107 protein-coding genes (2 of these 107 running past the window's edge) are annotated in these 115343 nt (G+C 70.3%); 37 read left to right on the top strand and 70 right to left on the bottom strand.

What is annotated here, in order from left to right:
* The 4 genes in view from G6N64_RS19110 to G6N64_RS19095 are tightly spaced (at most 34 nt apart) and all read left to right on the top strand, a layout consistent with a single transcriptional unit that may run on beyond the window.
* Positions 1–148, top strand: the final stretch of a protein-coding gene (locus G6N64_RS19110) for a fatty-acid--AMP ligase (RefSeq protein WP_163798783.1). Its footprint begins 1577 nt before the window's first position; only the last 148 of its 1725 coding nucleotides appear in the window; the start codon falls outside the window, past its left edge; its stop codon occupies positions 146–148.
* A gap of 34 nt (positions 149–182) precedes the next feature.
* Complete coding sequence (locus G6N64_RS19105; RefSeq protein ID WP_163798780.1) at positions 183–1112, top strand: efflux ABC transporter ATPase subunit, DrrA-related; 930 nt, start codon at positions 183–185, stop codon at positions 1110–1112.
* Positions 1109–1852 carry an ABC transporter permease gene (locus G6N64_RS19100; protein ID WP_163798778.1) on the top strand — a complete coding sequence of 248 codons (744 nt, stop codon included), beginning with the start codon at positions 1109–1111 and terminating at the stop codon, positions 1850–1852. Before G6N64_RS19105 ends, G6N64_RS19100 begins: the two co-directional genes overlap by 4 nt.
* Positions 1849–2640 (top strand): ABC transporter permease, encoded by a 792-nt coding sequence (locus G6N64_RS19095; protein WP_163798775.1) that lies wholly within the window; start codon positions 1849–1851, stop codon positions 2638–2640. Before G6N64_RS19100 ends, G6N64_RS19095 begins: the two co-directional genes overlap by 4 nt.
* 7 nt (positions 2641–2647) lie before the next feature.
* Here G6N64_RS19095 and G6N64_RS19090 read toward each other — a convergent pair whose 3' ends face one another.
* Positions 2648–5839 (bottom strand): MMPL/RND family transporter, encoded by a 3192-nt coding sequence (locus G6N64_RS19090; RefSeq protein ID WP_246230711.1) that lies wholly within the window; start codon positions 5837–5839, stop codon positions 2648–2650.
* A 170-nt stretch (positions 5840–6009) separates the two neighbouring features.
* Between G6N64_RS19090 and G6N64_RS19085 the strand changes: the two genes are divergently transcribed.
* Entirely contained in the window at positions 6010–7269 is a 1260-nt protein-coding gene (locus G6N64_RS19085; protein ID WP_163798770.1) for a glycosyltransferase, read from the top strand.
* On the opposite strand, the gene G6N64_RS19080 is transcribed toward G6N64_RS19085, so the two are convergent.
* The 8 genes from G6N64_RS19080 to mutA form a co-directional block, all read right to left on the bottom strand.
* Positions 7262–8593, bottom strand: a complete 1332-nt coding sequence (locus G6N64_RS19080) for a hypothetical protein (protein WP_163798768.1) — start codon at positions 8591–8593, stop codon at positions 7262–7264. The genes G6N64_RS19085 and G6N64_RS19080 overlap by 8 nt on opposite strands.
* A 13-nt stretch (positions 8594–8606) precedes the next feature.
* Positions 8607–9968, bottom strand: coding sequence for a hypothetical protein (locus G6N64_RS19075; protein ID WP_163798766.1), 1362 nt, complete (start codon positions 9966–9968; stop codon positions 8607–8609).
* Between the two features lie 2 nt (positions 9969–9970).
* Entirely contained in the window at positions 9971–11452 is a 1482-nt protein-coding gene (locus G6N64_RS19070) for a condensation domain-containing protein (RefSeq protein ID WP_163798764.1), read from the bottom strand.
* Positions 11453–11511: 59 nt separating this feature from the next.
* A complete protein-coding gene (pks2, locus tag G6N64_RS19065) occupies positions 11512–17805 on the bottom strand; it encodes a sulfolipid-1 biosynthesis phthioceranic/hydroxyphthioceranic acid synthase (protein ID WP_163798762.1) in 6294 nt (2097 codons plus the stop codon).
* Positions 17806–18541: 736 nt separating this feature from the next.
* Positions 18542–19834, bottom strand: coding sequence for an esterase/beta-lactamase LipL (gene lipL, locus G6N64_RS19060; RefSeq protein WP_163798760.1), 1293 nt, complete (start codon positions 19832–19834; stop codon positions 18542–18544).
* A 113-nt stretch (positions 19835–19947) separates the two neighbouring features.
* A complete protein-coding gene (meaB, locus tag G6N64_RS19055; protein WP_163798758.1) occupies positions 19948–20943 on the bottom strand; it encodes a methylmalonyl Co-A mutase-associated GTPase MeaB in 996 nt (331 codons plus the stop codon).
* Positions 20944–23202, bottom strand: coding sequence for a methylmalonyl-CoA mutase (scpA, locus tag G6N64_RS19050; protein ID WP_163798756.1), 2259 nt, complete (start codon positions 23200–23202; stop codon positions 20944–20946).
* A gap of 1 nt (position 23203) precedes the next feature.
* On the bottom strand, positions 23204–25054 hold the full coding sequence (gene mutA / locus G6N64_RS19045) for a methylmalonyl-CoA mutase small subunit (RefSeq protein ID WP_409370747.1): 1851 nt from the start codon (positions 25052–25054) through the stop codon (positions 23204–23206).
* 177 nt (positions 25055–25231) lie between these two features.
* Here mutA and G6N64_RS19040 point away from each other — a divergent pair, with 177 nt between their 5' ends.
* Complete coding sequence (locus G6N64_RS19040) at positions 25232–25975, top strand: TVP38/TMEM64 family protein (RefSeq protein ID WP_163798752.1); 744 nt, start codon at positions 25232–25234, stop codon at positions 25973–25975.
* Here G6N64_RS19040 and G6N64_RS19035 read toward each other — a convergent pair.
* The 3 genes from G6N64_RS19035 to G6N64_RS19025 are packed head-to-tail and all read right to left on the bottom strand — an operon-like array spanning position 25965 to position 27990.
* On the bottom strand, positions 25965–26324 hold the full coding sequence (locus G6N64_RS19035) for a DoxX family protein (protein WP_163798750.1): 360 nt from the start codon (positions 26322–26324) through the stop codon (positions 25965–25967). The genes G6N64_RS19040 and G6N64_RS19035 overlap by 11 nt on opposite strands.
* Entirely contained in the window at positions 26321–27541 is a 1221-nt protein-coding gene (locus G6N64_RS19030) for an SPFH domain-containing protein (RefSeq protein ID WP_163798748.1), read from the bottom strand. Before G6N64_RS19030 ends, G6N64_RS19035 begins: the two co-directional genes overlap by 4 nt.
* Before the next feature lie 17 nt (positions 27542–27558).
* Complete coding sequence (locus G6N64_RS19025; protein ID WP_163798746.1) at positions 27559–27990, bottom strand: NfeD family protein; 432 nt, start codon at positions 27988–27990, stop codon at positions 27559–27561.
* 58 nt (positions 27991–28048) lie between these two features.
* Here G6N64_RS19025 and G6N64_RS19020 point away from each other — a divergent pair, with 58 nt between their 5' ends.
* On the top strand, positions 28049–28903 hold the full coding sequence (locus G6N64_RS19020) for an Rv1486c family protein (RefSeq protein ID WP_163798744.1): 855 nt from the start codon (positions 28049–28051) through the stop codon (positions 28901–28903).
* On the opposite strand, the gene G6N64_RS19015 is transcribed toward G6N64_RS19020, so the two are convergent.
* From G6N64_RS19015 to G6N64_RS18975, 9 genes are all read right to left on the bottom strand, one after another.
* The gene (locus tag G6N64_RS19015; protein WP_163798742.1) at positions 28869–29978 is read right to left on the bottom strand and encodes a ferrochelatase; all 1110 of its coding nucleotides are present in this window, start codon (positions 29976–29978) and stop codon (positions 28869–28871) included. The two genes, G6N64_RS19020 and G6N64_RS19015, sit on opposite strands and share 35 nt — an antisense overlap.
* A 2-nt stretch (positions 29979–29980) precedes the next feature.
* Complete coding sequence (gene inhA / locus G6N64_RS19010; protein ID WP_163798740.1) at positions 29981–30790, bottom strand: NADH-dependent enoyl-ACP reductase InhA; 810 nt, start codon at positions 30788–30790, stop codon at positions 29981–29983.
* A 53-nt stretch (positions 30791–30843) separates the two neighbouring features.
* Entirely contained in the window at positions 30844–31560 is a 717-nt protein-coding gene (fabG1, locus tag G6N64_RS19005; protein WP_163798738.1) for a 3-oxoacyl-ACP reductase FabG1, read from the bottom strand.
* Positions 31561–31598: 38 nt separating this feature from the next.
* The gene (locus G6N64_RS19000; protein WP_163798736.1) at positions 31599–32606 is read right to left on the bottom strand and encodes a VWA domain-containing protein; all 1008 of its coding nucleotides are present in this window, start codon (positions 32604–32606) and stop codon (positions 31599–31601) included.
* Positions 32607–32646: 40 nt separating this feature from the next.
* A complete protein-coding gene (locus tag G6N64_RS18995) occupies positions 32647–33585 on the bottom strand; it encodes a DUF58 domain-containing protein (RefSeq protein ID WP_163798734.1) in 939 nt (312 codons plus the stop codon).
* Positions 33582–34721 carry a chaperone MoxR1 gene (moxR1, locus tag G6N64_RS18990; RefSeq protein ID WP_163798733.1) on the bottom strand — a complete coding sequence of 380 codons (1140 nt, stop codon included), beginning with the start codon at positions 34719–34721 and terminating at the stop codon, positions 33582–33584. The genes G6N64_RS18995 and moxR1 overlap by 4 nt, the downstream gene beginning before the upstream one ends.
* A gap of 141 nt (positions 34722–34862) precedes the next feature.
* Positions 34863–35489, bottom strand: coding sequence for an NlpC/P60 family peptidoglycan endopeptidase RipB (gene ripB, locus G6N64_RS18985; RefSeq protein WP_163801938.1), 627 nt, complete (start codon positions 35487–35489; stop codon positions 34863–34865).
* 87 nt (positions 35490–35576) lie between these two features.
* Positions 35577–37025, bottom strand: coding sequence for an NlpC/P60 family peptidoglycan endopeptidase RipA (gene ripA / locus G6N64_RS18980; protein WP_163798731.1), 1449 nt, complete (start codon positions 37023–37025; stop codon positions 35577–35579).
* A gap of 218 nt (positions 37026–37243) precedes the next feature.
* Positions 37244–37795 (bottom strand): Rv1476 family membrane protein, encoded by a 552-nt coding sequence (locus G6N64_RS18975; RefSeq protein WP_163798729.1) that lies wholly within the window; start codon positions 37793–37795, stop codon positions 37244–37246.
* A gap of 198 nt (positions 37796–37993) precedes the next feature.
* Here G6N64_RS18975 and G6N64_RS18970 point away from each other — a divergent pair, with 198 nt between their 5' ends.
* Both G6N64_RS18970 and G6N64_RS18965 read left to right on the top strand, forming a co-directional pair.
* On the top strand, positions 37994–40801 hold the full coding sequence (locus G6N64_RS18970; RefSeq protein ID WP_220100571.1) for an aconitate hydratase: 2808 nt from the start codon (positions 37994–37996) through the stop codon (positions 40799–40801).
* Between the two features lie 33 nt (positions 40802–40834).
* Entirely contained in the window at positions 40835–41398 is a 564-nt protein-coding gene (locus tag G6N64_RS18965) for a TetR/AcrR family transcriptional regulator (protein WP_163798725.1), read from the top strand.
* Positions 41399–41414: 16 nt separating this feature from the next.
* Here the strand turns inward: G6N64_RS18965 and G6N64_RS18960 are convergent, their stop codons facing one another.
* The 6 genes from G6N64_RS18960 to G6N64_RS18935 form a co-directional block, all read right to left on the bottom strand.
* Positions 41415–41603 carry a helix-turn-helix domain-containing protein gene (locus tag G6N64_RS18960; protein ID WP_163798723.1) on the bottom strand — a complete coding sequence of 63 codons (189 nt, stop codon included), beginning with the start codon at positions 41601–41603 and terminating at the stop codon, positions 41415–41417.
* A gap of 98 nt (positions 41604–41701) precedes the next feature.
* The gene (locus G6N64_RS18955) at positions 41702–43330 is read right to left on the bottom strand and encodes an ABC-F family ATP-binding cassette domain-containing protein (protein WP_163798721.1); all 1629 of its coding nucleotides are present in this window, start codon (positions 43328–43330) and stop codon (positions 41702–41704) included.
* Positions 43331–43358: 28 nt separating this feature from the next.
* Positions 43359–44183 (bottom strand): enoyl-CoA hydratase, encoded by an 825-nt coding sequence (locus G6N64_RS18950; protein WP_163798719.1) that lies wholly within the window; start codon positions 44181–44183, stop codon positions 43359–43361.
* A 36-nt stretch (positions 44184–44219) separates the two neighbouring features.
* Positions 44220–44585: a thioredoxin gene (gene trxA, locus G6N64_RS18945; RefSeq protein ID WP_163798717.1), complete on the bottom strand. Its 366-nt coding sequence runs from the start codon at positions 44583–44585 to the stop codon at positions 44220–44222.
* A gap of 71 nt (positions 44586–44656) precedes the next feature.
* Entirely contained in the window at positions 44657–45313 is a 657-nt protein-coding gene (locus G6N64_RS18940; RefSeq protein ID WP_163798715.1) for a hypothetical protein, read from the bottom strand.
* A 10-nt stretch (positions 45314–45323) separates the two neighbouring features.
* Complete coding sequence (locus G6N64_RS18935) at positions 45324–45668, bottom strand: intersectin-EH binding protein Ibp1 (RefSeq protein ID WP_163798713.1); 345 nt, start codon at positions 45666–45668, stop codon at positions 45324–45326.
* A 169-nt stretch (positions 45669–45837) separates the two neighbouring features.
* Here G6N64_RS18935 and G6N64_RS18930 point away from each other — a divergent pair, with 169 nt between their 5' ends.
* Positions 45838–47106, top strand: a complete 1269-nt coding sequence (locus G6N64_RS18930) for an HNH endonuclease (RefSeq protein WP_163798711.1) — start codon at positions 45838–45840, stop codon at positions 47104–47106.
* Between the two features lie 12 nt (positions 47107–47118).
* Here G6N64_RS18930 and G6N64_RS18925 read toward each other — a convergent pair whose 3' ends face one another.
* From G6N64_RS18925 to G6N64_RS18895, 7 genes are read right to left on the bottom strand one after another with little or no spacing between them, the layout of a single operon-like run.
* Complete coding sequence (locus G6N64_RS18925) at positions 47119–47493, bottom strand: metal-sulfur cluster assembly factor (protein ID WP_163798710.1); 375 nt, start codon at positions 47491–47493, stop codon at positions 47119–47121.
* A complete protein-coding gene (sufU, locus tag G6N64_RS18920) occupies positions 47490–47948 on the bottom strand; it encodes a Fe-S cluster assembly sulfur transfer protein SufU (RefSeq protein ID WP_163798708.1) in 459 nt (152 codons plus the stop codon). The genes G6N64_RS18925 and sufU overlap by 4 nt, the downstream gene beginning before the upstream one ends.
* Positions 47945–49213, bottom strand: a complete 1269-nt coding sequence (locus tag G6N64_RS18915) for a cysteine desulfurase (protein ID WP_163798706.1) — start codon at positions 49211–49213, stop codon at positions 47945–47947. The genes sufU and G6N64_RS18915 overlap by 4 nt, the downstream gene beginning before the upstream one ends.
* 1 nt (position 49214) lies before the next feature.
* On the bottom strand, positions 49215–49988 hold the full coding sequence (sufC, locus tag G6N64_RS18910) for a Fe-S cluster assembly ATPase SufC (protein ID WP_163798704.1): 774 nt from the start codon (positions 49986–49988) through the stop codon (positions 49215–49217).
* Positions 49988–51190 (bottom strand): Fe-S cluster assembly protein SufD, encoded by a 1203-nt coding sequence (sufD, locus tag G6N64_RS18905; protein ID WP_163798702.1) that lies wholly within the window; start codon positions 51188–51190, stop codon positions 49988–49990. The genes sufC and sufD overlap by 1 nt, the downstream gene beginning before the upstream one ends.
* Positions 51190–52623: a Fe-S cluster assembly protein SufB gene (sufB, locus tag G6N64_RS18900; protein WP_163798700.1), complete on the bottom strand. Its 1434-nt coding sequence runs from the start codon at positions 52621–52623 to the stop codon at positions 51190–51192. The genes sufD and sufB overlap by 1 nt, the downstream gene beginning before the upstream one ends.
* Positions 52620–53417 carry a helix-turn-helix transcriptional regulator gene (locus G6N64_RS18895; protein ID WP_163801937.1) on the bottom strand — a complete coding sequence of 266 codons (798 nt, stop codon included), beginning with the start codon at positions 53415–53417 and terminating at the stop codon, positions 52620–52622. Before G6N64_RS18895 ends, sufB begins: the two co-directional genes overlap by 4 nt.
* A 116-nt stretch (positions 53418–53533) precedes the next feature.
* On the opposite strand from G6N64_RS18895, the gene mptB reads away from it, so the two are divergent.
* From mptB to G6N64_RS18875, 4 genes are all read left to right on the top strand, one after another.
* A complete protein-coding gene (gene mptB, locus G6N64_RS18890; RefSeq protein WP_163798697.1) occupies positions 53534–55219 on the top strand; it encodes a polyprenol phosphomannose-dependent alpha 1,6 mannosyltransferase MptB in 1686 nt (561 codons plus the stop codon).
* The gene (locus G6N64_RS18885; protein ID WP_163798695.1) at positions 55216–56148 is read left to right on the top strand and encodes an ABC transporter ATP-binding protein; all 933 of its coding nucleotides are present in this window, start codon (positions 55216–55218) and stop codon (positions 56146–56148) included. Before mptB ends, G6N64_RS18885 begins: the two co-directional genes overlap by 4 nt.
* Positions 56145–56918, top strand: a complete 774-nt coding sequence (locus G6N64_RS18880) for an ABC transporter permease (protein ID WP_163798693.1) — start codon at positions 56145–56147, stop codon at positions 56916–56918. Before G6N64_RS18885 ends, G6N64_RS18880 begins: the two co-directional genes overlap by 4 nt.
* Before the next feature lie 66 nt (positions 56919–56984).
* The gene (locus G6N64_RS18875) at positions 56985–57974 is read left to right on the top strand and encodes a COX15/CtaA family protein (protein WP_163798691.1); all 990 of its coding nucleotides are present in this window, start codon (positions 56985–56987) and stop codon (positions 57972–57974) included.
* Here G6N64_RS18875 and G6N64_RS18870 read toward each other — a convergent pair.
* Positions 57891–58829 carry an ATP-grasp domain-containing protein gene (locus G6N64_RS18870; RefSeq protein WP_163798689.1) on the bottom strand — a complete coding sequence of 313 codons (939 nt, stop codon included), beginning with the start codon at positions 58827–58829 and terminating at the stop codon, positions 57891–57893. The two genes, G6N64_RS18875 and G6N64_RS18870, sit on opposite strands and share 84 nt — an antisense overlap.
* Before the next feature lie 18 nt (positions 58830–58847).
* On the opposite strand from G6N64_RS18870, the gene G6N64_RS18865 reads away from it, so the two are divergent.
* On the top strand, positions 58848–59822 hold the full coding sequence (locus G6N64_RS18865) for a quinone oxidoreductase family protein (RefSeq protein WP_163798687.1): 975 nt from the start codon (positions 58848–58850) through the stop codon (positions 59820–59822).
* A gap of 4 nt (positions 59823–59826) precedes the next feature.
* On the top strand, positions 59827–60258 hold the full coding sequence (gene arfB, locus G6N64_RS18860; protein ID WP_163798685.1) for an alternative ribosome rescue aminoacyl-tRNA hydrolase ArfB: 432 nt from the start codon (positions 59827–59829) through the stop codon (positions 60256–60258).
* Positions 60259–60261: 3 nt separating this feature from the next.
* Here arfB and G6N64_RS18855 read toward each other — a convergent pair whose 3' ends face one another.
* A complete protein-coding gene (locus tag G6N64_RS18855; RefSeq protein WP_163798683.1) occupies positions 60262–61182 on the bottom strand; it encodes a heme o synthase in 921 nt (306 codons plus the stop codon).
* Between the two features lie 207 nt (positions 61183–61389).
* Here G6N64_RS18855 and tkt point away from each other — a divergent pair, with 207 nt between their 5' ends.
* Genes tkt through pip form a run of 12 tightly spaced genes read left to right on the top strand, consistent with a single transcriptional unit; the run spans position 61390 to position 72738 of the window.
* Entirely contained in the window at positions 61390–63483 is a 2094-nt protein-coding gene (gene tkt / locus G6N64_RS18850) for a transketolase (RefSeq protein WP_163798681.1), read from the top strand.
* 22 nt (positions 63484–63505) lie between these two features.
* Positions 63506–64624 carry a transaldolase gene (gene tal, locus G6N64_RS18845; protein WP_163798679.1) on the top strand — a complete coding sequence of 373 codons (1119 nt, stop codon included), beginning with the start codon at positions 63506–63508 and terminating at the stop codon, positions 64622–64624.
* A 32-nt stretch (positions 64625–64656) separates the two neighbouring features.
* Positions 64657–66204, top strand: a complete 1548-nt coding sequence (gene zwf, locus G6N64_RS18840) for a glucose-6-phosphate dehydrogenase (protein ID WP_163798677.1) — start codon at positions 64657–64659, stop codon at positions 66202–66204.
* Entirely contained in the window at positions 66201–67112 is a 912-nt protein-coding gene (gene opcA, locus G6N64_RS18835) for a glucose-6-phosphate dehydrogenase assembly protein OpcA (RefSeq protein ID WP_163798675.1), read from the top strand. Before zwf ends, opcA begins: the two co-directional genes overlap by 4 nt.
* Complete coding sequence (gene pgl, locus G6N64_RS18830; protein ID WP_163798673.1) at positions 67105–67845, top strand: 6-phosphogluconolactonase; 741 nt, start codon at positions 67105–67107, stop codon at positions 67843–67845. The genes opcA and pgl overlap by 8 nt, the downstream gene beginning before the upstream one ends.
* Before the next feature lie 20 nt (positions 67846–67865).
* Positions 67866–68243, top strand: coding sequence for an ATPase (locus tag G6N64_RS18825; RefSeq protein WP_163798671.1), 378 nt, complete (start codon positions 67866–67868; stop codon positions 68241–68243).
* Positions 68240–69514: a cytochrome P450 family protein gene (locus tag G6N64_RS18820; RefSeq protein ID WP_163798669.1), complete on the top strand. Its 1275-nt coding sequence runs from the start codon at positions 68240–68242 to the stop codon at positions 69512–69514. The genes G6N64_RS18825 and G6N64_RS18820 overlap by 4 nt, the downstream gene beginning before the upstream one ends.
* Before the next feature lie 48 nt (positions 69515–69562).
* Complete coding sequence (nthA, locus tag G6N64_RS18815; protein ID WP_163798667.1) at positions 69563–70162, top strand: nitrile hydratase subunit alpha; 600 nt, start codon at positions 69563–69565, stop codon at positions 70160–70162.
* Positions 70162–70776 carry a nitrile hydratase subunit beta gene (nthB, locus tag G6N64_RS18810; RefSeq protein WP_163798665.1) on the top strand — a complete coding sequence of 205 codons (615 nt, stop codon included), beginning with the start codon at positions 70162–70164 and terminating at the stop codon, positions 70774–70776. The genes nthA and nthB overlap by 1 nt, the downstream gene beginning before the upstream one ends.
* 1 nt (position 70777) lies before the next feature.
* Positions 70778–71113: an SH3-like domain-containing protein gene (locus tag G6N64_RS18805; RefSeq protein WP_163798663.1), complete on the top strand. Its 336-nt coding sequence runs from the start codon at positions 70778–70780 to the stop codon at positions 71111–71113.
* Complete coding sequence (locus G6N64_RS18800) at positions 71101–71790, top strand: cysteine hydrolase family protein (RefSeq protein ID WP_163798661.1); 690 nt, start codon at positions 71101–71103, stop codon at positions 71788–71790. Before G6N64_RS18805 ends, G6N64_RS18800 begins: the two co-directional genes overlap by 13 nt.
* 15 nt (positions 71791–71805) lie before the next feature.
* Positions 71806–72738: a prolyl aminopeptidase gene (gene pip / locus G6N64_RS18795; protein ID WP_163798659.1), complete on the top strand. Its 933-nt coding sequence runs from the start codon at positions 71806–71808 to the stop codon at positions 72736–72738.
* Here pip and ppc read toward each other — a convergent pair.
* On the bottom strand, positions 72735–75554 hold the full coding sequence (gene ppc / locus G6N64_RS18790; protein ID WP_163798657.1) for a phosphoenolpyruvate carboxylase: 2820 nt from the start codon (positions 75552–75554) through the stop codon (positions 72735–72737). The genes pip and ppc overlap by 4 nt on opposite strands.
* A 134-nt stretch (positions 75555–75688) precedes the next feature.
* Between ppc and G6N64_RS18785 the strand changes: the two genes are divergently transcribed.
* Both G6N64_RS18785 and G6N64_RS18780 read left to right on the top strand, forming a co-directional pair.
* Positions 75689–75970: a hypothetical protein gene (locus tag G6N64_RS18785; RefSeq protein WP_197748283.1), complete on the top strand. Its 282-nt coding sequence runs from the start codon at positions 75689–75691 to the stop codon at positions 75968–75970.
* The gene (locus G6N64_RS18780; RefSeq protein ID WP_246230709.1) at positions 75967–76413 is read left to right on the top strand and encodes a MarR family winged helix-turn-helix transcriptional regulator; all 447 of its coding nucleotides are present in this window, start codon (positions 75967–75969) and stop codon (positions 76411–76413) included. The genes G6N64_RS18785 and G6N64_RS18780 overlap by 4 nt, the downstream gene beginning before the upstream one ends.
* A 12-nt stretch (positions 76414–76425) precedes the next feature.
* On the opposite strand, the gene secG is transcribed toward G6N64_RS18780, so the two are convergent.
* The 11 genes from secG to G6N64_RS18725 form a co-directional block, all read right to left on the bottom strand.
* Positions 76426–76668 carry a preprotein translocase subunit SecG gene (secG, locus tag G6N64_RS18775; protein ID WP_163798654.1) on the bottom strand — a complete coding sequence of 81 codons (243 nt, stop codon included), beginning with the start codon at positions 76666–76668 and terminating at the stop codon, positions 76426–76428.
* Positions 76669–76747: 79 nt separating this feature from the next.
* Positions 76748–77533, bottom strand: coding sequence for a triose-phosphate isomerase (gene tpiA / locus G6N64_RS18770; protein ID WP_163798653.1), 786 nt, complete (start codon positions 77531–77533; stop codon positions 76748–76750).
* Between the two features lie 11 nt (positions 77534–77544).
* Complete coding sequence (locus tag G6N64_RS18765; protein ID WP_163798651.1) at positions 77545–78774, bottom strand: phosphoglycerate kinase; 1230 nt, start codon at positions 78772–78774, stop codon at positions 77545–77547.
* Positions 78775–78779: 5 nt separating this feature from the next.
* Positions 78780–79802 carry a type I glyceraldehyde-3-phosphate dehydrogenase gene (gene gap / locus G6N64_RS18760; protein ID WP_163798649.1) on the bottom strand — a complete coding sequence of 341 codons (1023 nt, stop codon included), beginning with the start codon at positions 79800–79802 and terminating at the stop codon, positions 78780–78782.
* A 115-nt stretch (positions 79803–79917) separates the two neighbouring features.
* Positions 79918–80895, bottom strand: a complete 978-nt coding sequence (gene whiA, locus G6N64_RS18755; RefSeq protein ID WP_163801934.1) for a DNA-binding protein WhiA — start codon at positions 80893–80895, stop codon at positions 79918–79920.
* Between the two features lie 13 nt (positions 80896–80908).
* On the bottom strand, positions 80909–81922 hold the full coding sequence (gene yvcK / locus G6N64_RS18750) for a uridine diphosphate-N-acetylglucosamine-binding protein YvcK (RefSeq protein WP_163798647.1): 1014 nt from the start codon (positions 81920–81922) through the stop codon (positions 80909–80911).
* Positions 81919–82830: an RNase adapter RapZ gene (gene rapZ, locus G6N64_RS18745; protein WP_163798644.1), complete on the bottom strand. Its 912-nt coding sequence runs from the start codon at positions 82828–82830 to the stop codon at positions 81919–81921. The genes yvcK and rapZ overlap by 4 nt, the downstream gene beginning before the upstream one ends.
* Positions 82827–84836: an excinuclease ABC subunit UvrC gene (uvrC, locus tag G6N64_RS18740; protein WP_163798642.1), complete on the bottom strand. Its 2010-nt coding sequence runs from the start codon at positions 84834–84836 to the stop codon at positions 82827–82829. The genes rapZ and uvrC overlap by 4 nt, the downstream gene beginning before the upstream one ends.
* Before the next feature lie 10 nt (positions 84837–84846).
* Positions 84847–86208, bottom strand: coding sequence for a UDP-N-acetylmuramoyl-L-alanine--D-glutamate ligase (gene murD, locus G6N64_RS18735; RefSeq protein WP_163798640.1), 1362 nt, complete (start codon positions 86206–86208; stop codon positions 84847–84849).
* Positions 86209–86228: 20 nt separating this feature from the next.
* Positions 86229–87560, bottom strand: coding sequence for a MurL-like N-terminal domain-containing (locus G6N64_RS18730; protein WP_163798637.1), 1332 nt, complete (start codon positions 87558–87560; stop codon positions 86229–86231).
* Entirely contained in the window at positions 87557–88378 is an 822-nt protein-coding gene (locus G6N64_RS18725; RefSeq protein WP_163798635.1) for an aminotransferase class IV, read from the bottom strand. The genes G6N64_RS18730 and G6N64_RS18725 overlap by 4 nt, the downstream gene beginning before the upstream one ends.
* An 81-nt stretch (positions 88379–88459) precedes the next feature.
* Here G6N64_RS18725 and G6N64_RS18720 point away from each other — a divergent pair, with 81 nt between their 5' ends.
* Positions 88460–88930, top strand: coding sequence for a GNAT family N-acetyltransferase (locus tag G6N64_RS18720; protein ID WP_163798633.1), 471 nt, complete (start codon positions 88460–88462; stop codon positions 88928–88930).
* Here the strand turns inward: G6N64_RS18720 and G6N64_RS18715 are convergent.
* From G6N64_RS18715 to G6N64_RS18695, 5 genes are all read right to left on the bottom strand, one after another.
* Positions 88923–89378, bottom strand: a complete 456-nt coding sequence (locus G6N64_RS18715; protein WP_163798631.1) for a PH domain-containing protein — start codon at positions 89376–89378, stop codon at positions 88923–88925. The two genes, G6N64_RS18720 and G6N64_RS18715, sit on opposite strands and share 8 nt — an antisense overlap.
* Positions 89375–89851 carry a 6,7-dimethyl-8-ribityllumazine synthase gene (gene ribH, locus G6N64_RS18710; RefSeq protein ID WP_163798629.1) on the bottom strand — a complete coding sequence of 159 codons (477 nt, stop codon included), beginning with the start codon at positions 89849–89851 and terminating at the stop codon, positions 89375–89377. Before ribH ends, G6N64_RS18715 begins: the two co-directional genes overlap by 4 nt.
* Positions 89848–91176, bottom strand: coding sequence for a bifunctional 3,4-dihydroxy-2-butanone-4-phosphate synthase/GTP cyclohydrolase II (locus G6N64_RS18705; RefSeq protein ID WP_163798627.1), 1329 nt, complete (start codon positions 91174–91176; stop codon positions 89848–89850). The genes ribH and G6N64_RS18705 overlap by 4 nt, the downstream gene beginning before the upstream one ends.
* A gap of 107 nt (positions 91177–91283) precedes the next feature.
* Positions 91284–91886 carry a riboflavin synthase gene (locus tag G6N64_RS18700; protein ID WP_163798625.1) on the bottom strand — a complete coding sequence of 201 codons (603 nt, stop codon included), beginning with the start codon at positions 91884–91886 and terminating at the stop codon, positions 91284–91286.
* A 14-nt stretch (positions 91887–91900) separates the two neighbouring features.
* On the bottom strand, positions 91901–92398 hold the full coding sequence (locus G6N64_RS18695; RefSeq protein ID WP_163798623.1) for a GNAT family N-acetyltransferase: 498 nt from the start codon (positions 92396–92398) through the stop codon (positions 91901–91903).
* Positions 92399–92462: 64 nt separating this feature from the next.
* On the opposite strand from G6N64_RS18695, the gene G6N64_RS18690 reads away from it, so the two are divergent.
* Positions 92463–93173: an LppX_LprAFG lipoprotein gene (locus tag G6N64_RS18690; RefSeq protein WP_163798621.1), complete on the top strand. Its 711-nt coding sequence runs from the start codon at positions 92463–92465 to the stop codon at positions 93171–93173.
* Positions 93173–94729 (top strand): MFS transporter, encoded by a 1557-nt coding sequence (locus G6N64_RS18685; RefSeq protein WP_246230707.1) that lies wholly within the window; start codon positions 93173–93175, stop codon positions 94727–94729. Before G6N64_RS18690 ends, G6N64_RS18685 begins: the two co-directional genes overlap by 1 nt.
* Before the next feature lie 4 nt (positions 94730–94733).
* On the opposite strand, the gene G6N64_RS18680 is transcribed toward G6N64_RS18685, so the two are convergent.
* The 9 genes from G6N64_RS18680 to G6N64_RS18640 all read right to left on the bottom strand — a co-directional run bounded on the left by G6N64_RS18680 (position 94734) and on the right by G6N64_RS18640 (position 104299).
* On the bottom strand, positions 94734–94913 hold the full coding sequence (locus tag G6N64_RS18680; RefSeq protein ID WP_163798617.1) for a hypothetical protein: 180 nt from the start codon (positions 94911–94913) through the stop codon (positions 94734–94736).
* A gap of 216 nt (positions 94914–95129) precedes the next feature.
* Positions 95130–96131, bottom strand: coding sequence for a bifunctional diaminohydroxyphosphoribosylaminopyrimidine deaminase/5-amino-6-(5-phosphoribosylamino)uracil reductase RibD (gene ribD / locus G6N64_RS18675; protein WP_163798615.1), 1002 nt, complete (start codon positions 96129–96131; stop codon positions 95130–95132).
* Entirely contained in the window at positions 96131–96805 is a 675-nt protein-coding gene (rpe, locus tag G6N64_RS18670; RefSeq protein WP_163798614.1) for a ribulose-phosphate 3-epimerase, read from the bottom strand. The genes ribD and rpe overlap by 1 nt, the downstream gene beginning before the upstream one ends.
* 5 nt (positions 96806–96810) lie before the next feature.
* Positions 96811–98214, bottom strand: a complete 1404-nt coding sequence (locus G6N64_RS18665; protein ID WP_246230706.1) for an RsmB/NOP family class I SAM-dependent RNA methyltransferase — start codon at positions 98212–98214, stop codon at positions 96811–96813.
* Positions 98211–99137, bottom strand: a complete 927-nt coding sequence (fmt, locus tag G6N64_RS18660; protein WP_163798611.1) for a methionyl-tRNA formyltransferase — start codon at positions 99135–99137, stop codon at positions 98211–98213. The genes G6N64_RS18665 and fmt overlap by 4 nt, the downstream gene beginning before the upstream one ends.
* A 36-nt stretch (positions 99138–99173) precedes the next feature.
* Entirely contained in the window at positions 99174–99710 is a 537-nt protein-coding gene (locus tag G6N64_RS18655) for a LemA family protein (protein WP_163798610.1), read from the bottom strand.
* Positions 99704–101512: a DUF2207 domain-containing protein gene (locus tag G6N64_RS18650; protein ID WP_163798608.1), complete on the bottom strand. Its 1809-nt coding sequence runs from the start codon at positions 101510–101512 to the stop codon at positions 99704–99706. Before G6N64_RS18650 ends, G6N64_RS18655 begins: the two co-directional genes overlap by 7 nt.
* A gap of 46 nt (positions 101513–101558) precedes the next feature.
* Complete coding sequence (locus G6N64_RS18645; protein WP_163801931.1) at positions 101559–103505, bottom strand: primosomal protein N'; 1947 nt, start codon at positions 103503–103505, stop codon at positions 101559–101561.
* Between the two features lie 53 nt (positions 103506–103558).
* Positions 103559–104299 (bottom strand): lysoplasmalogenase, encoded by a 741-nt coding sequence (locus tag G6N64_RS18640; RefSeq protein WP_246230705.1) that lies wholly within the window; start codon positions 104297–104299, stop codon positions 103559–103561.
* Positions 104300–104367: 68 nt separating this feature from the next.
* On the opposite strand from G6N64_RS18640, the gene G6N64_RS18635 reads away from it, so the two are divergent.
* Genes G6N64_RS18635 through G6N64_RS18625 form a run of 3 tightly spaced genes read left to right on the top strand, consistent with a single transcriptional unit; the run spans position 104368 to position 107770 of the window.
* Positions 104368–105312, top strand: coding sequence for an alpha/beta hydrolase (locus tag G6N64_RS18635; protein WP_163798606.1), 945 nt, complete (start codon positions 104368–104370; stop codon positions 105310–105312).
* A gap of 5 nt (positions 105313–105317) precedes the next feature.
* On the top strand, positions 105318–106295 hold the full coding sequence (locus G6N64_RS18630) for an alpha/beta hydrolase (protein WP_163798605.1): 978 nt from the start codon (positions 105318–105320) through the stop codon (positions 106293–106295).
* A complete protein-coding gene (locus G6N64_RS18625; RefSeq protein WP_163798602.1) occupies positions 106292–107770 on the top strand; it encodes a flavin-containing monooxygenase in 1479 nt (492 codons plus the stop codon). The genes G6N64_RS18630 and G6N64_RS18625 overlap by 4 nt, the downstream gene beginning before the upstream one ends.
* Here G6N64_RS18625 and G6N64_RS18620 read toward each other — a convergent pair whose 3' ends face one another.
* From G6N64_RS18620 to mihF, 7 genes are all read right to left on the bottom strand, one after another.
* Positions 107771–108532 (bottom strand): SDR family NAD(P)-dependent oxidoreductase, encoded by a 762-nt coding sequence (locus G6N64_RS18620; RefSeq protein ID WP_163798600.1) that lies wholly within the window; start codon positions 108530–108532, stop codon positions 107771–107773. It lies immediately after the preceding gene.
* Positions 108533–108544: 12 nt separating this feature from the next.
* On the bottom strand, positions 108545–109561 hold the full coding sequence (locus tag G6N64_RS18615) for an acetamidase/formamidase family protein (protein WP_163798598.1): 1017 nt from the start codon (positions 109559–109561) through the stop codon (positions 108545–108547).
* A 99-nt stretch (positions 109562–109660) separates the two neighbouring features.
* Positions 109661–110869 (bottom strand): methionine adenosyltransferase, encoded by a 1209-nt coding sequence (metK, locus tag G6N64_RS18610; protein ID WP_163798596.1) that lies wholly within the window; start codon positions 110867–110869, stop codon positions 109661–109663.
* Positions 110870–110983: 114 nt separating this feature from the next.
* Positions 110984–112243, bottom strand: coding sequence for a bifunctional phosphopantothenoylcysteine decarboxylase/phosphopantothenate--cysteine ligase CoaBC (gene coaBC / locus G6N64_RS18605; protein WP_163801930.1), 1260 nt, complete (start codon positions 112241–112243; stop codon positions 110984–110986).
* A gap of 50 nt (positions 112244–112293) precedes the next feature.
* Positions 112294–112590 carry a DNA-directed RNA polymerase subunit omega gene (gene rpoZ / locus G6N64_RS18600; protein WP_163798594.1) on the bottom strand — a complete coding sequence of 99 codons (297 nt, stop codon included), beginning with the start codon at positions 112588–112590 and terminating at the stop codon, positions 112294–112296.
* A gap of 76 nt (positions 112591–112666) precedes the next feature.
* Positions 112667–113221 carry a guanylate kinase gene (gene gmk, locus G6N64_RS18595; protein WP_163798591.1) on the bottom strand — a complete coding sequence of 185 codons (555 nt, stop codon included), beginning with the start codon at positions 113219–113221 and terminating at the stop codon, positions 112667–112669.
* Positions 113222–113257: 36 nt separating this feature from the next.
* Positions 113258–113581: an integration host factor, actinobacterial type gene (gene mihF / locus G6N64_RS18590; RefSeq protein WP_029116997.1), complete on the bottom strand. Its 324-nt coding sequence runs from the start codon at positions 113579–113581 to the stop codon at positions 113258–113260.
* Positions 113582–114254: 673 nt separating this feature from the next.
* On the opposite strand from mihF, the gene G6N64_RS18585 reads away from it, so the two are divergent.
* Entirely contained in the window at positions 114255–114554 is a 300-nt protein-coding gene (locus G6N64_RS18585) for a hypothetical protein (RefSeq protein WP_163798590.1), read from the top strand.
* 13 nt (positions 114555–114567) lie between these two features.
* Here G6N64_RS18585 and pyrF read toward each other — a convergent pair whose 3' ends face one another.
* Positions 114568–115343, bottom strand: the 3' portion of a protein-coding gene (pyrF, locus tag G6N64_RS18580; RefSeq protein WP_163798588.1) for an orotidine-5'-phosphate decarboxylase. Its footprint extends 40 nt past the window's final position; only the last 776 of its 816 coding nucleotides appear in the window; its start codon lies beyond the right edge, outside the window; it ends in the stop codon at positions 114568–114570.

Below are 115343 nucleotides of genomic sequence, written 5' to 3'. Positions count from 1 at the left end.
CGCGATCTCGACGGCGCACGGCATCAGTGCCGCCGACCTCGTATTCGTTGCGCGCGGGTCCATTCCGATCACCACCAGCGGCAAGATCCGCCGCCAGGCCTGCGTCGAGCAGTACCGGCAGGATCGCTTCGTCCGCCTCGACGCGTGACGTCCCGTGGCCGCCGCGACGGTATCGTGAACGCGTGATCGAGGTCGAGGGCGTCGGCAAGGCGTTCGGCCCGTTGCCCGCGCTGCGGGACGTGAGCTTCTCCGTTCCCACGGGCTCGATCTGCGGCCTGCTGGGGCACAACGGCGCAGGCAAGACCACGATGGTCAAGATCCTGTCGACGTTGCTGGAGCCCAGCAGCGGCCGGGCTCTCGTCGCGGGCTTCGACGTCGTGGCAGAACCCGGCAAGGTGCGGTCCAGCATCGGGGTGACGGGTCAGGACGCCGCGCTCGACCCCTCGCTGACCGGTCGGGAGAACCTCGTCCTGTTCGGCAGGCTGCGCGGCATGCGGCGCAAACAGGCGCGGGTGCGTGCCGACGAACTGATCGAACGGTTCGAACTCGGATACGCGGCCGACCGTGGCGTCGCCACGTACTCGGGCGGCATGCGCCGCCGCATCGACATCGCCGTCTCGCTGATCGTTCCGCCGGCCGTGCTGTTCCTCGACGAGCCGACGACCGGACTCGACCCGCGCAGCCGCCGGGACGTGTGGGCGCTGGTGTCCGACCTCGCGGCCCAGGACGTCACCGTGCTCCTCACGACGCAGTACCTCGAGGAGGCCGACGTCCTCAGCGACTCGATCGTCATCCTCGACGCCGGGCGCGTGATCGCCTCCGGGACCGCCGCCGAACTCAAGCGCCGGATGGGCTTCAGCTACTGCGAGGTCACCCCGCTGCACCCCGAGGACCTGGCGCGCGTCGCCGCCGTGCTCGGCAAGTACGAGGGCGTCGAGGTCGACGCCGACACGAACACGGTGTCGGTGCCCGCACCGCACGGTGTCACCACCCTCGGGGAGGTCTTCCGCCGGCTCGAGGAACTCGACGTCGAGCTGATGGACATCTCCCTGCGGAAACCGTCGCTCGACGAGGTGTTCCTGCACCTCACCGGTCCGACCCTGACGGTATGACCGGAGTCCTCGCCCTCACCGAACGATTGGTCCGCAGCGGAGTGCGGACCCTCGACGTCGCCTTCGCCGTGCTGGCGCCCGTCCTGACGTTCATCGGGTTCGTCATCGCACTGCGGGGGGTCATCGACACCGGCGGCATCTCCTACCCCCAGTACGTCCTTCCCGCGGTGGTCGTCCAGGCCATGCTGTTCGGCGCCCTCAACACCACCGACATCGCGGCCGGCGAGCGGGCCTCCGAGTTCGGCACGCGCCTGCGGACCCTGCCCATCTCGGTCTACGCGCCGCTGGTGGCACGCATGACCTACTGCGTGATCCGCGGCGTGCTGGCGCTCGTCACCACTGTCGCCGTCGCCTACGCGTTCGGCTTCCGGATGGAGGGCGGGTTCCTGCTGGGCGCGGCGTTCGTGTTCCTGGCCCTGACGTTGACGCTCGCGCTGTCCCTCGGTGCCGACGCCATCGGCGCGCGTGCGAAGCGGTCGGACACCTCCAGTCAGCTCCTGCTGATCCCGCAGCTGCTGCTGGTCCTGCTCTCGACGGGAATGGCGCCGGTCGGGTCGTTCCCGGGCTGGGTTCAGCCCTTCGTCGAGCACCAGCCGATTTCCCAGATCACCGGCACGCTGCGGAACTTCGCCAGCGGCGACGTCGACGCGCCGAACCTCGCCGTCACCCTGGCGTGGTGCGTCGGTCTCCTCGTCGGGCTGGGCGTGCTCGCGCTGCGCTCGCAGCGGGGGACGCGATGACCACCGACGTCTCTCCCCCGCGCTTCGCACTGGTTCAGCAGAGTGCGATCTTCGCGGGACGACTGCTCACCAAGTGGCGGCGCGACCCGCTGATCCCCCTGCAGTCGCTGCTGTTCCCGACGATCCTGCTGTTCATTTACTACATGCTGGTGAGCACGTCGATGAAGCGCCTCACCGGCAGTGACAACCTCGACGTCGTCGTGGCGATGTGCGCGCTCGCCGGCGGCATGGCCGGTTCGTTGGCCGCCGCCCTCGCGATCCCGGACGAACGCGACAACGGCCTGCTCAGCCGGTTCTGGATGATGCCCGTGCACCGTGCGAGCGCGCTGCTGGGGACGTTGACGGCGGAGGCGGCGCGGACGCTCGTCGCCACGGTGGTGATCACCCTGGTGGGCATGCTGTTCGGGCTGCGGTTCGGCGGCGGGCCCGCCGCGGCCGTGCTCTTCGTGCTCATCCCGGTCTGCTGGGTGACGGTGTACGCCCTGCTCGTCATCGTGCTGGCGCTGTCCTTCCGCAGCCGCACCGTGCTGACGTGGTTCAGCACCGTGTCCCTGGGTGCGGTGTTCGCCAACTCCGCGGTCGCTCCGCGCGACGTCATCCCCGACTGGCTCTACCCCGCCATCCGCTTCCAGCCGATGTCGTCGACCATCGAATCGATGAAGGCGCTCGCGCGCGACGGGTTCGCGATCCGGGAGCTGTCGTGGACGCTCGCCTGGATGGTGGTGCTCGCCGTCGTGGTCGGCGTGTCGGCGATGCGCAGCTACCGCAAGGCCGCGCAGTCGGGCTGACCCGTCCTCAGCGGTCCCGCTCGTCGTCCGCCTCGTCGCGCCAGGCCGCGGTGACCGCGCTGGCCTTCCGCACCGCGAGTGCGTAGCCGTCGGCGTCGTCGGTCTCGTCCGCGTCGTCGTCGGGGTGGCCCGCGGGTCCGCGACCGGCGTCCGCGCCGGGCGCCTCGGCCGCCTGCCGGGCGGCGGCCAGCAGTTGCCGCGGGGTCTTCGACGGCCACCAGTTCTTGTCGCCCATCAGCACCGCGACGGCGGGCACCGTGATGGTCCGGACGATGAACGTGTCCAGCAGCAGGCCGACCCCGATGACGAAGCCCAGCTGCACGACGGTGGCCAGGCTGCTGACCGTCAGCGCGAGCATCGACGCCGCGAAGATCAGGCCGGCCGAGGTGATGACGCCGCCGGTGGCCCCGACGGTCTTGATCACCGCCGACGGGACGCCCAGCTTGGCCTCGTCGCGGATGCGCGAGATCAGCAGCAGGTTGTAGTCGGCGCCGACCGCCACCAGGACGAGGAAGGCCATCCCCGCGACGCTCCAGTAGATGTCCTGCCCCAGGATGAACTGGAAGAACACCACCCCGATACCCATGGCGGAGACGAACGACAGCACGACCGAGAGCACCAGGTAGATCGGTGCCACGATCGCGCGCAGGATCAGCGCCAGGATCAGGAACACCACGATCAGCGTCATCACGATGATGTAGCGCAGGTCGGCGTCGTAGAAGGTCCGGATGTCGTTGTTCACCGACGAGAAGCCGACCATGTCGATCTCGGCGTTGGCCAGGCTGGTGTTGGGGCGTGCGCTGTTGGCTGCGGCCAGGATGTCGCCGACCTGGTCCATCGCCTCCACGCCGAACGGGTTGAGTGCCGTCTGCACCAGGTACCGGACGGTGTGGCCGTCCTCGGACACGAAGAGCTGCGCCGCCTTCTTGAACTCCTTCTGGTCGAGGATCTGCGGCGGGATGTAGAACCCGGACATGGACGGGTCGGAGGCGTCCCGCTTCATCGCGAGCAGGAAGCTGGACGCCTGGTCGAGACCGCCGCCGATGTTGCGCGTCTGGTCGACGAGCAGCTGGACGCCGTCGGCGAGCTGCCTGCTCGAGTCGGCCAGCTTGTTGACGTTGTCGCGCAGGTCCCCGAGCTTGCGGTCGAGATCGGCCTGATCCTCGATGCCCAGTGACTGCAGGCCGCCCAGGGCGCGCTCGAGGTTCGACCCGACCTGCCGGATGACGCTGTCGATGCGGTCGGTGCCCTTGGTCTCCTTCAGCCCGCGGCTGAGCGCCTCGAGGTAGGCGATGTCGGCCTCGTCGTACCCGTCCACCCTGCGCTGCAGCTCGGCGCGCGACGACACGCACGCCGGGTCGATGTTGCACGCCATGCTTCCGTTGAGCACCGTCAGCATCGACTTCGACGAGCGGTAGGCGTCGGTGACCTGCTGGAGACTGCCGCCGAGGGAGTCGCCGACGGAGCGCATGTTGGCGAGCACGCCGGCCTGCTTCTCGAGGTCGTCGAAGGTGACGTCGTCACCCATGGCGTCCTTGATGGCGATCAGGCCGCTCACCACCTCGCGGATGGAGCCCAGCGAACCGAGGACCTGGACCCGGATCTGCTGGTGCACGTCCGCGAGCTGGTGTGCGCCGCTGGCGAGCAGGTTGAGGTTGCCGTCGTTGGTCGCGATCAGGCCGGACGCGTCGGCCAGCTTCGACCCCACCTCCCCCGCCTGGTAGGTGGACTTGGCCTCGTTGAGCATCTCGCCCGTCGGGCGGGTGATGCCGCGGACGACGTCGATGCCGGGCACCTGGCTGATCCGCAGCGCCATCTGCTCGAGGTCCGCCAGCGCCTTCGGCGACCGGAGGTCCTGATCAGGCGCGTGCACCAGGATGAACTGCTGCATCGTGGTGCTGACCGGGAAGTGCGCGGTCAGGGCGTCGTAGCCCTTGTTGCTCTCGGCGCTGTCGGGGAGGTTGCGGCGGTCGTCGTAGTTGTACTTGATGAGCGACGCGCAGCCCGCGAGGCCGAGCAGGATGACCAGGCTGGCGACCAGGTGGGCCTTGGGCCTGCGGACGATGTGGATGGCGGAACGCCGCCAGAACCGCCCCGTGATGTCCTTGCGCGGCTTGATCCAGCCGCGCCGTCCGGCGAGCACCATCAGCGCGGGCAGCAACGTCAGCGCGCCGAAGACCGCGATCATGATGGTCGCGGCGAGCGACGGGCCGACCGTCAGGAACACGCCGAGCTTGGTGAACGACAGGCCCATGAACGTCAGCGCCACCGTCGCCGCGGAGCCGGTGATCACCTCGCCGATGGTGGCGATGGAGGTGACCACCGCGTCGTCGGTGTACATCCCCTTGCGGATGCACTCCTGATATCGGCTGAACAGGAACACCGCGTAGTCGACGCCGGCGCCCATCATCATCCCGGTCATCAGCACGATCGTCTGCGGGCCCAGTGGCAGCCCGAGTTCGCCGAGCCCGGCGACGACCTGCTGGGCCACGCCCATCGACACGCCGATCGTGATGAGCGGCATGAGCATCGCGACCAGGTTGCGGTAGACGAGCACCAGGATCGTGAAGATGGTGACGACGGTGGAGATCTCGATGATCAGCTGGTCTTCGGCGCCGATCTTGTTGAGGTCGGCGAACGTCGCCGACGCGCCGACCACGTTGACCTCCAGCGAGGAACCCGCGGTGGCCTCGTTGACCACCTTCAGCGCGTCGTCGTAGGCGTCCTGCCCCGGCTTGGTGCCCATGTTCCCGACCAGCCCGACCGGCAGCGTCCAGGCCTTGCCGTCCTTGCTCGTCATCGCCTCCCGGAGTTCCGGGATCGACACGAAGTCCTGCGTGGAGTTCACGTTCGCCGTGTCGGCGCGCAAGCTGTCCACCAGCTTGCGATAGACGTCCTCGTCCGCGGGCGTCAGACCGTCCTCGTTGGTGAGCACGACGATCACCAGGTTGCTGCCGTCGGCCTCGTTGAACGCCGTCTTCATCAGCTCGCCCGCCGCGAGCACCGGCGAACCCTTGGGCACGAGGTCCGGCGGATTCTTCTGCGCGACGGTGAACAGCGGGTCGATCAGGACGAAGAGTGCGCCGAGGACGATGATCCAGGACGCGATGATGGTGAGCGGACGCCGAACCACGAATCGCCCCAGCGATTCGAACACTCCGTGTACGGATGCGCCACGGATGTCGGCGCGGCTCAACACCATGTGAGGTTACACCGGTGCCCAGTCGCCTCACCCTCGTCCGACGGTGCTCGTCCAGCACCGTCGGCAACCCCCGAGTGCCCGCGTGTTGTAATCGTGTGTGCCCCCGATCGGTTGCGGAAAGTCGTTCGAGAACAACGACTTCTCGTACCTTCCGACGGATCCGGCCCATGTCTGACATCCCGGCCCCGGCGAAGACCGTCGTCGTCGCCGTGCACGGCACCCGGGGCGACGTGGAGCCGTGCGCGGCCGCCGCGCGAGAGCTGCTGCGACGCGGGCACCGGGTGCGTCTCGCGGTGCCCCCCAACCTCGTCGGCTTCGTCGACGGCATCGGCCTGGGCCCCGCGGCGTCGTACGGCGTGGATTCCCAGCAGCAGCTCGACTCGGACGTCTTCACGGACTGGTGGAAGCTGCAGAACCCGGTGACCCTGCTGCGGCGCAGCCGCGACTACGCGACCGAGGGGTGGGCCGAGATGAGCGCGACGCTGGCCGCCCTCGCCGACGGCGCCGATCTGATCCTGACCGGCACGACGTATCAGGAGGTCGCCGCCAACGTCGCCGAGGCCGCCCGGATACCGCTGGCAGCGCTGCACTACTTCCCGTGCCGGGAGAACACCAGGGTGCTGCCCGTGCGGCTGCCGCGACCGCTGCTCCACGCCGGATGGTCGACCGCCGAGTGGGCGCACTGGAAGGTGCTGAGCCAGGCCGAGAACGCCCAGCGCGACGCGTTGGGCCTGCCGCGGGCACGGGTGCGCGCCATCCGCCGCATCGTCGAGGGCGGCGCCCTGGAGATCCAGGCGTACGACGACGTGTTCTTCCCCGGCCTCGCCGAGGAATGGCACGGCACCCGCCCCCTGGTGGGGTCCCTGTCGCTGGAACTGCCCACGCCCGGCGACGACGACCTGCTGGCGTGGATGGCCGCCGGCACTCCCCCGATCTACTTCGGCTTCGGCAGCATGCCGGTCGACGACCCCGCCGCCGCGATCGCCATGATCGCCCGCGTCTGCGCCGATCTCGGCGAGCGGGCGGTGGTCAGCACCGGCGTGTGGGACCTGCCGGACACCGCCGTCGACGACCACGTGCGCCTGGTGGGTGCGGTGAACCACTCGCGGGTCTTCCCCGGCTGCCGTGCGGTCGTGCACCACGGTGGCGCGGGCACGGTCGCCGCCGGGGTGCGCTCGGGGGTCCCGACCGTCGTGCTGTGGGTCTCGGCCGACCAGCCGGTCTGGGCGGGCAGGGTCAGTCGCCTCGGCGTCGGTGTGGCGCAACGCTTCTCGAGCACCAACGAGCGCTCGCTGACCACGGCGCTGCGTGCGGCGCTGACGCCTGCGTGTCGGGAACGTGCCCGCGCCGCTGCCGCGCGCATGACCTCTCCGGCGCAGGCGGCCACGAGGGTCGCCGACCTCCTCGAGGCCGCCGCGGCTAGATGATAGTCGCCTCGAGGGACAACTCCCCGAGGGTTCGACACACCCGATCGGCCAGCCACTCCCGCGTGTTGGCGGCACCGACCTGGTAACCGACGACGCCGATCGACACCGTGCCGAGCACCCGCCCCGCCGCCAGGACCAATTGGCCCCCCGCTCGTTCGACCGCGTCGCGCGAGACGTTCTGGTCGACGGGGCGAAACAGCACGTGGTCCGCCTCGGTCCCGTCCGGCCGCGCCATCTCCGGCGGCACCTCGCCGAGATTGGAGCACGACACCGGCAGGTCGCCGAACAGGACGTCGGCGGTGCGGCGCACCGCCCGCCTCGGTACGAACGGGGTGATCGGCAGCAGTGCGTGGGTCTCGTCGGGGACGTCACGCACCTCGGCGAAGGCCTTGCGCACCGCCGCCCGGGTGGGTCCGAGATCCGTGGTGACCGAGGCCGGTTCGATGATCGCGGTGGCGATCTTCATGGCGTTGCCCCGCTGGTCGTCGTCCCCGGCGCGGTCGCTGACCGCGATCAGCGCAGTGACCGCGCCGTCGTCCCGCACCCGGCCCAGCCGCCGCCCCAGCAGTGCGCCGAACCCGGGCAGCAGCGCGTACGTGGTGCCACCGAGATCGGCGGCGCGGGCCTCCCAGTCCGCGGCGTCCACGATGGCCGACACGGCCGGCAGCACGACCGTGCCACCGCGGGTCTGCGTCGACGCGGGCCGCGTCGCTCCCGACGAGGAGATCTCACCGCGCCTGCGGTAGGCGAATCGGGCGGCACGCGCCACGGTCCGCGCGAACTCGGGAAGGTCGGCGACCGTCTGGCGCGCGTCGGAACGGCCACGCTGCCAACGCGTTCTCGACCCCGGTGCGTCGTATCCGAAGTCGCACCGCTCACCCCGCACCGCACGCGCCATGGTGCGCAGTGACGCGCCACCGTCGAGCAGGCAGTGCGACATCACCAGGCTCACCGCCGTGGCGCCGTCGGTCATCGGCAGTACCCCGAGATGCCAGCCCGGTCCGGCCACGGGGTCGACCGGCAGCTGGGACCGCTCGTCGATCCAGTCCCCGAGATCGGCCCGGGGGCGGGGATCGGCGACGTCCAGTGCGCGCGGCGGACCGGCGGCGGACACCCAGCGGTGGCGGCCGAACGGCAACACCGATGGCTCGATCAGCCTGCCCGCCAACCCGTGTCCGAAGCCACGGTGAAAGCGCTCGACACCGGCCAGGTTCACGGCGCGCTCGTACACCCAGACGTACTGCGCGAGTTGCGCACGACCCGTCGCCTGCCAGGACAGGAAGGTGGCCTGGTCGATGTAGGCCAGGCGGTCGGTGGACGTCACCGCCCGTCCCGGGTCACACCACGTCCCCGGCGAGTCCGAACTCCGCAAGGGTGGCCGTGACGCGTTCGCGCAGCACGGCCTTCGTGTTCTCGGCGCCGGGCTGGTAGCCGACGATCGTCAGGGTCACCGTGCCGTCGAGGCGCGCACCGACCACCGTCAGCAAGCCCTGGCGCTCCTCGAGGACGCGTCGGGACACCCGCTGGTCGACGCCGCGCAGCATCACCTGGTCCGCGGTCGTCCCACCCGGGCGGGCGACGTCGATCGGGAGGTCGCCGAGGTTGGAGCACGACACCGGTTGCGCGGTGAACCCGAATGCGAGGTCGGCGGACCGGCGCACTGCGACCTTCGGGACGAACGGCGTCAGGGCGAGCAGTTCGAACGTCTCGTCGGGCTGCTCGCGCATGACGCGCAACGCCTCCCGGATCGCACCGCGCGTCTCCGTCAGATCCTTCGTCACGTAGGTCGGGTCGACCCGCACGTAGGCGAGCGTGACCGCGTTGGCCCGGGTGTCGGTGAGCGTGCGGTCGTTGATCGGGACGATGAGACCGACGGTGCCGTCGTCACCGAGCTGGCGGCCCTGCTGGACGGCCAGGCGCGCGGACACGCCGGCCAGCATCGAGTGGCTGTTGCCGCCGAGTTCGGCTGCGCGGGAGTCCCAGTCGGCCAGCGAGACGAACGCCGACACGACGGGGACGACGACGGTGGTGTCGTCGCGAACGGTGGACGCCAGGGCCGCGGCGCCGGCCGGTCGGGACCGGTCCTTGCGTCTGCGGTTCAGGAACGTCGCGGCGGTGACGAGCGTGCGACCGAGCTCGGGGAGGTCGGCGACGGTCTGACGGAGGTCGGCGAGGACCGCCTTGCGAATCGTCCGCGACAGCGGCGGCGGGTACCCCAGGTCGCGCCTGGTGCCGTGAACGGCCTCGAAGACGCTGAGCAACGCCGCGCCCCCATCGCCGATGCAGTGCGAGCCGACCAGGCTCACGGCGGTGCCGCCGTCGCTCAGCGGCAGCACGCCCATGTGCCAGGCGGGCCCGTGCTCGGGGTCGATCGGACGCTGCGAGTGCTCGTCGATCCAGTCGCTCAACTCCGCCCGGGGTCGCGGCTCCCAGGTCCGCAGCGGCGCCGCGGGACCGAGTGCCGAGACCCAGCGGTGCCGGCCGAACGGCAGCGGCGACGGCTCGATGAGTCTGCCAGCCAGGCCGTAGCCGAACTCTCGGTGGAAGCGCCGCAGCTGCTCGGCGTCGACCGGCCCGTCGTACACCCAGACCATCTGCATGGCGGCGGCCTGACCCGTGGCGCGCAGCCCGAGGAACAGTGCCTGGTCGACGAACTCGAGCAGGTGGTCGGAACCCGGCCGCGCCGGTGCTGCGCCCACCGTCAGCCCTCGGCCACCGGCGCCAGCGCCCCACGGTCGCGAACGGCGTTGCGTCGCATGCCGTCCGAGAGCTCGACGTAACCGCGCTCCGGCGTGCCGCCGTCGGCGACGGCGAGGTACACCGCGGTCATCGCCGCGAGGTAGCGGTCGATCGACTCCCGCGCGACGGGATTGTTGGGGAACGCCACCGTCACGGAGGTCTCGCGCTCGCCACGGTTGACCCACAGACCGATCTGGTAGGCCGAGCGGGCGTCGCTGAACACCATGCCGTTCATGCGCTCCCACTCGGCGATGATGCTCGCGGACAGCGGAGGCAGGCCGGCGTCGAGGAACGACACCATCGGCACCCCGGGTTCGGGCGTGCGCAGCCCCATACCCTCGGTCGCCAGTTCGACGACGCGGTCGAAGGGCACGTGCGCCAACGGCATCCGGCCGTCGAAGGACTCCTGTGCGGCACGCGCGGTCGCCCCGAACGCGTCGGGGTCCACCGCCACCGAGATCGGCACCACCCCGGTGAACCAGCCCGTGGTCTGGAACTCGGCCTGCGACCGGCGCGTCGTCGTCGGGGTGATCACGTGGTAGTCGACCGAGCCCGTCAGAGCGTGCTGCGCCATGGCCGCGCAGGCGAACACGCCGCCGATGAAGCGGGCTCCCGCCGCGGTGCACGCGGCCTCGAAGCGCTCCGACTGGTCCCGGTCCATCAACCGCACCGTGATCAGGTCACCCGTGGTCGACCACGGCGGATCACCCAGGGGGAAGGGGAAGTGCGGCATCGTGCCGTCGTTGCACTCCGCGAACCGGACCCACTCCCGGACCTCGGGCGAGTCGAGGGAGAGCGCGGACAGGAAGTCGTGCTGGCGCACGCAGTAGTCGTCGTAGCTGCCGGCGGGCGGCAGCGGGATCGGTGCCGCGCCGTTGGCCAGCGCGGCGTACATCATGTGGATCTCGATCAGCACGATGCCCATGAACATGGCGTCGGTGTGCACGTGGTCGATGCTGATGTAGAAGGTGAAGTGGTCGGCGCGCTGGATGACGCCGAACGAGAAGCAGTCCCACTGAAGCGGATTCGCGGTACTCAACACGTGCTCGCGCCACTGCGGCGCCGTCATCTCGGCGTGCTTGGTGGGGACGAACGCGATGTCGCGCGGATTGGCGACGGTGTGCCGGACGACCTCGTCGTCGGCCATCTCGAACCAGCTGTGATAGGTGTCGTGGCGGCGCAGGTAGGCGTTGACGACGTGGGTCATCGCGCGGACGTCACAGTGCCCGGGCATGTCCCACGCCGGGATGTTCAGCCGGGCCATGTCGGTGCCACCCTGGAGGTGGCTCAGATACCCCCGAATGTGCTGTGCCTGCTGATAACTCACGGGCACCGGGCTGACGGGGGCCTTGGCCACCTTCGCACGGCTCGCCGGCGAGGGGTGCCACGACACCACGTCGCCCGACGTTCCGGTCCAGTCGTGGATCGCCTTGATCGCCACCATTCAGAGGTCCCCTGCCCGCCGTGTCTGGATGAGCGACGTCGTCGGCGCCGAATGGATGGTCATGACGGCACCGCTGCCGTCTCGCCGTCGAGGTTCATCTCCGCGGCGATGGTCTCGCTCAACCGCTCGGCGAGAGCACGCACGGTCGTGACGTCCGTGGATCCGATCCGCACCCCGGTCTCCGACTCCAACCGGGTGCGCAGTTCGAGCGTGCCCAGCGAGTCGAGGCCGTACTCCGACAGCGGCCGGTCCGCGTCGACCGAGCGCCGCAGGATCAGGCTCATCTCCTCGGAGATCAGCCGGCGTATCCGCGCCGGCCAGTCCTCGCGCGGCAGCAGGCGCAGTTCCTCGAGGAACTCGCTCGAGCCCGACCGATCGGCCCCGATCGAGGCGAACGCCTCCGCGAACGGGGTGGTCTGAGCGAAGGCGGTCAGCCACGCCGCACCGGCGACGGGGGCGTACCCGCTGTAGACGCGCGTGTGCCGCATCAGCGTGTCGAACGCGTAGGCGCCGTCGGCCGGGTCGATGGCCATGCCGTCGTTGCCGGCCATGGCCTGACCCGCACCGATCTCGGCCCACGCACCCCAGGCGACGACCTGTGCGGGCTTGCCGTTCGCGCGGCGCCACCGGGCGAACGAGTCGAGCCAGCTGTTGGCCGCGGCGTACGCGCCCTGCCCCGGCGACCCGACCATCGCGGCCGCGGAGGAGAACAGGCAGAACCAGTCCAGCGACGCCGTGGCGGTCGCCTCGTGCAGACGCCACGCCCCCAACGCCTTCGGCGCCCAGTCCCGGTCGATCAGGTCGTCGGTGATGTTGCCCAGCGTCGCGTCCTCGATGACGGCGGCGGCGTGCAGCACACCGCGCAGCGGTAGGCCCGTCGCCGTCGCCACCCCGACCAACCGGCCCGCGGTGGCCGCGGTGGACACGTCGCCCAACTCGACCTCGACCTCGGTGCCCGTGGCCCGGATCCCCTCGATGGCGCGCAACGCATCCGGCGACGGAGCCGACCGTCCGTTGAGGACGATGCGGCCGCATCCGGCCGCGGCCATCCCCTCGGCCAGGAACAGTCCCAGTCCGCCGAGGCCGCCGGTGACGACGTAGGCGCCATCCCAGCGGAACGCGGGTGCCTGGTCGGCGGGCACGACGGCGGCGTACTGACCCGCCCGGGGCACGTCGAGCACCAGCTTGCCGGTGTGTTCGGCCGCGCCCATGGCACGAATCGCATTGGCGGCGTTGGCCAGCGGGTAGTGCGTTGTCTGCGGCGGCGGCAGGACGCCGTCGGCGATCTGCCGGTAGACCACCTCGAGCAGGTTCCGCAGCGTGTCGGGCGTGATCAGCATCAGCAGTGCGAGGTCGACCGCGTAGAAGGACAGGTTGCGGCGGAACGGGAACAGGCCCATCTTCGTGTCACCGTAGATGTCCCGCTTGCCGATCTCGACGAAGCGGCCGCCGAAGGTCAGCAGTTCCAGACCCGCCTGCTGGGCGGCGCCGGGCAGCGAGTTCAGCACGACGTCCACGCCGTAGCCGTCGGTGTCGCGGCGGATCTGGTCGGCGAACTCGACCGTGCGGGAGTCGTAGACGTGCTCGATGCCCATGTCCGCCAGCATCGCCCGACGTTCGGGACTGCCTGCGGTGGCGAAGATCTCGGCTCCGGCCGCCTGGGCGATGGCCACGGCGGCCTGTCCGACGCCACCCGTGGCGGAGTGGATCAGGACCTTGTCGCCCTTGCCGATCCTCGCGAGGTCGTGCAGCGAGTACCAGGCGGTGGCGTGTGCGCTGGGCACCGCGGCGGCGGTGGCGTCGGGGAGGTCGTCCGGGATGCGGACGGCCAGGTTGGCGTCGCACGTGACGAAGGTGCACCACGCGCCCGTCGCCGAGATGCCCGCGACCCGGTCGCCGATCGCGTGACCGGTGACACCGGCGCCGACCGCGGTCACCACGCCGGCGAAGTCGGCGCCGAGCTGCGGCAGCCGACCCTCGAAGGAGGGGTATCGGCCGTAGGCGACGAGCACGTCGGCGAAGTTCAGGTTGGACGCCGACACGGCGACCTCGATCTGTCCCGGTCCGGGCGGCGTGCGCCGATACGCCACCAGTTCGGCGGACTGCAGGTCACCCGGGGTGCGGATCTGCAGTCGCATCCCGTCCCGCTCGGGATGGACCACGGTGGTGTGCCGCTCCTCGGCCTGCAGCGGCGTGACGTTGAGGCGCGCGGTGTAGTACTGGCCGTCGCGCCAGGCCGTCTCGTCCTCGTCGGTGCCGGACAGCAGTTCCGCGCCGACGAGGTCGGCACCGGTGGTGTCGTCGACGTCGATCTGGGTGGGCCTGATCGAGGGGTGTTCCATGCCGATCACGCGGACCAGCCCGCGCAGGCCACCCTGCGCGAGGTCGGGCACCTCGCCGGAGAGCACCGTCTGCGCGTTCCGGGTGACGACGTACAGCCGCGGCGATTCGCCGGGGACGTCGGGCAGCACCTTGGCGATGCGGACCAGGTGGCGCACGTGCTCGGCACCCCGGCCGACCGGATCGCGGGCGTCCCCGGGCGACTCGACGAGGACGATGCCCGTGTGCTGGCGCGCGACCAGGGCACCCCGGACCAGTTCCTCGGTCGCCCGGTGGTCACCGTCGACGGGCCAGGTGAGCGTGGCGACGTCCACCTCGCCGGCCGCGAGGACGTCGGCGAGTTCACCGGCGAACGGGTCGGCGTCGCTCGTCGCGAGCACCAGCCAGGTGGCCGCCCGGACGACCTCCGCCACCGGGGCCTCCTGGCGGCGCCAGTCGATGGTCAGGAGACGCTCGTTGAGGCGCCGGTCGCGCTGGCCCTCCTCCGAGACGCCGGTCCCGAGCCGCAGCCCGGTGACCGTCAGCAGCACCGCGCCCGCGTCGTCGAGGACGTCGAGGTCGGCCTCGACCTGGGTGGGTCGGGTGCTGGTCAGCCGCACGTAGCAGTAGCGCGCGTTGCGGGTCGACGAGTACGCCCGGAGTTCGCGGACGCCGAGCGGCAGTAGCAGGGCACCGCTGGTGTCCGAGAACAGGTCGGGGTGCGCCCCGACCGCCTGGAAGCAGGCGTCGAGCAGCGCGGGATGGGCGGTGAACGCGCCCTGCTGGGACCGGATCGAGCCGGGCAGCGACACCTCGGCGAGCACCGACGCGGTCGGGCCCTCCGCGACGTGGGCGGCCGTCAGACCACCGAAGGCGGCGCCGTAGCCGATGCCGCGGGCGGCGTAGAAGTCGCGCAGAGCCGAACCCTCCACGGTCGACGGGTGCGCCGCGAGCAGGGCGTCGACGTCGTAGGCCGCCGGCGCGTCGGCACCGTCGGCGGGCCGCAGTACCGCGGTCGCACGCTGGACCTCCTCGCCGTCCCGGTGGGTCTTGACCACCAGTTCGACGTCGCCGGTGGGGGTCGTCGACGCCACCGCGGACAGCGGCGTCTGCTCCTCCAGGAGCAGCATCTGGTCGAACGCGACGTCGTGCACCGAGGACGCGTCGCCGAGGACCTGACGTGCCGCGGCCAGGGCGATCTCGCAGTACGCGGCGCCGGGCAGGGCCGCCACGTCGTGGACCCGGTGGTCGCCGAGCCACGGCTGCGCGTCGGTGCCGACCTCGGACTGCCAGACGTGGCGTTCCGGCTCCTCGGGGAGTCGGACGTGCGCGCCGAGCAGCGGGTGCACCGCGACGGTGGCCGCGTTGTGGCCCTGGTCGTCGCGGGTCAGCATGAGGTGGGCGTGCGTCCACGTGGGCAGCGGCGCATCGACCAGGTCGCCGTCGGGCCAGGCCACCGAGTAGTCGAGGGCGGCACCCGCGCGGTGCAGGTCGGCGACGAAGTCGCGCAGCCCGTTGGGGAGCCGCTGCTCGCGGCGCACGCTCGCCAGGGCGGCCAGTGTCACGTCGAGGGCGCGACCGTTCTGGTCCACGGCGTGGGTGAGCACCGGGTGCGGGGACAGTTCGCCGAACACCCGGAAGCCGTCCTCCAGTGCGGCCTGTACGGCGGCGGAGAAGCGCACCGCATGCCGCAGGTTGTCCGACCAGTAGTACGCGTCGAAGTCCGCGGGATCGCGCGGGTCGTAGAGCGTGGCCGAGTAGTACGGGACCTCGGGCTCCCTCGGCTCGAGGTCCTCGAGCGCCTCGGTCAGGTCGTCGAGGATCGGGTCGACCTGCGGGGTGTGCGACGCGACGTCGACGGCGATCTCGCGGGCCATGACGCCGCGCGCATCCCATTCGGCGACGAGCGCCCGGATGGCTTCCTTGGCCCCGCCGACGACGGCGGACTGCGGCGACGCGACGACCGACAGCACGACGTCGGCGACGCCACGTGCGGCGAGTTCGGAGAGCACCTGCTGGGCCGGTAGTTCGACCGATGCCATGGCACCCGAGCCGGCGACCGTCTCCATGAGTCGGGAGCGGCGGCAGATGACCTTCACGCCGTCGACGAGGGACAGCGCCCCGGAGACGACGGCTGCCGCTGCCTCGCCCATCGAGTGCCCGATCACGGCCCCCGGGGTCACGCCGTACGACGTCATCGCCGCGGCGAGCGCCACCTGGACCGCGAAGATCGTCGGCTGAACCCGTCCGATGCCGGTCACCACGTCGGGGTCGGACATCGCCGCGGTGACGGAGAAGCCGGACTCCGCGGCGATCAACGGTTCGATCTCGGCGACGGCGGCGGCGAACGCGGGTTCGGTCGAGAGCAGTTCCGCACCCATCGACGCCCACTGCGAGCCCTGGCCGGAGAACACCCACACGGGTCCCCGGTCGCCCGTGGCCACCGCGGGTTCGACGGGGTCGTCCCCATCGGCGACGGCGCGCAGCGCGGCGATCAGTTCGGCCCGGTCACCGGCCATGACCACCGTGCGCACCGGGCGGTGCGCGCGACGGCGCGCGAGCGTGTACGCCAGATCGGCGAGTTCGGTGTCGGGTCCGGTCTCGCGTGCCGAGACCCAGTCCGCGAGCCGCCCGGCGGTGCGGCGCAGTTCGACGGCCGACGTGGCGGACAGCGGGAACAGCCGGATGCCCGACGCGGCATCCGGGCGCGCGGTCGGCTCGACGGTGCGCGTCGACCGACCCTCCGGCGCAGCCTCGAGGACCGCGTGCACGTTGGTGCCGGACAACCCGTAGGACGACACCGCGGCGCGACGAGGATGGCCACCGGTGACGGGCCACGGCGCGTTCTCCCGGGGCACGAACAGGTTGGTCTCGATCGCGGCCATCTCGGCGGGCATCTCGGTGTGGTGCAGGTTCTTCGGCACGGTCCCGTGTTGCAGGGCGAGCACGGCCTTGATCAGGCCGATCGCACCCGACGCGGACTGTCCGTGGCCGAAGTTGGTCTTGGCGGAGCCGAGCGCGCACGGGCCCGCCGTGCCGTACACCTCGGCGAGGCTCGCGTACTCGATCGGGTCGCCCACCGGCGTTCCGGTGCCGTGCGCCTCGACCATGCCGATCGTGGCGGGGTCGACGTCGCCTGCGGCGAGCGCCGCGCGGTAGACGACGGCCTGCGCGGTGCGGGACGGCACGGCGATGTTGACGGTGCGCCCGTCCTGGTTGGCCGCGGTGCCCCGGATGACGGCGAGGACCGGATCGCCCGCTGCCAGCGCGTCGTCGAGGCGCTTGAGCAGGACGACCGCCGCGCCCTCACCGCTGACGAAGCCGTCGGCGTTCACGTCGAACGCATGGCACCGGCCCGTCGGCGAGAGCATCCCCTGCGCCGAGCCGGACGACATCTTGCGTGGCTCCAGCATGATCGACACGCCGCCGGCCAGGGCGAGGTCGCTCTCGCCGTCGTTGAGGCTGCGGCACGCCATGTGCACGGCGAGCAGGCTCGACGAGCACGCCGAGTCCACGGTGAACGCGGGTCCGTGCACGCCGAGGTGGTAGGCGATGCGTCCCGACGCGAGGCTGAAGTTGTTGCCGGTGAAGCCGTAGGGCCCTTCGACCGCATGCGCGTCCGCGGCCAGCAGCTGGTAGTCGGCGTGGGTCATGCCCATGAAGACGCCGGTCAGTGAATCCGCCAGCGCCGCCGGGTCGATGCCGGCGTGCTCGACGGCCTCCCACGAGGTCTCCAGGAGCAGTCGGTGCTGCGGGTCGATCGCGGTGGCCTCGCGCTCGCTGATGTTGAAGAAGTCGGCGTCGAAGCCGGCGACGTCGGAGAGGAACGCCCCCCACTTGGAGACGGACCGTCCGGGAACGCCAGGCTCGGGGTCGAAGTACTCCTCGGCGTCCCACCGGTCCAGCGGCACCTCGGTGACCGTGTCGTCTCCACGGAGCAGGGCCGCCCACATGCCTGCCGGCGAATCGATCGCCCCAGGAAGCCGGCATGCCATGCCTACGACGGCGACGGGAGCGACCGGTGTCTCAACCACGAATCTCAACCTCTTTCACGGACGGTGTCACGACCCCGAATCGATGCTGTGTGCCCCACCGGCGTCGACGACGCAATTAGCCGCACGATTGCACCGCTACCCCATTCCTCGTCGTCACCGCCCCGATTACGCCCGAAACGTCACGCACCCAACCTGCCACTCAACCATCCGTGCGGCAAATCTACTTGGGCGCAATTATTGGCGCCTTTGCTCGGCGGAAAGGTTACACGTCGGGCGCCAGAATTTCTGGCGCATACCACATGGCGTGTCTGACCTGCGTCAACACGGAAGAATTGACGTCCGCGTCCATCTGGGGATCGTACACAATTATTTGTGATCGCAATTCATAGCAAATTACTTAGCTGATACATGAATCAGTCGTCTCGTCGACTTTTGCCGCACGCGGTGGACCGATGTCACCGACTGTCTTTGGTTTGCCACAGTATTACGACGCTCCGGAAGTACGACCCGGGACCTGGATACGAGGGTTCTTGGTTTTCGCCAGTGGATCTGGTCGGTACATAGCCCGGCACGAGGCACCGGCCGCTTGGAACGCCTTTTTGGCAACGCCGACGGGGCGCCTCGACCGCGGGCCGGTGGCCGACGCCGGGGGCTTCAAACGAATCGTTGGATCACGGGTGGCAAACCGTACCGAGACGACGGTTCAAGCCCAGAACAAGTGCGTTGCAACGAAATAGCGCGGACACCGTACGTGTCCGCGCAGTTTCGGGAAACGCTAGCCCGCGGCCCTCTCGAGGTCGTCGAAGGCGGCACCGAAGGGGGTGATCGGCGTGTGTCCGTGCCGACGGGCACTGGCCACGCCGTGCCGGATCAGTGCCGCGGTCGCCACGAAACCGGCCTGATCGCTCGCCACCATCGGGGTCAGCAGACGGTTGTGAACGAAGCCGAAGGCCAGGCCCGTCGCCGGGTCGGCCCAGCCGAGCGAGCCGCCCAGCCCCACGTGGCCGAAGCCCGGCAGGAGGCCGCCCAGCGGCAGTCCGTGGTAACCCAGGTGAAAGGACATCGGGATGAACAGGCTGCCGTCGGGATGCAGACTGCGCCGGCCCGTCAGCTGAGCGACGAGGTCCGACGACAGGAACCGCGTCCCGCCCACCTCACCGGAATTGGCGATGGCGCCGTACATCCGGGCGAGCGCCCGCGCCGTCGCGACGCCGTTGGCGGCGGGCAGTTCGGTGTCGAGCAGTGGGATGTCGCCCTGCACCGTCGCCTTCATACCCGGGAAGTACAGCGACCCGAATCCACCGGACACCGGGAGACCCGCGAGGCGCGGTGCCACCAGGTTGAACACCGGATTCTGCAGCGCGCTCTGCGGACCGACGATGCGGGCCGGCTGCGTGGGCGCACCGACGGGCGGCCTACCGAGATGGATCCCGTCGGTGCCGAGAGGCTCGGCCAGTTCGGTGCGGAACAGCTCGCGCATGCCGCGACCGGTGACGGCGCGGGCCAGACCCGACATCAACCAGCCATAGGTGATCGCGTGGTACGCCGGTCGGCCACGCAGCAGCCCCATTGGCGCGGCGGCCATCTTCTCCTCCATCAGGAGGTGGTCCATCAGGTCGGCCTTGGTCACGCGGTTCAGGTGCGACAACCCGGCGCGGTGGCGCATCAGGTCGCGGACGGTCACGCGCCCCTTGCCGTTTGCGGCGAACGCGGGCCAGTGGTCGGCGACCGGGGCGTCGTAGTCGATGAGGCCGCGGTCGGCGAGCCGGTGGATCACCGTGGAGGCCGCGCCCTTGGTCGCGGAGAACACCATGGCTCCGGTGTCTGCGTTCCAGTGCCGCTTGCCGCGCCGGTCCTGCCACCCCGTCCAGACGTCCACCACGGGTTCGCCGTCGAGGTAGACGGCAAGCGCACCACCGCCGAGCCGGGGATGCGGGAACAGCCGCGAGAAGGCCTTGACGGCCCGACCAAAATTGACGTCCGCGACGCCTTGCACCCCGTGTGGGAGCGCGCTTCGGTCACCGTGCGGGAGCGCGACGTTGCGCTGCCCGAATGTTGCGTGGGTCACACTTCGACTCTACCGACCCGGGCCCGGCAAAGAAGCGAATCGTTACCGATCCGTGAGCCAGGCGGCGGGCACGGACCTGGAATCCGTTGCCGATCCGCACGCGGACGACGAAGTCAGGGTCCCGCCGCGTCCAGGATCCGCCGGGCGGCGAGCGTGGGGGTCAACCCGCCGTCGCGTACCTGTCGTTCGACGTCCGCGCGGATGGCCTTGACGTCGGGGTGGGTCAGCACGCGGTCGAGCACGGTGTCGCGGACCATCGACCACGTCCACTCCACCTGCTGCGCGCGTCGGCGCGCATCGAACTCCCCCGCCTCGGTCAGGACCCGGCGATGGTCGAGGACGGTGTCCCACAGCTCGGCGAGACCATCGCCCGTCAGTGCGCTCATCGTGAGAACCGGTGGCCGCCAGAGACTCTCGCGCGGATGGATGAGCCGGATGGCGCCCGCGAGTTCGCGCGCCGCCGATCTCGCCTCCACGGCGTGCGGGCCGTCGGCCTTGTTGACGACGACGACGTCGGCCAGTTCGAGGATGCCCTTCTTGATGCCCTGGAGCTGGTCGCCGGTGCGGGCCAGGGTCAGGAAGACGAACGTGTCGACCATGTTGGCGACCGCGACCTCGGACTGCCCAACCCCCACCGTCTCGACGAGGATCACGTCGTAGCCGGCGGCCTCCAGGAGCACGATGGTTTCCCGGGTGGCCCTGGCGACCCCACCGAGCGTGCCGGACGTCGGCGACGGCCGGATGTAGGCATCGGGATGCACCGCGAGGCGGGCCATCCGGGTCTTGTCACCGAGGATCGACCCCCCGGTCCTGGTCGACGACGGGTCCACCGCGACGACCGCGACGCGGTGCCCCCGCTCGATCAGATGCATGCCGAGGGCCTCGATGGTCGTCGACTTCCCGACGCCGGGGACCCCGGTGATGCCGACGTGCTGGGCGGCCCCGGCCTCGGGGGTCAGCTCGAGCAGGAGCGCCTGCGCGCGGTCGCGGTGGTCGGGACGCGTGGACTCGACCAGCGTGATGGCGCGCGCGAGCGCGGACCGGTCGCCGCCGCGAACGGCCCCGGCGAGATCGTCCACGCCGTCGGTCGACGTACCTTCGGTGGACATCTACCCGAGGTCGTAACCCAACCGCTCGGCCAGCTTCTGGAGCAGACCGATGGCTGCGTCGGCGATGACGGTGCCGGGCGGGAAGATGGCGGCGGCCCCGGCCTCGTAGAGGGCGTCGAAGTCGCCCGGCGGGATGACGCCGCCCACGACGACCATGATGTCGGGTCGGTCGACCTCGGCGAGGGCGTCGCGCAGCGCGGGCACCAGCGTGAGGTGGCCCGCGGCGAGCGAGGACACCCCGACCACGTGGACGTCGTTGTCGGCGGCTTGGCGGGCCACTTCGTCGGGCGTGGAGAACAGCGAGCCGACGTCGACGTCGAAGCCGATGTCGGCGAAGGCCGTCGCAATCACCTTCTGGCCGCGGTCGTGTCCGTCCTGTCCCATCTTCGCCACCAGGATGCGGGGACGGCGCCCGTCGGCCTCCGCGAACTTCTCGACCAGTTCCGTTGCCTTGCCGACGTTGCTGACCTTGCCCACCTCGTCTCGGTACACCCCCGCGATGGTGCGGATCTCGGCCTGATGGCGTCCGTACACCTTCTCCAGGGCGTCGGAGATCTCTCCGACGGTCGCCTTGGCGCGCGCCGCGTCGATCGCGAGCGCCAGCAGGTTGTCGGCGAGACCCTCCGCCCTGGACGTGCCGGAAACTGCTGCCGCTCTGGTCAATTCGTTCAGCGCCGCCTGGGTGGCGGCCTCGTCGCGGTCGGCGCGCAGCTGAGCCAGCTTGGCGATCTGCTCGGTCCGCACGCGACTGTTCTCGACCTTGAGGACCTCGACGGCCTGGTCCTCGTCGACCTGGTACTTGTTGATGCCGATCACGGTCTGGGCGCCGGAGTCGATGCGCGCCTGCGTCCGCGCCGCCGCCTCCTCGATGCGCAGCTTGGGGATCCCCTCGCCGATCGCCTGCGCCATGCCACCGTGCTCGGCGACCTCGCGGATGTGCGCCCTAGCCTTCTCCGCCAGCTGGTGGGTGAGCGCCTCGACGTAGTAGGACCCGCCCCACGGATCGATGGGACGCGTGGTGCCCGACTCCTGCTGCAGGAGAAGCTGGGTGTTGCGGGCGATGCGTGCGGAGAAGTCCGTCGGCAGGGCCAACGCCTCGTCGAGGGCGTTGGTGTGCAGCGACTGGGTGTGTCCCTGCGTGGCGGCCATCGCCTCGATGCACGTGCGGGCGACGTTGTTGAACGGGTCCTGCGCGGTCAGGGACCAGCCCGAGGTCTGGGAGTGCGTCCGCAGCGACAGCGACTTCTGGCTCTTCGGCTCGAACTGCGCCACCAGTTCACTCCAGAGCAGGCGGCCCGCACGCAGTTTCGCGACCTCCATGAAGAAGTTCATCCCGATGCCCCAGAAGAAGCTCAGCCGGGGTGCGAAGGAATCGATGTCCAGACCGGCGGCGAGGCCGGCCTTGATGTACTCGACGCCGTCGGCGAGCGTGTAGCCCAGTTCGAGGTCGGCCGTCGCCCCGGCTTCCTGGATGTGGTAGCCGGAGATGGAGATCGAGTTGTACTTCGGCATCTTCACGCTGGTGTAGCCGAAGATGTCGGAGATGATCCGCATCGACGCCTCGGGCGGATAGATGTAGGTGTTGCGGACCATGAACTCCTTGAGGATGTCGTTCTGGATGGTCCCCGCAAGCTTCTCCGGCGGCACGCCCTGCTCCTCCGCGGCCGCGACGTAGAGCGCCAGGATCGGCAGCACCGCACCGTTCATCGTCATCGAGACCGACACCGCCGAGAGGTCGATGCCGTCGAAGAGCTGCCGCATGTCGAGGATCGAGTCGATCGCGACACCGGCCATCCCGACGTCGCCCTGCACCCGCGGGTGGTCCGAGTCGTAGCCACGGTGGGTCGCGAGATCGAAGGCCACCGACAGGCCCTTCTGCCCCGCGGCGAGGTTGCGACGATAGAAGGCGTTCGACTCCGCCGCGGTCGAGAAGCCGGCGTACTGCCGGATCGTCCACGGCTGGTTGACGTACATCGTCGGGTAGGGCCCGCGGACGAACGGCGCGGCACCGGGGAACGAGTCGAGCGGATAGCCCTCCTCGACCACGGCGTCGCGATCGGCTGCGATGTACACCGGCTTGACGTCGATGCCCTCGGGCGTCGCCCAGTCGAGCTGCTCGGCGGTGTAGCCGTGCGCTGCCGCGGCAGCGGCGACGTACTCCTCGACCGCTGCGGGAGTCGAAGGCGCACCGGCCTTCTCACCGTCGAACGGGACGTCGGCGAAGCTGCCGATCGTCGTGTCGGGTTCCAGCGCGGTCATGTCACGCCCCCAATCGGGTGAGCAGGGTGGACAACGCCTCGACGGCGTCGATCGTGGCGGTGAGGTAGTCGTCGGGCGTCGATTCGGCTGCTGCGACGGCCTTCTCGGGTCCTGCCAGGTACACGTGCGCGACACCGGCGGCGCGGGCGGCGTCCACCACCCCCGATGCCTCGTCGGCATACCGCGCGTCGGTCCCGCAGACGACCACCGCGGTGGCGCCGCCGGCGTCGGCGATCACCCGGGCGACGTCGTCGGCGGACACCTGGCCGGGGTTCACCGCCTCGATGCCGCCGGATGCGAGCAGGTTCGCGGCGAACGTCGTGCGAACGTTGTGCTCGGCGAGCGGGCCGATCGGCAGCAGGACCGCCGTCGGCCGCGCGCCCCGGGCGGCCAGGTGGGCGTCGGAACGGTCGCGCAGCGCCTCGAAGTCGGCGGCGTAGCGCACGGCCGGGGACTGGAGGTCCGTGCGCGCCAGTGCGGCTTCGCCGAGGTTCGGATACTCGTTGACGCCGGTGACGGCCGTCCTGCGGTGCGCGACGTCGTCGCGTCGTCGTTCGCGCACCTCCCCGATCTGCCGGGTCACGAAGTCGGCGGCGGCGGCGAAGCCTCCCTCGGCCTCGATCTCGCGGAAGTGGGTCCACGCCTGCTCGGCGAGGCGCCGGGTGAGGTCCTCGACGAACCAGGACCCGCCGGCGGGGTCCAGGACGCGTCCCACGTGGGACTCCTCGAGCAGGAGCAACTGGGTGTTGCGGGCCATGCGTCGCGCGAACGTCGTCGCGACCCCGGGCAGACCGCCCGGGATCGCGCTGTCGAAGGTGAGGACGCCGACGGTGTCGGCGCCCCCGACTCCGGCGGCGAACGCCGCCAGCGTGGTGCGCAGCATGTTCACCCAGGAGTCGCGCTGGGTCATCATCGGCATCGACGTCACCGCGTGGATGGTGGCCGCACCGCCGTCTGGCGCACCGATCACCTCGGCGACCCTGGCCCAGAGTTGGCGGGCGGCGCGCAGTTTCGCGATGGTCATGAACTGGTCGTCGTCGGCGGCGAAGCGGAAGCTGATCTGGCGCACCGCATCTCCGACTCCGATGCCGCGCTCGGTCAGCGCCCGCAGATGCGAGACCCCCGCGGCGACCGAGGCGGCGAGTTCCCACGACGCGCTCGCGCCCAGGTCGTGGAACGTGGGTCCGTCGACGGTGACCGCGCGCACGCCGCCGTCGAACCCGACGGCCCGCGACGCGACCGTCGCGACGTCGTCCAAGCCGGGGGCGGGACGGCCCGTCAGCGCCGCGGTCAGGGGATCGGCGCCGAGGTCGATCGAGAGCCGGGAGCGGCCGTCGTCGTCGAGCGCGCTCACGAGGGCCAGCACCGAGTCCGCGGCAGCGACGTAGTCGGACCCCGCGTCGACCACCACGGGCACCAGGTCGAGGAAGACGCCTTCGAGCAGTCGGTCGACGTCCTCGACGGCCACGCCCGCGGACCCGATCCGCAGCACCAGGGCGCTGACCCCCTCGGTCAGCGCGCTCAGCACCGCGCCGTTGCCCTCGTCGGCAGCCGGCCGGCCGGGCAGCGGGAAGGTCTCCGCCACCTTCCATCCGGACTTCACGTCGCGCAGTGCGTCGCCGCCGCGGACGAACGGCCATCGGCCGGGCAGCGGCGGCTCCGGCTGGGAGTCGAGCATCGTGTAGAGCGGGCGGATCGGGAAGCCCTCGTAGGTGGCCGAGTCGAGAAGCCGATCGGGTTCCGCGCCGAAGTCGGCGGGGTCCTTGCGCCTGCTCTTGGCGAGCACGCCGGCGACCGCCGCGCGCCACTGGTCGCGGTCCGCCTCAGCGATGCTGAGCTTCGAACTGGACACCTGTTCGGACACGTGGACTCCCCTGCTATCGACCTTGATGCAGCGTGTGACTTGACAACCGTCCATCAGGCTAAATGATCGTGGTCACGGCGCGAACCGGCAGGCCCGAGGCTACTGGCGGGTAGCTCTGCCGCGTCGTCCGATGAGAGTCCGCCTCGCCCCGTACCCTTGGCAGACGTGAAGGCGATTGTCCGCACGTTGGGTGCGGTACGGGGCTCGATCGTCGCCACCGTGGCACTGGTCCCCCGGCGCAAGCTGGCCGCGATCGTGGCCGCGATTGTGATCCTGGTCGCAGTCGCGTATTTCGTGCCGTTGCCGACCGCCGTACAGATGCGGGACTGGGCGACGGCGGCAGGACCGTGGTTCCCGCTGGCGTTCTTCCTCGCCCACGTGGTGGTGACTATCCTCCCGTTCCCCCGCACCGCGTTCACGCTGTCGGCGGGCCTGCTGTTCGGGCCGCTGCTCGGCGTCTCGCTGGCCGTCGTGGCGTCGACGATCAGCGCGATCGTCGCGCTGTTCCTCGTCCGGGCGGCCGGGCTGCAGCTCGACCGCCTGGTGTCGCACCCGCGGGTCGAGATGGTCGACGCACGCCTGCGTGCGCGAGGCTGGCCGACCGTGCTGTCGATGCGGCTGATCCCGGCGGTGCCGTTCTCCGTACTGAACTACGCGGCGGGAGCGTCGGCGGTCCGGCCGCTGCCCTTCGCCGTCGCGTCCTTCGTGGGCCTCGTCCCGGGTACCGCCGCCATCGTGGTCCTCGGCGACGCTCTCACCGGCACCGTCAGCCCGCTGCTGTTCCTGGTGTCTGCCTGCACGGCGAGCCTGGGGGTGGTGGGCCTGGTCTACGAGATGCGCTCCCATCGCAGGAGCGCACACGACACCCCGGCGCCCGAGACCCCGTCGGAGCCGGTCGTCACACCGTGAGCTGGGGGCCCCGCACCGTCATCGCGCCGTAGAGGCCGAGGAACGTCGACGCCGCCACCATGCCGGGACTCCAGTCCCTGGCCCGGACGTGGAAGGCCACGGCCAGCACGAAGTACACCGTCAGCATGAACGTCGTGAGACGTGCGAGCCGGGGGAAGCGGTACACCGACAGCAGCCCGATCGCCGACGCCGTCTTCACGTACGGGATGAGCGGCCGCAGTTCGGGCGCCAGGTCGACGTCGTCGAACGCCTTCTCGATCGCCGCGACCGGTATGGCGCAGGCGACGGCGTCGCCGGCCTGGACCGCGGCCAACGCGGCGTAGGTCCGGGTCGACGGCCACCCGCTCACTGGTCGGATGACCCGTGTCGCGGTTGCTGCGCCTGCGAGCCGTAGTCACCGGCAGGCGACTGGGCCTGCTGGGACAGCGGCAGGTACTGCGGCGGCGGGTCGACGACGCCCGCGACCGGCCTGCGCGCTTCCTCCTCGGCCTTCGCCACGGCCCGCGCAATCTCCGGGTCGGTCTGGGTGTCGAACCAGGCGGCGACCTCGGCCGTGTCGTCCTCCGGCTTGGGCAGGTCGTTCTCCACCGGCGACGGGGTGTAGCGGAACACGCCGTCCTCGCCGGGAGCGCCCAGCATCTTCGTGAATCCCTGTAGGGCCGAACCGAAGTCGCTCGGTACCAGCCATACCTTGTTGGCCTCGCCCTTGGCCATGAGCGGCAGCGTCTGCAGGTACTGGTAGGCCAGCATCTCCGGCGTGGGCCGGCCGGCCTTGATCGCCGCGAACGTCTTCTCGATGGCCTTGGCCTGGCCCTGCGCCTGCAGGTACGAGGCGGCCCGCTCGCCCTGGGCGCGCAGCATGCGGGACTGCCGGTCGGCCTCGGCGGCGAGGATTGCGGCCTGCTTGGCACCCTCGGCCGACAGGATCTGCGCCTGCTTCTGACCCTCGGCCTGCTTGATCGACGCCTCGCGGTTGCCCTCGGCGGTGAGGATCATGGCGCGCTTCTCGCGGTCGGCGCGCATCTGCTTCTCCATCGAGTCCTGGATGGACGGCGGCGGGTCGATGCTGCGCAGTTCGACGCGGGCGACGCGCAGGCCCCACCGGTTGGTGGCCTCGTCGAGCACGCCGCGCAGCTGGCCGTTGATCTGGTCGCGCGAGGTCAGCGCCTGCTCGAGCGTCATGCCGCCGACCACGTTGCGCAGTGTGGTGGTGGTCAGCTGCTCGACGCCGACGATGTAGTTGCTGATGGCGTAGACGGCCGCCCGCGGCTCCGTCACCTGGAAGTAGACGACGGTGTCGATGTTGACCGTCAGGTTGTCCTCGGTGATCACCGGCTGGGGCGGGAAGCTCACCACCCTCTCGCGGAGGTCGACCCGCGCCCGGATCTTGTCGACGAACGGCAGCAGGAGCGTCAGCTGTCCCGACACCGTCTTGCTGTACCGGCCCAGCCGCTCGATCACCGCCGCCTCGGCCTGCGGTATGACCTTGACCGACTTCGCCACGACGATGACGGCGAACAATACGAGCACGACGACCAAGACCAGTCCGGCCACGGCACCTTCCATTGCGGTTTCCCCTTATCTCAGACGGACTTGAAGACGACCGCGGTCGCGCCGTCGATGCGCACGACGGTGACCTGGTCACCAGGTTGGTAGACGTCGTCGTCGCTGAGCGGCCGTGCCGTCCAGACCTCGCCGTCCAGCTTCACCTGGCCGGCGTGCCGGCCGACCGGTTCGAGAACCAGCGCGCTCTTGCCCTCCAGCGCCTTGGCCAGGTCCGGCAGCCCCGTCCCCGCGGCGAACCTGCGCCGCAGCACGGGCCGGACCATCACCAGCAGCAGGACCGACACGACGAGGAACACGACACCGTCGACGACCAGGTTGTCGACCAGCAGGCTCGATGCGACCGCGGCCAGCGCACCGCCGCTCAGCATCAGCAGGAACAGATCGCCGGTGAGCGCCTCTGCCCCGGCCAGACCGATGGCGGCGATCAACCAGATCAACCAGACGGGCATGTTCACAGCCTACGCATGACCGCCGACACACGAGGGGAACTATTAGACTGCGGTGATCATGTGGTGTCCCAGTGTCTCCCTGTCCGTGTGGGCCAACGCCTGGCTCGCCGGCCTCGCCGCGCCCGACGACGTTCTGGATGCGTTGTCCCTATGGGCGCCAAGGCATTCCGTGACCGCTTACGATTCCGTGGCCGCCGGCCGCACCGGTCTGCCGTGGCCCGACCTCACGGACGCCGGGGCGGTGTCGATGCTGCAGACACTGCGTACCGCAGCGGGTCCGGCCACGGGCGAACCGGCCATGTCGGTGGCGGTGCCCGTGCCCGGCGACGTCCGAGGCCTGCCCGCGGGCACCCAGTTCCAGATCGACGCGATCGAGGCGGGCGAGGCCATCCTGGTGTCCCGGATCGGCGGGGACGCCGTGGGACTGGTCCCCGACTTCGTCTACGCCGACGGCGATCCCGACTACGACGACTCGGAGTACGCCGAGCCGACGTCGCTGTCCTGGACCGTCTACTCGATGCCGTCGGCACCCGTGCCGGAGTACTGGGACCTCGGACATGCCGAGCACGACCTGCGTTCGGCCGTCCGTTCCGCGGCGGACGCCTTGACGACGCTGCGCGCGGGCGCCACTGCGGACGTCGACGATCCGCGCGGCATGGTCGAACAGATCCTCGAGGCCGGCCGCCCGCACCGGGCACCCGACCACGCACCCACCCGGGCACTGCGCGTCCTCGAGCAGGCGGCGCACGTCGACGCGATCATCACGGTCAGCGCCGGGCTGATGCCGATCGGCTTTCAGTCGTCGTCGGAGATGCAGCTGGCGAACGACGCGCTGCGCCCGCTCGGCGGCGTGGTGCGGTCCGCTCGGCTGGCAGCGGTCAGCGCGATCCTGCACTCGGCGTGGCAGGCCTGACCGCAGGCCGTACGTCGGCGACGCAGCGCGGCGAGTCCGCGCACAGCTGACCGTTCAGGCTGAAGGCGCAGCCCAGTACCTGGTCGGGTCCGGTGACCCGCTCCGGCGGCGCGGCGTTCTCGACCTCGTCGATGAGGTCCACAGCCAGCTGGGCGAAGCGCGGGTCGGCATTGGGCGTCGTGGCACGGGCCAGCACCACTCCCTCGGCGTCGGCCTGCTCCTGCAGTTCGTTGTCGAGGTCCCACACCACCTCGATGTGGTCGGCCACGAATCCGATGGGACAGACGATGACCGCCGTGACGCCGTCCTTCGCCAGCACCGAGAGATGGTCTCCCACATCGGGTTCCAGCCACGGCACCTGCGGCGGCCCGGACCTCGACTGCCAGACCTGGTCGTAGGAGTCGAAACCCGCCGCTGCCGCGACCAGGCTGGCGGCGTAGGTGACCTCGCGGCTGTACAGCCGCGGACCGTGGCGCTCGTCGGCGGCCGTGGGCACCGAGTGTGCGGTGAACACCAGACGGGCTCCGGCCCGCAGGTGCTCGGGCAGGCCGGCTGCCGCCGCGCGGACGCCGTCGGCGAACATCTCCACGAACAGCGGGTGGTCGAAGTAGTGCCGCAGCTTCACCATGTCCGGCGCGCCGTCGCCGACCGCCGTCCTGGCCCGTGCGATGTCCTCGTTGTACTGGGTGCAGCTCGAGTAGCCGCCCCACGCGGACGTGGCGAAGACCGCGGCCCTGCGGACGCCGTCGTCGCGCATCCGAGCGACGGTGTCCTCGACGTAGGGCTCCCAGTTGCGGTTGCCGAAGTAGATCGGCAGGTCCCGGCCGCGACGGTCCAGCTCGACCCGCAGTTGGTCGATCAGCTCGCGGTTGATCCGGTTGATCGGCGAGACGCCGCCGAAATGCATGTAGTGCTCGGCGACGCCGTCGAGCCGCTCGGGCGGGATGTTCCGGCCGCGCGTCACGTTCTCCAGGAACGGCCGCACCTGCTCGGGACCCTCCGGCCCGCCGAAGGACAGCAGCAGGACGGCGTCGAACGGACCCACCGGGTCCGCGGCCGAGTTCGGGTCGGTCATCGCTAGAGCAACTGCGTGTGTGCGCCGCCGTCGGCGTACACGACGGTTCCCGTCGTCGCGGGCAGCCAGTCGGACATCAGGGCGCAGACGGTCCTCGCGACGGGCGTCGGGTCCTTCATGTCCCAGCCCACCGGCGCCCGCTGATCCCAGCCCTCCTCGAGCAGCCGCATCTGGTCGCCCGCCTCGGCGCCGAGCGCGCCGCCGACGATGGCGCTCATCGCGAGGGTCCGGATGGGTCCCGCCGCAACGAGATTGGACCGCACACCGTGCGGACCCGCCTCACGCGCGACGAACCGGTTGACCGACTCGAGCGCGCTCTTGGCCACGGTCATCCAGTTGTAGGCGGGCATCGCGCGCGTCGGATCGAAGTCCATGCCGACGATGCTGCCGCCGCGGTTGAGCACCGGCAGCGTCGCCTTCGCCAGCGACGCGTACGAGTACGCCGAGATGTGGATGCCCTTCGCGACGTCCTCGTACGGCGCGTCGAAGAACGGGTTGACGCCCATGCCGGTCTGCGGCATGAAGCCGATCGAGTGCACGACGCCGTCGAGCTTGTTGCCCTCGCCGATGACCTCGGTGATGCGGCCCGCCAGCGAGTCCAGGTGCTCGGGGTTCTGCACGTCCAGTTCCAGCAGCGGCGCCGGGTTGGGGAGCCGGTCGGCGATCCGCTGGATCAGCCGCAGGCGGTCGAATCCCGTGAGGACGAGTTCGGCGCCGGCCTCCTGGGCCACCTTGGCGATGTGGAACGCGATCGAGGCGTCGGTGATGATGCCCGTGACGAGGATGCGCTTGCCCTCGAGTAGCCCTGCCATGTGTGCCTTCTCCTCTTGCCGTGAGTTGCCCGGGAATGCCTGTGAGCAGACGCTCAGTGACCCATGCCCATGCCGCCGTCGACCGGGATGACGGCGCCGGCGATGTAGCCGGCATCCTCGGACGCGAGGAAGCTGACCGCTCCCGCGACGTCCTCGGCGGAGCCGACCCGCTTGGCGGGGATGAACTCGAGTGCGCCGGCCTGGATCCGCTCGTCGAGCGACCGGGTCATCTCGGTGTCGATGTAGCCGGGGGCCACCACGTTGGCGGTGACGCCGGCCTTGGACAGTTCGCGCGAGATCGAGCGCGCCATGCCGATCAGACCGGCCTTGGCCGCCGCGTAGTTGGCCTGGTTGCCGATGCCCCAGGTGCCGGAGACCGAGCCGATGAAGATGATCCGCCCGAACCGCTTGCGCTGCATGCTGCGCGAGGCGCGCTGCGCGACCCGGAACGCTCCGGTCAGGTTGGCGTCGATGACCTTCTCGAACCGCTCCTCGGTCATCCGGATGAGGAACGCGTCCGCGGAGATGCCCGCGTTGGACACGACGACCTCGACGGCGCCCTGATGCTCCTCGACCTCGGTGAAGGCACGGTCGACGGCTGCGGTGTCGGTGACGTCGCACTCGACGCCGAACAGGCCCTCGGGCGCTCCGGAGCCGCGGTGGGTGATGGCCACCTTGTGTCCGTCGGCGGCGAGGCGCTGGGCGATCGCGAGGCCGATACCGCGGTTGCCACCGGTGACGAGGACCGAGCGGGATACGAATTCCGGCATGCGGCTCAACCTATCGCCTCGCCCGGCCGCGACCGAAATCAACCCGGCAGTCTGCGGTTGAGCAGCAGAGCGGCGAGCGCCGCCATCGCGAGGACGAACGAGCCGAGCCGCAACCAGCCGACACTCGCGTCGCCCTTCATAGTCTCGAAGCCGATCTGCTCCTGCAGCGTGGTGAAGACGCCCTTGAGCTGTTCGAGGCTCGACGCGGTGTACGCGCTGCCGCCCGAGAGTTCGGCGATCTTCTTCAGCATCGCGTCGTCGACGGGGACCGGTTGCTTCTGGTCGTTGATGTCGACGGTGCCGTAGGGCGTACCGAACGACACGGTGGAGACCGGCACGCCCTGGTCCTTGGCGGTCCGGGCCGCGGTGTAGGCGCCCTTGGGGTTGTCGGGGTTCGAGGGCACGGTCTCCTTGCCGTCGGACATCAGCACGATCCGCGCGGGCGGGGCCTCGTCGCCGCCGCCGATCACGGCGCCGACGGTCGCGATGGCCTGCAGCGCAGTGAAGATGCCCTCACCCGTCGCGGTGCGGTCGGCCAGCTGCAACTTGTCGATCGCGGCCTTGGTGCCCGCGCGATTGGTCGTCGGCGCCACGAGGACCGTCGCCGTGCCCGCATAGGCGATCAGCCCGAGGTTGATGCCCGGGGTGAGCTGATCGGCGAACTGCTTGGCCGCCTCCTGCGCCGCGATGAGACGGCTGGGAGCGACGTCGGTGGCGCGCATCGACTGCGACACGTCGATCACCAGCATCACGACCGCCCGGTTGCGCGGGATGCGGACGTCGTTGGTGGGACCGGCCATCGCGACGGTGAACAGCACCATCGAGGCCACCAGCAGGATCGCGGGCACGTGCTTCCATCGCGCGGAGCGCTTCGGAGCGATGCTCTCCAGCAGTTCCATGTTCGCGAAGCGCAGCATCCGCTTCTGCCGGGCCATCTGCACCACGACGTAGAGCCCGATCACGGCGAGCACCACGAGCAGGAACAGCAGGTACCACGCGTGTTCGAAGCCCGACAGGCTCATCGGTCCGAGCAACGGCAAAGTCATGTACGGCTTGTCATTTCAGTCTCGTCGCGCGCTGATCGATCTACCTGAACGCCAGCCGGCGGTTCGCCACGAACCTGACGACATCGGCGATCCAGTCGCGGTCGGTCCGCAGCGTCAGCAGTGGGGCGTCGCACCGCCGCAGCGTGCGGGCCACCTCGGTTCGCTGCACCTCGGCCGCCTTGGCGAAGTCCTCACGCAGTTGCGCGTCGATCGTGAACTCGCGTGTGACACCGGATTCGGTGTCCTGCAGGATCACCTCGCCCACGTCGGGCAGTTCGACGTCGCGCGGGTCGATGACCTCGATGCCGAGCACCTCGTGCCGTCCGGCGATGGCGCGCAGCGGCTTCATCCAGTTGATGGGACCGAGGAAGTCACTGATGATCACCGCCATGCCGCGCCGGCGTTCCGGCCTGCGCAGCGCGTCGATGGCCGTGGCGAGGTCGCCGCGGACGCCGGCCGGCGCCTTGGGCATCGTCGCGATGGCGGCGAGCAATTCGTGCTCGTGCATCCGGCCCGACAGGGCGGGGATGCGCTTGGTGGTGTCGCCGTTGGTGATCACCGCACCGAGCCGGTTGCCGCCGCCGCTGTTGAGGAACGCGACGGCCGCGGCCGCGGCCACCGCCAGGTCGCGCTTCTCGCACCCCGCCGTGCCGAAGTCCAGGCTCGCCGAGACGTCGACCACCAGCCACGTCTCCAGCTCGCGGTCCGCGATCATCTGACGGACGTGCGGGGTGGTGGTGCGGGCCGTCACCGACCAGTCCATCCGCCGGACGTCGTCGCCGGGCTGGTAGATCCGCGACTCCCCCGGCTCGGACCCCGGGCCCGGGATGAGCCCCTGGTGGTCGCCGTGCAGCACCCCGTCGAGCTTGCGGCGCACCTGCAACTCGAGCTTGCGCAGCGCCGCCGACAACTCGGGGTCGCGGATCTGACCCCGTTGCAGCGACGGTAGATCGACCGTCCGGGTCTTGGGCCGGGTCACCGACCGCTGGCCGCTGCCGCTGCGGCGGGTGCAGCGGGCGCCACCGAATGCCCTTGCTGCGGAATGGCGTTCACCTGGGGCAGGGCGACAGTCTGCAGGATCCGGTTGACGACCGTCTCCGCGGACACCTCGTCGGCGAGCGCGTCGTAGGTCAGCACGAGGCGGTGGCGCAACACGTCCGGGATGATCTCGACGACGTCGTTGGGGATGACGTAGTCACGGCCGCGGATCAAGGCCAGCGCACGCGACGCGGCGATGATGCCCAGCGACGCGCGGGGCGACGCGCCGTACGCGATCCACGCCTTGGCGTCGGGCATGCCGAACTTCTCCGGCTCGCGCGTCGCGGTGACGATGCGGACCACGTAGTCGACCAGGGCGTGGTGGACGAAGACGCCGGACGCGACGCCCTGCAGGCGCAGCAGGTCGTCGGGGTTGAGGATCTGCTTCGGCGTGGGCGGGGTGACGCCCATCCGGTAGATGATCTCGCGCTCTTCCTCGGGCGACGGGTAGTCGATGTTCAGCTTGAACAGGAAGCGGTCGCGCTGCGCCTCGGGCAGTGCGTAGACGCCCTCCTGCTCGATGGGGTTCTGCGTGGCCATGACCAGGAACGGGTTGGGCAGCGGGAACGTCTTGCCGCCGATCGACACCTTGCGCTCGGCCATGACCTCCAGCAGCGCGGACTGGACCTTGGCGGGTGCGCGGTTGATCTCGTCGGCGAGGAGGAAGTTCACCATGACCGGGCCGATCTCGGTGTCGAACTCCTCCTTGCCCACGCGGTAGATCCGGGTGCCGACGATGTCGGTGGGCACCAGGTCGGGGGTGAACTGGATGCGCGCGAAGCTACCGCCGACGACCTTGGCGAACGTCTCGACGGCGAGGGTCTTGGCGACGCCAGGGACGCCCTCGAGCAGGACGTGTCCCTTGGCGAGCAGGCCGACCAGCATGCGCTCGAGAAGTTGGTCCTGGCCGACGATGATGCGCTTCACCTCGAAGATCGCCCGCTCCAGCGTGTGCACCTCGGCCTGCAGGCCGGAACTCGCGGGCGGCGTCTGCTGCGGACCGCCGGGGTAACCCTGCGCCTGGCCGGGGCCGGGGAAGCCTCCGGCGCCCTGGGTCGGCCCACTCGGTGACGTCATCAAGCATCCTCCAACGTAGTTCGCGTCGGGCCCATGGGGCCGACCTCGCCCGGCCTGGCGGCGGGCGCTCTCGTCAACTATTCCAGGCACTTCGGATTCCGTCGACGTCGCCGGTCGCGGCGCGTCCCGCCCGAGGGTGGGTCAGGACTCGATGATGCGGGCCAGATACGGCTGCAGTCCGGCGGTGCGCAGGGGGCTGACCTTGACCTGCTCGCCGCTGCCGGACGCCTCGAGCATCTTGCCGCCGCCGAGGTAGATGGCCACGTGCTGGCTGCCGCCGGGCCCCCAGAACAACAGGTCGCCGCGCTTCGCCTGCGACTGCGGCACCTTGCGGCCGGTGTTGTACTGGTCGCCCGAGTACTTGGGGATCTGGACGCCGACGCCGGCGAACGCGTACCGGGTGAAGCCCGAGCAGTCGTAGCCGATCTTCCCGGCGTCGTAGTCGACACCGGCACTGGGGCCGTTGAGCGCGCCGCCGCCCCACGAGTAGGGCACGCCGATCTGAGAGCCTCCGCGCCGGATGACGTACTCGATGGCCGCCGGCCCGCGGACCCGTGCCCCGGGCGATACGCCTGCGGCGGGCTTCGGGGCGAGTCCGATGGTCTGCAGGAACTGCGACCCGAGGCTCTGGGTGGTCTGCAGCGCGATCTGGCTGACTTCGAACGCCGCGTTGGCCGCGGCCACGGGGTCACCGGGCGCGCCCGAACTGACCGTCTTGGGCAGCGTCGGATCCCACTGGCCGTCGTCGGGCGCGGCCAACGCGGGCATCGCGGTGCCGAGCACCACCGCGCAGGCGCTCAGGACCAGCACCACGGCCTTCACGGTGCGGGCGATCGGCTCAGGCAGCAAGGTGGGTCACCATTCGACGAGTCGGGTCGCGTAGGGCGTCATCCCACTGGTGCGGACGGGCGAGATCTTGACCGTCGACCCGGTGTACGGCGCCTCGAGCATCTGGCCGTCGCCGAGGTACATCGCGACGTGCTGGCTTGCGTTGGGCCCCCAGAACAGCATGTCCCCACGGCGCATTTGCGAGGACGGGATCTTGCGTCCGGCGTTGTACTGGGAGCCGGAATAGTGGTCGAGCTTGATGCCGACGCCGGCGAACATGTACAGCATCAGCCCCGAGCAGTCGAAGCCGACCGTGCCTGCGCCCGAGTCGATTCCGCGGCTGGCGCCCGCGGCGTTGCCACCGCCCCAGGAGTATGGCGTGCCCATGACGGCCATGCCGCGCCTGATCACGTACTCGGTGGCCTGACGGCCGTAGACGCGTGGGATGGCGCCGTTGGTCAGACCGGTCGGGGTGGGCAGGATGCCGAGCTTCTGCAGGAAGGTGCGACCCATCTGCTGGGTCGCCTGCGTGGAGGTCTGAGCGATCCCGAGGATCGCGTTGATGATCGCGATCGGGTCGCCACTGACGAATGCGCTCGGAATCGCCGGGAGCGTGGGATCCCAACCGGTGGCCCACTTCTCACCGGCCGGGGCCTGTGAGGGCGCGGCGGCGCCGGGTACCCGATCCCAGTCGGTGGCCGGTGCGGCGGCTCCGGTCGAGGCGGCCTGCGGGCGGGCCGGCGCGGCGGGGCCGACCGGTGCGGACCACTCCCGTGCGGCGGCGAGTTTCGCTTGGGCTGCGGACCTCTCGGCGGCGAGCTGGTCGAGTTGCACCTGCTGCTCCTTGAAGGTCTGCTGCGCCTGGGTCAGCGCGGTGACCGCGTTGGCCTGGCTGGCCTCTGCGTCGACGACGGCCTGGTCGGCCTTCTGCTTGGCCATCCGGGCGGCCGACTCGCGGTTGACCTGCTCGGTCCTGGCCCGCTGCAGGTCCGCCATGATCTGCTGCGACGACATCGACAGCGTCTGCCCGGTCGATGCCGTGGTGAGGATGTCCGCGGGATCGGAGGCCGTGACGTAGGCGGCCGACGGTCCGTTCACGTACGTGGACGCGGCGAAGGTGTCGAACCGCTTCTGCGCGGCGCCGATGGCCGCATTCGCTTCCTTGACCCCGGTCTGGCCGACCTCGACGTCGTGCTGCGCGGCCGCGGCGGTGTCACGGGCGTTCTGTACTCCGACCAGCGCCTGGTTGACGCTCTCCTGCTGAGTCTGGATCGCGGCCCCGAGGTCCTGGAGCTTCTGGTCGGCGTTGGCGACGGCGGCGACAAGCGGGGCGATCCCGTCCGAGCCGCCCGGGTCAGCCACGGCCATCCCCGGGCCGTGGCTGAACACCGTGGCGACGAGGAACGCGAAGGATAGAGAACACGCGCCGACGCGGCCGCACAGGCGGTGCGCAGAGGCGCTCGTGATGCGTCTCATGGGACTCCGGTCTCCTCGGGCTCGGCGCGAACGCATGGTGGCGTCCGTCGGGTCCTTGGTCACACGAGCCACATTGAGCACTACTGCAACACCAAGCACCTTCTGCACCGTACGTCACAAAAAGCGCCAATGAAACGTTCGTAGCGAACTACAAACTTGTAATTGAAACCGTTGTTACCGAACGGTTATCAACGAATTCCCGTACTGCCGAATTCGGCTCAGCCGACGGGTGCGGCGGAGCCCTCGGGGTCGCTGGACCCGCCCGGCGCGCTGACCGCGCGCCTCGCGCGGACCTGCAGCGCGCGCGTCGCGGCCACCGCCGCGAGGACGCCGGCCAGGAGCACGATCGTGAATCCCGTCCACGGGAAGTGCGATGCGCCGAGTTCGCCGACGAAGTTCTGCGATGACAGGACCGGATTGCCACCCTTGGCCACGTCCTGACCGGCCTCGAGGGTCACCCTGTCGAACTGCGTGCTGTAGGTGCCGGCGAACGACGGGCTGAGTGCGAGCACCGTCGAGCCGGGATGAGCCTGACCGACCTCGGTGGCGATGTCGCGCAGCGGAGTGTCGATGGGCGGGTTGGTGGCGATGACGACGATCTTCAGGTCGATGCCCTTGGACTCCGCCTCGGCGACGACCTGTTTGAGTGCCGGAACGTCGGCCGCGGGGGCGCTCACGCCGTCGGCGCCGACCGCGGCGTTGACGGCCACCATGTCCACGTCCGGCGGGATGTACGCCGGCAGTTGCGGGATGACGTGAGGCCCGGTCACTGCCCATCCCCCGTCGCTCCACTCGCCCATGACGGGGAGATTACGTGATGGGCGGTCGATCGACTGGCAACACGCGCTGTCGGAGACCAGACTGGACCCCGCCCTTGGAAGCTTAAAAGGACAAGCGTACTGTAGGAAATCGAAGCGCCGCCGACACAGCCCCGTCGCGGCGACGACTACACGGGAGTTACGGTGGCCATTAACAACTCAGTTGATTCATTCTCCGCGCACGACACCTTGACGGTCGGCGACGAGAGCTACGAGATCTACCGACTGGATGCGGTACCCGGTACCGAAAAGCTTCCCTACAGCCTGAAGGTGCTGGCGGAGAACCTGCTTCGCACCGAAGACGGCGCCAACATCACCAAGGAACACATCGAGGCGATCGCGAGCTGGGATCCCTCCGCCGACCCGAGCGTCGAGATCCAGTTCACGCCGGCCCGCGTCATCATGCAGGACTTCACCGGCGTGCCGTGCATCGTCGACCTGGCCACCATGCGCGAGGCCGTCGGCGACCTGGGCGGCGACCGGCAGAAGGTCAACCCGCTCGCGCCGGCCGACCTGGTGATCGACCACTCCGTGATCGCCGACCTCTTCGGCACCGCCGACGCCTTCGAGCGCAACGTCGAGATCGAGTACGAGCGCAACGGCGAGCGCTACCAGTTCCTGCGCTGGGGCCAGGGCGCCTTCGACGACTTCAAGGTCGTCCCCCCGGGCACCGGCATCGTGCACCAGGTCAACATCGAGTACCTCGCCAGCGTCGTGATGACGCGTGACGGCGTGGCGTACCCGGACACCTGCGTGGGCACCGACTCCCACACGACGATGGAGAACGGCCTCGGCGTGCTCGGCTGGGGCGTCGGCGGCATCGAGGCGGAAGCCGCGATGCTGGGCCAGCCCGTGTCGATGCTCATCCCACGCGTCGTCGGCTTCAAGCTCAGTGGCGAGCGCCGCCCGGGCGTCACCGCGACCGACGTCGTCCTCACCGTCACCGAGATGCTGCGCAAGCACGGCGTCGTCGGCAAGTTCGTCGAGTTCTACGGCGAAGGCGTGTCCGAGGTGCCGCTGGCCAACCGCGCCACCCTCGGCAACATGAGCCCGGAATTCGGTTCCACCGCAGCGATCTTCCCGATCGACGAGGTGACCATCGACTACCTCCGCATGACCGGCCGCGACGAGCAGCAGCTGGCACTGGTCGAGGCGTACGCCAAGGCGCAGGGCATGTGGCACGACCCGAGCCGCGAGCCGAAGTTCTCGGAGTACCTCGAACTGGACCTGTCCGACGTGGTGCCGTCGATCGCCGGCCCGAAGCGCCCGCAGGACCGCATCGCGCTCGACGACGCGAAGTCGGCCTTCCGCAAGGACATTCACAACTACGTCACCAACGGCAACCCAGCTCCCGAGACCAAGCTCGACGAGGCCGTCGAGGAGACCTTCCCCGCCAGCGATCCGGCGACCCTGAGCTTCGCCGACGAGGGTTCGGTGCCGCTGCACTCCGCGGCGGTCAACGCCGAGGGCCGTCCGACCAAGCCCGTCACGGTGCGCTCCGACGAGCGCGGCCAGTTCGTGCTGGACCACGGCGCCGTGGCGATCGCCGCGATCACGTCGTGCACCAACACGTCGAACCCCGAGGTCATGATGGGCGCCGCCCTCTTGGCGAAGAAGGCCGTCGAGAAGGGCCTGACCACCAAGCCGTGGGTCAAGACCACCATGGCTCCGGGCTCGCAGGTCGTCACCGACTACTACGACAAGGCCGGCGTGTGGCCGTACCTCGAGAAGCTCGGCTTCTTCCTGGTCGGCTACGGCTGCACCACGTGCATCGGCAACAGCGGGCCGCTCTCCGACGAGATCTCGGCGGCCATCAACGAGAACGACCTGTCGGTCACCGCCGTCCTGTCCGGCAACCGCAATTTCGAGGGCCGCATCAACCCGGACGTCAAGATGAACTACCTGGCGTCCCCGCCGCTCGTCATCGCCTACGCGCTGGCCGGCACGATGGACTTCGACTTCGAACACGACGCGCTCGGCACCGACGAGCAGGGCAACGAGGTGTTCCTCAAGGACATCTGGCCGACGCAGCAGGAGATCACCGACACGATCGCCTCGTCGATCAACCAGGAAATGTTCCGCAAGAACTACGCCGACGTGTTCAAGGGCGACGACCGGTGGCGCAACCTGCCCACCCCGAGCGGCGACACGTTCGAGTGGGACCCCAAGTCGACCTACGTGCGCAAGCCCCCGTACTTCGACGGCATGCCCGCCGAACCCCAGCCGGTCACCGACATCAGCGGCGCTCGCGTCCTCGCGCTGCTCGGAGATTCGGTCACCACCGACCACATCTCGCCGGCGGGCAACATCAAGGCGGGCACGCCCGCGGCGCAGTACCTCGACGAGCACGGCGTCGACAAGGCGAACTACAACTCCTACGGGTCACGCCGTGGCAACCACGAGGTGATGATCCGCGGCACGTTCGCGAACATCCGGCTGAAGAACCAGCTGCTCGACGACGTGTCGGGCGGCTACACGCGCGACTTCACCTCCGACGACGCGCCGCAGGCGTTCATCTACGACGCGGCGCAGAACTACGCCAAGCAGGGCACTCCCCTGGTCGTGCTGGGCGGCAAGGAGTACGGCTCCGGATCGTCACGCGACTGGGCGGCCAAGGGCACGTCGCTGCTGGGCGTGCGCGCGGTCATCACCGAGTCGTTCGAGCGCATCCACCGGTCGAACCTGATCGGCATGGGCGTCATCCCGCTGCAGTTCCCTGCCGGCGAGTCGGCGGCGTCGCTGAAGCTGGACGGCACCGAGACGTTCGACATCACCGGCATCGAGGCGCTCAACGAGGGCAAGACGCCCAAGACGGTGCACGTGACGGCGACCAAGTCGGGTGGTGACACGGTGGAGTTCGACGCGGTCGTCCGCATCGACACCCCCGGCGAGGCCGACTACTACCGCAACGGCGGCATCCTGCAGTACGTGCTGCGGAACATGCTGAAGGCGAACTGAGCCAGGCATCGGAAGAGTAGACAAGGCGATTCATTGCCCCGGGTGACCGACGACCATCTCGCGGCCCGGCGCCGTCAGATCCTCGACGGCGCCAGGACGTGCTTTGCGGAGTACGGGTACGACAAGGCGACCGTGCGGCGGCTCGAGCAGACGATCGGGCTGTCGCGCGGCGCCATCTTCCACCACTTCAAGGACAAGGACACCTTGTTCTTCGAGTTGGCGCACGAAGACGCCGAACGAATGGCCGACGTGGCCGCGCGCGAGGGTCTGGTGCAGGTGATGCGGGACATGCTTGCCGCGCCGGAGCAGTTCGATTGGCTCGCCACCCGGCTGGAGATCGCGCGCAAGCTGCGCAACGATCCGGTCTTCAACCAGGGGTGGGCCGAGCGGTCGGCGGAGTTGTCGACGGCGACCGCGGAACGATTGGCGATGCAGAAGGAGGCTGGGCGCCTACGCGACGACGTGCCCAGCGAGGTGTTGCAGACCTATTTGGACCTGGTGCTGGACGGCCTGGTCGCCCGCTTGGCCTCGGGTGACGACACGGAACGCCTCGGCGCGGTGCTGAACCTCGTCGAGGCGTCCGTTCGTCAGCAGTGATTCGAGGGGCGTGAATCTAGCCGCGGGCGCGGTGGTTGGGACCGCCGCGGCTGCGCATCGTGGTGCCCGACTCGCGGAGCATGGCGTGGATGGAGCCGTACGACCTGCCGGTGCTCGCGACCAGCGAGCGGATGCTCGCACCCTTTTCGTATTCGCTGCGGAGTTCGCCGAGCAGTTGATCGCGCGGCTTGCTTCCATCTCTCATCTCTACCTCCAAGGCGCTCATTGCCCCATAGGTACCCGGGGCAATGGAGCCTCAATCCACCTCCGAGCAGGCGACTTCGCGGTGCCCGGCAGGACGGATCAGGCCAATTCGATGAGTTCCCGGTACTCGTCGGACCAGAAGTCCTCCGTGCCGTCGGGGAGGAGCACCACCCGTTGCGGTTCCAGCGCCTCGGCGGCACCCGGATCGTGGGTCACCAGCACCACCGCACCCTGATAGCTGCGCAGCGCGTCGAGCACCTGCTCACGCGATGCGGGGTCCAGGTTGTTGGTCGGTTCGTCGAGTAGCAGGACGTTCGCCGTCGACGCCACCAGGCCCGCCAGCGCCAACCGCGTCTTCTCACCGCCCGACAGCGTGCCCGCGGGCTGGTCGAGCTGCGGGCCACTGAACATGAAGGCACCCAGCAGGCTGCGCAGTTCCTGCTCGCCGGTGTCGGGCGCGGCGTGCCGGATGTTCTCCCAGACCGACGCGAGCCCGTCGATGGTGTCGTGCTCCTGCGCGAAGTAGCCGAGTTTGAGGCCGTGCCCCGGCTCGATCGCGCCCGCGTCCTGCTTCTCCACCCCCGCCAGAATGCGCAGCAGCGTCGTCTTTCCGGCGCCGTTGAGACCGAGGACGACGACCCGTGAACCCTTGTCGATCGCCAGGTCGACCCCGGTGAAGATCTCCAGGGAGCCGTAGGTCTTGGTGAGCCCCTTGCCGACCAGCGGGGTTCGACCGCACACCGCGGGCGTGGGGAACCTGATCTTGGCGACCTTGTCGGCCACCCGTTCGTCGTCGAGTTCGGCGATCATCCGCTCGGCACGCCGCAACATGTTCTGTGCGGCAACGGCTTTGGTCGCCTTGGCGCCCATCTTGGCGGCCTGCGTCCGCAGTGCCGACGCCTTCTTCTCGGCGTTGGCGCGTTCGCGACGGCGACGCTGCTCGTCGGTCGCACGGGCGTCGAGGTACTTCTGCCAGCCCATGTTGTAGACGTCGGCCTCACCGCGCACCGCGTCGAGGAACCACACCCGGTTCACGACGTCGGCCAGCAGGTCGACGTCGTGGCTGATGACGACCAGTCCGCCGGTGTGACTCTGGAGGAACGAGCGCAGCCACCCGATCGAGTCGGCGTCGAGGTGGTTGGTGGGCTCGTCGAGCAGGAGCGTGGTGTCGGAGCCCGAGCCGGTGTCGGAGGCCGCGAACAGGATGCGCGCCAACTCGACGCGACGGCGCTGGCCACCGGACAGGGTGCGCAGCGCCTGGGTCAGCACGCGCTCCGGCAGTCCGAGGCTGGCGCAGATGCGACCCGCTTCGCTCTCGGCGGCGTACCCGCCGAGGGAGGCGAACCGCTCCTCGAGTTCGCCGTAGCGGCGCACGGCCTTGTCGCGGGCGGCGTCGTCGGCGACCTCGGCCATGATCGTCTGCTGCTTCTCCAGATCCGACAGCAGCGTGTCCAGGCCGCGCGCCGAGAGCACCCGGTCGCGAGCCAGCATGTCGAGGTCGCCCTCGCGGGGATCCTGCGGCAGGTAGCCGATCTCCCCGGTGCGGTCGATCTTGCCCGCGTAGGGCTCCCCCTCGCCGGCGAGGATGCGCATCGTCGTGGTCTTGCCTGCGCCGTTGCGGCCGACGAGACCGATCCGATCGCCGGGCTGGATGCGCAGCGCCGGGCCCTCGATGGACAGCAACGTACGCGCGCCGGCGCGGACCTCCAGGTCCGTTGCGGTGATCACGCTGCTGCCTGCCCCTCTGTCGGTGTCGTTACTTGTCGTCGGTGAAGACGGCGGGTCGTTTCTCGGCGCGCGCCGCGACTGCTTCCTCGAAGTTGGCGGTGAGAAGTCGCACGTAGAGTTGACCCAGGCCCTCGGCCTGCATGTGACCTTCCAGGCTACCGGCGTCCAGTCCACTCCAGAGCGTGCGCTTGGTCAACTCGATCCCCGGCCGGGAGAACGCCGCGATGCGGTCCGCGACGTCGTAGCAGGCCTCCAGCAGCTCCTCGCCCGGCACGGTGCGCGACACCAAGCCGATACGCTCGGCCTCGTCGGCGTCGACGTCCCTGCCGGTCAGCATCACCTCGAAGGCGCGAGACGCCCCGATCGCCCGAGGTAGCAGGTAGGACAGGCCGAGTTCGCTGGCCGTCAGCCCGTTGTTGATGCCCGCGGCGCGGAAGTAGGCGCCCTGCGCGGCGAGCCGGATGTCGCATGCCAGCGCGAGGCACAGACCGCCACCGATGGCAGCGCCGTTGACCGCGGCGATCACCGGTTGGTGCAACTTGCGTATGGCGAGAATCACGTCGTCGAGCAACTCCATGGAGCGCAGCGCGAACGTCGGCCGCGTCAGCCCGTCGACGTGGGGCACCGAACCAGCGGACTTGTGATCGGCTCCCGACGAGAATCCCCGCCCGGCGCCGGTCAGGACGACCGCACGGACGGAGTTGTCGTGCGTCAGCTCGTCGAGCGCCGCCTTCAGCGGGATCATGACGTCGAACGCCATGGAGTTCATCCGCTCGGGACGGTTGAGCGTCACCAGTGCGACGTGCGGCCGCGGGCGGTCGATCAGGACCAGCGAGTCACTCACGGGGTGCACGCTATCGCGTGCCGGTCCCCGATCCGGTGCTGTCGGCTAGGACTGCTCGGAGCCCGCATCGGCGGCGATGGCCGCCTCGACGTCGAACTCCTTGATCTTGGCGATCACGTTGTCGAGTTCCTTGGCCGGCAGCATTCCGGAGTGCCGGAACACCATGTGGCCCTTCTTGAACGCCATCAGGGTCGGGATCGCCTGGATCTCGGCGGCCTGGGCGAGACCCGGCTCGGCCTCGGTGTCGACCTTGGCGTGCACGACGTCGGGATGCTTGTCCGACGACGCGGTGAAGGTGGGTGCGAAGGCCTTGCACGGCCCGCACCACTCCGCCCAGAAGTCGACCAACACGATCTCGTTGTCGGTGATGGTCTCGTTGAACTTGGCTGCGGTGATGTCTTGCGTGCTCACACTCTTCCTAACGTCGTCGTCAACTGGGTTGTTCCACGGCCTCCGCGTGCTCAAACGGTCGGCCGGGATGCTCAGCCCGTGGTGACGCGTGACCTGCCGTCGGTCAGGAAGCCGACGATGTCGGCGGCCAGCGCGTCGACGTCGCGGGTGAGGTCCAAGGTGTACGCCGCGCCGAAGGGCGCATTCCAGAAGTCGCCGGCGCGTGGCGCCGTGGCCCAGTTCCACGGTGCGACGTAGGCGTAGGGCATCGGATGGGTGTCGTCGCCCGCGGAGACGCCGTAGTTCACCTCGTCGGCGGCGCACGCGACGTCGAAGTGTTCGGGCCACAGCACCGGGTGTCCGTCGGGCAGCACCTGGGTGAGGGCGAAGCCGCCGGCGTAGAGGCTGCGGTGGACCAGCTCGGCGGCGATCGGGTCGATCGTCAGGACGGTGTCGATCGGCATCGGGTCGCGGAGGGCGTAGACGCCGGCGGGCGGGCCGTAGTCCAGACCTGCGGCGGCGGCGAGGGCGTCGACCGGACCGGCGAGCGCGGCGCTGCCGTCCTGCCAGGTGAAGTCGGCGCCGTGTACCGCCAGTGGCAGCGCGGCGGCGGCGAATCCATCGGGGCGGACGGCCAGGCGGATCGTGCCCGCCGATCGGTACTGCGGGCCGGCGATCAGGCTCTCGGCGACTCCGCGCAGCTGGCGGCGGGTCGAGGTGTACCTCGCGACGTGTTCGGCGTCCGACATGACGTCGACGCTACGGGGTGTTGCTCTCCGTCATCGTCCGGCCCGGGGTGGGTCCCGCCGTGGGTCCCGCCGCCTCGGCCTCCTCGGCGAGCCCGATGCACTCGTAGGAGTTCTGGCCGGTGCAGGGCACGCCGTCGATCTCGGGCAGCCCGCCGCCGACGGGCGTGGTCTCCTCGATCACGTCCGACGGCGGCACCGGCATGCACACGCCGGTGCGGTAGTCCTTGGTCGCGTTCGGTGGGCACGCATCGGCGGCCACCGGAGGCGCGGGCATCGCGAGGATCGCGCCCGCGGCGAGCAGCAGCACGGAGCCGCCGGCAGCGGCCATGGCGCGCGGGAGGGAGATGCGAGGCACGTGAAATCTGTACCTCGTCGGGAGGCGTGACGCCAGGCGTTTCACGCGAAGTTCACGGCGCGTGTCAGTCGGTCGCCCCCGTCAGCAGCGGCGACCGGGGCGAAAACGTGCTCAACCGCGACCGCCGAAAACGGATTGAGTGTCTGACGTCCGGTGTAGAATCGAACACATGTTCGACATGCTGGACTTCGACCCCACCACAGTGGACGAGGCCGGCCTGATCGAGCGCATCGAAGCCCTCGAAAAGTTGAAGTGCACCGCCGCCGCCGCGCAGGCCCGCATGACCGCCGCCCTCGACGGCATGCGGCGTGCCGCCGAAGCCGACCGCGGGGTACCCGCCCACAAACGCGGCAAGGGGTTGGCCTCGGAGATCGCGTTGGCCCGCCACGACTCCCCCACCATGGGCGGGCGGCACCTCGGGTTCGCCCGCGCCCTCATCCACGAAATGCCCTGCACACTCGCCGCCCTGGAACAGGGCGTCCTCTCCGAGTGGCGGTGCACCCTCATCGTGCGCGAATCCGCGTACCTCGACGTCGAAGACCGCCGCACCCTGGACGCCGAAATGTGCGGCGACCTGGCCGCGCTGGCCGGCAAGGGCGACACGCGGATCGCCGCCGAGGCCAAGAAGATCGCCTACCGACTCGACCCCCACGCCGTCGTCGACCGCGCGAAGAAGGCACCCGGCGAGCGCGGATTCTGGATCCGGCCCGCCGCCGACGGCATGGTCTGGGCCACCGCCCTACTCCCCCTCACCCAAGGCGTCTCGGTCTACGCCGCGCTCAAACGCGAAGCCGACGTCTGCGGTGACGGCCGAGGACGCGGTCAGGTCATGGCCGACACCCTCGTCGAACGCATCACCGGCCGCCCCGCCGACGTTCCCGTCCCGGTCACCGTCGACCTCGTCATCACCGACGAGACCCTGCTCGGCGGCGACACCGAACCCGCCTGGATTCCCGGCCACGGACCCGTCCCCGCCGCCGTCGCGCGGCACTTGATCCGCGACGCGGTCGACGATCGACGCTCCACCGCCACACTGCGCCGCCTCTACCGCCACCCGAGTAGCGGCGCGCTGGTCGCGATGGAATCCCGCGCCCGCCGCTTCCCCACCGCCCTGGGGAAGTTCATCGAGTTCCGCGACGACACCTGCCGCACCCCGTACTGCAACGCCGCCATCCGCCACCACGACCACATCACCCCCGCCGCCCGCGGCGGCCCCACCACCGCTGCCAACGGCCAGGGGTTGTGCGAAGCGTGCAACTACGCCAAGGAAGCACCCGGCTGGCACACCACCACCCAGACCGATGAAAACGGCCAGCACACAACCGAACTCACCACACCCACCGGCGCCACACACCACTCACACGCACCACCACTACCGGGGCGCATCAATGGGGACATCCTGCTGATGGACGTCGTGAGATTCCGCGTCGCCGCCTAGCGGCAGCTCAGGTCAGACGGTGAACCCGAGGGCGCGCAACTGCTCGCGACCGTCCTCGGTGATCTTGTCCGGGCCCCACGGCGGGTTCCACACCCAGTTGATCTTGATGTCCTTGACGAGGCCGGTTCCGACGAGAGCGGTCCGCGACTGGTCCTCGATCACGTCCGTGAGCGGGCACGCCGCTGAGGTCAGCGTCATGTCGATCAGCGCCACCTTGCCGGCGTCCGCCTGCTCGACGTTCAACCCGTAGACCAGGCCGAGGTCGACGACGTTGATGCCGAGTTCGGGGTCGACGACGTCGCGCATGGCCTCCTCGAGGTCCGCCATGAACTCCTCGTCGGGTGCGGCCGCGCCGGTGCCCGGATCTGCCGCTGCAGTGTCACTCATCGTCGTTCCTCCACATCGTCGCTGGCCTGCGCCAGTGCATCCTTGAACGCCATCCAGCCCAGCAGCGCGCACTTCACGCGCGCCGGGTACTTCGCCACCCCGGCGAAGGCGATGCCGTCGCCGATCACGTCCTCGTCGCCCTCGACGTTGCCGCGCGAGGAGATCATCTCGGTGAACGCGGCGACCGTCTTCAGTGCGGCGCCGACGCTCTGCCCGATCACCTGGTCGGTCAGCACCGACGTCGACGCCTGGCTGATCGAGCAGCCCTGCCCGTCGTAGGACACGTCGGTCACCGTCTCGCCGTCGTCCGACAGCGCGACGCGCAGCGTCACCTCGTCGCCGCACGTGGGGTTGACGTGCTGCACCTCGGCGCCGAACGGCTCGCGCAGGCCACGGTGATGCGGGTGCTTGTAGTGGTCCAGGATCACCTCCTGGTACATCTGCTCCATTCTCACGCGAAGAACTCGATCGCCCGTCGCACACCCGCCACCAACCGGTCGACCTCGTCGAGCGTGTTGTACACCGCGAACGAGGCCCTCGCGGTCGCGGCGACGCCGAACCGGCGGTGCAGCGGCCACGCGCAGTGGTGACCCACCCGCACGGCCACCCCGTCGTCGTCGAGCACCTGGCCCACGTCGTGGGCGTGCACCCCGTCGACGACGAAGCTGACCGGTGAGCCGCGCAGTTCTGTGCTCAGCGGACCCACGATGCGGACGCCGTCGACCTCGGCGAGCCCGGCGAGCGTCGCCGCCACCAGCTCGCGTTCGTGCTCGTGCACGGCCCGCATGCCGATGCGGTCGAGATACCGCGCGGCGGCCGCCAAGCCGACGACCTGCGACGTCATCGGCGTGCCCGCCTCGAAGCGCTGCGGCGCAGGAGCGTAGGTGGTGGCCTCCATGGTCACCGTCTCGATCATCGAGCCGCCGGTCAGGAACGGTGGTAGCGCATTCAGCAGCGCACGTCGGCCGTACAGGACGCCGATTCCGGTGGGCCCCAACATCTTGTGGCCGGAGAATGCGGCGAAGTCGACGTCGAGCGCGTGGAAGTCGACGGGCTGGTGCGGCACCGACTGGCAGGCGTCCAGGACCGTCAGCGCACCGACGGCCTTCGCCCGGGAGACGATCTCGGCGACGGGCGCGATCGCACCGGTGACGTTCGAGTGGTGGCTGAAGGCCACGACCTTCACGTGCTCGTCGAGGTCCAACGAGTCCAGGTCGATGCGCCCGGCATCGGGTCCGTCCGTGGTGACCGAGTACCACCGCAGCGTCGCACCCGTGCGCCGCGCGAGTTCCTGCCACGGCACCAGATTCGCGTGGTGCTCGAGTTCGGTCGTGACGATGACGTCGCCGGGTCCGACCGCTCCGTCGAACCGCTTGTCCCCCAGCGCGTACGACACCAGGTTGATCGCCTCGGTGGCGTTCTTGGTGAACACCAGCTCGTCGGAGTCGGCACCGACGAAGCGGGCGATGTCCTCACGGCCCTGTTCGTAGGCGTCGGTCGACTCCTCCATCAGCTGGTGCGCACCGCGGTGCACCGCACCGTTGGAGGTGATGAGGAAGTCGCGTTCGGCGTCAAGGACGGCGAGCGGCTTCTGCGAGGTGGCACCGGAGTCCAGGTAGGCCAGCTGGTGCCCGCCCCGCATCACCCTGCCGAGGATCGGGAAGTCCGCTCGGATGCCGGCCAGGTCCAGGCCCAGATCCGAGGACCGTGTGGCCGTCACGTCAGGCTCCCGTGGCCGCAGCCTGCGTGAAGCGCTCGTAGCCGTTCTCCTCCAGCTCGTCGGCGAGTTCCGGGCCACCGGAGGTGACGATGCGGCCGTCGAAGAACACGTGGACGAACTGCGGGCGGATGTAGCGCAGGATCCGGGTGTAGTGCGTGATCAGCAGGACGCCGGCGTTCTCGGCCTCGGCGTAGCGGTTCACACCCTCGCTGACGATGCGCAGGGCGTCGACGTCGAGGCCGGAGTCGGTCTCGTCGAGGATCGCGATCTTCGGCTTGAGCAGGCCCAGCTGCAGGATCTCGTGGCGCTTCTTCTCGCCGCCGGAGAATCCCTCGTTGACGCTGCGCTCGCTGAACGTCGGGTCGATGTCGAGGTCGCTCATCGCACCCTTGACCTCCTTGACCCAGTGCCGCAGCTTGGGGGCCTCGCCGCGGACCGCCGTGGCGGCCGTGCGCAGGAAGTTCGACATCGACACCCCGGGCACCTCGACGGGGTACTGCATCGCCAGGAACAGACCCGCACGGGCGCGCTCGTCGATGCTCATGGCGAGGACGTCCTCGCCGTCGAGCGTGATCGACCCCGACGTGACGGTGTACTTGGGGTGGCCGGCGATCGCGTACGACAGGGTCGACTTGCCGGATCCGTTGGGACCCATGACCGCATGAGTCTCGCCCGACTTCACGGTGAGGTTCACGCCCTTGAGGATCTCGACGTCGTCACCGCCCTCGGCGGAGACGACGGAGGCGTGCAGGTCCTTGACTTCGAGTGTGGTCATCAGTTGCTTCTCGCTTCGGTGATCGCTAGTTCTCGTTCGATGGCTTCGGTCAGGCGCTCGCGCACCGCGGGCACGGCGATCTTGGCGATGATCTCGCCGAAGAAGCCACGCACCACCAGGCGACGCGCCTGGGCCTCGGGGATGCCCCGGGCCCGCAGGTAGAACAGTTGCTCGTCGTCGAAACGGCCCGTGGCGCTGGCGTGTCCGGCGCCGATGATCTCGCCGGTCTCGATCTCCAGGTTCGGCACCGAGTCGGCGCGCGCGCCGTCGGTGAGCACCAGGTTGCGGTTCGCCTCGTAGGTGTCGGTGCCGGTCGCCTCGGCGCGGATGAGGACGTCGCCCACCCACACGGTGTGCGCGTCGGGGAGGTCCGAGTCCGGATCACCCTGCAGCGCACCCTTGTACAACACGTCGGACTTGCAGTTCGGCTGCGAGTGATCGACCAGCAGGCGCGACTCGAAGTGCTGACCGTCGTCGGCGAAGTAGGTGCCGAGCAGCTTGGCGTCGCCGCCGGGCCCGGTGTACCGCACGGTCGCCGAGGTGCGCACGACGTTGCCGCCGAGGGTCACGTTGACGTGGCCCAGGACCGCGTCGCGGCCGAGCTTTGCGTGGTGCGCACTGACGTGCACCGCGTCGTCGGCCCAGTCGGCGATCCAGATGACGCCGAGGCCCGCTGCGTCGCCGACGATGATCTCGACGTTGTCGGCGTAGGTGCCGCTGCCGCGCAGGTCGACGACGACGATGGCCCGCGCCATCTCCTCGAGCCGGATCTGCAGGTGGCCGTACGCCACCGCGCCCTCACCAGGTCCGGTGACGACGATCTCGATGGGCTCGGCCACCTCGACCTCGCGGCCGACGGTGACGATGGTCGCCGCCTCGAACGACGAGAATGCCTGCGCCGCAACGCGGTCGGCGGGCACGCCGCCCTGCCCGAGACGTTCGTCGCCGCGGCGCACCGACTCGATGGTGACGCCGGGACGCTCGGTGACCTCGACGAGCGCCGATCCCGTGGCGGGAGCGGACCCGTCGTGCAGGCCGCGCAGCCGCTTCAGCGGCGTGAACCGCCACAGTTCGTCGCGGCCGCCGGGCACCTCGAAGGCGTCGACGTCGAACGAGGAGAACATCTCGCCCTTGTTGGCGCCGGCCAACGACGAGCCGGGCTTCGCGGCCCCTTCGACCGCAGCTGTCAGATCCTGGGTCACTATCCGACGGCCCCTTCCATCTGGAGCTCGATGAGCCGGTTCAGCTCGAGCGCGTACTCCATCGGGAGTTCCTTGGCGATGGGCTCGACGAAGCCGCGGACCACCATGGCCATGGCCTCGTCCTCGGTCATGCCGCGGCTCATCAGATAGAACAGCTGGTCCTCGCTGACCTTGGAGACCGTCGCCTCGTGTCCCATCGTCACGTCGTCCTCGCGGATGTCGACGTAGGGGTAGGTGTCACTGCGGCTGATCGAATCGACCAGCAGCGCATCGCACTTCACGCTCGACTTGGATCCGTGCGCGCCCTTGTTGACCTGGACCAGTCCGCGGTAGGACGCCCGGCCGCCGCCGCGCGCGACGGACTTCGACACGATGTTGGACGACGTGTTCGGTGCTAGGTGCAGCATCTTCGCGCCGGTGTCCTGGTGCTGGCCCTCGCCGGCGAACGCGACCGAGAGCACCTCGCCCTTGGCGTGCTCACCGGTCATCCACACGGCCGGGTACTTCATGGTGACCTTGGAGCCGATGTTGCCGTCGACCCACTCCATGGTGGCGCCTGCCTCGGCGCGCGCCCGCTTGGTGACCAGGTTGTAGACGTTGTTCGACCAGTTCTGGATGGTCGTGTAGCGGCAGCGGCCACCGGGCTTGACGATGATCTCGACGACCGCGGAGTGCAGCGAGTCGCTCTTGTAGATCGGCGCGGTGCAGCCCTCGACGTAGTGCACGTAGGCGTCCTCGTCGACGATGATCAGCGTGCGCTCGAACTGGCCCATGTTCTCGGTGTTGATCCGGAAGTAGGCCTGCAGCGGGATGTCGACGTGGACGCCCTTGGGGACGTAGATGAACGAGCCACCCGACCACACCGCCGTGTTGAGCGCGGAGAACTTGTTGTCACCGGCCGGGATCACCGTGCCGAAGTACTCGCGGAACAGCTCCGGGTGCTGCTTCAGCGCGGAGTCGGTGTCGAGGAAGATGACGCCCTGGGCCTCGAGGTCCTCGCGGATCGAGTGGTAGACGACCTCGGACTCGTACTGTGCGGCCACGCCGGACACCAGGCGCTGCTTCTCCGCCTCGGGGATGCCGAGCCGGTCGTAGGTGTTCTTGATGTCGGCGGGCAGGTCGTCCCACGTGGCGGCCTGCTTCTCGCTGGACCGAACGAAGTACTTGATGTTGTCGAAGAAGATGCCCTCGAGGTCGGAGCCCCAGTTGGGCATCGGCTTCTTGCCGAAGGTGCGCAGCGCCTTGAGGCGCATGTCGAGCATCCACTCGGGCTCGCTCTTCTTCGACGAGATGTCGCGCACGACGGCCTCGGACAGGCCGCGCTGCGCGCTGGCGCCGGCGACGTCGGAGTCCGACCAGCCGTAGCCGTAGGTGCCCAGCGACGCGATGGCCTCGTCCTGGGTCAGCTGTGGTGCCTCGGGGGTGGTCGTCATGTCGACGCTCCTTGCTGATTGGTGGCTGCTTGTCGATCGGATGTCGCCTCGGCGGGGGCTGAGTGCCGAGGGTCGTGCGGGTGCTGCTGGGTGGCGGCCACGGGGACGTGGGTGGTGCAGGCGCAGTCGCCGTTGACGATGGTCGCGAGCCGCTGGACGTGGGTGCCCAGAATCTCGGCGAAGGCCTCGCGCTCGGCGTTGCACAGTTCCGGGAACTCCTCGGCGACGTGCGACACCGGGCAGTGGTGCTGACAGATCTGCACCCCGCCGACCGGGCCGGGGACCGGCGCGGTGGTGGTGGCGTACCCGGCGTTGGTCAGCGCCGTGGCGACACGGTCGGCGGCATGGGCGACGCCCTCGCCGGCTGCCTCGTCGATGTCGCCGACGCCCGCCAGGATCGTGTCGATGCGACGCCGGGCGAACGTGCGGACGGCGTCGTCGCCGCCGATCTCGCGCAGCTGCCGCATCGCGGCCGCGGCCAGATCGTCGTACGTGTGGTCGAGCTTGTTGCGGCCCGCGGCGGTCAGGCGGAAGCGCTTCGCGGGACGGCCCCGGCCGCTGTGCTGCCAGCTCGCGGCCGCGGTCGACTCGGCGTCGCCCGCGTCGATCAGCGCGTCCAGATGCCGGCGGACGCCTGCGGCGGAGATGCCCAGCCGCGTACCGATCAGACCGGCCGTGGTGGGACCCTCGAGGAGCAACCGGATGATCGCGGTTCGGGTGTGTCCGTCGCCCGAGGGCAGCGTCGTGGGCACGACGGCAACGCCGCCGTCCACGCTCGCACCCTTGGTTCCGATTTCCACAACACCATTGTGACGGAATTCGAACAAGCGGTCTAGCAAGGTCAGCCTTAGTGCCCCGTCTGAATACTCACACCGGCCGTCGGGAATAACCCGCCCGTTATTGTGCTCTGATGGCCGCCCGCCTGCAGCAGCTGAGTTCGGCCGTCGCCAGGTGGCACGCCGACGAGGTCACCGTCGGGTCGCCGCTGATCGCCTCCGAGGTCGCCTCGATGCGGCGTACCCGGGTATTTGGCGCCACCGGCACGGTCCTGATGGCGATCGGTGCACTGGGCGCAGGCGCACGGCCCGTCGTGCAGGATCCGACGTTCGGCGTCCGTCTGCTGAACCTGCCCTCGCGCATTGCGACGGTGTCCCTGACGATGACCACGACGGGCGCGGTCATCATGGCGCTGGCGTGGCTGATGCTCGGCCGCTTCGCCCTCGGACCGCGCCGGATGTCGCGCGCGCAGCTCGACCGCACGGTGATCCTATGGGCGCTGCCGCTGCTGATCGCGCCGCCGATGTACAGCAAGGACGTCTACTCCTATCTGGCGCAGAGCCAGATCGCCCGCAACGGGCTCGACCCGTACGTCGTGGGGCCCGCCCCCGGTCTCGGCCTCGACCACGTCTTCACGCTGTCGGTACCCAGCCTCTGGCGGGACACGCCCGCGCCCTACGGCCCGCTGTTCCTGTGGATCGGACGCGGCATCTCGGAGATCACCGGCGACAACATCGTGGAAGCCGTACTGCTGCACCGGCTGGTGGTGCTGTTCGGCGTCGGGCTCATCGTGTGGGCGACGCCCCGGCTGGCGTTGCGCTGCGGCGTCGCCGAGGTCAGCGCGCTGTGGCTCGGCCCGTGCAACCCACTGCTGTTCATGCACCTGGTGGCGGGCATCCACAACGAGGCGCTGATGCTCGGCCTGATGCTCGCGGGCACCGAGTTCGCGCTGCGCGGGATCGACGCCGCCGGGCCTCTCATCCCGCGCCCGCTGCACCTGCCACGGTCGCGCGCGGAGTGGGTCCGCTGGACGCCGATGGCGATGCTGCTGATCGGCACCGTGCTGATCGCGCTGTCGTCGCAGGTCAAGCTGCCGTCACTGCTGGCGGTCGGGTTCGTCGCGATGGCGCTGGCGTGCCGCTGGGGTGGCACCGTCAAGGCGTTCCTCGTCGCCGGCTTCTCCCTGGCCGCCGTGTCGGTGGCCGTCATGGCGGTCGTCGGGTGGGTCAGCGGGCTCGGCTTCGGCTGGCTGTTCACCCTCGGCACCGCGAACGTGGTGCGGTCGTGGATGTCGCCGCCGACGCTCGTCGCGCTGGGCACCGGTCAGGTGGGCATCCTGCTCGGACTCGGCGACCACACGACCGCGGTCCTGGGACTGACCCGCGCCATCGGTGTGACGATCATCGCAATCCTGGTCACGTGGCTGCTGCTGGCGGTCCTGCGCGGCCGGCTCAACCCGGTCGGTGGCCTCGGCGTCGCACTCGGCGCCACCGTCCTGCTGTTCCCCGTGGTCCAGCCGTGGTACCTGCTGTGGGCCATCATCCCGCTCGCGACGTGGGCGACGCGCCCCGGATTCCGCGGGACGACGATCGTGTTGTCGCTGGTGGTGGGCATCTTCGGGCCCACGGCCAACGGCGACCGGTTCGCGCTGTTCCAGATCATCGACGCGACGCTGGCCAGCGCACTCATCGTCGCGCTGCTGATCGTGATCACGTACCGCCGGCTGCCGTGGCGTCCCGCGCCAGAGTCGGCGGCGACGGCCGACGAACCTCCCCCACCACCGGTCACCCGACCGGACGCCTACGCTGAATCTCCGTGACCTCCGGTTCCGCGACTCCCGTGCTCCTGCGCGGTGTGTCGAAGCGGTACGGATCGAACGTCGCGGTCGACGGACTCGACCTCGAGGTCCATCAATCCGAGGTCTTTGCCCTGCTCGGACCCAACGGCGCGGGCAAGACCACGACCATCGAGATGTGCGAGGGCTTCCTCAAGCCCGACTCCGGCAGCGTCGAGATCCTCGGCCTCGATCCGGTGGCCGACAACGCGCGACTGCGCGAGCGGATGGGCGTCATGCTGCAGGGCGGCGGCGGCTACCCCGCGGCGCGGGCCGGCGAGATGCTGCGCCTGGTGGCCGCCTACTCCGCGAACCCCCTCGACCCCGACTGGCTGATGAACGTGCTGGGGCTGACCGAGGCGGCGCGTACCACGTACCGGCGGCTGTCCGGCGGGCAGCAGCAGCGCCTGGCGCTCGCGTGCGCCGTCGTCGGCCGACCCGAACTGGTGTTCCTCGACGAGCCGACCGCCGGAATGGATGCGCACGCGCGAATCGTGGTGTGGGACCTCATCGACGGGCTCCGCCGTGACGGCGTCACCATCGTGCTGACGACCCACCAGCTCACCGAGGCCGAGCAGCTCGCCGACCGGTTGACGATCATCGACCATGGCGCCGCGGTCGCGACCGGCACACCCGCAGAACTCATGCAGCGCGGCGCGGAGAACCAGCTGCGGTTCTCGGCGCCGCCGAAACTCGACCTCTCGCTGCTGATCACCGCCCTGCCCGAGGACTATCGGGCGGTGGAGGTGACGCCCGGCGAGTACCTCGTCGAGGGTCACGTCGATCCGCAGGTGCTCGCGACGGTGACCGGGTGGTGCGCACGCCTCGACGTCCTCGCCACCGGTATGCGGGTGGAGCAGCGGAGCCTCGAGGACGTGTTCCTCGACCTCACCGGGCGGGAGCTGCGTTCGTGACGAACCGCTTCGAACCCGGGACGTTCGCCCCCGACCCTCGGCCCGCGACGGTGCCGTCGATGCTCGTCGCCCAGTTCGGGCTCGAACTGAAGCTCCTGCTGCGCAACGGCGAGCAGTTGCTGCTGACCATGTTCATCCCGATCACGCTGCTGATCGGCCTCAGCCTGCTGCCGTTCGGCGACTTCGGGCCGAACCGGGCGGCGACGTTCGTCCCCGCGATCATGGCGCTGGCGATCATCTCCACCGCGTTCACCGGGCAGGCGATCGCGGTGGCCTTCGACCGGCGCTACGGCGCATTGAAGCGGCTCGGCGCCACCGCGCTGCCCGTGTGGGGCATCATCGCGGGCAAGTCGCTGGCGGTGGTGACGGTGGTGTTCCTGCAGTCGATGCTGTTGGGCGCCATAGGCTTTGCGCTCGGGTGGCGGCCGGCGCTGGCGGGGCTGGCCCTGGGCGGGGTCGTCATCGCACTGGGCACCGCCGCGTTCGCCTCGCTGGGACTCCTGCTGGGCGGCACGCTGCGTGCCGAGATCGTCCTCGCCCTCGCTAACCTGCTGTGGTTCGTCTTCGCGGGCCTCGGCGCACTGACGCTGGAGGGCGGCATCGTCTCCAGCGGGCTGAGCTGGGTCGCCCGCCTCACGCCGTCGGGCGCGCTCACCGAGGCGCTGGCGCAGGCACTCGCCCAGTCCGTCTCGTGGGTCGACGTGGCGGTGCTGCTGGCGTGGGGCGTGGTTGCGGCGCTATGCGCGCTGCGCTGGTTCCGCTTCACCTGACGCCGCGGCAGTGCGAGTGACGCCCCCTACTACAGCCTGTAGTTAGATCTCCTCTACCATCGAAGCGTGCTCGTCGGACGCGTGTTCAGAAGGTGCGTCGACGTGCTGCCGCTGCCCAGCCTGCGGGTGCAGCGCCTGATCGCCCTCGCCGTCGTGATCACCCAGGGCGGCATCGCCGTGACCGGTTCGATCGTGCGCGTCACCGCCTCCGGCCTCGGGTGCCCGACCTGGCCGCAGTGCTTTCCGGGCAGCTTCGTCCCCGTCCCCCACGCCGAGGTGCCCGGCATTCACCAGGCCGTCGAGTTCGGCAACCGGCTGCTCACGTTCCTCGTCGTCCTCACCGCGGCCCTGGCGGTCCTCGCGGTGGTACGCGCGCGGCGCCGTCGCGAGGTGCTCGTCTACGCCTGGCTGATGCCCGCGTCGACAGTCCTGCAGGCCGTCATCGGCGGCATCACCGTCCTGACCGGGCTGCTCTGGTGGACCGTCGCCATCCACCTGCTGGTGTCCATGCTCATGGTGTGGCTCGCGGTGCTCCTGTACGCCAAGATCGGCGAGCCCGACGACGGCGTGCCAGAGCGCCTCGTCCCGAAGCCCCTGCGGCAGTTGACGATGCTCAGCGGAGTGGCGCTGTCGATGGTGCTGATCGCCGGCACGATGGTGACCGGTGCCGGCCCGCACGCGGGCGACAAGAGCGTCGACGCACCGGTGCCCCGTCTGGGCCTCGACATCGTCACCCTGGTATACCGGCACTCGGCCCTGGTCACCGCTTACCTGTGTCTGCTGATCGGTCTCGGCTTCGCGCTGCTGGCCGTGAAGGCACCGCGCCAGGTGACGATCCGCCTCGTCGTGCTGGTCGTCCTCGTCTGCCTGCAGGGCATGGTCGGGACGGTGCAGTTCTTCGCCGGCGTGCCCGCCGTCCTGGTCGCCGTCCACGTGGCCGGCGCGGCGATCTGCACCGCCGCGACGGCGGCCCTATGGGCGTCGATGCGACAGCGGACCAAGCCCCAACCGGTCGAGAGCCGACTCGACGGCGAGCGCGAACTCTCGCTGCCGTAGCCCACGGTCCTCGTCGTCGAGCTGTCGCCACCCCAGGGACGGCTCAACCAGTTCGAGTTCCAGCAGGTGTGGGTCGGTCCGATCCCCGATCACGTCGACCCGCGCGTACAGGAAGTCCGACGCCGAGCCCCCGAGACGGTCGGCCGCCGCGCGCAACGCGGCATACCCGACGTCCCACAGTTCGAAGTCGGGATCGGCAGGCGTCAGCGCCTCCTCGGCGAAGGTCCCGGACTCGTCCAATGCCGCGGCGCTGCCGGGAGCCGGTAGCAGCGGGCCCTTCGTGAAGGCGTGGGACTGCTCACCGCCGAGGAACACCAGCGCCGTCTCGCCGGCCTCGATGCGCGGATCGTAGGGCTGCACCAGCACCGTGCGTCCCGCGGCGTGCAGGCCGGCGGCGTGCTCGCGGGCCGATGCCTCGTCGTCGAAGCGCTGAGCGCCGACCGAGCCGGCGCCCACGGCGGGCTTGACCACGACCTCGCCGGCCGGCACCTCGACGGTCTCCCCCGGTGCGAAGAATCGGCTGGGCACCGTGGGCACTCCCGCGGCGGCCAGGTCGACGAGGTACCGCTTGTCGCTGTTCCACGCCACCACGTCGGGTGGGTTGAGCAGGTTGGGCACCCGCCTCGTCCAGGCCAGGAAGTCGCTCAGCCGCTCGGTGTAGTCCCACGTCGCCCGCAGGATCACCAGGTCGGCGGTTTCGGTATCGGGGTCGTCCCACGCCAGCCAGCGGGCGTGCAGACCGCGCGCCCGGAGCGCGCCGACGAGGCCGGCGTCGTCGCCGTCACCCTCGATCAGAGCGCTGCAACCTGCAAGGACGATCGAGGGATGCCGTAGGTCCGGCCGAGCGAGTTTCACGCCTGCATGATAGGTGTCATGTACGCCATCGAAGTCGCCGAAACCGGCGGGCCAGAAGTCCTCTCCTACGTCGAGCAGCCCACGCCCTCCCCCGGGCCGGGTCAGGTCCTGATCAAGGCCGACGCGATCGGCGTCAACTTCATCGACACCTACTTCCGGTCGGGCCAGTATCCGCGCGAACTGCCCTTCGTCGTGGGCACCGAGGTGTGCGGCACCGTCGCCGAGGTCGGCGAGGACGTCGCGGCGCTGTCCGTGGGCGACCGCGTCGTCACCGCGCAGGCCGTCGGCGCCTACGCCGAGTACTGCCTGGCCGCCGCCGATTTCGTCGCCTACGTGCCCGACGCCGTGCCCGCCGAGGTCGCGGCGTCGGCGCTGCTCAAGGGCATGACGGCGCACTACCTGATCAAGTCCGTCTACCCCGTCCAGCAGGGCGACGTGGTGCTGGTGCACGCGGGCGCGGGCGGCGTGGGGCTGATCCTCACCCAGTGGGCCACCAGCATGGCGGTCAAGGTCATCACCACGGTGTCGACGCCGGAGAAGGCGGACCTGTCCCGCCAGGCGGGGGCCATCGAGGTGCTGGACTACCCGGACGATCCGGCCGAGTTCGGCGCCAGGGTCCGCGAACTGACCGGTGGCGTCGGGGTCGCGGCGGTCTACGACGGCGTCGGCGCCTCGACTTTCGAGGCGAGCCTCGCCAGCCTCGCGATCCGGGGCACGCTCGCGCTGTTCGGCGCGGCCAGCGGTCCGGTCCCGCCGTTCGACCCGCAGCGGCTGAACGCCGCGGGATCGATCTTCCTGACCCGGCCCACGCTGGCGCACTACACCTACACCGCCGACGAGTTCTCCTGGCGCGCGGGCGAACTCCTCGATGCGATCGCCACCGGGACGCTCGACGTGACGGTCAGCGAGCAGTACCCGCTGGCGGAGGCCGCACGGGCGCACGCGGACCTGCAGGGCCGCAAGACCGTCGGCTCCGTGGTGCTGGTGCCGTGACGCAATGCCCGCCGACCTGATCGTGAGCCGGACGCTGGCCGTGCCGGCGTCCGAGCTGCACGAACGCTTCTCGAGGTCCTCGGGACCAGGCGGGCAGGGCGTCAACACCACCGACAGCCGGGTGGAACTGTCCTTCGACGTGGCCGGCTCGCCGTCGATCCCGCACCACCTGCGCCACCGCATGCTGTGCGCGCTGCGGAACCGGCTGACCGGTGGGGTACTGACCGTGACGGCGAGCGAGCACCGCGCGCAGCTGCAGAACAGGGCCGCGGCGCGCGAGCGCATGGCGCGGCTGCTGCGTGACGCCGCTGCCGCCCCGCCCCCGACGCGGCGGGCGACGCGGCCCACCCGGGGATCGAAGGAGCGCAGGATCGCGGAGAAGAAGCGCCGCGGTCAGACCAAGCAGGGCCGACGCGCGGGGTGGGACTCGAGCTAGCGGCTACAGGTGCAGCAGCGTCGGCAGGGCGAGCGCCGAATCCACGGCCAGCGCGCAGAACACGACGGCGAGGTAGTTGTTGGACTGCAGGAACAGTCGCAGCGGCTTGACGGGCTCACCGCGCTTGACCCCGCTGTAGAGCTGATGCGCCATCACCAGGAACCAGACGCCCGCCAGCAGCGCCACCGCGGCGTACAGCCAGCCGGTGGCCAGCGCCAGCCCCAGCGTCGCGAACACCGTCAGCCACGTGTAGATCAGGATCTGCTTGGTGACCTGGAGTTCGGTGGCCACGGTCGGCAGCATCGGCACGCCTGCGGCCTTGTAGTCGTCCTTGTAGCGCATCGCCAGCGCCCAGGTGTGCGGCGGCGTCCAGAAGAAGATGATGGCGAACATCACCAGCGCGGGCCACTGCACGGTCCCGGTGACGGCCGACCAGCCGATCATCACGGGCATGCAGCCCGCGGCCCCGCCCCACACGACGTTCTGCGAGGTACGCCGCTTCAGCAGGAGCGTGTAGACGAAGACGTAGAACAGGATCGTCACGATCGCCAACACGCCGGACAGCAGGTTGGTCGTGGTCCAGAGCCAGAAGAACGATCCGACGGACAGGACCAGACCGAAGATCAGGGCGTTGCGGGTCGGGACGGTGGCGCGGGCCAGGGGCCGCAACGCGGTGCGCTTCATGACCTTGTCGATGTCGGCGTCGGCCACGCAGTTCAAGGTGTTCGCACCGGCGGCGGCGAGCATCCCGCCGATCAGGGTGTTCAGGATGAGCAGCGGGTTCACCGTGCCACGCTCGGCAAGCAGCATCGCGGGGATGGCCGTGACGAGCAGCAGTTCGATGACCCGGGGCTTCGTCAGACCGACGTAGGCCAACAGGGTCGTGCGGATCCGTCCGGGCGCTACGCGCTCGCGAATGCTCACGCAGTTGACTCCTCATTCTTCGTGGCAGCGGCGCGCAGCTTCTACTACAGACGATGGTAGACCGCTTCGGTGCCGGGACGGCAATCCAGGGTCCGTTCACCGCCTCGACACCGCCTCCGGTCGCGGATGTCACACGCGGACTGCGACGCGGGGACCGAGCGCACTAGGGTGGTGGGGACTGGCTTGCCTACCTGGAGGAGTGAGTTCGTGACCACCGTGGAAGAAATTTCCGCACTCACCCAACCCCATCATCCCGACGACTGGACGGACATCGACTCCGTCGCCGTGGACACCGTGCGCGTACTGGCCGCGGATGCCGTGCAGAAGGTCGGCAATGGCCATCCGGGCACCGCGATGAGTCTCGCGCCACTGGCGTACACGCTGTTCCAACGACAGCTGCGGCACGACCCCAGCGACGTGCACTGGCTGGGCCGCGACAGGTTCATCCTGTCGTGTGGCCACAGCAGCCTCACGCTGTACATCCAGCTCTACCTCGGCGGCTTCGGGCTCGAACTGTCCGACATCGAGGCGCTGCGCACCTACAAGTCGAAGACCCCGGGCCACCCGGAGTTCCGGCACACCAAGGGCGTCGAGATCACGACGGGCCCGCTCGGCCAGGGTCTCGCCTCGGCGGTCGGCATGGCGATGGCGGCGCGCTTCGAGCGCGGTCTGTTCGACCCCGACGCCGCTCCGGGCACCAGCCCGTTCGATCACTTCATCTACGTCATCGCCTCCGACGGTGACATGGAGGAGGGCGTCACCAGCGAGGCGTCGTCGCTCGCGGGCACGCAGCAGCTCGGCAACCTGATCGTGTTCTACGACAAGAACCAGATCTCGATCGAGCACGACACCAACATCGCGCTGTCCGAGGACGTCGCCGCCCGCTACCGCGCGTACGGCTGGCACGTCCAGGAGGTCGAGGGCGGCGAGAACGTCACCGGCATCGAGGCCGCCATCGCGGAGGCCAAGAAGGTCACCGACAAGCCGTCGTTCATCGCGGTGCGCACCATCATCGGGTATCCCGCACCCACCAAGATGAACACCGGTGGCGTGCACGGCTCCGCGCTCGGCGACGACGAGGTGGCCGCCACCAAGAAGGTGCTCGGCTTCGATCCCGAGAAGACCTTCGAGGTGCGCGACGAGGTCATCGAGCACACCCGCAAGCTGGTCGACCGTGGCCGCGAAGCCCACGAGAAGTGGCAGCCGGAGTTCGACGCCTGGGCCGAGCGCGAACCCGAGCGCAAGAAGCTCCTCGATCGCCTGACGGCCGAGGAACTGCCCGACGGCTGGGACGCCGACGTCACGACGTGGGCGCCGGGCGACAAGCCGGTCGCCACCCGGGCCGCGTTCGGACAGGTGCTCAACGACGTGGCGCCGAAGCTGCCCGAGCTGTGGGGCGGCTCGGCCGATCTCGCGGGCAGCAACAACACCACGATCAAGGACGTGAAGTCGTTCGGTCCGCCGTCGATCTCCACGGAGGACTTCACGGCCGACTGGTACGGCCGCGTGCTGCACTTCGGCATCCGCGAGCACGCCATGGGCTCGATCCTGTCGGGCATCGTGCTGCACGGACCCACCCGGGCCTTCGGCGGCACGTTCCTGCAGTTCTCGGACTACATGCGGCCCGCGGTGCGACTGGCGTCGCTGATGGACATCGACACCATCTACGTCTGGACGCACGACTCGATCGGGCTCGGCGAGGACGGACCCACCCACCAGCCGGTCGAGCACCTCGCCGCGCTGCGCGCCATCCCGAACCTGTCGGTGGTGCGTCCGGGTGACCCCAACGAGACCGCCTACGCGTGGCGCAGCATCGTCGCCCGCGGCAACGGCAGCGGCCCGGTGGGCCTGATCCTGACCCGCCAGCCCGTCCCGGTGCTCGAGGGCACCGACTTCGACGGCGTCTCCAAGGGCGGGTACGTCCTCGGCGGCGGCACGCCGGCCGACGACGCGGACGTCATCATCATCGCCACGGGGTCGGAACTGCAGCTCGCCGTGGAGGCGCGGAAGCAGTTGGCGGAGAAGGACATCGTCGCCTACGTGGTGTCGATGCCGTGCGTGGAGTGGTTCGAGAGCCAGCCCAAGGAGTACCGCGACAGCGTGCTCCCGCCGCAGGTGTCGGCTCGCGTCGCCGTCGAGGCGGCCGTCGCGCAGAGCTGGTACAAGCTCGTCGGCGACACCGGCGAAATCGTCTCGCTCGAGCACTTCGGCGAGTCCGCAGACGACAAGACGCTGTTCCGCGAGTTCGGTTTCACCCCTGAAGCAGTGGTGGCCGCGGCGGAACGATCCATCGACAACTAATCAACGGATTGAGGCAAGACGCATGACTCAGAACCCGAACCTCGCGGCGCTGAGTGCCGCAGGAGTATCCGTATGGCTCGACGACCTGTCGCGTGAGCGACTGGAGTCGGGCAACCTGCAGGAACTCGTCGACACGCGCAGCGTCGTCGGCGTCACCACGAACCCGTCGATCTTCCAGGCCGCCCTGTCCAAGGGTGACGCCTACGACGCGCAGATCGCCGAACTCGCGGAGCGGGGCGCCGACGTCGACGCCACCATCCGCACCGTCACCACCGACGACGTGCGCAACGCGTGCGACGTCTTCGCCAAGACCTACGAGGCGTCCGGCGGCGTAGACGGCCGGGTGTCCATCGAGGTGGATCCCCGTCTGGCCCGCGACGCCGACAAGACGATCGCCCAGGCGATCGAACTGTGGAAGATCGTCGACCGGCCCAACCTGCTCATCAAGATCCCCGCGATGGAGGAGGGCCTGCCGGCGATCACCGCGGTGATCGCCGAGGGCATCTCGGTCAACGTCACGCTGATCTTCTCGGTCGAGCGGCACGAGGCCGTCATGGACGCCTACCTCGCGGGGCTGGAGAAGGCGAAGGAAGCCGGCCACGACCTGTCCAAGATCCATTCCGTCGCATCGTTCTTCGTGTCCCGCGTGGACAGCGAGATCGACAAGCGGCTCGAGGCGATCGGCTCGGACGAGGCGCTCGCGCTACGCGGGAAGGCCGGCGTCGCCAACTCTCGCCTGGCCTACGCCGCCTACCAGAAGGTGTTCGAGAGCGGTCAGCGCTTCGGCGTCCTCAAGGGTGACGGCGCCCGGGTGCAGCGCGTGCTGTGGGCGTCCACCGGGGTGAAGAACGAGGACTACTCCGACACGCTCTACGTCACCGAACTGGTCGCGCCCGACACCGTGAACACGATGCCCGAGAAGACGCTCGAGGCCGTCGCCGACCACGGCGAGATCAAGGGCGACACCGTCAGCGGCACCGCGGACGAGGCGCAGAAGGTGTTCGACGGGCTCGAGTCCGTGGGCATCGACCTCACCGACGTGTTCCTGGTGCTCGAGAACGAGGGCGTCGAGAAGTTCGACAAGTCGTGGAGCGAACTGATGGAAGCCACCAAGCAGCAGCTCGACGAGAAGAAGTCCTAACCGTCGATGAGCGCCTGCGCGAAGAGCCCGCGATGAGCGACTGCGCGAGCCGTCCGGCCGACTGGGTCAACCCGCTTCGGGACAAGCGCGACAAGCGGATGCCGCGCATCGCGGGGCCCTGCGCCGTCGTGATCTTCGGCGTGACGGGTGACCTCGCACGCAAGAAGCTCATGCCGGCGATCTACGACCTGGCGAACCGCGGGCTGCTGCCGCCGTCGTTCGCGCTGATCGGGTTCGCACGCCGGGACTGGGCCGACGAGGACTTCGGCAAGGTCGTCTACGACGCGGTGAAGCAGCACGCGAGAACGCCGTTCCGGCAAGAGGTCTGGGACCGGTTGGCCGAGGGCATCCGCTTCGTGCAGGGGACGTTCGACGACGAGTCGTCGTTCGAGCGGCTCAAGGCCACCCTGGACAAACTCGACCAGGAACGCGGTACGGGCGGCAATCATGCGTTCTACCTGTCGATCCCGCCGAACGCGTTCCCGGTGGTGTGCGAGCAGCTGTCGAAGTCCGGACTGGCCGACAAGCCCGAGGGCTGCTGGTCGCGCGTCGTCATCGAGAAGCCGTTCGGCCACGACCTGAAGAGTGCAGAGGCGCTCAACGGCGTCGTCAACGGCGTCTTCCCCGAGGCGTCGGTGTTCCGCATCGACCACTACCTCGGCAAGGAGACGGTGCAGAACATCCTCGCCCTGCGCTTCGCCAACGAGTTGTTCGAGCCGGTCTGGAACTCGCACTACGTCGACAGCGTCCAGATCACGATGGCCGAGGACATCGGCCTGGGTGGTCGCGGCGGCTACTACGACGGGGTGGGCGCCGCCCGCGACGTCATCCAGAACCACCTGCTGCAGTTGTTGGCGCTGACCGCGATGGAGGAGCCCGTCAGCTTCTCCCCCAGCGAGTTGCAGGCCGAGAAGATCAAGGTGCTCTCGGCCAGCACGCTGGCGGAACCGTTGGACGAGACCACCTCTCGCGGCCAGTACACGGCCGGCTGGCAGGGCGGTGAGCGGGTGGTCGGACTGCTCGAGGAGGAGGGCTTCTCCACGACCTCCACCACCGAGACGTTCGCCGCGATCACCGTCGACGTCGACACCCGCCGGTGGGCGGGCGTCCCGTTCTACCTGCGCACGGGAAAGCGTCTGGGACGCAGGGTCACCGAGATCGCGCTGATCTTCAAGCGTGCGCCGCACCTGCCCTTCGACGCGACGATGACCGAGGAACTCGGCCAGAACGCCCTCGTCATCCGCGTCCAGCCCGACGAGGGCATCACGCTGCGCTTCGGTTCCAAGGTGCCGGGCAACGCCATGGAGGTCCGCGACGTCAGCATGGACTTCTCCTACGGATCGGCGTTCGCCGAGGAGTCGCCCGAGGCCTACGAGCGGCTGATCCTCGACGTGCTGCTCGGTGAGCCCTCGCTGTTCCCGGTCAACGCGGAGGTCGAATTGGCCTGGAAGATCCTCGATCCCGCGCTGGAGTACTGGGCCTCACACGGCAAGCCCGACCCGTACGAGTCCGGCGGCTGGGGCCCGGATTCCGCGTTCGAGATGATGAACCGCACCGGCCGGGCCTGGAGGAGACCGTGATAGTCGACCTGCCGGACACCGATACCGGCGCCATCAACAAGAAGATCCAGGCACTGCGCGAAGAGGGCGGCGCGATCACGCTGGGTCGCGTGCTCACCCTCGTCATCGCCCCGGACACCGAAGCGGTGCTGGAGGAGTCGATCGAGGCCGCCAACGCCGCCAGCCGGGAACACCCGTGCCGCGTGATCGTGGTGAGCCCGGGCGACCGGCTCGCGACCGACGCGAGGCTCGACGCCCAGCTGCGGGTGGGCAGCGACGCCGGCGCGAACGAGGTCGTCGTGCTCCGCCTGTCCGGCCCGCTGGCCAACCACGCCAGCAGCGTCGTCATGCCGTTCCTGCTGCCAGACACCCCGGTGGTGACGTGGTGGCCGGACGTCGCCCCCGCCGTGCCCTCGCAGGATCCGCTGGGGCAGTTGGCCTTGCGCCGCATCACCGACGCCACGAACGCGGAGGATCCGCTGGCCGCCATCAAGGGCCGCCTCGCCGGCTACACGCCGGGCGACACCGATCTCGCGTGGAGCCGGATCACGTACTGGCGGGCGCTGCTGACCTCGACCCTGGATCAGGGGCCCTTCGAGAAGGTCGAGTCGGCGCACGTCTCGGGCCTCAAGGACGAACCCGCGCTGGACATCCTGGCCGGCTGGCTGGCCAGCAACGTCGACGGACCGGTGACCCGGGGCGTCGGTGACCTGAAGGTCGAACTGGTCCGGGCGAGCGAGACCATCACGCTGAGCCGGCCGCAGGAGGGCATCACCGCCTCCCTGACCCGGACCGGCAAGCCCGACTCCCTGGTTCCGTTGGCGCGCAGGGAGACCCGCGAGTGCCTGGCCGAGGACATGCGCCGCCTCGACGCCGACGAGATCTATCAAGCCGCCCTCCTGGGGATGGCCGAGGTGACCTATGTCTGAGACCGTGATCGAGAAGTACGCCGACACCGACGCGCTGGTCGCCGCGGCAGGCGACCGCCTGGTGGGCGCCATCACCGCCGCGATCGACGCGCGCGACGTCGCGCACGTCTCCCTGACCGGCGGCGGCACCGGTGGCAAGCTGCTCAAACGCGTGGCCGAGCGGTCCGGGGAGATCGACTGGGCGAGGGTCCACGTCTACTGGGGCGACGAGCGGTTCGTCCCGGTCGACGACGACGAGCGCAACGAGAAGCAGGCCCGCGAGGCGCTGCTCGACGGCGTCGACATCCCGGCGGCCAACGTGCACGCGATGGCGCCGAGCGGCGGCGAGTACGGCGACGACATCTACGCCGCCGCGCTGGCCTACGAGCAGGTGCTCAAAGCGCATGCCGAGGAGGGCCTCGCCGCGCCCCGGTTCGACGTGCACCTGCTCGGCATGGGCGGCGAGGGGCACGTCAACTCGCTGTTCCCGCACACCGAGGCGACCCGGGAGGCCGAGCGCTTCGTCGTCGGCGTGACCGACTCCCCCAAGCCGCCGCCGCTGCGGATCACGATGACCTTCCCCGCGGTCACGCTGTCGCGCGAGGTGTGGCTGGTGGTGTCCGGTGACGAGAAGGCCGAGGCCGTCGCCTCCGCGATCGGGGGCGCGAGCCCCGAGGACGTGCCCGCAGCGGGCGCGGTCGGCCGCGAGGCCACCGTGTGGCTCCTCGACGAAGCCGCCGCGTCCCGCCTGTAGCTCGTCGCATACTGAGCGGCATGGCAGACAAGGGAGACGGCCGCAGTCGGCCGGTCAGCGGTCGGCAACGCATCAAGACTCTGACGCAGGCCGCGCTCAACGCGGACGCCACGGTCGAGCAGGTCGACGCGTTGCTCACCGACCTCGGTGACACGCTCACCGGCCTCGACAAGACCACCAGTGGTCTCGACGAGACGCTGGCCCGGTTCAACGACACCATCACCCGCATCGACGAACTGGCGCCCCGGCTCATCGCGGTGGTGGAGCGCCTCGAGCACATCGTGGACCGTGTCGAGCGCATCGTCGGGCTCGGCGAATCCGTGGTCGCCCCCTGGGCGGCGACCGAGAACGCCGTGCGTGGCGCACTGAGCGCGGTGCGGAGGTCCACCGGTCTGTGAACGACCGGGTGCCGGTGGCCGAGGGCGTCGGCCTGCCGTGGGACGTCGCGGTCACCGACGGCGTCGCGGCCATCGCCGCGGCCCGGGAGCGGCACGGCGACACCTTCGTCGTCGACAGCGGCGGGCAGCACTACCTGTTCACGTTCTCCCCCACCGGCGTCGAGTCGTTCTACGCGCTGCCCGAGGAGGTCGCGAGCAAGGGCGTCGCCGACTACCTGATGCTCCGCCGCAAGCTGCCTGACGAGATCTTCGCGGGCCGCCGCACGCTGCCGGGTTCGCTCTTTCGTCGCGACGACGTGACGTCCTACCTCGACAACCTCGACGCCGCGCTCGACGCCACGTTCGCCGAACTGGGCGACGCGGGGACGGTGGACGTGTTCGCGCTGACCCGCCGCCTCGGCCACCGGATGGGGCTGGCGTCATGGGCGGGCCCGGCCGCTGCGGACCCCGGTTCCCTCGAGCGGCTCGTGGTGGCGTTCGACGCGCTCGACGGGTCGGACGCCTTCGTACACCCGGACGCCATGGCGGCGATCGCCGACTCGGGGAAGGCCGTCGAGCGCGCCGCCCTCGACGACGTCGTCGACGTGATCGAAGGCGTTCTGCGCGAACGTCGTTCGAGCGTCCAGCCCGAGTCGCTGTTCGGACGCATCGTGGCCGCCTGGGCCGGCGAGCCCGACGACGTCCGGCTCCGCGGCATCGCGCTGGACGTCGCGCTGATCCACGTCGCGTCGATGTCGAACCTGATGGCTGCGCTGGGCTGGGCGCTGGTCGACCTCGTCGAGCACCCCGACGACGCCGCACGCGTCGCGGCGGGCGATGCCGAATGGGCCCGGAGCTGCGCGCTGGAGAGCACCCGGATGGCGCAGCGCTCGATCATGTCGCGGGTGGTGCTCGAACCGGTGACGTTCGATGCAGGCGACGTGGTGGTCGACGTGCCCGCCGGGTGGACGATCTCGACGCTGCTGCCGCTGCTCAACACCTCCGTCGCGCCGGGCCTGGACCGGTGGGATCCCGCCCGGTGGCACCGCCACCGCCTGGCCGAGGCCGACGCGCTCGCGTCGCCGATGCTGGTGACCGCCTTCGGTCACGGCAGGCACTCCTGCCCGGCACGACCGTTCTCGCTGTCGGCGATGACCACGGCGATGACGCGACTGCTGGGCCGCTACGACGTGACCTCGGGCTGGACCGGGCATCCCGCACCGGTGGCCGCCCAGATCGGCGGGGTGGCACGCGCGGCCTATCCCTGCCCCATCCACTACGTCAGAAGCTGAACCCGGGGTTTTCACCCGTGCGTGACCGCAGCGCCCTAGGGTGCCACCATGTCGACCGATCATGATGACGCCTCGTCGTCCGACGTCGACATCCGCGTCCGGGCGCTCGAATCGTCGCTCGTCGCCGCCGGATACGTCGAGGCCGAAGCGCTCGACCGGCTGGTCGAGGCGCACGAGACCACGATCGGGCCGCACATCGGGGCACGCGCCGTGGCACGGGCGTGGAGCGACCCCGGATACCGACGGGCGCTGCTCGCGGACGCCGCTTCGGCGGTGGCACCGTTCACCCACACCGGACGCGTCGGTGACCAGTTGATCGTCGTCGAGAACACCGAAGCCGTGCACAACCTGGTGGTGTGCACGCTCTGCTCCTGCTATCCGTGGGACGTACTCGGCTTGCCGCCCGTCTGGTACAAGTCGCCCGCCTACCGCTCTCGGGCCGTGCGCGAGCCGCGCGCCGTGCTGGCCGAGTTGGGCGTCGAACTCGGGCCGGAGACGACGGTGCGCGTGTGGGACTCCACGGCGGAGGTCCGCTATCTGGTTCTGCCGATGCGGCCGGCCGGCACCGACGGCTGGTCCGAGGAACGCCTCGCGCAGATCGTCGGTCGCGACGCCATGATCGGCACCGCACTGCCCACGGTGTCCTGATGGACGGCGTACACGACCTCGGCGGCATGGACGGGTTCGGCGCGGTACACGTCGAACCCGATGAGCCCGTCTTCCACCAGGATTGGGAAGGACGCGTCTACGCCCTGAACACGGCGATGGGCGCGCGTGGGGTGTGGAACATCGACGTCGGCCGCTTCGCGATCGAGTCGTTGCCACCGCTGACGTACGTGACGAGTACCTACTACGAACTCTGGTTGGCCAAACTGGAACGCCTGCTGACGGAGCGTGCGGCGGTGTTGGGCCAGGGCACGACGTTCACCGTGGACGACGTCGGGCGTGTGCTCACGCGGGGCACCTACGTGCGGCCCGCGACCTCGACCCCACGGTTCGCGACGGGAGACCGCGTCCGCGCGCGCAACCTCCACCCTCGCGGGCACACCAGGCTACCGCGGTACGTGCGCGGTCACGTCGGCGTCGTCCAGGACGTGCACCGTCCGAACGTGTTCCCCGACAGCGTCGTTCGTGGTGACGGTGAGCAACCGCAGTGGCTCTACACCGTGTCGTTCGAGGGCACCGAACTCTGGGGCGAGGATGCGGAGCCCGACACCACGGTGGCCGTGAACGCGTTCGAGCCCTATCTGGACCAGGCCTGACGTGTCCGACTCCGCCGTCTTCGCCGAGCCGTGGGAGGCCCGCACCTTCGCCATGGTGCGCATCCTGCGCGACACCGGAGTCATCTCGGCCGCGCAGTGGACGGCCGCCCTCACCGCGCAGCTCGAGGACGACCGCAGCGGCGGGGTCGACTACCGGCACTGGCTGGGCGCTCTCGAAGGCCTGCTCACCATGAGCGGACTGGTGCCCCACGACGAACTGATGCGCCACCGCGCGGCCTGGCGGACGGCCACCGAGCGCACCGCCCACGGCGAACCGATCGAACCGACCGCCGCCGACTTTCCCGACCGAACCCCTGGAGACCAGTGCACGCCATAGACATTCCGCAGTGGGTCATCGATCGGGTGATCGCCAAGCGCGGCGCCGAGCACGTCTTCACCGACCTCGATCCCGCGAAGACGGCGTTGATCGTGATCGACATGCAGAACGCGTTCATGCTCCCCGGCGTCGGGTTCGTGAACATCGCGACGGCCCCGGAGATCGTCCCGAACGTCAACCGGCTGGCCCGTGCCGTACGTTCGGCCGGCGCCACGGTGATCTGGATCAAGATGACCTACGACGACGACGAGCCGGTGGACTGGTCGGCGTTCTACGAGCTGTGCACGCCCGAACTAGGCGCCACACGGCGAACGGCCCTCACCAGAGGTTCTCGGGGACATCACATCTGGTCGGAACTCGACGTCCTCGACGGCGATCCGATCATCGAGAAGACGAAGTTCTCGGCACTGGTGCAGGGCTCCAGCGGGCTCGACGCGTATCTGCGCGAGCGCGGGATCGACACCCTGATCATCACCGGCTGCCTGACCGACGTGTGCTGTGAGTCGACCTCCCGCGACGGCATGATGCTGAACTACCGCGTCATCCTGGTGACCGACGCCAACGCCGCCGACACCGACGTCGACCACAACGCCGCCCTGTGCGCGGTGTACACCACGTTCGGCGACGTGATGCCCACCGACATGGTGGTCGGACTGCTGCACGGGTCTGCACCGTAGGTGGCACGCACGGGCATGCTCGACGTCGGAGACGGTCAAACGGTGTGGTTCGGCGAGGCGGGCAACCCCGACGGGATACCGGTGGTGTGCCTGCACGGCGGGCCGGGTGGGGGTGGGTCGCGCGGCGGCTGGAAGGCGTTCGACCCGGCGGTGTTCCGTACCGTGCTGTTCGATCAGCGGGGATGCGGTGAGAGTCTGCCCAACGTCGGCGACCCCGCGGTGTCGCTCGAGGCGAACACCACACCGCATCTCGTCGCCGACGTCGAACGTCTCCGCGAGCACCTCGGCATCGAGCGATGGCTGGTGTACGGGGCGTCGTGGGGGTCGACGCTCGCCCTGACCTACGCGCAGCGCCATCCCGACCGGGTGACCGGGCTGCTGCTGGTCGCCGTGACGACGTCGACGCCCGGCGAGATCGACTGGCTCTACCGCGGAGTGCGGCGACTGGTGCCCGACGCGTGGGACGACTTCCGCGCCGGCGCCGGGCCAGGCGCCCATTCGGACTCGAGTGCGGACCTGATCGCCGCGTACGCCCGGCTGATCGCCGACCCCGACGCGGACGTCCGGGAACGCGCCGCCCACGACTGGTGCGCCTGGGAGGACGCCGTCATCGCCCACGAGTCGACGGGGTCACCCGGGAACTACGCCCGCCGAACGGGTCTCGACCGCACCGCGTTCGTCCGGCTGGCCGCGCACTACTTCGGCCACCATGCCTGGCTGCGCGACGGCGAGCTGCTGGCCGGCATGGACGCGATCGGGCACCTACCCGGCCGCATGGTGCACGGCAGGCTCGACCTGAGCTGCCCCGCGCAGACCGCATGGGAGCTGGCGAAGCGGTGGCCGTCGGGACGGCTCGCGCTGATCGACGACGCCGGGCACACCGGCAGCCCCGCGTTCGGTGCCGCGATCCGCGCGGCGGTCGACGACGTCGCCCGACTGCTGCGCTAGCCGCTGTTCCGCAGCGCCGTCGCCAAGCCGCTCATCGTGAGCAGGATGCCGCGCTGCACCAGCTCCTCGGCGTCACCGGCGCGGAACCGGCGCAGCAATTCGACCTGCAGGTGGTTCAGCGGTTCCAGGTAGGGGAAGCGGTTGAACACCGACCGCGCCAGCGACGGGTTGTCGGCGAGGAGGTCGTCCTGGCCGGTGATCAGTTCGTGCACGGCGATGGTCCGGTGGTACTCCGCCACGATCTGGTCGAACACCCTGCGCCGCAACGCCTCGTCCTCGACGAGTTCGGAGTACCGCGCCGCGAGGCCCATGTCGGCCTTGGCCATCACCTGCGCCATGTTGGACAGCACGGTCCGGAAGAACGGCCAGCGCTCGTAGAGGTCCCGGAGCACGCCCACCTTCTCGTCACGGGTCTCGGGTCCGGCGTCGAGCCACTCCTCGACCGCAGTCCCCGTGCCGTACCACCCGGGCAGCATCACCCGGGACTGACTCCACGCCAGCACCCAGGGGATCGCGCGCAGGTCGGAGATCGACTCAGTCGGCTTGCGTGACGCCGGTCGGCTGCCGATGTTCAGCGCGCCGATCTCGCTGACCGGCGTCGAGGCCTTGAAGTACTCGACGAAGCCGTCGGTGTCGTGCACCAGCGCACCGTAGGCACGCTGGGCGCGGGCGGCCAGGTCGTCGAGCACCTCGTAGGCGGGTTCGGCGGTGTCGCCGAGCCCTTCGACGTCGAGCAGCGTCGACTCGAGCGTCGCGGCGAGTAGCGTCTCGAGGTTGCGATGCGCGATCCTCGGCTCGGCGTACTTGGCCGCGATGATCTCGCCCTGCTCGGTGATCCGCAGCGACCCGCGCACCGCGCCGGGCGGCTGCGCCAGGATGGCGTCGTAGCTCGGGCCGCCGCCGCGTCCCACGGTGCCGCCGCGACCGTGGAAGAGCCGCAGCCTGATCCCGGTCGTGCGGGCGGTCTCGACCAGGTCGAGTTCGGCGCGGTAGAGCGCCCAGTTGGCCGCGAGGTAGCCGCCGTCCTTGTTCGAGTCCGAGTACCCGAGCATGACCTCCTGCTGCTCCCCGCGGGCGGTGACGAGCGCGCGGTACAGCGGCAGGTCCAGCACCGCCTCGAGGATCGCCGAGCCGCGCTGCAGGTCGTCGATGGTCTCGAACAGCGGGACGATGCCGACGGGGGCATACGGTTGGTCACCCGACGCTCCCCCGGGAACGCTGATCAGCCCGGCCTCCTTCAGCAGGATCGCCGCCTCCAGCATGTCGGACACCGACTGGCACATCGAGATGATGTAGTTCGGAACGGCGTTGGGCCCGAACACCTTCACCGCGCGGGCGCCGGCGGTGACGATGTCGACCTCCTTGCGCGCCAACTCGGAGAGATCGGCGTCCGGGCCGACGAGCGGGCGGCGGGTGGCGAGTTCGCCGATCAACAGCTCGACGCGTTCGTCCTCGGACAGCGAACCGTAGTCGGGATGCACGCCCGCCCATGCCAGCAGCTCCGCGACGACCTCCTCGTGGACGTCCGAGTTCTGCCGCATGTCGAGGCCGGAGAGGTGGAACCCGAAGACGTGCACCGCTTCCCGCAACCGGGCGAGGCGGTCGTCGGCGACGACCGCGCTGCCGTTGGCGCGCAGCGAGCCGTCCACGACGTCGAGGTCGGCGAGGAGGTCCTCCGGCGTCTCGTACCGCTCGAGACCCAGGTCGAGCGTGCGCTCCGGCTGTCGGTCGAGGATCTGGTGCGCCGTCGCCGTCAAGCGGGCGTGGACGGCGCGCAGCGCTCGCCGGTAGGGCTCGTCGGCGCGTGCGGGTTCGGCGCAGGTCTCGGCCAGCGCGGCGAGGTCGTCGGTGACCCGCACCAGCCGGGCCGACATCGACAGCTCCTCCTCGAGCGCGCTGATCTCCGCAAAGTAGTGGTTCAGCGCGGTGAACGCGGCGCTGCCCGTGGCGAGCCGCACCACCTCGGCCGTCACGTTCGGGTTGCCGTCCCGGTCGCCGCCGATCCACGAGCCGGGCCGCAGGATCGGCTCGGCCAGCACGTGGGCGTCGGGCCAGCGGGCCTGCAGCGCGGTACGGATCTCGGCGTTCACCTTCGGGATCACCTCGAAGAACGCCGACGGGTAGTAGCGCAGGCCGGTCTCGATCTCGTCCTGGATCTTGAGGCGGGACAGCCGGATCAGCGCGGTCTGCCACAGGGTGAGGATGTGCCGGCGCAGTTCGAGTTCGATGCTGCGTCCGTCGTCGGTGCTGTCGTGGCCCTGGGCGCGCCGTCGCATCAGCTCGGTGATCCGGTGCTGCGTGTCGAACACGGTGCGGCGCCGGGTCTCCGTCGGGTGGGCGGTGATCACCGGCGACACCAGGGCGCCGTACAGCGCGTCGGCGACCGTGGCGGAGTCGAGGTCGGCGGACTCCAGTTTGAGGTAGGTCGCCGCCAGGCTGCTCGTCTGCGGCGGCTCCCCCGCCGCCACGTGCACCGCGCGGCGCCGCTCGCGGTGGATGTCCTCCGCGACGTTGGCCAGCAGCGCGAAGTGGGTGAACGCGCGGATGACCGGAATCGCCTGGTGGACGTCGATGCCGTCGAACAGTCGCGCCAGCTCGACGCGCTCGATCTCGGATCGACGGACCCGGAACGATTCGACGCGCGCGTTCTCGACGAGTTCGAACACCTCGTCACCGCTCTGCTCGCGCACGGTGTCACCGAGGATCGTCCCCAGCAGGCGGATGTCGTCGCGCATCGGTTCGGTCGCTTCACGTCCCACCCGGGTGCGCAGGACGGACCCGATCGGTTCGAGGACGGTGTCGGATGCGTCGGCCATGGCTCGATTATCGTCTGGCCGCCGAGGTGCCGCATGGCGACCTCGCAGGGTCGCGGACGAATGCGTGCACCGTGCACGGTGATGGTACGGTCGACGTGCGTGCACGATGCACGCACCAGTCGAGGAGGACGCACGTGGCACGGGACCCGATCACCACACCAGAGGACGTCCTCGCCGACGGCGTCGACCACACCACGGTCGGCGGCGTCGCCGTCCGCAAGGGCACGGTCGCCGCATTCCTCGCCAACGCCACGGCACTCGGAGCGGCCGCGGACGGCTCCGCCGAGTTCGAGGCGATCGCGACCGAGATCCGCGCCGCCAGGCCCGCACTGGACGCGATCGGGCTCTTCGAGGTGCTCGCGGTGCGCGACCCGCGCGTGGCCTCGGTCCTGGCGGACGCGCCCCGACACCGGTGACACGCCTGGGCGCGACGCTCGCCGCGGCCTTCGCCGAGGTGCTGCAGCGCTCCACCCGATCCCGGATGTACGGGTTGCTGACGCACGACCTCGACGCCGCCATCGACGCCGCGACCTATCCGGTGATCAGCGCGCTGGACCGTGTCGGCAGCCGCAGTGCCGCCGAACTCGCCGCCGACGTCGGCCTCGACCGGTCCGTCGTCAGCAGGCACGCCGACCGCCTGGAGGTGGCCGGGTTGCTCCGTCGCGAACCGGACCCGCGCGACGGAAGGACGACGCTGCTGACGCTCACCGAGCGCGGCGCCCAGCAGGTGGGAGTCATGCGCGAGCGTCTCGACGACGCCTTCGACGACTACCTCGCCACACTGCCGCGGGACGAGGCGCGTGCGTTCGTCGACGGGTTCGTCCGCTTCGTCCGCGACGGCCCGTTCGGCTCCCGGTGAGGGGTGCGGGCGTTAGACGCCGACGCCGTACTTGATCTGCAGCGCCACGCCGATGATCGACACCAACCAGATGCCGACGACGAAGTAGGTGAGGCGGTCGAGGTTCTTCTCGACGACGGTCGAGCCCGACAGGCTGGACTGCACGCCGCCGCCGAACAACGTCGACAGGCCACCACCCTTGGCGCGGTGCAACAACACCAGCAACACCGTCAACAGACTGGTGACGATGAGGGTGATCTGCAAAGCCAGGAACATGGCGTTCAGACTACCGTGCCGGAGACGCCGATCCTGCCAGCGGGTGACGGCGCGATCAGGGCAGCGGGTGACGGCGCGATCAGGGCAGCGGCCCGCCGGCGGCGATCGCCGACAGCGTCGCGAACTGCTCGCCGTCCAGCGACGCACCGCCGACCAGTGCACCGTCGACGTCGTCCTGACCGACGATCTCGCCGACGTTCTTCGCGTTCACCGAACCGCCGTAGAGCACCCGAACCGAGGCGGCGACGTCGATGGACGCCAACTCGGCGAGCTCCGACCGGATCGCCGCGCACACCTCCTGGGCGTCGGCCGCACTCGCGACGCGACCCGTGCCGATGGCCCACACCGGCTCGTAGGCGATGACCACGCGGGAGATCTGTTCGGCCGACAGACCGGCCAGCGACCCCCGCAGCGAGGTGACGTTGTACGCGACGTGATCGCCGGCCTCACGGACCTCGAGCGCCTCGCCGATGCACACGATCGGCGTCAAGCCGTGCTTCAGTGCCGCCGCCGCCTTCGCCGCCACCAGGGCGTCGTCCTCGGCGTGATACGTGCGGCGCTCCGAGTGGCCGACGACCGCGAACGTGCACCCGAGCTTCGCGAGGAACGCGCCGCTGATCTCGCCGGTGTAGGCGCCGGAGTCGTGCTGGGACACGTCCTGCGCGCCGTAGGTGAGGCGCAGCTTGTCACCGTCCACCAGCGTCTGCACGCTGCGCAGGTCGGTGAACGGCGGGATGACGGTGACGTCGACGTGGTCGAAGTACTTGTCCGGCAACGAGAATGCGATCTTCTGCACCAGGGCGATGGCCTCGAAGTGGTTGAGGTTCATCTTCCAGTTGCCGGCGATGAGCGGTGTGCGTGCCACGGAAGGGGCTCCTAGCTCGAGGGACTGGCGGACGAGATGATCTGGATGCCGGGCAGCGTCTTGCCCTCGAGGTACTCCAGCGAGGCGCCGCCGCCGGTGGAGATGTGCGAGAAGCCGTCCTCGGGCAGACCGAGCTGGCGGACCGCCGCGGCCGAGTCGCCGCCACCGACGACGCTGAACGCGCCCTTGGCAGTGGCCCCGATGATCGCCTCCGCGACGCCCTTGGTGCCCGCCGCGAACTCCGGGAACTCGAACACGCCCATGGGGCCGTTCCAGAACACCGTCTTCGCGTTCGACAGCAGGGCGGTGAAGCGCTTGACCGACTCGGGACCGATGTCGAGCCCCATCGTGCCGTCGGGGATCTCGGTCGCGGACACCGTGCTGGGCGGCGAGTCGGCGGCGAACTCCTTCGCCACCACGATGTCGACGGGGAGGTGGATCACGTCGCCGTAGTCCTCGAGCAGCTTCTTGCAGGTGTCGATCATCTCCTCCTGCAGCAGCGAGTTGCCCACCGAAACTCCCTGCGCTGCAAGGAAGGTGAAGCACATGCCGCCGCCGATGACGATGCTGTCGGCCTTGGTCGCCAGGTTCTCGATGACCGCGAGCTTGTCGGACACCTTCGACCCGCCGAGCACGACCGCGTAGGGCCGCTCCGTCGAACTGGTCAGCTGCTCGAGCACCTCGACCTCGGTCGCCACCAGGGTGCCCGCGTAGTGCGGCAGCAGCGTCGCGACGTCGTACACCGACGCCTGCTTGCGGTGCACCACGCCGAAGCCGTCGGACACGAACGCACCGTCGTCGCCGACGAGTTCGACGAGCGACTTCGCCAGCGCGAGGCGCTCGTCGTCGTCCTTGCTGGTCTCGCGCGGCTCGAACCGGATGTTCTCCAGCAGCAGCACGTCGCCGTCGGTCAGGCCCTCGGCGCGCGCGAGCGCGTCGGTGCCCACGACGTCACCGGCCAGCTGGACGTGCCGACCGAGCTTCTCGCCGAGCGCGGCCGCAACCGGCGCCAGCGAGAACTTCGGGTCCGGCCCGTCCTTCGGCCGCCCGAGGTGAGCGGTGACGATGACCTTCGCGCCGGCGTCGGCGAGCTTCTGGAGCGTCGGCACCGAGGCGATGATGCGGCCCGGATCCGAGATGTTCCCGTCGTCGTCGAGCGGCACGTTCAGGTCGGAGCGCACCAGCACGCCCCGACCCTCGACGCCGTCGGCCAGCAGATCTTCGAGCGTCTTGACAGCCATCGTCGTTACAGCGACTTGCCCACCAGCGCGACCAGGTCCACGAGGCGGTTCGAGTAACCCCACTCGTTGTCGTACCAGGACACGACCTTCGCCTGGTCGTCGATGACCTTCGTCAGACCGGAGTCGAACAGCGAGCTGTGCGGGTCGGTGACGATGTCGCTCGACACGATCGGGGCGTCGTAGTACTTGAGGATGCCCTTGAGCTTGCCCTCGGCGGCGGCCTTGAACGCGGCGTTGATGTCCGCCGCGCTGGCCGACTTCGACAGGTGCGCGGTGAGGTCGGTGACCGAGCCCGTGGGGATCGGCACGCGCAGCGCGTAACCGTCGAGCTTGCCCTTCAATTCGGGGAGGACCAGTCCGATGGCCTTGGCGGCACCGGTCGAGGTGGGCACGATGTTGATCGCTGCGGCGCGGGCGCGACGCAGGTCGCTGTGCGGGCCGTCCTGCAGGTTCTGATCCTGCGTGTACGCGTGAATCGTGGTCATCAGGCCCTTGACGATGCCGAACTCGTCGTTGAGCACCTTGGCCAGCGGGCCGAGGCAGTTCGTGGTGCACGACGCGTTGGAGATGATGTTCTGGCTGCCGTCGTACTTGTCGTCGTTGACGCCCAGCACGATCGTGATGTCCTCGTCGGTGGCCGGCGCGGAGATGATGACCTTCTTGGCGCCGGAGTCGAGGTGGCCCTGCGCCTTGTCGCGCTTGGTGAAGATGCCGGTCGACTCGACGACCACGTCGACGCCCAGGTCGCCCCAGGGCAGTGCCGACGGGCCCTCCTTGACGGCCAGCGCCTTGATCTTGTGGTCGCCGACGACGATGGTGTCCTCGCCCTCGAGGCTCACCTCGTAGGGCAGGCGGCCGAGGATGGAGTCGAACTTCAGCAGGTGCGCCAGTGTCGCGTTGTCCGTCAGGTCGTTGACCGCGACGATCTCGATGTCCTGGTTGTTGCCCGCGGCCTTCTGCGCGTCGAGCGCCCGAAAGAAGTTCCGCCCGATTCGACCGAAGCCGTTCACGCCTACCCGGATGGTCACGCATCTCTCCTTTGTCGGTGGGGACCGATCGATGTCAACTCGCGACCAGCCTAGTGCCGGACCGCACCGATGGCGCAGCCTGGTCAGGACACCCCGTGGCCGGGGACGACCGGTGTCAGGCGTCGTCGAGCAGGTCTGGGGTGACCGCCGACTCCGTGTCGGGAATGCCGTCCTGCTTCGCCTTGCGGTCGGCCATCGACAGCAGCCGCCGGATGCGTCCCGCCACCGCGTCTTTCGTCATCGGCGGGTCCGCCAGCCTGCCCAGTTCCTCGAGTGAGGCCTGCCGGTGCTCGACCCGCAGCCGGCCCGCGTTGGACAGGTGGTCGGGCACCGTGTCGCCCAGGATGTGCAGTGCCCGCTCCACCCGCGCGGCGGCCGCGACGGCGGCGCGCGCAGACCTGCGCAGGTTCGCGTCGTCGAAGTTCGCCAGTCGGTTCGCGGTGGCCCGCACCTCGCGCCGCATCCGGCGCTCCTCCCACGTCAACCGGGTGTCCTGGGCGCCCATCCGGGTCAGCAGGGCGCCGATGGCCTCGCCGTCGCGGACCACGACCCGGTCCGCGCCGCGCACCTCGCGCGCCTTCGCGCTGACGCCCAACCGCCGCGCCGCGCCGACCAGTGCCAGCGCCGCCTCCGGTCCCGGGCAGCTCACCTCCAGCGCGGACGATCGGCCCGGTTCGGTCAGCGACCCGTGCGCCAGGAACGCACCGCGCCACGCCGCCTCGGCATCCCCGACGCTGCCGCCGACCACCTGCGCGGGCAACCCGCGCACGGGACGGCCGCGCAGATCGAGCAACCCGGTCTGGCGTGCCAGCGCCTCACCGTCCTGGGCCACCCGCACGACGTACCGCGTGCTCTTGCGGATGCCGGTCGCCGACAGCACGTGGACGACGGCGTTGTAGCCGTACAGGTCGTGGATGTCCTTGCGGAGCCGGCGGGCGATGATCCCGAGATCGACCTCTGCCTCGACCACGACGCGGCCGGCGACGATGTGCAGCCCGCCCGCGAAGCGCAGCAGCGACGCCACCTCGGCACGCCGTGCGCTCACCGAGTTGATCACCAGTCGGCTCAGCTCGTCCTTGACCTCGGCAGTCATCGCCACGGAATAGTCACCTCTCGTCGACCGACCGGATGGCAGGCGTGATGGTCGTCGGCTGGTGCGCCGGGGGTCTGGATTCGGTCCCCCGCAGTCGCACCCGTTCCAGAGCCGCGGCCAGACGCGCCGGGTCATGTAATGGTGTACCAGGTCGCGACACGTCAGCAAACTCGACCGACGCGTCGAGAGTGCCTGCGGTGCGCCGCAGTTGTTCGCGTTCGCGTTCGCTGGGCACGCTCGCCGCGTCGACGACGATGTCGTGCACGGTGAAGCCCGGTGCGTGCTGGGCCAGCACGTGCAGATGCCGCTCGGCGGAGAAACCGGCGGTCTCCCCGGGCTCGGAGACGAGGTTGAGGACGACGGCCCGCCGCGCGGTCGTCGCCTGCAGCGCCGCCGCCAGCTGCGGGACCAGCACGTGCGGGATCACGCTGGTGAACCAGGATCCCGGCCCGAGGACCACCAGGTCCGCCGCCATGATCGCGTCGACGGCCTGCCGGGTGGCGGGTGGGTTCCCCGGGAGGAGACGGACCCGGCGCACCTTGCCCACGGTGGTGGCGATGCCGACCTGACCGCGGATGACGCGGCTCATCCGCGGGTCGGACTCGAGCCCGCCCACGTCGGCCTCGATCTGCAGCGCGATCGGGCACATCGGGAGCACCCGCCCCTTGAGGCCGAGGACCCGGCCGAGTTCGTCGAGCGCCGCGACGGGGTCGGCGAGCACCTCGTTGAGCCCGGCGAGGAGCAGGTTGCCGATGGGATGTCCGGCGAGCGCCCCGCTGCCGCCGAAGCGGTGCTGGATGATCGTGGCCCACAGCTGTCCGTGCGGGCTGTCGGCGGCCAACGCCGCCAACGCCATTCGGAGGTCGCCCGGGGGGACGACGTCGAGTTCGTTGCGGAGCCGGCCGGACGACCCGCCGTCGTCGGCGACCGTCACCACCGCCGTCACGTGCGGGGTGATGCGTCGCGCCGCCGAGAGTGTCGCGTATAGGCCGTGCCCGCCACCGAGTGCGACGATGCGTGCGCTCATTCGCGACCCATGTCCCGGTGCAGCACCCGCACGGTCAGCTCGTCTCCCCCGCCGTCGAGGCGGGCCGCCAGGGCTTCGGCGATGGCGACGCTGCGGTGCTTGCCGCCGGTGCAGCCGATGGCGACGGTCATGTAGCGCTTCCCCTCCCGCCGGTATCCGTCGATGACGACGCCCAGAAGGCGATGGTAGGTGTCGAGGAAGTCCTCCGCGCCGGGTTGCCCCAGGACGTAGTCGCGGACCGCCGGATGCTGTCCGGTGTGCCGACGGAGTTCGTCCACCCAGTGCGGGTTGGGCAGGAAGCGGACGTCCATGACGGTGTCGGCGTCCATCGGCAGCCCGTACTTGTAGCCGAACGACTCGACGGTGACGCTGGTGTGTGCCACCGCCTCGCTGCTGAACGCGCGCTCGATGCTGGCCCGCAGGTCGTGCACCGAGAGCTTCGAGGTGTCGATGACCAGGTCGGCCGCCGCCCGCACCGGGGCGAGCAGCGAACGCTCGGCCGCGATGCCCTCGGCCAGCGTGTGATTGCCCTGCAGCGGGTGGCTGCGGCGGTTCTGCTCGTAGCGGCGGACCAGGATGTCGTCGGACGCCTCGAGGAACAGCACCCGCGGCGAGATGTTGCGGGTCGCCAGGTCGCTGCGCACCCAGTCGAGGTCGCCGGTGAAGCCCCGCGAGCGGACGTCCATCACCACCGCGAGGCGGGTGATCCGCGACCCCGCGGCCAACCCGAGTTCGACCATCCGCGCGATCAGTTCGGGCGGCAGGTTGTCGGCGACGTACCAGCCGATGTCCTCGAGCACCTTCGCGGCGGTCCCGCGGCCCGCCCCGGACAGCCCGGTGACGAGGACGACGTCGATGCCGTCCCCCGGTTCCCCCACCACGTCGCTTCGCACGTCCTCGCTCGTCATCCCGATGCCCGGCTTCGATCATGGTCGATCAGCGTCTCGCCCGCGTCCTGTTCGGCGACGGGGGCGCCCTCGGTCGTCACACCCACGTCCTCCACGCCCAGGGCCTCGAGTACCGCCTTGGCGGTCGCGACGCCGATCCCCGGCACCGAGGTGATCTCGTCGACGGTCGCCTCCTTCAGTCGGGCCACGGACCCGAAGTGCGTGACGAGGGCCTTGCGGCGGTGTTCGCCCAGCCCCCGGACCGAGTCGAGCGCCGACGCCGTCATGCGCTTGGACCGCTTGCTGCGGTGATACGTGATGGCGAACCGGTGCGCCTCGTCGCGCACGCGCTGCAGCAGGAACAGCCCCTCGCTGTTGCGCGGCATGATCACCGGGTCCGGCTCGGCGGGCACCCAGACCTCCTCCAGGCGCTTGGCCAACCCGATGACCGCGACGTCGGTCACGCCCAGTTCCTCGAGGACGTCGGCGGCGGCGTTGACCTGCGGGGCGCCGCCGTCGACGACGAACAGGTTCGGCGGGTAGGCGAACCGGCGGGCCCTACCCTCCTCGATCAGGGGGCGATCGGCGTCGCTGACGTGCCGCAGGAAGCGCCTGCGGGTCACCTCGGCGATCGACGCCACGTCGTCCGAGCGGCCCTCGCCGGCGGCCTCCCGGATCGCGTAGTGCCGGTAGTCCGACTTGCGTGGGAGCCCGTCCTCGAAGACGACGAGCGACGCCACGACGTCGGTGCCCTGCACGTGGCTGATGTCGATGCACTCGATGCGCAGCGGGGCGTCCGACAGTCCGAGGAACTCCTGGATGTTCTGCAGCGCCGCGGATCTCGCGTTGAAGTCACCCGCGCGCTTGAGCTTGTGCTGCGCCAGCGACTCCTTGGCGTTGCGGTGCACCGTCTCTGCCAGCGCCCGCTTGTCGCCGCGCACCGGGACCCGCACCCGCACCCGTGACCCGCGCAGCGCCGTCAACCAGTCGGAGAGCTCCTCGACGTTGTCGGGCAGCACGGGAACCAGTACCTCCCGCGGTACCGCGGCCGAGGCCTCGTCGCTCGAGCCGCCCAGCTCGGCCTGGTCGCCGTAGAACTGCGTGAGGAACTGCTCGACCAGGTGCTCCTGACCGGATTCGCCTGGCTCGCCAGACTTCTCGACCACCCAGCCGCGCTGGCCGCGCACCCGGCCGCCGCGGACGTGGAACACCTGGACCGCCGCCTCGAGGTCGTCGTCGGCGAAGGCCACGACGTCGGCGTCGGTACCGTCGCCGAACACGACGGTCTGCTTCTCCAGCGCACGCTTGAGCGCACCCACGTCGTCACGCAGCCGAGCCGCCCGCTCGAAGTCGAGGTCCTCGGCCGCCGCCGCCATCTGCTTCTCCATGTCGCGGACGAGGCGGTCGGTCTTGCCTGCCAGGAAGTCGCAGAAGTCGTCGACGATGGCCCGGTGCTCGGCGGCGCTCACCTTGCCGACGCACGGCGCCGAGCACTTGTCGATGTAGCCCAGCAGGCAGGGCCGTCCGATCTGGCTGTGCCGCTTGAAGACTCCCGCCGAACAGGTGCGGGACGGGAACACCCGCAGCAGCAGGTCCAGCGTCTCGCGGATCGCCCAGGCGTGCGAGTACGGACCGAAGTAGCGGACGCCCTTGCGCCGCGGCCCGCGGTAGACGAACAGCCGCGGGTACTCCTCGTTGAGCGTGACCGCGAGCACCGGATAGGACTTGTCGTCGCGGTACCGGATGTTGAACCGCGGATCGAACTCCTTGATCCAGTTGTACTCGAGCTGCAGCGCCTCGACCTCGGTGGTGACGACCGTCCACTCGACGCTGCCCGCGGTGGTCACCATCTGCCGCGTCCGGGGCGCCAGCGCCGACAGGTCGGAGAAGTAGGAGTTCAATCTGCTGCGCAGGCTCTTCGCCTTGCCGACGTAGATGACGCGCCCGCGCGGATCCCGGAATCGATAGACGCCCGGCTGGACCGGGATGGACCCGACGGCGGGTCGGTACGTCTGTGGATCGGGCACGGGTTCCAGGTTAGTTCGCGGGTGGGACGGCACCCCGGGGGCCGTCGGTGGCGGACCCGAGCGCGTCGATGAACGTTCGGAACGCGGCACCCTTGGCGACGTAGTTGGCGAACAGGTCGTAACTCGCGGCACCCGGGGACAGCAGCACGACGTCGACTCCGGGCACCGCCGCAGCGACCCGCACCGCCTCCTCGAGGCTGCCGACGACGTGGGTCCGGTCCGGGTGGGCCGCGGCGAACCCGGCGCCGATGCGGGCACCGTTGCTGGGCGACTGCACCAGCGTCACGTGGCGCGCGCCGCCGGTCAGGTAGTCGTCCACCTGGCCGTAGTCGAGGTGACGGTCCATGCCTCCCACGATCAGCGCGACGACCTCGTCGGGACGGGTGGACCGCAGGGCGGCCACCACGCTCTCCCCCGTGGTCGCGAGCGTGTCGTCGACCCACCGGACGGGGCGACCGTCCACGTCGGTGACGCGCACGGTCTGCAGGCGGTGCGGCAGGCCCTCGAACTCCGCCGCGGCGGCCACCACGACGTCGTCGCCCACGGTGCGACCCGTCATCTCGGCCGCGGCGACGACGGCCAGCGCGGCGTTGACGGCGTTGTGCGCGAACGACATCACCGTCTCCCCCGGCAAGTCCGGCACGGTGGCCGGGTCGACGAGGCGAAGCGTCGGCGGGAGGTCGGTCACCCCGATCGACGCGAGGCGGGCGACGACGTCGGGAGTGCACACCAGCGAGCGGGCCCCGTGCCGGAACACGTTCGCCTTCGCCGCGTAGTACGAGGCGGTGTCCCCGTGCCAGTCGAGGTGGTCCTCGTACAGATTGGTGATGACGGCCACCGCCGGCGAGGTCTCGAGCAGCGCCGCCTGCTGGCTGGACAGTTCCGCGACCACCACCTCGCCAGGACGGGGCGACAGGTCCGACAGCGGAGTGCCGATGTTCCCGGCCACCACGGCGTCGACGCCGAGGCCCCTGAGCAGCCCACCGAGGAACGACGCGGTGGTCGACTTGCCCTTCGTGCCGGTCACGCCGATGGTCTGCGCGCCGAACTTGGCGACGAACCAGTCGGCGGCACTGGAGATCCGGATGCCGGACGCCCGCAGCTGCTCGAACGTCGGCTGGTGCCATGGGATGCCCGGGCTGACGAAGACGACGTCGCACTCGTGCAGTCGCGCGAGGTGTTCGGGGCCCCGGTACACCACGAGCCGGTCGATCCCCTCCGGCGTCTCGTATGGCAGCCGTCCGGCGTCGTCGACGGCCTCGACACGCAATGCGCCTGCGGCAGAGGCCATTCGGGCCATCGAGATGCCCTCACGGCCGAAGCCCCAGATGCCCACCACCCGTCCCTCGAGATCGGGTTGCGGTTCGGTCATCGGGCCATCATCGCGTGGTGTCAGCCCAGCACCGGCGCATAGCGCTCCGGCACGTAGTTCACGGCACCCTCGCCCTGATCGTCGGTGCCCGCGACGGCGGCGAGCTCGGCGCGGCGCGGCCGGACTGCCTCGACGATCGGCAGCCCGTCCCACGCCGGGTCGTCGACGATCGCGAGCATGGCCTCGGCGGCCTCGTAGTACTCGCCGACGCACTCGAAGGGCTTGTGCGCACCGAGCCCGACGATGTCCTCGACGCCGGGCCGGTTGCCGTCGTCGGCCAGCGGGTCGCGGCCGAAGATCTCCTCGAGACGCGTCCGTCCGAGGCGCGGCGCCATCAGGATGAACACGAACAGGCACTTCGGGCAGTGCCCGCACCATGATGCCGCGCGGCGGGCGGGATCGAGCGCGAAGGGACGGTTGCAGCTGATGAACGCGTCGAAGTACTGCGGACAATCCCGGAACCGGTCGGCGATCTGCGACTCCGACAGTGCGCGCAGCAGGGAGAAGTACCGGTCGGGGTTCAGGCCGTGGCCGGCGAGCGTGTCCCGCAGCAGCGTCTCGTAGCCGATGCTCTTGGACCACTGGTGGTTGACGTCGCGTCCCATCCACTCCACGTTGCCGACGTTCGACGACCGCTCGTTGGAGAACACGACCGGACCGAGGCCGAGTGCGTCGGCGACGATCAGCCCGACGACGCTGTTGATGGCCGTGACGGGAACGTGGCCGTTGAGTGCGCCGAGGGCGTTGACCTCGATGAGCGTCCGCGAGATCGTCCGCCGCACCCGCGTGCTGGCCAGACCGCTGATCTCGATGCACCGGTCGATCGGCTCGAACTCGTTGACGCTGAACAGCATCGGATCGAACCCGTGGCGCTTGAGCAGCTCGATGGTGACCACCGAGTCCTTGCCGCCACCCACCGGCACCAGCGGCTCGGCGGTGGCGTCGAAGGCGTCCGGCGGGCGGGGTGGCGCGCCGTCGGCCGACGGTCCGGACACCTCGGGGGTCAGCGCGGCGGGCAGCCCGTTGGTGTATGCGAACTCGCCGAGCCCACCCGCGATCAGCTCGCGCAGGTAGTCCTTCTCGAAATCGGAAGTGGGGAAGTCGATCTCGATGCGGGCCGGCGCGGCGGCCTTGAAGTAGCTCGGCGAACACGTCAGGGCGAGCAGGCGCAGCAGCCGGTCGTCCACGGGTCCGGGCAGCTCTCGCCCGAAGTCGACGACCTCGGCGAAGGTGACGTCGTCGGCCGGGTCCTGCCCCCGCAAGGTGTACTGCGCGGTGAACCTGCCTTCGGCGAACTCGTAGCCGTCGATGCCCAGGGCACGGTAGGCGGCGGGGTCGAACCGGTCGATCATGACTGCTCCAGGAACGTCTGTGCGGCGGACTGGTACGGGGTGTCGCCGACGCTCGCCACGGGATGCGTCTCGAAGCCCGGCGAGATCCACCAGGCGGCGGTGGCGGCGGGGCGTTCCGCGACCCGCGTGACGCCGTGGACGAGGCCGGCGCCGGCCAGCTGGTCGAGGATCGACGCGGGCTCGGACCGGTCGAGCCCCACCGGGCCCCGCGGGGTGTCGAACACGAGCGCGCCGAGGACGGGCGTGCCATCGGTCGCCGATGGGACGGCGTCGGAGTACCCGTCGTCGGCCAGCCACCGGTGCAGCCGGTCCGACGCGGCCAGGCTGGTGGTGCGTGCCGCCATCCGCTGCCAGTGCGGGGCCGAGGCGCCAAGCCCGCCGACCGGGGCGTCGAGGACCGCGATCCGCACCGGAGCCGGGCGCCACGGTTCGACGGCGTCGACGCGGACGTGCGTCCTCGTCCCCCCACCCACGGCGAACAACGTGACCGTGACGGCGAGGACGCCCGAGCCGCGGTGCCGATCCGTCGCGTTGGCGTCGGTCAGCGCGGTCCGGAGGTCCGCCCGGCCGGGCATCGGCACGCCGAAGAACTCGGCGGGCTCGGCGAGGTAGCGCCAGACCGCGTCGACGTCGGGCGGGGTGCCGCGGACGACCGGCAGGGTGAGCGTGGGATTGGTGCCGGGATGGGTGATGAGTTGCGTGACCGGGAGAAGCGGAGTATCGATTTCGGGTATCCCAGGTGGGGCGGAGGACACCGCGTCCCTCGTCGGCGGCGGAGCCGCGTCGACGTACGGCGCGGTCCTGCGAAAATCGGTCACTGTCAGCGCATTCTATCGCACACGACGAACGGAGCCGGCCGATGGCGACGAGCGCCCCCGCGATGGTCGGCTAGGCACGTCGTGAGCCCGACGACGGTGATCCGACTCGCCGAAACCGACTGGCGTGCCTTCGCCACGCTGCGGCTGCGCGCGCTGCGGGACACGCTCGGCACCGAGGACCTGCAGTACCGGACGGAGGCGGCGTTCACCGCGGCGCGGTGGCGTCGCAGACTGCGCTCGCACGCCCAGTTCGCCGCCGTGGTCGACGAGCGCATGGTCGGCCTCATCGGCGCGCAGCGGGAGACCGCGGACACCGTCTACCTGTACTCGCTGTGGCTGGAGCCGACGGCGCGACGGCGCGGTCTGGGGCGGGAGCTGGTGGCGTCGGCGGTGGGCTGGGCGCGGAGCGAACGGGCCCGTTCGGTGACGTTGCGAGTGGAGTCGGCCAACGCCGCTGCGATGGGGGTGTACGAGGGGCTCGGGTTCGTCTACGAGGGAGGTCCGACCGCGAGCCGGCCCGACGAGGTGACGATGCGCCTGGCCGTCAGCTGACGTCGCTGCGGTACCGCGCGACCAGCGCGCGGACCCGTTCCATCGCGTCGACCGCGCGTTCCTTGTCGACCGCCTGGATCGCCATGGCGGGCACGTACTCGTAGTCGGGCAGGTCGACGCGGGCCCAGCGGGCGCCCTGCGGGAACGACACGTCCACGACGTCCGCCCACGGGATCACCTTGTCGACGACGAGGTTTCGCACCGCGATCCCCTCGGGTCCGACCCGTAGCCGCGGCCGGGCGAACAGCAGCACCAGACAGGCGATGATCACGCCCAGCACGGCGATCGCCACCTGATCGGCGGTCTGGAAGATGACCCCGCTCGACCCCACCTTGAGCAGGAAGCCGACCGCGATGTGAGCGGCGGCGATGAGAAACGCTGCGCCGTAGGCGAAGTACGGCGTGAGGTGCGGGCGCACCTCGAGGTCCCAGCGCGTGGCGTCGCTCACGACGCGGCGAGATCGCGCAGCGTCAGGGCCGTCGACAGCGCGGCGGCGGCGGCCTGGGCGCCCTTGTCCTCGGACGAGCCCGGAAGTCCCGCCCGGTCGATGGCCTGCGCCTCGTCGTTGACGGTGAGGACGCCGTTGGCCACCGGGGTCGACTCGTCGAGCGACACCCGGGTGAGGCCCTGGGTGACGGCGTCGCACACGTAGTCGAAGTGCGGGGTCTGACCGCGGATCACCACGCCCAGCGCGACGACCGCATCGTGCTTGGCCGCCAACGCCTGCGCCACCACCGGGATCTCGATCGCGCCGAGGACTCGGACGATGGTCGGCTCGGCGATGCCGCAGTCCTTCGCGGTGCGCACGGCGCCGTCGAGCAGCGCGTTGCAGATCTGGTCGTGCCAGGTGCTCGCGACGATCGCCAGGCTCAGTTCGGACGCGTCCACGACCGGCAGATCGGGGACCCCGTGGCCACTCACTTGCCGCCGCCCGACTCGCCCGCGGTCGGCGGCAGACGATCGCCCAGCAGGTACACGGCCTCGTCGTAGCCGTCCATGTCGACCGATTCGGCGTAGTCGTCGAGACCGGTCAGGTCGTGACCCATGCGATCCCGCTTGGTCATCAGGTAGCGGATGTTCTCCGAGTTCGCGCGCACCGGCAGCGGCACGCGCTCGATGATGTGCAGGCCGTAGCCGTCCAGCCCGACCCGCTTGGCCGGGTTGTTCGTGAGCAGCCGCATCGAGCGAATCCCGAGATCGACGAGGATCTGCGCGCCGATGCCGTAGTCGCGGGCGTCCGCGGGCAGGCCGAGCTTCAGGTTGGCGTCGACGGTGTCGGCCCCGGCGTCCTGCAGCTGATACGCCTGCAGCTTGTGCAGCAGGCCGATGCCGCGACCCTCGTGGCCGCGCATGTAGAGCACGACGCCGCGGCCCTCCCGGGCCACCATCGCCAACGCGGCGTCGAGTTGCGGGCCGCAGTCGCAGCGCCGCGAGCCGAACACGTCGCCGGTCAGGCACTCGGAGTGCACCCGCACCAGCACGTCGTGACCGTCACCGTCGGGACCGGGGATGTCGCCGCGCACCAGCGCCACGTGCTCGACGTCGTCGTAGATGCTCGTGTAGCCGACGGCGCGGAACTCGCCGTAGCGGGTGGGGATGCGTGCCTCGGCGATCCGCTCGATGTGGCGTTCGTGCTTGCGGCGCCACTCGATGAGGTCGGCGATCGAGATCAATGCGAGGTCGTGGTCGTCGGCGAACACCCGGAGTTCGTCGGTCTGGGCCATCGAGCCCTCGTCCTTCTGGCTGACGATCTCGCAGATCGCCCCGGCGGGCTGCAGACCCGCCAGCCGGGCCAGGTCCACGGCCGCCTCGGTGTGCCCCGGCCTGCGCAGTACGCCGCCGTCCTTGGCGCGCAGCGGGACGACGTGGCCGGGCTTCGTGAAGTCGTCGCTGACGACCGTCGGGTCGGCCAGCAGGCGCATCGTGGTCGCGCGGTCCGACGCCGAGATGCCGGTGCCGACACCCCTGCGCGCGTCCACCGTCACGGTGTAGGCCGTCTGGTGCTTGTCCTGGTTCACCGCGTACATCGGCAGCAGGCCGAGCCGGTCGCAGATCTCACCGGACAGCGGCACACAGAGGTAGCCCGAGGTGTAGCGCACCATGAACGCCACCAGCTCGGGCGTGGCCTTCTCTGCGGCGAAGATGAGGTCGCCCTCGTTCTCCCGGTCCTCGTCGTCGATGACGACGACGGCCTTGCCCGCCGCAATGTCGGCTATCGCCCGTTCGACGGAATCAAGCCTCGTCATCTCAGTCACCTACTTCGAAGGGGCGCACGCCCGGGACCATCTCACTCGACTTCAGTATGAACCACCGACGGTCACGAGTTATTGCCCGCTACCGACCGGTGGGTGGATCAGCCGATCTCCCGCGCGCCGAGCAGTCGCTCGACGTACTTGGCGATGACGTCCACCTCCAGGTTGACCGGGGTTCCGACCGGAGCGCCGCCGAGCGTGGTGAGCTGCAAGGTGGTGGGGATGAGCGACACCTCGAACCAGTCCGGCCCCAGCCCCGACACCGTCAGGGAGATGCCGTCGACGGTGATCGACCCCTTCTCCACCACGTACCGGGAGACCGTGTCGGGCAAGGAAATCCGCACCACCTCCCAGTTCTCCGAGGGCGTACGGGCCACCACCTGCCCGGTGCCGTCGACGTGACCCTGGACGATGTGCCCGCCGAGGCGGCTGTTGAGGGCGGCGGCGCGCTCGAGGTTCACCCGGCTGCCGACGCCGACGCCGGCCAGGCTCGAACGGTCGAGGGTCTCGGCCATGACGTCGGCGGAGAACGCGCCGTCGGGGAGGACTTCCACCACGGTCAGGCATACGCCGTTCACGGCGATCGAGTCGCCGTGACCAGCATCACTGGTGACGACCGGGCCGCGGATGACGAACCGGGCGGCGTCCACCAGGTCCTCCTTGGCGACGACCTCACCCAGTTCTTCGACGATTCCGGTGAACACCCCGTCCAGGCTAGTCAGAGCCGCTTCTCGCCGAAGAAGGTGGCCACGGGGTTGGCGTTGAAGTTGCCCACCTCGACGTACCCCTCGGCGAGGTACAGGTCCCGCGCGTGATCCTGGCGCGGACCGGTGTCGAGCCGCGCGACGGCGTAGCCGAGGTCGCGCGCGGCGTCCTCCAGGGCGTGCAGCAGCACCCGGGCGATGCCGCGTCCGCGTTCCTCGGGGACGACGTACATCCGCTTGATCTCGCAGGTGCCGTCGGGCAGGCGCTTGAGCCCGCCGCCGCACACGGCCACGCCGTCGCGGTATCCGACCAGGAACGTGCCGTGCGGCGGGCCGAGTTCGGCGGGACCGGCCTTCGGCATGTCCGCTGCATCGAGGTCGAGGCCGCCGGATCCGGCGGCGGGACCGACGTCCCAGTACAGCTCCCGCATCTCGCCGACCATCGCCGAGACCAGCCGAGACCCGTCTCCCTCGTCGACCTTGACCCGGCGAAACTCCAGCTCGTGCGGCACGTTCCCACTTCTACCGGGTGCCCGGGGCGTCCGTCCACCGGTACGGACCCTCTACGATGCAGGCATGCAGACGCGCCCCCGGCTTGCCGTCCTCTCCACGTTCACCGCCCTCCTGACCGCCACCGTGCTCGTCGCCGGATGTTCCTCGTCCGAGAAGACGAACGACGCCCCGCTGCCCGAGGCCGCGACGTTGCTGACCGAGTCCACGGCCACCACCAAGGCCCAGCAGAGCGTCCACCTCGAGCTGTCGGTCTCCGGAAAGATCACCGAACTCCCCATCCAGGCCCTGACCGGCGATCTGACGAACGTCCCCGTCGTCGCGGCCCAGGGCAAGGCCACCATCGACGCGTTCGGACAGACCCTCAAGGACGTTCCGTTCGTGGTCGCCGACGGCGACCTCTACGGCGCGTTCAGCGGTGGCAGCGACTACACCAACTTCGGCCCTGCGAGCGACATCTACGACGTGTCGAAGATCCTCAACCCGGACGTCGGCCTGGCCAACCTGCTCGCCAAGTTCTCCGACGGCAAGTCCGAGGGACGCGAGAGCGTGGGCGGCGTCGAGGCCGTGAAGATCAGCGGCACCGTGGCGCCGGACGCCGTCAACGGCCTCGTCCAGATCGGCGCCACCGGACCGGTGCCGGCGACCGTGTGGATCGCCGAGGACGGCGACCATCAGCTGGCGCAGGCCAAGCTCGATCCCAGTGAGGGCAACAGCGTCCAGATGACGTTGACCGATTGGGGCAAGACCGTCACCGTCACCAAGCCCGCAGCCTGATGGCGGGGGCCCACGGCGCCACCAAGCCGAAGTCGACCAGCAGGCGCATCGCGATCAGCGCGGGTGGGCTCGCCGTCCTGCTGGGCGCGCTCGACACCTACGTCGTCATCACGATCATCAACGACATCATGCGCGACATCGGGATCACGCTGAATCAGATTCAGCGCGTGACCCCGATCATCACGATCTACCTGCTCGGCTACATCGCGGCCATGCCGCTGCTCGGCCGGGCGTCCGACCGGTTCGGCCGCAAGCTGATGCTCCAGGTCAGCCTGGCCGGCTTCGCCGCCGGGTCGGTGGTGACCGCACTGTCGGACGACCTGTTCACGATGGTCATCGGCCGGTTCATCCAGGGCACCGCCAGCGGCGCGCTGCTGCCGGTGACGCTGGCGCTGGCCGCCGACCTGTGGTCCGCGCGCAGCAGGGCCACCGTGCTCGGCGGGATCGGCGCGGCACAGGAACTCGGCGCCGTCCTCGGACCGCTGTACGGCGTCGCCGTGGTGTGGGCGCTGAGTTCGTGGCGTGACGTGTTCTGGATCAACGTGCCGCTCGCCGCCATCGCCATGGTGATGATCCACTTCAGCCTGCCGTCCCGCGACAGCGACGAGCCGAAGGCCAAGGTCGACGTCGTCGGCGGCCTGCTGCTGGCGATCGCGCTGGGGCTGATGGTCTTCGGCATGTACAACCCGTCCCCCGACGGCAAGCAGGTCTTCCCCAGCTGGGGGCTGCCGGTCCTCGGGGCGGCACTGGTCGCGACCATCGCGTTCTTCGTCTGGGAGAAGTTCGCCAAGACCCGGCTGATCGATCCGGCAGGCGTGAGGTTCCGGCCGTTCCTGGCCGCCCTCGGCGCGTCACTGTGCACCGGTGCGGCGCTGATGGTCACGCTGGTCAACGTCGAGCTGTTCGGCCAGGGCGTCCTCGGCAAGGAGCAGAACGAGACCGTCCTGCTGCTGCTGTGGTTCCTGGGGGCACTTCCGATCGGCGCGGTCCTCGGCGGATGGATCGCCACCCGCATCGGCGATCGCATCGTCGCGTTCGTCGGCCTGCTCATCGCGGGGTTCGGCTACTGGCTGGTGTCGCACTGGACGGCCGACGTGCTGACCGCACGACACGACTTCGGGATCTTCTCACTGCCCACGTTCGACACCGACCTGGTGCTGGCCGGCCTCGGTCTGGGTCTGGTGATCGCTCCCCTGACGTCGGCGACGCTGCGGACCGTGCCGGGCGCCCAGCACGGCATCGCGTCCGCCGCCGTGGTGGTGGCCCGGATGATCGGGATGCTCATCGGCCTGGCGTCGCTGAGCGCCTGGGGCCTCTACAAGTTCAACCAGTACCTCGCCGAGCTGCCCAAGCCCACCGGCACCAACCTGGTGGAGATCGGCGCGCAGCTCGCGGCCAACGTCAAGACGGCCTACACCATGCAGTACGGGCAGATCTTCTTCATCACGATGGTCGTGTGCGTGGTCGGCGCGGCGCTCGGACTGTTGATCGCCGGCAAGCACGAGCACGCCGAGGAGTCGGACACCGAGTCCGAACCCGTCGGCGCCCGGAGCTAACGGCTCAGCAGCGCTCGAGACCCGGGCGCTGCAGCGTGAACTCCAGCGGCGCGGCCACGTCGGTTCCGGTGCGCCGGACCGCGGTGGCCGGAGTGCTCAACACGGCGCGGAACGGCCGGCACACCATGTCCCGGATGCCGTGATCGACTGGTTTGAGGGTGAGCCAGTCCTGCAGTGCAGTCATGCTGGTTCGTCCTTTGCTCGTGCTCACCGGCGTAGACGCCGCGGGTGAGGCGCGATGTGGGCGGTCGGGTCGTGCGACCCGAACATGTCTTCGATTCTACGGGCGTGGAGCACGACGATCGGGGCCACGACCCCGCTTCGGGGTCTCGAACGGGTAACGAGTCACCCAACTCGCGGCGCTCGCGGTGACGCCAATCACATTGGGCGCCAAGTGAGATCAGGCAGGCACCAAACTCAGCCGCAGATCGGCGCCGAGGCGCTCGGTGCCGTCGAACCGCCACCGCCGGGCCTGCGCGATGCTCAGCACGCCCACGTCGTCGACCGCCGTGACCGGTCCGCCGAGCAGGATCGGCGCGACGTAGGCGACGATCCTGTCGATCGCTCCCGCGCGCAGGAAGGCACCCGCGAGCGTCGGTCCGCCCTCGATCAGGACGTCGGTGCGGTCGGAGAGCGCCCGCACCACCTCGAGCGGGTCGCGGGTCCGGATCACCATCGTGCGCGAGTCGTCGTTGAGCACCCGCGCCTCGGAGGAGATCTCGCGTTCGCCGACCACCACCCGCAGCGGTTGCCGGTCCGCGAGGGTGCCGTCGGGCAGCCGGGCGGTCAGGGCGGGGTCGTCGGCGAACACGGTGCCGGTGCCCACCACGATCGCGTCGATCACCGCACGGCGCCGGTGCACGTCGGCACGTGCGGCCTCGCCGGTGATCCACTGGCTGGTGCCGTCCGCGGCGGCGCTGCGGCCGTCGATGCTGGCGGCGTACTTCCAGGTGACGTGTGGCCTGCCGGTGCGCTGCTTGTGCAGCCACTCCCGCAGCGGGCCACCGGCCACGTCATCGGCGAGCAGTCCAGCCTCCGCCGACACGCCGTGCTCGGCGAGCCGCGTCGAGCCGCCCGCCGCCACCGGATTCGGGTCCTCGACCGCGTACCGGACGGCCGCCACGCCCGCCGCGAGGAGCGCGTCCACGCACGGCGGTGTGCGGCCGTGGTGGTTGCATGGTTCGAGCGTGACGACGGCGGTGCCACCCACCGCGCGCTCGCCCGCCCGCCGGAGCGCGAGCACCTCGGCGTGCGGCCCGCCCGCGGGTTCGGTGGCGCCGATGCCGGCGACCTCGCCGTCGCGGTCGAGGATGACCGCGCCCACCGGCGGGTTCGGATACGTGGTGCCCTTGACCCGCTCTGAGAGCTCGATGGCGCGCCGCATGGCGGCCTCGAGCGACATCACGACAGGTGCGCGGACGCCGACGCCGCCTGCCTGCGCAGCGCGGCCACCGCCTCGGCGGGGTCGGAGGCGCCGAACACGGCGGACCCGGCGACGAAGCAGTCGACGCCCGCCTCGGCGGCCGCCTCGATCGTGTCGGCGTTGATGCCGCCGTCGATCTCGACCACGACCGTCAGCTCACCCGCGTCGACGAGCCTGCGCACCGCCGCGACCTTCGACAGCACGTCGGGGATGAACTTCTGGCCGCCGAACCCGGGCTCGACCGACATCACCAGCAGGGTGTCGAAGTCACGCAGGATCTCGAGGTAGGGCTCGATCGGGGTGCCGGGCTTGACGCTGAGGCCGGCCCGCGCCCCCGCGGCGCGGATGTCGCGCGCCACGGCGCGGGGATCGTCGGTGGCCTCGGCGTGGAAGGTGACGTTGTAGGCGCCGGCCTCCGCGTACGGCGGCGCCCAGCGGGCCGGGTCGTCGATCATCAGATGGCAGTCCATCGGGATGTCGGTCACCTTCAACAGGCTCTCCACGACCGGCAGGCCCAGCGTCAGGTTCGGCACGAAGTGGTTGTCCATCACGTCGACGTGCAGCCAGTCCGCGCCGTGCACGGCGGCGGTCTCCTCGGCCAGACGGGCGAAGTCGGCGGCGAGGATGGACGGTGCTACCAAGGGGCCTGCCATGGCGGTCACCCTACTTGGAGGGCCGCGGCGAACATGGCGTCCGTCCCGTGCCGGTGCGGCCACAACTGCACGTGCGGGCCGGCGCCGGCGGGCACGGGATCGAACAGCGGCCAGGTGTCCAGCGCGGTCACGGGATGTCTGCGCAGTGCGTCGGCCACCACGCCGACGGTCTCCGCGAGGTGCGGCGAGCAGGTCGCGTAGAGCACGACACCGCCGGGCCTGGTCAGCGCGATCGCCGAGGCCAGCAGTTCGCGCTGCAGCTTCGCCAGCGGCGGCACGTCACCCGGCACCCGACGCCAGCGCGCCTCGGGCCGCCGGCGCAGCGCGCCCAGGCCGGTGCAGGGTGCGTCGACGAGCACCCGGTCGAACGATTTGGCGGGCAATCCGGTGTCGCGACCGTCGACCCGAAGCACGTCGACGTCGAAGCCGCGCACGTTGTGCTCGACGAGGTCGGCTCGGTGCGGTGTCGGCTCGACCGCGGTCACTCGCGCGCCGGTGGCGCCCGCAATCGCGGCCAGCAGCGCGGTCTTGCCGCCCGGGCCCGAGCAGAGGTCCAGCCAGCGACCGCCGTCGCCGTCGACCGGCGCCAGCGCGAGCGCACGGGCGACGAGCTGGCTGCCCTCGTCCTGCACCTGGGCCGCGCCGTCCCGCAGCGGCTCCAGTCCGCCGGGATCGCCGCCGGGGAGGTAGACGGCGTACGGCGAGTACCGTCCCGGCGTGCCGTCCACGGCGGCGGCGAGTTCCGCGGCGGTCATCGCCCCCGGCCGGGCGGCCAGGTGCACCACCGGCCGGGTGTCGTCGCTCGTCAGCAGGTCGCCGAGTTCGGCCGCGTCGGCGCCGAGGGCATCCGCGAAGGCCTGCGCGATCCAGCGGGGATGGGAATGCGTGAACGCGAGGTGCCCGACGGGGTCGGCGGTCGCCGAGGGCGCCAGGTCTGCCACCCAGGCCGCCTCGTCCCTGGCGGAGATGGTCCGTAGCACGCCGTTGACGAAACCCGCTCGCGGCGAATCGAACTCGATGGCCGCCTGCTCGACGGTCGTGTCGACCGCGGCGTGCGCGTCGACCCGCGTGCGCAGCAACTGGTACGCGCCGAGCCGCAGCAGATCCAGCAGCACGCCGTCGATCTGGTCGACCGGGCGGTTGGCAGCGCGGGCGATGACGGCGTCGAGCAGGCCGAGACTGCGGCACGTGCCGTAGGCGAGTTCGGTGGCGAACGCGGCGTCCCGCCCGGTGATCCCGCGCTCGCGCAGCAGCGAGGGCAGTGTCAGGTTGGCGTAGGCGTCGCGCTCGGACACCGCGCGGACGACGTCGAACGCCGCCCGACGGGCCGGGTCCAGCGGCGTGCGGCGGGGCTGCGGCCGGCGCGGACGCCCCTGCTGCGGCCGGTCGCCGCCGCGGGGACGGCTCACGACGCGCTCGCGGTCTCGTCGAGACGGGCGCCGCGCGCCCAGTCGGAGGCGACCATGGGCTTCTTCCCGGGCGGCTGGATCCAGCCCAGTGTCACGGGAACCGAGGCGGTGCCGACGTGCACGCCCTCGCGGTCCACCTGAATCCTGCCCTGCGGCAACGCGTCTCGACCCGAGATGGTGACGGGACCCAGCTTGACGCGCAGATCGCCGATCATGGTCCACGAGCCGGGGTTCGGGGTCATCGCGCGGATGCGCCGGTCGACCAGGTGGGCGGGCAGGTCCCAGCGCACGCGCGCCTCCTCGACGGTGATCTTCGGCGCGACGGTCACGCCGTCGGTGGGCTGCGGCACCGCGGTCAGCGAGCCGTCGGCGATGCCGTCGAGGGTGCTCTCCAGCAGCAGCGCGCCCGAGACCGAGAGCCGCTCGAGCAGGTCGCCCGAGGTGTCGGTCGGCCGGACCGTCTCGGTGACCGTGCCGAACACCGGCCCGGAGTCGAGGCTCGGTTCGATCTGGAACGTCGTCGCCCCGGTGACCTCGTCGCCCGCGGCGATGGCGGCCTGCACCGGCGCGGCGCCGCGCCAGGCGGGCAGCAGGGAGAAGTGCAGGTTGATCCAGCCCGCCGGGGGCACGGCCAGCAGTCCGTCGCGCAGCAGGGCCCCGTAGGCCACCACGGCGCAGCACTCGGGTGCGAGCGCGGCCAGTTCGGCGACGAACTCCTCGCCGTTGGGCCGGTCGGGTCGCAGGACGGGGATCCCCTCGGCGAGGGCGAGCGCCGCCACCGGGGACGGCGACGGCTTGCCGCGCCGCCCGGACGCGGCGTCGGGACGGGTGAGCACGGCCACCACCTCGTGTCGGGGTGACTCGAGCAGGCGGCGCAGGGAGGGCAGGGCAGGTTCGGGGGTGCCCGCGAAGACGATGCGCATGGTCTTGCTGGCTGACTTTCTCTCGGGGAGGTCTGGCTATCGGGGGATCTGGTAGTACTCCCGCTCGGGCACGCCGGCGATCGGCGCGACGAACAACCACGGGATGGTTCCGACCACCTTATTCAACGTGGCCACGGCGTCGTTGTAGTACTGCCGTGCGAACGCCAGCTTGTCCTCGGTGTCGGCGAGGTTGTCCTGCAGGTTGAGGAAGTTGTTCGACGACGCGAGCTGCGGGTTCGTCTGCCCGAGCGCCAGCACGCGGCCGAGCGCGTCGTCGAGGTCGCGTTCGGCGGCGCTGCGCTGCGCGACCGATCCGCCACCCGTCGCCGACGTCAGCGCGGCACGCGCATCGGTGACGTGGTCGAGGACGGCCTTCTCGTGGACTGCGAACGTCTCGACGACGTGCACGAGGCTGGGGATCAGCGACGCCCGCCGGGTGAGTTCGACGTCGATGCCCGCCAGAGCCTCCGACACCCGGACGTCCGCCGCACGGATCTTGTTGTAGCCCAGCACGAACCCGGCGAGTACGAGCACCACCAGGATCAACACCAGCACCAGCACCGACGTCACCACGAGCCTCCTCCTCCGCCGCCACCGCCACCGCCACCGCCACCACCGCCGCTCGAGCTGGAGCCACCGCTGCTGCTCGACGACGACTGCGACGCGGTGTAGGCGCCGATCGACGACGACAGCGCCGACTCGAAGCCGTCGAAGTCCGGGCCGCCCGAACCGCCGCTGAAGCCGGAACCCGACGTCGACGACGAGTGGTACCAGTCCGGTTGCGGGGCAACGTCTCCGGTCGCATCCCGGTACTTCTTCGCCCACAGGGCCGCGGTGCCCGCGGCGACCGCGAACGGCACGTAGGCGGTGTACAGATCCTTGCGGGCGGCGAAGTCGAAGCGTGTCTCCGCGGACTCGGTGGCCAGCAGCCGGTGGAATCCGCCCGCCTGCGACCACAGCCGCCGGCCCGCCTCGGTGCGCCGCGTGCCCACGCCGTCCGCCCACGAGCGGACGGTGACGACGAACACCGCGGCGAACGGCAGTCCCCACATCGTGGCCGGGAAGCCCCACCGGCAGAATCCGCATACCGCGAGGATCAGTGCGAGCGCGTTCGCCGACCGCACCCAGAGTTCCTTCTTGCGCGCGACGATCAGTCCCTCGTCGACCGCCCACTTCTTCACCGCGGCGGCCATCTCGCTCTTGGCCGACGTCAGCTTCTTGCCCGCGCCGACGGCCTTCTTCGCCTCGAACTCCCGGCCGGGACCCATCACGCCGAGCGCCGAGCCCACCGCGACGGCGACGGGGTCGACGTCCGCCCACGCCTGGCGCTCGGCGGTGCCGCGGACGTTCCACTGGTCCTCGTTCACCTGCCGTAGCTCGACCAGCTTTCGCTCGGCGAGATGGAACAGCGTGGCGGTCAGGCCGTTCTTGGGGACGCTCTCGGTCCGGACGTATTCCGTCTGGACGGGTCCGAGCCCGGCGGGTGGGCCGTACTGCACGGGGAAACCGGGCTCCGGCTCCACCGTGGTGCGGTACCAGAGGTAGGCCAGCGCGCCCGCCGCCACCGTCAGCGCGAGCACCCACACGACGGCGATGACGGACTGGCCGGCGATCCGGTCCCACTGCTGCGACCACGGCAGGGTGGCGCGCGGGGGCGTCGGCACGTCGACCCCGGCGCGCAGCGTGACCGGGGTCCGCGGCGAGAGGTCGACGGCGGTGAGTTCGACGGTGTCACCCGTGACCACGAGGTCCGTGCACGCGGCGCCCACGCCGACGCCGACCGAGCACTGCGCCCCCGTCACCGGACCGGGCAGGGTGGCTCGCACCCGGACCCGGTCGATGCGGTTGTTCCACGACGGCGCGATGACGTTCCAGAAGAAGGTCGACGTCGACGTCGGTCGACCGACCTCGGCGGCGAATCGACGGTTCTCGCCGGTGCTACCGGGATCGAGCACCCCGGCGATCGAGTAGCGGAGTTCGTAGGTGTGGGCGCCGGGCACCAGCGTGGTGTCGGCGTCGCCGATCTTCGCCACGCTGAATCGACCGCCGCCCTCCGACTGCATCCGGTACGGGACGGGTTCGCCGTCCAGCAGGATCGACGCGATCTCGGGGGGCTGCCGGGCACCGGGGGCGTTGAGGTTGGCGACGTCCCAGTACCGGAAGATGCCGTGCCGGTCGGACGGGAAGTCACCGGTGATGGTCTCGACGGCGTCGAGATCGCCGTCGGCGGACACGGTGAAGTTCGCGCGGTAGTCGGTGATGACCACGGGGTCGGAGACGGTGCTCCCGCCCGACGCGCCCGACGAGGTGAGCGGCCAGAGCAGACCGACCGCGACCAGCGCGATCAAGATCAACCACTTGAACACCCGTCGCACGTCACCCTCCCGTTCGACTCGCGCCGCACCCCCGACGAGGGCAGACCTACCCTATGTGCAACGGGTCGATCTGGACGCGAACTGGCTCGTTGTCGTGCCGCGCACTCAGCGAACCGGTGGCCCTGCGCAGTGCCGCCGCCAGGTCGAGGCCGCGGTCGCGCGGGACGCGCACCAGCATCCGCATCACCGGCCCGGCCGTCGGTTCGCCTGCCGGGCGGCGCGCCCCGGGCGGCAGGTCGACCGGGCCGAGCACCTCGGCCGCCTCGGGGAGAGTGGCCGCGTCAATCAGCGCGGCCGCCGCCTCGGGTGTGCCGTCGATCGCCGCCATGTGCGCCGCCGGCGGCAGGCCGACCTCGGAGCGGGCGTCGAGTTCGGACTCGGCGTGCGCCACCGGGTCCCACCGGATCAGGGCCTGGACAGTCGGGATCGCCGACTCGGCGACCACCGCCACCACCCCACCGTCGGACTGGGGCCGGACCAGCGCCGTCGCCGCCATCCACCGGCGCAGCGCGTCCTCGGCGGCGCGCAGGTCCTGTCTGCCGAGCAACGCCCAGCCGTCCAGCAGCAGCGCGGCGCCGTACCCTCCGTCGGCGACCGGCTCGGCGCCCGGCGTCGAGACGACCAGGGCGGCCGACCCTGGCACCGTCGCCAGGACGCCGTCCCCGCTCGACGTCATCACGCTGACGCCCGGGAACGCGCGCCCGATCTCCTCGGCGGTGCGGCGCGCGCCGACCACCACCGCCCGCACCGAGTCCGAGCCGCAGCGCGCGCACCGCAGCGCGGCCTCGTGCCTGCCGCACCACCGGCACACCGCACCGGTGGTGTCGCGGTCGGGCAGTGACAGCGGTCCGGTGCAGTGCCTGCAGCGGGCGATCGCGCGGCACCGACCGCACGACAGGGCGGGCACGTATCCGCGACGCGGCACCTGGATCAGCACCGGTGCGTCCGCCGCGAGTGCCTTGCGCGCCGCGTCGAGCGCCATCGACGGCAACCGGGCGGTGCGGGCGGCCGGGTCGCGCTCCTGTGTGAAGGCGCTGTCGTCGATCGCGATGACCCGTGCGGTCCGCGCGCGCACCACCGGGCGGGTGGCGACCAGGTCGTGCGCCCACGTCGACCGCACCAGCGCCTGCGCCTCGGCAGTTCGGGCGTACCCGCCCAGCAGGGCGGCGCAGCGCATCTGGTGGGCGCGCAGCATCGCGACCTCCCTCGCGTGCGGGTACGGGGCACGCGGCTCGGCCAGCGAGTCGTCGCCGTCGTCCCACACGACGACCAGGCCCAGGTCGGCCACCGGCGCGAACACCGCACTGCGGGTGCCGATCACGAACCGCGCCCCGCCGCGCAGCACCGCGAGCCACCGCCGGTACCGCTCGGAGGGCCCGAGCCCCGCGGACAGCGCGACCACCCGGTCGGGGTCGACGTGACGGACGGCCGCGGCGTGCACGGCGTCGACGTCGCGCTGATCCGGAACGACGGCCAGGGCGGAGCGTCCCGCGTTCACCACCACCGCCGCCGCCTCGGCCAACCGGTCCGCCCACTGCTCCCCCGGCAGCGCCTGCCACACCGCGCGGGCGGCGCGACCCTCCGCCAGGGCGCCGAGGAACCCGGCACCGCCGCGGTAGGTGGCCCACGCACCGGGATCCACGTCGATCGGCGTCAGCGGGGAGAACACGGGCGGGTCCTTCTTCTCGACCGCCGCGTGCCGGGGCGGCACGGCGAGGCGCAGGACGTCGGGCCGGGTGCCGGCGTAGCGCGACGCCACCGCCTCGACCAGTCGCCGGACGTCGGCGGTCAGCACAGGCTCCGGCGACACCACCCGGTCGAGCCAGCCGAGCTTGCCGACGTGGTCGGTGTCCGACCGCCGCTCGAGGATGAACGCGTCGACGAGCCTGCCGTGGAACCGCACCCGCGCCCGCACACCGGGCTGCGCGTCGTTCGACTGCTCCGCGGTGACGAGGTAGTCGAACTCGCGGTCGAGGTGCGGCACCGACAGCATCGGCAGCACGCGAGCGATCGGCTCGTGTTCCGGGGCCTGGCGCTGGGTGACCGTCACGTCGCCGGTGTAGCAGCGGCCACCGACGCCTCGGGCGCCCGACCGAACAGGAACCCCGCGGTGATCAACAGGATGGACGCCGCGTACGCCCACCAGATCGGCACCGCGAGCTGTTCGCCGCCGAGGATGAACCGGCCGACGCCGATCATCCCGTCGGACACCGCGAAGCACACCGCGCCCAGCGCCGTCCACGGCGTGGGCAGGTCGGCGAGCAGCGCCGCGCACGCCATCGCGCCGAGCACCACGATGTAGACCGTCACCGGCAGCGCCATGCCCGCCGCCACGAGCGGCGGCCACATCCAGGCCAGCAGCACCACGCAGACGACGATCAGGACGCCGCATGCGACGACCCTCGGCGTCGTCCGCCGGACGAGCGGCAGCAGCGCCGCGAGGAAGCACAGGTGCGCGAGCAGGAACGCCGCCAGGCCGAGCACGAACGACGGTTCCCACCACGGCATCGCCAGCAGGACGTCGCCGGTCGCCGAGAGCACCAGCGCAGCCACCAGCGGGCGACGTTCGCGTGCGACGGGATGCCCGAGCGCGGCCACGGCGAGCAGCACGGCCGTCAGCGCCTTCGCCGCGGGCTGGAGGGCGAACCGGCCGGTGAGTTCGGCGCCGCTCGGCTCGTGCGCAGCCGTCACGACGAGGAACGTGCCGTAGGCGATCGCGACCACTGCCGCGGCGATCCAGGCGACGCGGACGGCGCTGCCCGTCGCACGCCCAGCCGTCGTCGCCACTGCACGAACGTACTAGGAGGTGGCAACCCACACCGCCTCCGACCGGTCCGGCTGCGTACCGTCGGGGCATGTCGGATAGCGATGCACGGCCGGGTCTGGATCCCATCCTGGAGAAGGTCCTCGAGGCCGTTCCGTTCCAGTTGACCGTCGACGGCGGCGCGGAGGCGGCGCGGAGTCGTTTCCGCGACCTGCCCCGCGGCGAGGTCCACCCCGAGGTGCGCACCGAGGACCGCACCATCGACGGGCCCGCGGGCGAGATCCCCATCCGGCTGTACTGGCCCGCGGAGCCGCTCGGCGATCCGCCACCGATCGTGCTGTTCCTGCACGGCGGTGGCTGGGTGGTCGGCGACCTCGACACCTACGACGGCACCGCCCGCCACCACGCCGTCCACACCGGGGCCGTGGTGGTCGCCGTCGACTACCGGCTGGCCCCCGAGCACCCCTTCCCCGCCGCGGTCGACGACGTCTGGGCAGCCACCCGGTGGGTGGCCGAGCACGCCGCCGAACTGGGCGCCGACCCGAACCGGATCGCGGTCGCGGGTGACTCCGCGGGCGGCAACCTGGCCGCGGTGGTGGCGCAACTGGCCCGCGACGCCGGCGGCCCGGCGCTGCGGTTCCAGCTGCTCTGGTATCCGGCGACGACGTGGGACCTGTCGCTGCCCTCGTTCACCGAGAACGCGCACGCGCCGATCCTCGACACCTCCTGCGTCAAGGGCTTCTCGCGGTGGTACGCGGGGCACGTCGACCTGTCGACCGCCCCGTCGACGCTGATCCCCGGGCGGGCGGAGTCCTTCGCCGGACTGCCCCCGGCCTACGTGGCGGTCGCGGGCCACGACCCGTTGCGCGACGACGGCATCCGCTACGGCGAACTGCTGGCCGCGGCGGGTGTGCCCGTCGAGGTGCACAACGCGCAGACGCTGGTGCACGGTTACCTCGGGTACACGGACATCGTTCCCGCCGCCACCGAGGCCGTCCGGACCGCCCTCGCCGCCCTGCGGGCCGCGCTAACGTGACCGACATGGCGGACACCCTCTCGACCCGGCCCGGCATCGATCCCGCGCTGAAGGCGCTCCTCGACCTCGTCCCGATGAAGTTCACCATCGACGACGGAGTCGAGGTGGCCCGGGAGAAGTTCCGTGCGGTCAAGCCACCACCGGAGATGTTGCCGCCCATGCGGATCGAGGACCGGACCGTCGGCCACGGCTCGGTGACCGACGTGCCCGTCCGCGTGTACTGGCCACCGATCGATCGACACGACGGCCTGCCGATCGTCGTCTTCTACCACGGCGGCGGCTGGTCGATCGGCGACCTCGACACCCACGATCACGTGGCCAGGGCACATGCCATCGGCGCCGAGGCCATCGTCGTGTCGGTCGACTACCGGCTGGCCCCGGAGCATCCCTTCCCCGCCGGTGTCGACGACGCCTGGGCGGCACTTCGGTGGGTCGCCGAGCACGCCGTCGAGCTGGGCGGGGACCCGACGCGCATCGCGGTCGCGGGTGACTCGGCGGGCGGCAACCTGTCGGCGGTCATGGCGCTGCGCGCCCGCGACGCCGGCGGTCCCCCGCTGGTGTTCCAGCTGCTCTGGTACCCGTGCGTGGTCGGTGACATGACGTTGCCGTCGTTCGTGGAGAACGCCGACGCACCGATCCTCGATCCTGACGTCATCGCCGCGTTCCTGACCTGGTACGCACCGGGCACGAACCTCGACGATCCGCGGTCGCTGCCCACCGACTTCGCACCGGCCAACGCCGAGAAGCTGGCGGGTCTGCCGCCGGCGTTCATCGGCACCGCCGAACACGACCCGCTGCGCGACGACGGCGGCCGATACGCGGAGATGCTCTCCGCCGCAGGCGTTCCCGTTCAGCTGAGCAACGAGCCCACCATGGTGCACGGGTACGTCAGCCTCGCGCTGGCCTCCCCGGTGGCGGCGGCCGCCACCGACTCCGGCCTCGCGGCGCTGAAGGCCGCCCTGCATCCGGGGGTCGTCGCGTGAGCGCCCCGCAGCACCACGTGGTCGTCATCGGGGCGGGCTTCTCGGGGATCGGCGCCGCCATCGCACTGGACCGTGCGGGTCTGCACGACTACGTCATCCTCGAGGCGGGCGCCGAGCCCGGCGGCACCTGGTACTGGAACACCTATCCCGGTATCGCCGTGGACATCCCGTCGTTCTCCTACCAGTTCTCGTTCGAGCAGAGCGCCGACTGGTCCCGCACCTACGCCAAGGGCCGCGAGCTCAAGGGATACGCCGACCGCTGCGTCGCGAAGTACGGCCTGCGCGACCGGATCCGATTCGACACGCAGGTGACGGCGGCACGGTTCGACGACGACACCAGCACGTGGCGGATCGAGCTGGCGACCGGCGAGTCGTTGACCGCGCGGTTCGTGATCAACGCCAGCGGAGTGCTCACCGTGCCGAAGCCGCCCGACATCAAGGGGGTCGAGGACTTCGCCGGCGTCACCATGCACACCGCACGGTGGGACCACGACCAGGACCTGACCGGCAAGCGCGTCGCCATCGTCGGCACCGGCGCCTCGGCGGTTCAGGTCATCCCCGAGATCGCGCCGAACGTCGAGCACCTCACCGTGTTCCAGCGCACCCCCATCTGGTGCCTGCCGAAGTTCGACGTCCCACTGCCGACCGTCGCCCGCTGGGCGATGCGCATCCCGGGCGGCCGGACCGTGCACCGTCTGCTCAGCCAGGCCTACGTCGAGCTGACCTTCCCCATCTCCGCGCACTACTACACGACCCTGCCCCTGGCCGACCGCGCCGAGAAGCTGGGGCGGGCGTTCCTCAAGCGCGAGGTCCACGATCCCGCGGTGCGGGACAAGCTGACCCCCCGCTACGCCGTCGGGTGCAAGCGGCCCGGGTTCCACAACACCTACCTCTCGACGTACAACCGCGACAACGTCGAGCTGGTCACCGAGCCGATCGACCGCGTCACGGCGTCCGGGGTGGTCACCTCCGACGGCGCCGCCCACGACGTCGACGTGCTCATCCTCGCCACGGGGTTCAAGGTGATGGACGTCGACGCGGTCACGTTCGACGTGACGGGCAGCGGCGGACTCGCCCTCGCGGACTTCTGGGAGAGCAACCGCATGCAGGCCTACGAGGGCGTCAGCGTGCCGGGGTTCCCGAACTTCTTCTCCGTCATGGGACCGTACGGCTACGTGGGGTCGTCGTACTTCGCACTGATCGAGGCGCAGACCCACCACATCGTCCGCTGCCTCACGCAGGCCGGCGACCGGGCGGCGTCGCGCGTCGAGGTGTCGACGGAGGCCAACGACCGCTACTTCGCGGAGATGATGCGCAAGCGGGGACGTCAGATCTTCTGGCAGGACAGCTGCAGCCTGGCCAACAGCTACTACTTCGACCGCAACGGCGACGTCCCGCTACGGCCCGGCACGACCTTCGAGGTGTACCTGCGGAGCCGTCGATTCCCGTTGCGGGACTACGAGTTCAGCGCCTGATCAGAATTGGACGCCGCGCGTGAGCGCGCCGTCGACGAGCAGGTTGGTGCCGGTGATGAAGCTTGCCGCCGTGCTGCTGAGGAACACCACGGCATTGGCGACCTCCTGCGCGGTGGCCATGCGTCCCGTCGGATTGAGGCCCAGCGCCGTCGCGAACAGGTCGGGGTCGTTCTCCTCGATCGACGCCCAGACGCCACCGGGGAAGTACGTGTTGCCCGGGCTGACGGTGTTGGCGCGTACGCCCTTGCCGGCCAGGTTGTACGCCAGACCCTGCGTGTAGTGGACGATCGCGGCCTTCATGGTGCCGTACGGCCCTGCGGCGAAGTCGATCTCGCGTCCAGAGACACTCGAGATCGTCACGATGGACCCGGCGTCGGCCTCGAGGAGGTGCGGCAGCGCGGCCTCCACCAGGCCCACGGTGCCCATCAGGTCGACGTCGAAGCTATTGCGCCAGTTCTCCTGGCTGTCGGGGATGGCCAGTGCACTCACGTTGGCGACGACGCCGTCGATGCCACCCAGTGCGTCCGCGCTCGCCACCACCCATCCCGCGAGTGCGCCGGCGTCACCGACGTCGACCGCCGTGCCGACGACGGTGGAGCCGGTGGCGGCAAGCTCGTCCCGCGCCGCCGTGACCGCGTCCTGGCTGCGGGCGCAGTACGCGACGGCCGCGCCCTCGGCGAGCAGCCCCTCGACCACCGCCCTGCCGATGCCGCGGGTCCCGCCGGTGACGAGGAAGCGCTTGCCGTGCAGTCCGAGTTCCATGGTGTCCGTTCGTCAGTAGCCGATGGTGCCGAGTGAACGCGCGGCGCTGCGCATCCGGTCGTGCATGCCGCCGAAGGCCGATGCGGCGGGCAGCAGGCGCTTGTCGACCTTGGTGACGGCGCTGTAGTTGGTGTCGACCACGTTCGCGATCGGCACCTCCGAGATCTGGCTGAGCAACTGGTAGGCGTCGAGGCGGTCGAGTCCGTACAGCTCGCCCAGCCAGTCGATCATCTCCACCTGGCCGGCGCGCCACGCCTCCTCCAGCGGTCGGCCCGACCCGATGCACATCAGGTGCGTGTCGGACTCGATACGCGGCCAGGCCGGCCCCGCACCGCCCTTCACCAGGTCGACGATCGCCGTGACGTTCATGGCACCCTCCACCGCGGTGCCGCACGACTCGCCCTCACCCTGCCGGTAGTGTCCGTCACCGAGCGAGAAGAGTGCGCCCTCGACGTTGACGCGCAGGAAACACGTTGCGCCCGCGGCCATCTCGGGAGTGTCCATGTTGCCGCCGAAGTAGTCCGGCACCAGCGACGTGCGGACCTCGCGGTGGGCGGGCGCAACGCCGACGGTGCCGAGCATCGGGTTGGCCGGCAGCCGCAGCTCGAAGTCGCTGGCGTGGGCGGAGAAACCGACCGTGTGGGTGCCGGCGTCGTAGTCGTAGATGTACGTGCGCTCGGGCAGCGGGTCCTGCAGCGTGGGGCTGGCCGGGATGCTGGTGAGACCGCCGAAGAACGGGATCAGTGTCGACGCGCCCCACGTGCGGGACGGTGTGAGGTCGACGAGGTGCACGGCGAGCGTGTCACCGGGCTGGGCACCCTCGATCCAGAACGGGCCGGTCTGCGGGTTGAGGTCCTCGGTGTCGAGCGAGGTGGTCGCCACGTCGTCGCGGCTCCTGATCCGCCCGCCGTAGGCGTCCTCGGTCCACAGCGTCAGCGCCGTCCCGGGCTTGATGCGCATCACCGGATCGGCCCCGCCGAACGTGTAGTTCATCTGGTCGACCGTCGGTACGAACGTCACGTGGTCCATCCGTCCATCCTGCTGGATGGCGCGCATCCCCGCGACAAGACGCGAACTCCCCTGCTCCGCGGGGAAACAGGGGAGTTGACGTCTGCTCGCCGACAGGTGTTACACGGCGTTCTTGAGTGCGTCCGCCTTGTCGGTGCGCTCCCAGGGCAGGTCCACGTCGGTGCGACCGAAGTGGCCGTAGGCCGCGGTGGGCGCGTAGATCGGGCGAAGCAGGTCGAGATCGCGCACGATCGCGCCCGGGCGCAGGTCGAAGACCTCGGTGATGGCCTTCTCGATCTTGGCCGGGTCGACGGTCTCGGATCCGAACGTCTCGACGAACAGACCGACCGGGGCCGCCTTGCCGATGGCGTAGGCGACCTGCACCTCGACGCGGTCCGCGAGGCCCGCGGCGACGACGTTCTTGGCCACCCAGCGCATCGCGTACGCGGCCGAGCGGTCGACCTTCGACGGGTCCTTGCCGGAGAAGGCACCGCCGCCGTGACGGGCCCAGCCGCCGTAGGTGTCGACGATGATCTTGCGGCCGGTCAGGCCGGCGTCACCCATCGGGCCACCGAGGACGAACTTGCCGGTCGGGTTGACCAGCAGCCGGAAGTCGGAGGTGTCCATGGTGTCGTGACCGAGGTCCGCCAGCACGGTGTCGACGACCTTCGCGCGGATGTCCGGGTTCAGCGTGCCGTCGAGGTCGATGCCCTCGGCGTGCTGGGTCGACAGCACGACCGTGTCCAGACGGACCGGGGTGTTGCCGTCGTACTGGACGGTGACCTGGGTCTTGCCGTCGGGCCGCAGGTAGTCGAGGGTGCCGTTCTTGCGCACCTCGGTGAGCCTGCGGGCCAGCCGGTGCGCGATCGCGATCGGCAGCGGCATCAGTTCCGGCGTGTCCTTGATGGCGTAGCCGAACATCAGGCCCTGGTCGCCGGCGCCCTGGGCGTCCAGCGGGTCGCCTGCGCCCTCCACGCGGGTCTCGTGGGCGGTGTCGACGCCCTGGGCGATGTCGGGTGACTGCGCGCCGATCCCGATGTTGACGCCGCAGGTGGCGCCGTCGAAGCCCTTGTCCGAGGAGTCGTAGCCGACCTCCAGGATGCGGTGGCGGACGGTGTTGGTGATGTCGGCGAAGGCTTCCTTCGCCGTGGTGGTGACCTCGCCGACGACGTGCACCTGTCCGGTGGTGACCAGTGTCTCGACGGCTACGCGGGACTTGGGATCCTGAGCGAGTAGCGAGTCGAGCACCGAGTCGCTGATGGCGTCACAGATCTTGTCGGGGTGACCCTCGGTCACCGACTCGCTGGTAAACAGCCGAGCTTTACTCACGGTTAAGTCCCTTTCAATTGCTTGTTCTTGCGAATCTGTGGTGGTTCCCGGTGCAGCAAAACGCTCTGCACTACGTAGCGCAACCCTTGTGCGCATCGCGTCGGGTGGTGTCAGTCATCCGTCACGGCGCTGGAGGAAGGCCCCGATCGCGTCCACGATACGGCTGGCCATGAGGGTTTTCGAACCGTGCTCCAGTGCGACCTCGTTGCCGTCGGCGCCGAGCAGCCATCCGTCGTTGTCGTCGACCTCGAACGCGCGGCCCTCGCCGACGGCATTGACGACCAGGAGATCGCATCCTTTGCGCTGAAGCTTTGCCCGCGCATGGAACAGCACGTCGCCGTTCGCGTCGCCGGTCTCGGCGGCGAAGCCGACGATGGCCTGCATGTTGGGCAGCTGACCGTCCGACCGTGCCCGCACGGCGGCCGCGAGGACGTCGTCGGTCCGGGTCAGTTCGATGGCGGGCGCGTCGGTCGTGTGCCCCGGTTCGTGGGACTTCTTGATCTTGCTGGTCGCGACGTGGGAGGGCCGGAAGTCGGCGACGGCGGCCGCCATCACGAGGACGTGCGCCTCGGGTGCGTGCTTGGTCACTGCGTCGTGCAGCTGGTCGGCGGAGCCGATGTGGACGACGTCCACGCCCGCCGGGTCGATCAGGCCGACGGTGTGGCCCGCGATGAGCGTGACGTTGGCGCCGCGTTGCGCGGCGACCCGCGCGACGGCGTAGCCCTGCTTGCCGGAACTCCGGTTGCCGATGAACCGCACCGGGTCGATCTGCTCACGGGTGCCGCCGGCGGTGACGAGCACGTTGACCCCGGTCAGGTCGTGCGGCAGCGCGTCGGAACGGTCGAGCAGGAGATTGGCCAGGGTGCTGATCTCCTCGGCCTCGGGGAGGCGGCCCGCACCGCTGTCGGCGCCGGTGAGCCGCCCGGAGGCCGGTTCGAGCACGATCGCGCCGCGGCGGCGCAGCGTCGCCACGTTCTCGACGGTCGCGGGGTGATGCCACATCTCGGTGTGCATGGCCGGCGCGAAGAGCACCGGACAGCGCGCCGTGAGCAGCGTGGCGGTGAGCAGGTCGTCCGCCCGGCCCGCCGCGGCGCGCGCGAGCAGGTCCGCCGTGGCGGGTGCGACGACGACGAGGTCGGCCTCCTGGCCGATGCGCACGTGTAGCACCTCGTCGACGTGCTGGAAGACCGTGGTCTGCACCGGATGGCCTGACAGCGCCTCGAAGGTGGCGGCGCCGACGAAGTTCAACGCCGACTCGGTGGGGACGACGCGGACCGAGTGGCCTGCCTCGGAGAGCTGCCGGACGAGGGTGCACGCCTTGTACGCGGCGATGCCGCCTGCGACCCCGACGATGACCCGCTTGCGCTCGGTCACCGTCGCCGATCGCCCGTCGCTTCGTTCACCCACGACCGCGCCGGTGACCGCTACTCGCCGCCCTCGGTGTGTTCGAGGAGGTCGGCGTGGATCTCGCGCATGGCGATCGACAGCGGCTTCTCCTGCAGACCGGGCTCGACGAGCGGTCCGACGTACTCGAGGATGCCGTCACCGAGCTGGTTGTAGTAGTCGTTGATCTGCCGAGCGCGCTTCGCCGCGTAGATCACCAGCGCGTACTTGCTGGAGGCGCGGCTCAGCAGCTCGTCGATGGGCGGGTTGGTGATGCCCAGCGGCGTGTCGTACGAGTTGGCGGCGTCGGAGTCGAGGCTCTCGACAGGGGTGCTCACGAAGGATTCTCCTGAAGTCTTTGCGTTGGGCTGGGTGTTCGGTTGGCAGTTCCGGGCACCTTTTGGACCCGGACCGTCAACGGCCCACCAGCAAGGATACCAATTCAGCGCACGCGGACTCCAATTGTGCGTTGACGACCACCGTGTCGAAGCTGTCCTGGGCTGCGAGTTCGGTCCGCGCGGTGGCCAGTCGGCGCGCCATGACCTCCGCGCTCTCGGTCCCCCGGCCGGTGAGACGCTGCTCGAGCGACTGCCAGTCCGGCGGCGCGAGGAACACCGAGATCGCCTCGGGCATCGCGGCCTTGACCGCCCTGGCGCCGGCGAGGTCGACCTCGATCAGCACGGGGTGGCCTGCCGCGGCGGCGGCTCGCACGGGCTCCGCCGGCGTGCCCGACCGGTGCAGCCCGCCGTGGATGTCCGCCCACTCGAGGAGGGCGCCATCGTCGATCAGCTGCTGGAACCGGTCGGCGGTGACGAACGCGTAGTCGACGCCGTCCACCTCGCCGGGGCGCGGGGCCCTGGTCGTGGCGGAGACGCTGAAGTGCAAATCGGGAAGCCGTTCGCGCAGACATCGCACGACGCTGGACTTGCCGACAGCAGAGGGACCGGACAGCACCACGACGTGTGTCATGGCCGTCCGGCCCCTCGGCCGACGAACACGTAGTACCTAGTCGCTGGTGAAGTCGAACTTCTCCAGGAGGGCCTTGCGCTGGCGATCGCCGAGGCCGCGCAGGCGGCGGGTCGGTGCGATCTCCAGTTCGGTCATGATCTCCTGCGCCTTGACCTTGCCGACCTTGGGCAGAGCCTCCAGAAGTGCGGAGACCTTCATCTTGCCCAAGACCTCGTCGGACTCGGCGTCCTTGAGGACCTGCTTGAGGTTGGTGCCGCCGCGCTTGAGCCGATCTTTGAGCTCAGCTCGTGCTCGACGTGCGGCAGCAGCCTTCTCCAACGCTGCCGCGCGCTGCTCGTCGGTCAACTGGGGAAGGGCCACGGTTTCCTCCGTCTCTTGCCGTCAAATGTTGTGTCTTGACTGGTAGAACCAGCCAGCGTGGACGACCGTACCCACGCTGGCTGACGAAAGCTAACCCCACCCCCGCTTCGGGGAGCCGTTTTTCCAGCGTGTAACGCGCGAGCGGGCGACGTGGGGTCATTGCGAGCAGCGCGGGCGTCGCGGTGCCCATCCCCCACTAACCGCCGACATGCCTGTTCATCTGGGGTTTTCGAGGATCCGCCCGGCAATCGCGTCGATCGGCGAGTTCGCCGGCGCGGCCGACGCGAGTCCCCACGACCTCGCTTTTCAGAATTCTCGCTGGTCACCGCGTGTCGGGCGTGTCGTGACCTTGATCGGACACGGCCCAACGCCACGTCCGTAACAGCCGTTACTCCGGTCACGTCGACCACTCGTGGCGGGTCGCGCGCACTTCCGTCGAGATCTGCACCAACGTCGTGCACGAGGTGGCCCGACGACGTCTACGCAGAACTCGCGCCCATCTCACCGAGTTCTGCACCACCGTCGCGATCGCCGCGACGTTCGATGGTGACCGACCCGAGACCGGACGCACAGCTGCCGCCTAACCCGTCCACGGGGATCTCCCACGAGCCGTTCCTAGCGTCTCGGACGTGCGGCGAATTCGCGCCGCACCGAAGTAGATGGAGACCAGGACATGACCTTCACGCGAGCGCTGGGCGCATCGACGATCGCACTCGGAGTCGGCCTCGGCGCCCTCCTCGGCGCCGGATCGGCGTCGGCCGATCCGGGCAGGCCGTGCAACGCGCCGGGCGCCCCGACCTGCCAGGACCAGGGTCCCAACCGCGCCCCCGCCGGTTGGCAGAACCGCGGCCCCGATCAGGGCCGTCGGGACCATCAGCCGTTCAACTGGAACGGCCAGCAGGTCACCCCCATGCAGGCGGGCAACGGCGCAGGCTGGGGTTTCTGGTTCCTCGGCACCTGGATCCCGCTGTGACGAATCCCGTCCGTCAGGGGCGCAGGTAGGCCACCGCGTCACGCATCCGCTCACCGGCGGTGCGCAGGGCGGCGACGTCGGGGCCCGCGCGGAGCACCTCACGCGAGACGGCGGGCAGCAGCGTTCCCGCGGCCGCTCCGCCGAGGTGTGCCAGCGACTCGGGCCGCCCGCCCTGCGCACCGACCCCGGGGATCAGGACGGGTCCGCCGAGATCGCTCAGATCGGGGACGTCGGCCAGCGTCGCGCCCACCACCACGCCGACGGACCCCGTGCCGGTGCGCGCGTTCTCCGCGCCGGCGTGATCGACGATGGTCTGCGCCACCGTGCGTCCGCCCTCCACTGCGCGCTGCACCTCCGCGCCCTCCGGGTTGGACGTCGCGGCGAGCACGAAGACGCCGCGGTCGTTCGCCTCGGCGGTGTCGAGGAGCGGCCGCAGTGACCCGAAGCCGAGATAGGGCGACGCGGTGACGGCATCGCAGGCCAGCGGTGACTCACCGGCCCAGGCCGCCGCGTAGGCGGCCATCGTGGTGCCGATGTCGCCGCGCTTGGCGTCGGCGAGCACCAGCACGCCGTCGCGGCGCAGCGCGGCCATGGTCTCCTCGAGCACCAGGAAGCCCGCGGCGCCGTAGGCCTCGAAGAAGGCGACCTGCGGCTTGACGACGGCGAAGCCCGCGAACGCCTCGATGCACGCCTGGCTGAACGCGCGCAGCCCGCGGGCGTCGGCGGTCAGCCCCCACGCCGCGAGCAGCTCGGGATGCGGGTCGATGCCGAGGCACAGCGGCCCCCTCG

This window comes from Mycolicibacterium sediminis, assembly GCF_010731735.1.
GTDB lineage: Bacteria > Actinomycetota > Actinomycetes > Mycobacteriales > Mycobacteriaceae > Mycobacterium > Mycobacterium sediminis.
This window is presented reverse-complemented; position numbering and strand designations above follow the sequence as displayed.

What these genes read in the sequence shown, in the direction of transcription:
- G6N64_RS18865 (WP_163798687.1), top strand. Translation starts at nt 58,848, where the DNA reads ATGTACGCCATCGAAGTCGCCGAAACCGGCGGGCCAGAAGTCCTCTCC.
- fmt (WP_163798611.1), bottom strand. Translation starts at nt 99,137, where the DNA reads ATGCGCATCGTCTTCGCGGGCACCCCCGAACCTGCCCTGCCCTCCCTG.
- fabG1 (WP_163798738.1), bottom strand. Translation starts at nt 31,560, where the DNA reads ATGCCGGAATTCGTATCCCGCTCGGTCCTCGTCACCGGTGGCAACCGC.
- murD (WP_163798640.1), bottom strand. Translation starts at nt 86,208, where the DNA reads ATGACCGAACCGCAACCCGATCTCGAGGGACGGGTGGTGGGCATCTGG.
- G6N64_RS18585 (WP_163798590.1), top strand. Translation starts at nt 114,255, where the DNA reads ATGACCTTCACGCGAGCGCTGGGCGCATCGACGATCGCACTCGGAGTC.
- ripA (WP_163798731.1), bottom strand. Translation starts at nt 37,025, where the DNA reads ATGAGACGCATCACGAGCGCCTCTGCGCACCGCCTGTGCGGCCGCGTC.
- G6N64_RS18940 (WP_163798715.1), bottom strand. Translation starts at nt 45,313, where the DNA reads ATGTCGGACGCCGAACACGTCGCGAGGTACACCTCGACCCGCCGCCAG.
- mptB (WP_163798697.1), top strand. Translation starts at nt 53,534, where the DNA reads ATGGCCGCCCGCCTGCAGCAGCTGAGTTCGGCCGTCGCCAGGTGGCAC.
- G6N64_RS19025 (WP_163798746.1), bottom strand. Translation starts at nt 27,990, where the DNA reads ATGCCCGTCTGGTTGATCTGGTTGATCGCCGCCATCGGTCTGGCCGGG.
- G6N64_RS19015 (WP_163798742.1), bottom strand. Translation starts at nt 29,978, where the DNA reads ATGACCGACCCGAACTCGGCCGCGGACCCGGTGGGTCCGTTCGACGCC.
- whiA (WP_163801934.1), bottom strand. Translation starts at nt 80,895, where the DNA reads ATGACTGCCGAGGTCAAGGACGAGCTGAGCCGACTGGTGATCAACTCG.
- G6N64_RS19020 (WP_163798744.1), top strand. Translation starts at nt 28,049, where the DNA reads ATGTGGTGTCCCAGTGTCTCCCTGTCCGTGTGGGCCAACGCCTGGCTC.
- meaB (WP_163798758.1), bottom strand. Translation starts at nt 20,943, where the DNA reads ATGTCCACCGAAGGTACGTCGACCGACGGCGTGGACGATCTCGCCGGG.
- ribD (WP_163798615.1), bottom strand. Translation starts at nt 96,131, where the DNA reads ATGTCGCTCGAGGCCGCCATGCGGCGCGCCATCGAGCTCTCAGAGCGG.
- G6N64_RS19070 (WP_163798764.1), bottom strand. Translation starts at nt 11,452, where the DNA reads ATGGTGGCGATCAAGGCGATCCACGACTGGACCGGAACGTCGGGCGAC.
- tal (WP_163798679.1), top strand. Translation starts at nt 63,506, where the DNA reads ATGACTCAGAACCCGAACCTCGCGGCGCTGAGTGCCGCAGGAGTATCC.
- pgl (WP_163798673.1), top strand. Translation starts at nt 67,105, where the DNA reads ATGTCTGAGACCGTGATCGAGAAGTACGCCGACACCGACGCGCTGGTC.
- gmk (WP_163798591.1), bottom strand. Translation starts at nt 113,221, where the DNA reads ATGACACACGTCGTGGTGCTGTCCGGTCCCTCTGCTGTCGGCAAGTCC.
- nthB (WP_163798665.1), top strand. Translation starts at nt 70,162, where the DNA reads ATGGACGGCGTACACGACCTCGGCGGCATGGACGGGTTCGGCGCGGTA.
- G6N64_RS18825 (WP_163798671.1), top strand. Translation starts at nt 67,866, where the DNA reads ATGGCAGACAAGGGAGACGGCCGCAGTCGGCCGGTCAGCGGTCGGCAA.
- G6N64_RS18690 (WP_163798621.1), top strand. Translation starts at nt 92,463, where the DNA reads ATGCAGACGCGCCCCCGGCTTGCCGTCCTCTCCACGTTCACCGCCCTC.
- G6N64_RS18620 (WP_163798600.1), bottom strand. Translation starts at nt 108,532, where the DNA reads ATGGAACTCGGACTGCACGGCAAGCGCTTCCTCGTCACCGGCGGGACC.
- pip (WP_163798659.1), top strand. Translation starts at nt 71,806, where the DNA reads ATGCTCGACGTCGGAGACGGTCAAACGGTGTGGTTCGGCGAGGCGGGC.
- rpe (WP_163798614.1), bottom strand. Translation starts at nt 96,805, where the DNA reads ATGGCAGGCCCCTTGGTAGCACCGTCCATCCTCGCCGCCGACTTCGCC.
- G6N64_RS19100 (WP_163798778.1), top strand. Translation starts at nt 1,109, where the DNA reads ATGACCGGAGTCCTCGCCCTCACCGAACGATTGGTCCGCAGCGGAGTG.
- G6N64_RS18765 (WP_163798651.1), bottom strand. Translation starts at nt 78,774, where the DNA reads ATGGCTGTCAAGACGCTCGAAGATCTGCTGGCCGACGGCGTCGAGGGT.
- G6N64_RS18645 (WP_163801931.1), bottom strand. Translation starts at nt 103,505, where the DNA reads ATGCTGTCGGTGCCGCACCTCGACCGCGAGTTCGACTACCTCGTCACC.
- G6N64_RS18930 (WP_163798711.1), top strand. Translation starts at nt 45,838, where the DNA reads ATGTTCGACATGCTGGACTTCGACCCCACCACAGTGGACGAGGCCGGC.
- G6N64_RS19030 (WP_163798748.1), bottom strand. Translation starts at nt 27,541, where the DNA reads ATGGAAGGTGCCGTGGCCGGACTGGTCTTGGTCGTCGTGCTCGTATTG.
- G6N64_RS18630 (WP_163798605.1), top strand. Translation starts at nt 105,318, where the DNA reads ATGGCGGACACCCTCTCGACCCGGCCCGGCATCGATCCCGCGCTGAAG.
- G6N64_RS18705 (WP_163798627.1), bottom strand. Translation starts at nt 91,176, where the DNA reads ATGACGAGGCTTGATTCCGTCGAACGGGCGATAGCCGACATTGCGGCG.
- G6N64_RS18685 (WP_246230707.1), top strand. Translation starts at nt 93,173, where the DNA reads ATGGCGGGGGCCCACGGCGCCACCAAGCCGAAGTCGACCAGCAGGCGC.
- ppc (WP_163798657.1), bottom strand. Translation starts at nt 75,554, where the DNA reads ATGGCCGACGCATCCGACACCGTCCTCGAACCGATCGGGTCCGTCCTG.
- G6N64_RS18925 (WP_163798710.1), bottom strand. Translation starts at nt 47,493, where the DNA reads ATGAGTGACACTGCAGCGGCAGATCCGGGCACCGGCGCGGCCGCACCC.
- rapZ (WP_163798644.1), bottom strand. Translation starts at nt 82,830, where the DNA reads ATGACGAGCGAGGACGTGCGAAGCGACGTGGTGGGGGAACCGGGGGAC.
- inhA (WP_163798740.1), bottom strand. Translation starts at nt 30,790, where the DNA reads ATGGCAGGGCTACTCGAGGGCAAGCGCATCCTCGTCACGGGCATCATC.
- G6N64_RS18635 (WP_163798606.1), top strand. Translation starts at nt 104,368, where the DNA reads ATGTCGGATAGCGATGCACGGCCGGGTCTGGATCCCATCCTGGAGAAG.
- zwf (WP_163798677.1), top strand. Translation starts at nt 64,657, where the DNA reads ATGAGCGACTGCGCGAGCCGTCCGGCCGACTGGGTCAACCCGCTTCGG.
- sufC (WP_163798704.1), bottom strand. Translation starts at nt 49,988, where the DNA reads ATGACCACACTCGAAGTCAAGGACCTGCACGCCTCCGTCGTCTCCGCC.
- yvcK (WP_163798647.1), bottom strand. Translation starts at nt 81,922, where the DNA reads ATGAGCGCACGCATCGTCGCACTCGGTGGCGGGCACGGCCTATACGCG.
- G6N64_RS19085 (WP_163798770.1), top strand. Translation starts at nt 6,010, where the DNA reads ATGTCTGACATCCCGGCCCCGGCGAAGACCGTCGTCGTCGCCGTGCAC.
- G6N64_RS18680 (WP_163798617.1), bottom strand. Translation starts at nt 94,913, where the DNA reads ATGACTGCACTGCAGGACTGGCTCACCCTCAAACCAGTCGATCACGGC.
- G6N64_RS19095 (WP_163798775.1), top strand. Translation starts at nt 1,849, where the DNA reads ATGACCACCGACGTCTCTCCCCCGCGCTTCGCACTGGTTCAGCAGAGT.
- G6N64_RS19000 (WP_163798736.1), bottom strand. Translation starts at nt 32,606, where the DNA reads ATGACTTTGCCGTTGCTCGGACCGATGAGCCTGTCGGGCTTCGAACAC.
- arfB (WP_163798685.1), top strand. Translation starts at nt 59,827, where the DNA reads ATGCCCGCCGACCTGATCGTGAGCCGGACGCTGGCCGTGCCGGCGTCC.
- G6N64_RS18615 (WP_163798598.1), bottom strand. Translation starts at nt 109,561, where the DNA reads ATGGACCACGTGACGTTCGTACCGACGGTCGACCAGATGAACTACACG.
- moxR1 (WP_163798733.1), bottom strand. Translation starts at nt 34,721, where the DNA reads ATGACGTCACCGAGTGGGCCGACCCAGGGCGCCGGAGGCTTCCCCGGC.
- scpA (WP_163798756.1), bottom strand. Translation starts at nt 23,202, where the DNA reads ATGACCGCGCTGGAACCCGACACGACGATCGGCAGCTTCGCCGACGTC.
- G6N64_RS18730 (WP_163798637.1), bottom strand. Translation starts at nt 87,560, where the DNA reads ATGATCGACCGGTTCGACCCCGCCGCCTACCGTGCCCTGGGCATCGAC.
- secG (WP_163798654.1), bottom strand. Translation starts at nt 76,668, where the DNA reads ATGTTCCTGGCTTTGCAGATCACCCTCATCGTCACCAGTCTGTTGACG.
- sufB (WP_163798700.1), bottom strand. Translation starts at nt 52,623, where the DNA reads ATGACGACCACCCCCGAGGCACCACAGCTGACCCAGGACGAGGCCATC.
- nthA (WP_163798667.1), top strand. Translation starts at nt 69,563, where the DNA reads ATGTCGACCGATCATGATGACGCCTCGTCGTCCGACGTCGACATCCGC.
- G6N64_RS18960 (WP_163798723.1), bottom strand. Translation starts at nt 41,603, where the DNA reads ATGAGAGATGGAAGCAAGCCGCGCGATCAACTGCTCGGCGAACTCCGC.
- ripB (WP_163801938.1), bottom strand. Translation starts at nt 35,489, where the DNA reads ATGCCCGCGTTGGCCGCGCCCGACGACGGCCAGTGGGATCCGACGCTG.